This window comes from Chryseobacterium sp. RR2-3-20 (assembly GCF_017808115.1).
In the GTDB taxonomy this organism is placed as follows: domain Bacteria; phylum Bacteroidota; class Bacteroidia; order Flavobacteriales; family Weeksellaceae; genus Chryseobacterium; species Chryseobacterium oryzae.
Genome location: NZ_JADQBD010000003.1, coordinates 1 through 103,230 on the forward strand (window position 1 = coordinate 1; position 103,230 = coordinate 103,230).

At 34.5% G+C, this 103,230-nt stretch carries 94 protein-coding genes and 2 pseudogenes; 51 read left to right on the forward strand and 45 right to left on the reverse strand.

Going from position 1 to position 103,230, the window contains the following annotated elements:
* The 4 genes and pseudogenes from IV513_RS01110 to IV513_RS01125 all read left to right on the forward strand — a co-directional run.
* Positions 1-136: pseudogene (locus tag IV513_RS01110) on the forward strand (IS982 family transposase); the annotation flags it as partial.
* A complete protein-coding gene (locus tag IV513_RS01115; protein ID WP_209388763.1) occupies positions 126-1,436 on the forward strand; it encodes a TonB-dependent receptor in 1,311 nt (436 codons plus the stop codon). The pseudogene IV513_RS01110 and the gene IV513_RS01115, both read left to right, overlap by 11 nt.
* Positions 1,437-1,559: 123 nt before the next feature.
* Positions 1,560-2,786, forward strand: a complete 1,227-nt coding sequence (locus IV513_RS01120; RefSeq protein WP_209388677.1) for a PepSY domain-containing protein — start codon at positions 1,560-1,562, stop codon at positions 2,784-2,786.
* 80 nt (positions 2,787-2,866) lie between these two features.
* On the forward strand, positions 2,867-3,832 hold the full coding sequence (locus IV513_RS01125; RefSeq protein WP_209388678.1) for an ROK family protein: 966 nt from the start codon (positions 2,867-2,869) through the stop codon (positions 3,830-3,832).
* A gap of 76 nt (positions 3,833-3,908) precedes the next feature.
* Here IV513_RS01125 and IV513_RS01130 read toward each other — a convergent pair whose 3' ends face one another.
* Together IV513_RS01130 and IV513_RS01135 are read right to left on the reverse strand one after the other, a co-directional pair.
* Positions 3,909-4,217 carry a co-chaperone YbbN gene (locus tag IV513_RS01130; protein WP_209388679.1) on the reverse strand — a complete coding sequence of 103 codons (309 nt, stop codon included), beginning with the start codon at positions 4,215-4,217 and terminating at the stop codon, positions 3,909-3,911.
* Between the two features lie 11 nt (positions 4,218-4,228).
* On the reverse strand, positions 4,229-5,638 hold the full coding sequence (locus IV513_RS01135) for a rhodanese-like domain-containing protein (protein ID WP_209388680.1): 1,410 nt from the start codon (positions 5,636-5,638) through the stop codon (positions 4,229-4,231).
* Between the two features lie 409 nt (positions 5,639-6,047).
* Here IV513_RS01135 and IV513_RS01140 point away from each other — a divergent pair, with 409 nt between their 5' ends.
* The 12 genes from IV513_RS01140 to IV513_RS01195 all read left to right on the forward strand — a co-directional run bounded on the left by IV513_RS01140 (position 6,048) and on the right by IV513_RS01195 (position 19,167).
* Complete coding sequence (locus tag IV513_RS01140; RefSeq protein ID WP_209388681.1) at positions 6,048-7,577, forward strand: helicase HerA-like domain-containing protein; 1,530 nt, start codon at positions 6,048-6,050, stop codon at positions 7,575-7,577.
* Positions 7,578-7,676: 99 nt separating this feature from the next.
* Complete coding sequence (locus IV513_RS01145) at positions 7,677-8,900, forward strand: PolC-type DNA polymerase III (protein ID WP_209388682.1); 1,224 nt, start codon at positions 7,677-7,679, stop codon at positions 8,898-8,900.
* A gap of 221 nt (positions 8,901-9,121) precedes the next feature.
* Positions 9,122-10,321 (forward strand): diaminopimelate decarboxylase, encoded by a 1,200-nt coding sequence (gene lysA / locus IV513_RS01150; RefSeq protein WP_209388683.1) that lies wholly within the window; start codon positions 9,122-9,124, stop codon positions 10,319-10,321.
* A 116-nt stretch (positions 10,322-10,437) separates the two neighbouring features.
* Positions 10,438-10,920: a hypothetical protein gene (locus IV513_RS01155; RefSeq protein WP_209388684.1), complete on the forward strand. Its 483-nt coding sequence runs from the start codon at positions 10,438-10,440 to the stop codon at positions 10,918-10,920.
* Positions 10,921-11,028: 108 nt separating this feature from the next.
* Positions 11,029-11,745, forward strand: coding sequence for a hypothetical protein (locus tag IV513_RS01160; RefSeq protein ID WP_209388685.1), 717 nt, complete (start codon positions 11,029-11,031; stop codon positions 11,743-11,745).
* 153 nt (positions 11,746-11,898) lie between these two features.
* Positions 11,899-13,335, forward strand: coding sequence for a tRNA (N6-isopentenyl adenosine(37)-C2)-methylthiotransferase MiaB (gene miaB, locus IV513_RS01165; protein WP_209388764.1), 1,437 nt, complete (start codon positions 11,899-11,901; stop codon positions 13,333-13,335).
* Between the two features lie 9 nt (positions 13,336-13,344).
* The gene (locus tag IV513_RS01170; RefSeq protein ID WP_209388686.1) at positions 13,345-13,860 is read left to right on the forward strand and encodes a hypothetical protein; all 516 of its coding nucleotides are present in this window, start codon (positions 13,345-13,347) and stop codon (positions 13,858-13,860) included.
* Positions 13,832-14,635 carry a tetratricopeptide repeat protein gene (locus IV513_RS01175; protein ID WP_209388687.1) on the forward strand — a complete coding sequence of 268 codons (804 nt, stop codon included), beginning with the start codon at positions 13,832-13,834 and terminating at the stop codon, positions 14,633-14,635. The genes IV513_RS01170 and IV513_RS01175 overlap by 29 nt, the downstream gene beginning before the upstream one ends.
* 27 nt (positions 14,636-14,662) lie before the next feature.
* Positions 14,663-15,961: a sigma-54-dependent Fis family transcriptional regulator gene (locus tag IV513_RS01180; protein WP_209388688.1), complete on the forward strand. Its 1,299-nt coding sequence runs from the start codon at positions 14,663-14,665 to the stop codon at positions 15,959-15,961.
* Positions 15,962-15,973: 12 nt separating this feature from the next.
* The gene (locus tag IV513_RS01185; RefSeq protein WP_209388689.1) at positions 15,974-16,678 is read left to right on the forward strand and encodes a hypothetical protein; all 705 of its coding nucleotides are present in this window, start codon (positions 15,974-15,976) and stop codon (positions 16,676-16,678) included.
* Positions 16,679-16,682: 4 nt separating this feature from the next.
* Positions 16,683-17,204 carry an LptE family protein gene (locus tag IV513_RS01190; RefSeq protein ID WP_209388690.1) on the forward strand — a complete coding sequence of 174 codons (522 nt, stop codon included), beginning with the start codon at positions 16,683-16,685 and terminating at the stop codon, positions 17,202-17,204.
* Positions 17,205-17,208: 4 nt separating this feature from the next.
* Positions 17,209-19,167, forward strand: coding sequence for a tetratricopeptide repeat protein (locus IV513_RS01195; RefSeq protein WP_209388691.1), 1,959 nt, complete (start codon positions 17,209-17,211; stop codon positions 19,165-19,167).
* 144 nt (positions 19,168-19,311) lie between these two features.
* On the opposite strand, the gene IV513_RS01200 is transcribed toward IV513_RS01195, so the two are convergent.
* The 14 genes from IV513_RS01200 to mraZ form a co-directional block, all read right to left on the reverse strand.
* A complete protein-coding gene (locus IV513_RS01200; RefSeq protein WP_209388692.1) occupies positions 19,312-19,758 on the reverse strand; it encodes a GatB/YqeY domain-containing protein in 447 nt (148 codons plus the stop codon).
* A gap of 103 nt (positions 19,759-19,861) precedes the next feature.
* A complete protein-coding gene (gene ftsZ / locus IV513_RS01205) occupies positions 19,862-21,745 on the reverse strand; it encodes a cell division protein FtsZ (RefSeq protein ID WP_209388693.1) in 1,884 nt (627 codons plus the stop codon).
* A gap of 78 nt (positions 21,746-21,823) precedes the next feature.
* Positions 21,824-23,209, reverse strand: coding sequence for a cell division protein FtsA (ftsA, locus tag IV513_RS01210; protein ID WP_209388694.1), 1,386 nt, complete (start codon positions 23,207-23,209; stop codon positions 21,824-21,826).
* 22 nt (positions 23,210-23,231) lie between these two features.
* On the reverse strand, positions 23,232-24,203 hold the full coding sequence (locus IV513_RS01215) for a cell division protein FtsQ/DivIB (RefSeq protein ID WP_209388695.1): 972 nt from the start codon (positions 24,201-24,203) through the stop codon (positions 23,232-23,234).
* 83 nt (positions 24,204-24,286) lie between these two features.
* On the reverse strand, positions 24,287-25,657 hold the full coding sequence (gene murC / locus IV513_RS01220) for a UDP-N-acetylmuramate--L-alanine ligase (RefSeq protein WP_209388765.1): 1,371 nt from the start codon (positions 25,655-25,657) through the stop codon (positions 24,287-24,289).
* Positions 25,658-25,725: 68 nt separating this feature from the next.
* A complete protein-coding gene (gene murG, locus IV513_RS01225) occupies positions 25,726-26,820 on the reverse strand; it encodes an undecaprenyldiphospho-muramoylpentapeptide beta-N-acetylglucosaminyltransferase (RefSeq protein ID WP_209388696.1) in 1,095 nt (364 codons plus the stop codon).
* Positions 26,821-26,897: 77 nt separating this feature from the next.
* Positions 26,898-28,136: an FtsW/RodA/SpoVE family cell cycle protein gene (locus tag IV513_RS01230; RefSeq protein WP_209388697.1), complete on the reverse strand. Its 1,239-nt coding sequence runs from the start codon at positions 28,134-28,136 to the stop codon at positions 26,898-26,900.
* Between the two features lie 68 nt (positions 28,137-28,204).
* Entirely contained in the window at positions 28,205-29,530 is a 1,326-nt protein-coding gene (gene murD / locus IV513_RS01235; protein ID WP_209388698.1) for a UDP-N-acetylmuramoyl-L-alanine--D-glutamate ligase, read from the reverse strand.
* 86 nt (positions 29,531-29,616) lie between these two features.
* Positions 29,617-30,858, reverse strand: coding sequence for a phospho-N-acetylmuramoyl-pentapeptide-transferase (gene mraY, locus IV513_RS01240; protein ID WP_209388699.1), 1,242 nt, complete (start codon positions 30,856-30,858; stop codon positions 29,617-29,619).
* A gap of 81 nt (positions 30,859-30,939) precedes the next feature.
* Positions 30,940-32,400 carry a UDP-N-acetylmuramoyl-L-alanyl-D-glutamate--2,6-diaminopimelate ligase gene (locus tag IV513_RS01245; protein WP_209388700.1) on the reverse strand — a complete coding sequence of 487 codons (1,461 nt, stop codon included), beginning with the start codon at positions 32,398-32,400 and terminating at the stop codon, positions 30,940-30,942.
* A gap of 18 nt (positions 32,401-32,418) precedes the next feature.
* Complete coding sequence (locus IV513_RS01250; RefSeq protein WP_209388701.1) at positions 32,419-34,410, reverse strand: penicillin-binding transpeptidase domain-containing protein; 1,992 nt, start codon at positions 34,408-34,410, stop codon at positions 32,419-32,421.
* Positions 34,394-34,759: an FtsL-like putative cell division protein gene (locus IV513_RS01255; protein WP_209388702.1), complete on the reverse strand. Its 366-nt coding sequence runs from the start codon at positions 34,757-34,759 to the stop codon at positions 34,394-34,396. The genes IV513_RS01250 and IV513_RS01255 overlap by 17 nt, the downstream gene beginning before the upstream one ends.
* Before the next feature lie 51 nt (positions 34,760-34,810).
* Complete coding sequence (gene rsmH, locus IV513_RS01260; RefSeq protein WP_209388703.1) at positions 34,811-35,704, reverse strand: 16S rRNA (cytosine(1402)-N(4))-methyltransferase RsmH; 894 nt, start codon at positions 35,702-35,704, stop codon at positions 34,811-34,813.
* A gap of 21 nt (positions 35,705-35,725) precedes the next feature.
* Positions 35,726-36,184, reverse strand: coding sequence for a division/cell wall cluster transcriptional repressor MraZ (gene mraZ / locus IV513_RS01265; RefSeq protein ID WP_209388704.1), 459 nt, complete (start codon positions 36,182-36,184; stop codon positions 35,726-35,728).
* Between the two features lie 267 nt (positions 36,185-36,451).
* Between mraZ and IV513_RS01270 the strand changes: the two genes are divergently transcribed.
* From IV513_RS01270 to IV513_RS01280, 3 genes are all read left to right on the forward strand, one after another.
* The gene (locus IV513_RS01270; RefSeq protein WP_209388705.1) at positions 36,452-37,213 is read left to right on the forward strand and encodes an alpha/beta fold hydrolase; all 762 of its coding nucleotides are present in this window, start codon (positions 36,452-36,454) and stop codon (positions 37,211-37,213) included.
* A gap of 65 nt (positions 37,214-37,278) precedes the next feature.
* Positions 37,279-37,902 (forward strand): ribosome biogenesis GTP-binding protein YihA/YsxC, encoded by a 624-nt coding sequence (gene yihA, locus IV513_RS01275; protein WP_209388706.1) that lies wholly within the window; start codon positions 37,279-37,281, stop codon positions 37,900-37,902.
* A complete protein-coding gene (locus IV513_RS01280) occupies positions 37,895-38,344 on the forward strand; it encodes a GNAT family N-acetyltransferase (RefSeq protein ID WP_209388707.1) in 450 nt (149 codons plus the stop codon). Before yihA ends, IV513_RS01280 begins: the two co-directional genes overlap by 8 nt.
* A 60-nt stretch (positions 38,345-38,404) precedes the next feature.
* On the opposite strand, the gene IV513_RS01285 is transcribed toward IV513_RS01280, so the two are convergent.
* From IV513_RS01285 to IV513_RS01300, 4 genes are all read right to left on the reverse strand, one after another.
* Complete coding sequence (locus IV513_RS01285) at positions 38,405-38,653, reverse strand: DUF3820 family protein (RefSeq protein ID WP_209388708.1); 249 nt, start codon at positions 38,651-38,653, stop codon at positions 38,405-38,407.
* Between the two features lie 2 nt (positions 38,654-38,655).
* On the reverse strand, positions 38,656-39,744 hold the full coding sequence (locus tag IV513_RS01290) for an AI-2E family transporter (RefSeq protein WP_209388709.1): 1,089 nt from the start codon (positions 39,742-39,744) through the stop codon (positions 38,656-38,658).
* Positions 39,745-40,470, reverse strand: a complete 726-nt coding sequence (locus tag IV513_RS01295; RefSeq protein ID WP_209388710.1) for a beta-carotene 15,15'-monooxygenase — start codon at positions 40,468-40,470, stop codon at positions 39,745-39,747. It lies immediately after the preceding gene.
* 68 nt (positions 40,471-40,538) lie between these two features.
* Positions 40,539-41,261, reverse strand: a complete 723-nt coding sequence (locus IV513_RS01300; RefSeq protein ID WP_209388711.1) for a hypothetical protein — start codon at positions 41,259-41,261, stop codon at positions 40,539-40,541.
* A 48-nt stretch (positions 41,262-41,309) separates the two neighbouring features.
* On the opposite strand from IV513_RS01300, the gene IV513_RS01305 reads away from it, so the two are divergent.
* Both IV513_RS01305 and IV513_RS01310 read left to right on the forward strand, forming a co-directional pair.
* The gene (locus IV513_RS01305; RefSeq protein WP_209388712.1) at positions 41,310-42,287 is read left to right on the forward strand and encodes an aminodeoxychorismate synthase component I; all 978 of its coding nucleotides are present in this window, start codon (positions 41,310-41,312) and stop codon (positions 42,285-42,287) included.
* Complete coding sequence (locus tag IV513_RS01310) at positions 42,271-42,897, forward strand: aminotransferase class IV (protein ID WP_209388713.1); 627 nt, start codon at positions 42,271-42,273, stop codon at positions 42,895-42,897. Before IV513_RS01305 ends, IV513_RS01310 begins: the two co-directional genes overlap by 17 nt.
* A 26-nt stretch (positions 42,898-42,923) precedes the next feature.
* On the opposite strand, the gene uvrB is transcribed toward IV513_RS01310, so the two are convergent.
* The 3 genes from uvrB to IV513_RS01325 form a co-directional block, all read right to left on the reverse strand.
* Positions 42,924-44,915, reverse strand: a complete 1,992-nt coding sequence (gene uvrB, locus IV513_RS01315; protein ID WP_209388714.1) for an excinuclease ABC subunit UvrB — start codon at positions 44,913-44,915, stop codon at positions 42,924-42,926.
* Between the two features lie 173 nt (positions 44,916-45,088).
* Positions 45,089-46,891: a M56 family metallopeptidase gene (locus tag IV513_RS01320; RefSeq protein WP_209388715.1), complete on the reverse strand. Its 1,803-nt coding sequence runs from the start codon at positions 46,889-46,891 to the stop codon at positions 45,089-45,091.
* A gap of 2 nt (positions 46,892-46,893) precedes the next feature.
* Positions 46,894-47,265, reverse strand: a complete 372-nt coding sequence (locus tag IV513_RS01325; protein ID WP_209388716.1) for a BlaI/MecI/CopY family transcriptional regulator — start codon at positions 47,263-47,265, stop codon at positions 46,894-46,896.
* Between the two features lie 163 nt (positions 47,266-47,428).
* Here IV513_RS01325 and IV513_RS01330 point away from each other — a divergent pair, with 163 nt between their 5' ends.
* Positions 47,429-48,628: a PQQ-dependent sugar dehydrogenase gene (locus IV513_RS01330; protein WP_209388717.1), complete on the forward strand. Its 1,200-nt coding sequence runs from the start codon at positions 47,429-47,431 to the stop codon at positions 48,626-48,628.
* Between the two features lie 90 nt (positions 48,629-48,718).
* Here IV513_RS01330 and IV513_RS01335 read toward each other — a convergent pair whose 3' ends face one another.
* The 3 genes from IV513_RS01335 to IV513_RS01345 form a co-directional block, all read right to left on the reverse strand.
* Positions 48,719-50,095 (reverse strand): tryptophanase, encoded by a 1,377-nt coding sequence (locus IV513_RS01335; protein WP_209388718.1) that lies wholly within the window; start codon positions 50,093-50,095, stop codon positions 48,719-48,721.
* Between the two features lie 92 nt (positions 50,096-50,187).
* A complete protein-coding gene (locus IV513_RS01340; RefSeq protein ID WP_209388766.1) occupies positions 50,188-50,781 on the reverse strand; it encodes a DUF502 domain-containing protein in 594 nt (197 codons plus the stop codon).
* A 28-nt stretch (positions 50,782-50,809) separates the two neighbouring features.
* Positions 50,810-51,391, reverse strand: coding sequence for a tRNA-(ms[2]io[6]A)-hydroxylase (locus tag IV513_RS01345; RefSeq protein ID WP_209388719.1), 582 nt, complete (start codon positions 51,389-51,391; stop codon positions 50,810-50,812).
* Between the two features lie 130 nt (positions 51,392-51,521).
* Between IV513_RS01345 and IV513_RS01350 the strand changes: the two genes are divergently transcribed.
* The gene (locus tag IV513_RS01350) at positions 51,522-51,755 is read left to right on the forward strand and encodes a hypothetical protein (RefSeq protein ID WP_209388720.1); all 234 of its coding nucleotides are present in this window, start codon (positions 51,522-51,524) and stop codon (positions 51,753-51,755) included.
* A 32-nt stretch (positions 51,756-51,787) separates the two neighbouring features.
* On the opposite strand, the gene IV513_RS01355 is transcribed toward IV513_RS01350, so the two are convergent.
* Entirely contained in the window at positions 51,788-52,879 is a 1,092-nt protein-coding gene (locus IV513_RS01355; protein ID WP_209388721.1) for an acyltransferase family protein, read from the reverse strand.
* An 80-nt stretch (positions 52,880-52,959) separates the two neighbouring features.
* Between IV513_RS01355 and IV513_RS01360 the strand changes: the two genes are divergently transcribed.
* From IV513_RS01360 to rpmA, 3 genes and pseudogenes are all read left to right on the forward strand, one after another.
* On the forward strand, positions 52,960-53,853 hold the full coding sequence (locus tag IV513_RS01360; protein WP_209388722.1) for a GLPGLI family protein: 894 nt from the start codon (positions 52,960-52,962) through the stop codon (positions 53,851-53,853).
* 79 nt (positions 53,854-53,932) lie between these two features.
* Positions 53,933-54,304 (forward strand): annotated as a pseudogene (gene rplU / locus IV513_RS01365) (50S ribosomal protein L21); the annotation flags it as partial.
* 41 nt (positions 54,305-54,345) lie between these two features.
* A complete protein-coding gene (gene rpmA, locus IV513_RS01370; RefSeq protein ID WP_111953703.1) occupies positions 54,346-54,603 on the forward strand; it encodes a 50S ribosomal protein L27 in 258 nt (85 codons plus the stop codon).
* Between the two features lie 153 nt (positions 54,604-54,756).
* On the opposite strand, the gene IV513_RS01375 is transcribed toward rpmA, so the two are convergent.
* The 8 genes from IV513_RS01375 to IV513_RS01410 all read right to left on the reverse strand — a co-directional run bounded on the left by IV513_RS01375 (position 54,757) and on the right by IV513_RS01410 (position 66,102).
* Positions 54,757-56,136 (reverse strand): tetratricopeptide repeat protein, encoded by a 1,380-nt coding sequence (locus IV513_RS01375; protein WP_209388724.1) that lies wholly within the window; start codon positions 56,134-56,136, stop codon positions 54,757-54,759.
* Between the two features lie 125 nt (positions 56,137-56,261).
* A complete protein-coding gene (gene glmM, locus IV513_RS01380) occupies positions 56,262-57,644 on the reverse strand; it encodes a phosphoglucosamine mutase (RefSeq protein WP_209388725.1) in 1,383 nt (460 codons plus the stop codon).
* 406 nt (positions 57,645-58,050) lie between these two features.
* Positions 58,051-60,021, reverse strand: a complete 1,971-nt coding sequence (feoB, locus tag IV513_RS01385) for a ferrous iron transport protein B (protein ID WP_209388726.1) — start codon at positions 60,019-60,021, stop codon at positions 58,051-58,053.
* Positions 60,008-60,265, reverse strand: coding sequence for a FeoA family protein (locus IV513_RS01390; protein WP_209388767.1), 258 nt, complete (start codon positions 60,263-60,265; stop codon positions 60,008-60,010). The genes feoB and IV513_RS01390 overlap by 14 nt, the downstream gene beginning before the upstream one ends.
* 156 nt (positions 60,266-60,421) lie before the next feature.
* Positions 60,422-61,333 carry a GLPGLI family protein gene (locus tag IV513_RS01395; RefSeq protein ID WP_209388727.1) on the reverse strand — a complete coding sequence of 304 codons (912 nt, stop codon included), beginning with the start codon at positions 61,331-61,333 and terminating at the stop codon, positions 60,422-60,424.
* A gap of 128 nt (positions 61,334-61,461) precedes the next feature.
* On the reverse strand, positions 61,462-64,164 hold the full coding sequence (locus IV513_RS01400) for a carboxypeptidase-like regulatory domain-containing protein (RefSeq protein ID WP_209388728.1): 2,703 nt from the start codon (positions 64,162-64,164) through the stop codon (positions 61,462-61,464).
* A 305-nt stretch (positions 64,165-64,469) separates the two neighbouring features.
* Positions 64,470-65,534, reverse strand: coding sequence for a thiamine-phosphate kinase (thiL, locus tag IV513_RS01405; protein WP_209388729.1), 1,065 nt, complete (start codon positions 65,532-65,534; stop codon positions 64,470-64,472).
* A 73-nt stretch (positions 65,535-65,607) separates the two neighbouring features.
* Complete coding sequence (locus tag IV513_RS01410; protein ID WP_209388730.1) at positions 65,608-66,102, reverse strand: thioesterase family protein; 495 nt, start codon at positions 66,100-66,102, stop codon at positions 65,608-65,610.
* 278 nt (positions 66,103-66,380) lie between these two features.
* Here IV513_RS01410 and IV513_RS01415 point away from each other — a divergent pair, with 278 nt between their 5' ends.
* From IV513_RS01415 to IV513_RS01425, 3 genes are read left to right on the forward strand one after another with little or no spacing between them, the layout of a single operon-like run.
* A complete protein-coding gene (locus IV513_RS01415) occupies positions 66,381-67,583 on the forward strand; it encodes an NAD(P)/FAD-dependent oxidoreductase (RefSeq protein ID WP_209388731.1) in 1,203 nt (400 codons plus the stop codon).
* Positions 67,584-67,616: 33 nt separating this feature from the next.
* Positions 67,617-68,255 (forward strand): DUF2306 domain-containing protein, encoded by a 639-nt coding sequence (locus tag IV513_RS01420; protein WP_209388732.1) that lies wholly within the window; start codon positions 67,617-67,619, stop codon positions 68,253-68,255.
* A 4-nt stretch (positions 68,256-68,259) separates the two neighbouring features.
* Positions 68,260-69,180: a YARHG domain-containing protein gene (locus tag IV513_RS01425; protein ID WP_209388733.1), complete on the forward strand. Its 921-nt coding sequence runs from the start codon at positions 68,260-68,262 to the stop codon at positions 69,178-69,180.
* A gap of 40 nt (positions 69,181-69,220) precedes the next feature.
* Here IV513_RS01425 and IV513_RS01430 read toward each other — a convergent pair whose 3' ends face one another.
* On the reverse strand, positions 69,221-69,583 hold the full coding sequence (locus IV513_RS01430; protein WP_317196392.1) for a DUF2809 domain-containing protein: 363 nt from the start codon (positions 69,581-69,583) through the stop codon (positions 69,221-69,223).
* A gap of 120 nt (positions 69,584-69,703) precedes the next feature.
* Between IV513_RS01430 and IV513_RS01435 the strand changes: the two genes are divergently transcribed.
* Positions 69,704-70,579: an energy transducer TonB gene (locus IV513_RS01435; RefSeq protein WP_209388734.1), complete on the forward strand. Its 876-nt coding sequence runs from the start codon at positions 69,704-69,706 to the stop codon at positions 70,577-70,579.
* 56 nt (positions 70,580-70,635) lie between these two features.
* Positions 70,636-71,079: an energy transducer TonB gene (locus tag IV513_RS01440; RefSeq protein ID WP_209388735.1), complete on the forward strand. Its 444-nt coding sequence runs from the start codon at positions 70,636-70,638 to the stop codon at positions 71,077-71,079.
* Positions 71,080-71,083: 4 nt separating this feature from the next.
* Here IV513_RS01440 and mutS read toward each other — a convergent pair whose 3' ends face one another.
* A complete protein-coding gene (gene mutS / locus IV513_RS01445) occupies positions 71,084-73,675 on the reverse strand; it encodes a DNA mismatch repair protein MutS (RefSeq protein ID WP_209388736.1) in 2,592 nt (863 codons plus the stop codon).
* Positions 73,676-73,793: 118 nt separating this feature from the next.
* Here mutS and IV513_RS01450 point away from each other — a divergent pair, with 118 nt between their 5' ends.
* The 6 genes from IV513_RS01450 (at position 73,794) to IV513_RS01475 (ending at position 77,681) form a co-directional block, all read left to right on the forward strand.
* The gene (locus tag IV513_RS01450; RefSeq protein WP_209388737.1) at positions 73,794-74,213 is read left to right on the forward strand and encodes a SufE family protein; all 420 of its coding nucleotides are present in this window, start codon (positions 73,794-73,796) and stop codon (positions 74,211-74,213) included.
* 3 nt (positions 74,214-74,216) lie between these two features.
* Positions 74,217-75,182, forward strand: coding sequence for a glycosyltransferase family 9 protein (locus IV513_RS01455; protein ID WP_317196393.1), 966 nt, complete (start codon positions 74,217-74,219; stop codon positions 75,180-75,182).
* A gap of 4 nt (positions 75,183-75,186) precedes the next feature.
* Entirely contained in the window at positions 75,187-76,089 is a 903-nt protein-coding gene (locus tag IV513_RS01460) for a glycosyltransferase (RefSeq protein WP_209388738.1), read from the forward strand.
* 196 nt (positions 76,090-76,285) lie between these two features.
* The gene (locus IV513_RS01465) at positions 76,286-76,579 is read left to right on the forward strand and encodes a 2TM domain-containing protein (protein ID WP_209388739.1); all 294 of its coding nucleotides are present in this window, start codon (positions 76,286-76,288) and stop codon (positions 76,577-76,579) included.
* A gap of 26 nt (positions 76,580-76,605) precedes the next feature.
* Complete coding sequence (locus IV513_RS01470; protein ID WP_209388740.1) at positions 76,606-76,869, forward strand: 2TM domain-containing protein; 264 nt, start codon at positions 76,606-76,608, stop codon at positions 76,867-76,869.
* A gap of 65 nt (positions 76,870-76,934) precedes the next feature.
* The gene (locus IV513_RS01475; protein ID WP_209388741.1) at positions 76,935-77,681 is read left to right on the forward strand and encodes a LytTR family DNA-binding domain-containing protein; all 747 of its coding nucleotides are present in this window, start codon (positions 76,935-76,937) and stop codon (positions 77,679-77,681) included.
* 54 nt (positions 77,682-77,735) lie between these two features.
* Here the strand turns inward: IV513_RS01475 and mnmA are convergent, their stop codons facing one another.
* Positions 77,736-78,923: a tRNA 2-thiouridine(34) synthase MnmA gene (mnmA, locus tag IV513_RS01480; RefSeq protein WP_209388742.1), complete on the reverse strand. Its 1,188-nt coding sequence runs from the start codon at positions 78,921-78,923 to the stop codon at positions 77,736-77,738.
* 127 nt (positions 78,924-79,050) lie between these two features.
* On the opposite strand from mnmA, the gene IV513_RS01485 reads away from it, so the two are divergent.
* A complete protein-coding gene (locus tag IV513_RS01485) occupies positions 79,051-79,581 on the forward strand; it encodes a hypothetical protein (protein WP_243576482.1) in 531 nt (176 codons plus the stop codon).
* 84 nt (positions 79,582-79,665) lie between these two features.
* Here the strand turns inward: IV513_RS01485 and IV513_RS01490 are convergent, their stop codons facing one another.
* Positions 79,666-82,197, reverse strand: a complete 2,532-nt coding sequence (locus IV513_RS01490) for an ATP-dependent Clp protease ATP-binding subunit (protein WP_209388743.1) — start codon at positions 82,195-82,197, stop codon at positions 79,666-79,668.
* A gap of 151 nt (positions 82,198-82,348) precedes the next feature.
* Between IV513_RS01490 and IV513_RS01495 the strand changes: the two genes are divergently transcribed.
* The 11 genes from IV513_RS01495 (at position 82,349) to IV513_RS01545 (ending at position 91,518) form a co-directional block, all read left to right on the forward strand.
* The gene (locus IV513_RS01495; protein WP_209388744.1) at positions 82,349-82,582 is read left to right on the forward strand and encodes a uroporphyrinogen decarboxylase; all 234 of its coding nucleotides are present in this window, start codon (positions 82,349-82,351) and stop codon (positions 82,580-82,582) included.
* Positions 82,572-83,672 (forward strand): glycosyltransferase, encoded by a 1,101-nt coding sequence (locus tag IV513_RS01500; RefSeq protein WP_209388745.1) that lies wholly within the window; start codon positions 82,572-82,574, stop codon positions 83,670-83,672. Before IV513_RS01495 ends, IV513_RS01500 begins: the two co-directional genes overlap by 11 nt.
* 70 nt (positions 83,673-83,742) lie before the next feature.
* Positions 83,743-84,624 (forward strand): bestrophin family protein, encoded by an 882-nt coding sequence (locus tag IV513_RS01505; protein ID WP_209388746.1) that lies wholly within the window; start codon positions 83,743-83,745, stop codon positions 84,622-84,624.
* A 54-nt stretch (positions 84,625-84,678) separates the two neighbouring features.
* Complete coding sequence (locus tag IV513_RS01510) at positions 84,679-85,209, forward strand: RNA methyltransferase (RefSeq protein ID WP_209388747.1); 531 nt, start codon at positions 84,679-84,681, stop codon at positions 85,207-85,209.
* Positions 85,210-85,393: 184 nt separating this feature from the next.
* Positions 85,394-86,044: a CBS domain-containing protein gene (locus IV513_RS01515; RefSeq protein ID WP_209388748.1), complete on the forward strand. Its 651-nt coding sequence runs from the start codon at positions 85,394-85,396 to the stop codon at positions 86,042-86,044.
* 1 nt (position 86,045) lies between these two features.
* Positions 86,046-86,912, forward strand: coding sequence for an NAD kinase (locus tag IV513_RS01520; RefSeq protein WP_209388749.1), 867 nt, complete (start codon positions 86,046-86,048; stop codon positions 86,910-86,912).
* A gap of 70 nt (positions 86,913-86,982) precedes the next feature.
* Entirely contained in the window at positions 86,983-88,053 is a 1,071-nt protein-coding gene (fbaA, locus tag IV513_RS01525) for a class II fructose-bisphosphate aldolase (protein ID WP_209388750.1), read from the forward strand.
* Between the two features lie 96 nt (positions 88,054-88,149).
* Positions 88,150-89,004, forward strand: coding sequence for an acetyl-CoA carboxylase, carboxyltransferase subunit beta (accD, locus tag IV513_RS01530; protein ID WP_209388751.1), 855 nt, complete (start codon positions 88,150-88,152; stop codon positions 89,002-89,004).
* Positions 89,005-89,059: 55 nt separating this feature from the next.
* The gene (locus tag IV513_RS01535; RefSeq protein ID WP_209388752.1) at positions 89,060-89,572 is read left to right on the forward strand and encodes a hypothetical protein; all 513 of its coding nucleotides are present in this window, start codon (positions 89,060-89,062) and stop codon (positions 89,570-89,572) included.
* A gap of 131 nt (positions 89,573-89,703) precedes the next feature.
* Positions 89,704-91,107, forward strand: coding sequence for a nucleoside recognition domain-containing protein (locus IV513_RS01540; RefSeq protein ID WP_209388753.1), 1,404 nt, complete (start codon positions 89,704-89,706; stop codon positions 91,105-91,107).
* Between the two features lie 21 nt (positions 91,108-91,128).
* Positions 91,129-91,518: a hypothetical protein gene (locus tag IV513_RS01545; RefSeq protein ID WP_209388754.1), complete on the forward strand. Its 390-nt coding sequence runs from the start codon at positions 91,129-91,131 to the stop codon at positions 91,516-91,518.
* Positions 91,519-91,611: 93 nt separating this feature from the next.
* On the opposite strand, the gene IV513_RS01550 is transcribed toward IV513_RS01545, so the two are convergent.
* Positions 91,612-93,408, reverse strand: a complete 1,797-nt coding sequence (locus IV513_RS01550) for a DUF885 family protein (protein WP_209388755.1) — start codon at positions 93,406-93,408, stop codon at positions 91,612-91,614.
* Between the two features lie 169 nt (positions 93,409-93,577).
* On the opposite strand from IV513_RS01550, the gene IV513_RS01555 reads away from it, so the two are divergent.
* Complete coding sequence (locus tag IV513_RS01555) at positions 93,578-94,039, forward strand: hypothetical protein (RefSeq protein WP_209388756.1); 462 nt, start codon at positions 93,578-93,580, stop codon at positions 94,037-94,039.
* 136 nt (positions 94,040-94,175) lie between these two features.
* On the opposite strand, the gene IV513_RS01560 is transcribed toward IV513_RS01555, so the two are convergent.
* The 4 genes from IV513_RS01560 to IV513_RS01575 all read right to left on the reverse strand — a co-directional run bounded on the left by IV513_RS01560 (position 94,176) and on the right by IV513_RS01575 (position 100,776).
* A complete protein-coding gene (locus IV513_RS01560) occupies positions 94,176-95,495 on the reverse strand; it encodes a 2TM domain-containing protein (protein WP_209388757.1) in 1,320 nt (439 codons plus the stop codon).
* Between the two features lie 74 nt (positions 95,496-95,569).
* Complete coding sequence (locus IV513_RS01565; RefSeq protein ID WP_209388758.1) at positions 95,570-96,217, reverse strand: hypothetical protein; 648 nt, start codon at positions 96,215-96,217, stop codon at positions 95,570-95,572.
* Between the two features lie 36 nt (positions 96,218-96,253).
* Complete coding sequence (locus IV513_RS01570) at positions 96,254-98,479, reverse strand: carboxypeptidase-like regulatory domain-containing protein (RefSeq protein WP_209388759.1); 2,226 nt, start codon at positions 98,477-98,479, stop codon at positions 96,254-96,256.
* A 170-nt stretch (positions 98,480-98,649) separates the two neighbouring features.
* Complete coding sequence (locus IV513_RS01575; protein ID WP_209388760.1) at positions 98,650-100,776, reverse strand: carboxy terminal-processing peptidase; 2,127 nt, start codon at positions 100,774-100,776, stop codon at positions 98,650-98,652.
* A gap of 147 nt (positions 100,777-100,923) precedes the next feature.
* On the opposite strand from IV513_RS01575, the gene surE reads away from it, so the two are divergent.
* Positions 100,924-101,694, forward strand: a complete 771-nt coding sequence (gene surE, locus IV513_RS01580; protein WP_209388761.1) for a 5'/3'-nucleotidase SurE — start codon at positions 100,924-100,926, stop codon at positions 101,692-101,694.
* Positions 101,695-101,759: 65 nt separating this feature from the next.
* Here the strand turns inward: surE and IV513_RS01585 are convergent, their stop codons facing one another.
* Positions 101,760-102,962 carry a glycosyltransferase gene (locus tag IV513_RS01585; protein WP_209388762.1) on the reverse strand — a complete coding sequence of 401 codons (1,203 nt, stop codon included), beginning with the start codon at positions 102,960-102,962 and terminating at the stop codon, positions 101,760-101,762.
* Positions 102,963-103,230 lie beyond the last annotated feature (268 nt).

Here is a 103,230-nt window from a genome sequence, read left to right on the forward strand (position 1 = left end):
AAGAAACTACGCCAAAACTTTTGAAGGTTTTAAAACAAGAATTTTGGCTAAAATTACAACCCTTACAACTATTCAGTTTTTGAATAGATTTATTTTTGACAGAAATATAAACAACCTAAAAATAAATCTCGTTTGATAGTGCACTACGAGTTACTTTTAATCTTCAGGCAACAGCAAATTATAAAATTTCAGAAAACTGGACTTCTAAAACAATTGTTTCACGAAGCAGTACAAAAACAGAAGGTTATTATCAATATTTATGGGATCAGTCTAATGGAAAAGACTTTACTAGATTTATTGCTGATGTAGGAGGAGAAACCAACACCACAGGAATTCAGCAAAACTTTGTTGGTAATTTAAATTTCGGAAGTGTTAAAAATAAATTATTAGTTGGTTTAGATTATTTCCAAAGAGATTTTATTCAAGGAGGAACAGGATGGATTGGCTATGGAACAGTAAATATTGTTGATCAAACTGATACTAATGCAGGTGTACTAACAAAATCTTCTGTTTCTGCAGCTTTAGAAGGAGCTGGGCAAAAAATCGGCCACGCTCAAGCAAAAATATACAGTGCTTATGTTTCTGACGTGGTAAACATTTTGCCTAATTTATCTGCAATGTTAAGCTTAAGAGTAGATCATTTTACAGGTAGAGCAAGTGCTTATGCTACTGATGATTCTAAAGAACAAACCACCTTGTCTCCAAAATTAGGATTAGTTTATCAACCAATTCCGGATAAAGTTTCTGTTTTTGGTAATTATATGAACGGATTCCGAAATGTAGATCCTTCTACAGTACAAATTACAGACAATCTTGGAAATGTATTAAGCAGTGAACTCCGTTATTTTGATCCAGAACATGCTAATCAATGGGAAGTTGGGACAAAAGCAAACTTAGCTGGTGATAAATTCTCTATTACTGCAAGTTATTACAGCATCAATGTGAAAAACAAAGTGATGGGTAATGGTGTCAATATAAATCAAGGAGGAGAAGTTGACAGTAAAGGGTTTGAAGTAAGTGTTTTAGGAAGCCCAATTCCAGGAATGAATATTATTGCAGGTTATAGCTATAACGACAGTAATGTTGTAAAAGGTGATGAAGGTTATCCAGGTCACAGAACAGAAGATGCAGGACCGAAGAATTTGATTAATTTTTGGGGAACATACAAAATACAGGAAGGCTCTTTAAAGAATTTCGGGATCGGTTTCGGAGGGAATTCTGCAAGCAGATTTTACACACTCAACAGAGGTGAAATCGGAGCATTTCCGCTTCCTAGCTACATTATTATGAATTCTTCTCTTTCATATACAGAAGACAGATACAGCATTATTTTAAAATTAGACAATATTGCTAATAAAAAATATTTCTCCGGTTGGTCTACTGTAACGCCTCAGAGATTAAGAACCTTATCTTTAAGTCTGAATTATAAATTCTAATACCAGAGAAAAAACAATCAATCATCTGCCAAACTGCGCAAGTAGTTTGGCAGTTTCATTTAATCTAATTTGAATTAATCTAAATAAAAATAGAAAACCTATCTTTGTATAACTCTAGAATTCATGAAGAAAAAACATCATCCAAAAAAGAAGCCCGGTAGATTTAAAAAATGGACAGGAAAACTGCATCTGTGGTTCGGTCTATCTATTGGCATTCTTATTTTTATTATTTCGATAACAGGAGCTCTGTATGTTTTCAAAGATGAAATAGAAAACTTTAGCCGCAAAGAAGTAATTTATCATAACGAAAAAAATATAGACCTAAAAAAGACGCTTCCTATTCGGGTATTAGAAAAAGCCGTTGAAGAGCAAGTTCCGGAAAAATTTAAAATACATTGGGTAAATGTTCCTATCGATAAAAAAATGTCTTATCAGTTTTACTGGTACGAACACGACACTCATGGGACATGGAATTATTTTGATGAATTTCCTATTTACAAATCGGCATACGTAAATCCTTATACTGGAAAAGTTTTAGAGGTTTTTGATGAGAAAAACGGTTTTTTTCAAATCATAAAAAGCATCCATTGGAGTTTCTTGCTTAAGCAGGATTGGGGAAAATATGTTGTGGGAATTCCTGTAATTATCTTTATAATTATGCTTATTTCCGGAATAATATTATGGTGGCCCAAGAACAAAGCCGCCCGAAAACAGAGATTTTCATTCCATTGGAAAAATGTTAAAAGCTGGAAAAGAAAAAATTATGATCTACACAATATTTTCGGATTTTATGCTTCCGTATTTGGTTTAGTTTTTGCGATTACCGGTCTATTTTATGCGTTTTTTGCTGTACAGGCAATGATTTATGTTATATTCTCAGGAGGAAATACGGTGTATCCGGATTTCTCGCACATTACTACAAAAGCACCCATCGAAATGCGTAACGAAACCACGCTCGACAAAGTAATGGCAACAGTAGAGAAAAAATATCCGCAATCGTATGGCTACTCAATAGATTTGGGACACGAGCACTTGGACGATCATGAACATACTAACTTTTCGGTTTTTGTAAAACATTTATCGTATTCTTATCATAAAAACAGCAGTTTAATTTTTGATGAAAATTCAGGAGAGCTTCTCCACACCCATAATCATGAAGATAAGAATTTGGGAGAAAAAGCTATCGCCGCCAATTACGATGTACATGTAGGTTCTATTTTGGGTCTTCCTACTAAAATAATAGCTTTTATAGTAAGCTTAATGTGTGCATCACTTCCAGTAACAGGATTTCTAATTTGGTGGGGAAGGCGTAAAAAAGCTAAAAAGACAGTGTCGACAAATCATAATTAAACAATTATTTTTTCTCATTAATAAATGATTAATTCAATCTTTTTTATAAATTTATTGCTTCTAAAATTATAAAGCAAGAAATGTCATTAGTAGATTTGTCTAAACAGGTTGCATTAGGTATCGACATCGGTGGAACCAATACTAAATTTGGTTTGGTTAACCACAGAGGTGAAATCTTAGTAAAAGGATCTATACCCACAGATCGCTATGCCACTCCGGAAGAATTTGTAGATGCTCTTTATAAGGAAATTCAACCTATGATTGAAAATCATTGCAAAAATGGTGTTGAAGGAATTGGTGTAGGTGCTCCTAATGCCAATTATTATAAAGGAACGATAGAACTGGCTCCCAATTTACCCTGGAAAGGAATCATTAATTTCGCAGAACTCATGTCCGCTAAATTTAACAGCCCATGTAAAATGACCAATGATGCCAATGCTGCAGCTTTAGGTGAAATGATGTATGGTGCAGCAAGAGGAATGAAAGATTTTATCATGATTACTTTGGGAACCGGCGTTGGAAGCGGAATTGTTTCTGGAGGTCATTTAATCTACGGAAACGATGGTTTTGCCGGAGAATTAGGCCACACTATTGTAAAACCAGGCGGGAGAAAACATTGGAGTACAGGTTCTGAAGGAAGTTTAGAGTCTTATGCATCCGCTACAGGAATTGCAATCACCGCTAAAAAAATGAGAGCAGAATTTCCAGACTCCATGCTCAATCAGTATCCGGAAGAAGAAATAAACTCTAAAACAGTACACGAATGTGCCGTAAAAGGAGATCCAGTCGCTATTGAGGTCTTTAGATATACCGGACAGAAATTAGGTGAAGCATTAGCAAATTTTGTAATGTTTTCTTCACCTGAAGCCATTCTTTTGTTTGGTGGAGTCATCAAAGCCGGAGATTTCATCTTAAAACCTGCTAAACTTCACATGGAAAGAAACTTGCTGCCTATTTTCAGAAATAAAGTAAAATTAGTTTTCAGTGAGCTTGATGAAGCAGACGCAGCCATTCTTGGAGCCAGTGCTTTGGTATGGGAAAAATAAAATGAAGAGCAAATCATCACATAAAACAAAAGCATCCAATGAAGGATGCTTTTTTGGTATATTGAAAGAGAATATTCTATATATTTTCAGAGAACTGTTTCAAAAGATCTGTTAAGGTATTCACATCATGTACTCCGCTTTGCTTGTACAGCAGCTCACCATTTTTAAAAACTGCCAGAGTAGGAACTCCCCTTACACCAACTTGTGCCGCAATTTCCGGATATTGGTCTACATCCAGCATCATAATTCTGGCAGATTCGCCAATATTTTCCTTTACTTTATTCAGAACCGACGACTGAACCTTACACGGTTGACACCATGTTGCAAAAAAATCTATAAGAACAGGACGTTCAGAATTAATAACTTCCAGAAATTTTTGTGACATTCACAATGGTTTTAAAGTGTTTTAGACTGACATACAAAATTAGTTAATGGTAGTTTTTCTGTTTTTTTAATTCCATTAAAACCTCCATCAATTTCAGTAAAATTTCTGATTCCGTGAGAGTTTAGGATACTCGCTGCAATCATACTTCTGTATCCACCTGCACAATGAAGAAAGAAATGCTCAGAATTATCTATCCCCGAAACCCATTCACTAATCATATCTAAAGGTCTGTTATAGGCATTTTCGATATGCTCAGCAGAATATTCAGAAATTTTTCTTACATCAATTACTTTAGCTTGGCTGTTAAATACTTCTGCAAATTCAGAAGGCGAAATTCTATTAACTTGGTCAGTTTCTTTGCCTGCATTTTTCCACGCAATAAATCCACCCTTCAAATAACCCAAGACATTATCGAACCCTACTCTACTCAATCTTGTAATAACTTCTTCTTCCGTTCCTTCATCAGATACAAGCAATATAGGCTGCTTCACATCTACCACCAAAGCGCCTACCCACGGTGCAAAATCTCCTTTTAAACCTACATTAATTGAATTTGGAATAAATTCTTTGTAAAAATCTCCCGGACTTCTCGTGTCTAAAATCAACGAACCTGTTTCTTCGGCAAAACCTTCAAAATCTTCAGCTGAAATAGGATTTAAACCTTTATTCATCACTTCATCAAGACTTTCATAACCTCCTTTATTCATGGCAACATTCATCCCGAAATATTTTGGGGGTGCGGTAAGACCCTCTAAAACTTCTCTCACAAAAGATTCTTTATCTGGCTGATTTAGAGCATAATTTGTTCTTTTCTGATTTCCCAAAATATCTACCGTTTCTTTCTGCATATTTTTTCCGCAAGCCGAACCCGCACCATGCGCAGGATAAACAGTAATACTGTCATCCAAAGGCATTATTTTATTCTGCAAACTGTCGTATAAAATCCCTGCAAGATCTTCCTGAGTTACACTTCCCGCTTTTTGGGCTAAATCCGGTCTTCCAACATCTCCTAAAAACAAAGTATCTCCGGTAAAAATAGCTGTTTCAACGCCATTTTCGTCAATAAGAAGATAGGTTGTACTTTCCATGGTATGCCCTGGAGTGTGAAGAACCTTAATCTTTATTTTTCCAACTTCAAAAATTTGATTATCTTCTGCTATAATTGCCTCAAACTGAGGTTCCGCGGTTGGTCCGTAAACGATCGGTGCACCCGTTTTCTTACTTAAATCTAAGTGTCCTGAAACAAAATCTGCATGAAAATGCGTTTCAAAAATATATTTTAAGGTTACTTTATCTTTTTCCAGACGGTCAAGATAAGGTTTTACTTCTCTCAGCGGATCTATAATTGCCGCTTCATTTTCAGATACAATATAATATGCACCTTGAGCAAGACAGCCTGTATATATTTGTTCAATCTTCATTTTAATAATGCGTTTATGTTCATTCAATATGCAAAAATCGACTTTATTTTTATAAAAAGCATTATCGTTTCACAATAGCTTTTCATAGACCTGGTCTATTTTGAAAAAAATTTCTCAATTTATTTTATGTAAAAAGGCTTTATTTTGTTGATATTAATACCCTTCTGGATTCTTATAAGTAAATATTGTTTCTTTTTTACTTTTTTGGAAATATAACTTATTCTCCTATTTTTGTCTAAAAATAAATCCCCAACTTCATTGTATAATTTTTAATGAAATTAATGACAAAATTCTGTAATAAATGCTAAATTAGGTTTATTTTTTCAATAAAATCTACTTTCCGGATGTGATATACAACAGCTTGTTTTAATATTCTCAAAAAAATTATCTTTAAAAAATAAAAATTCAAATGGCAGACAAAACAAAATTTATTGAAGAGCTCAGTAAAAGATACACTCCGAGTGGAGATCACATTATATTAGGAAAAGGGATGTTAGACGGTGAAGTTGTTACCGAAGTGAACGTTACCATTCCCCTAAAAACCATTAACAGACACGGCTTAATTGCGGGAGCCACCGGAACCGGAAAAACAAAAACACTTCAGGTATTTGCTGAACAGCTTTCTCACGCAGGAATCCCTTCCTTAGTTTTAGACATTAAAGGAGATTTTTCCGGAATTGCCGAAGCCGGAAAAATGAATCCAATTATCGAGGAACGTTATGCCAAAACTCAGCTTCCTTACAATCCGCAGGCTTTTCCTGTGGAACTGATGAGCATTTCGGGTGAAAAAGGTGTAAAATTACGGGCGACAGTAACAGAATTCGGTCCCATTTTGTTATCTAAAATTTTGGAATTAAACGATACACAGCAAAGCATTATGTCTATCGTTTTTAAATATTGTGATGATAAAGGACTTCCGTTAATTGATCTGAATGATTTAAAGAAAGTTCTTCAATATGTAAGCGATAACCCTCAGGGAAAATCCGAATTAGCAGCAAATTATGGATCTATTGCTCCTGCTTCTTTAGGAGCAATTCTAAGATCTATTGTTGCTTTAGAACAGCAGGGAGCTTCAGATTTCTTTGGAGAACCCAGTTTCGATGTACACGATTTGCTGGAAACCCGAGATCGAAAAGGTGTGGTAAATATTTTAAGAGTTGCAGACATTCAAAATAAGCCACAACTGTTCTCTACTTTTATGCTTTCACTTTTTGCTGAAATTTACATGACTTTTCCTGAGGAAGGCGACAGTGGAAGGCCAAAACTCGTTTTGTTTATCGACGAGGCACATTTAATTTTTGATGAATCTTCTAAAGCGCTGGTTTCTCAAATTGAAACCATGGTAAAACTCATTCGTTCCAAAGGAGTGGGAATTTATTTTATTACTCAAATTCCGGGGGATGTTCCGGAGAATGTACTTTCGCAGTTGGGACTAAAAATTCAGCATGCATTAAGAGGATTTACAGCTAAAGACAAAAAAGAAATCTCGAAAGCGGTAGAAAACTATCCGACAACCGAATTTTACAATGCTTCAGAATTAATTCAGAATCTGGGAATTGGAGAAGCTTTTGTGACTGCTTTAGACGAAAAGGGAATTCCTACCCCACTTGTTCAGACTTACTTAATTTCTCCTGAATCGAGAATGGATGTTTTGAGCGATTCTGAAATTTCAGACTTAACTTCAAAATCGGCTTTGGTTGCTAAATACGAAAACTCTGTAGACCGCGAATCTGCTTACGAAATTTTAGCCAAAAGAATGGAACAGGCAGTAGAAAATTCTGTATCTTCTCAAAAAACAAAACCCGTAAAAGAAGAGCCCGGAATGTTTGAACAAGTCATGAAAAGCAGCGCGGGAAGAACATTTGCAAATACATTAATGCGAGAAGGTGCGAAAGCTATTTTGGGAATGCTTGGTTTAGGAGGAAGAAAAAGAAGATAATCAGTTTACGGGGAATTTTATTATTTTAGCAGATTGCGTTAAAAAAACTGTCGGTTAAAAGGTTTGGTTTTTGATTGTTGTATTGTAAGATAAAAATAAATGTATTCAATTATAGATATAGAAAGTAATGGTGCAGGTTTCAGAAAAGAATGCATTATAGATATCGCCATTTATCGTTATGACGGTCACAAAATTGTAGATCAGTTTATTTCTCTGGTAAACCCCGAAAGCGATATTACTCCTTTTGTACAGAAACTTACCGGTATTACGCCCAAAATGGTGAAAACAGCACCGAAATTTCACGAACTGGCAAAAAGAGTGGTAGAAATTACTCAAAATACAACTTTAGTAGGACACAATATTGATTTCGATTACAGAATGTTGCGGCAATCGTTCAGCAGACTTGGCTACGATTTTAAAATCAACACCTTAGATACAATTCCTTTAGCTAAAAAACTGATTCCGGATGAAGCAAGTTATTCTCTTCAAAAGCTGGTAAAATCTTTGGGAATTCCGTTAACCAACGCTCACAGAGCAGATGGCGATGCAAGAGCTACTCTAGAGCTTTTTAAACTTCTTGTTTCTAAAGATACAGAAAATGAGATTATACAGAAGCAGCACGAAGAGAGCAACGCAAAGAACTACATCAACAAAATCAAAGAATTAACTCAGGATTTACCTCACGAAAAAGGATTTGTTTATTTTCAGAACAGCGATGGGAAAATTGTTCTATCCGACTATGTTCAGGATGTTAATAAATATTCCAAAAAACTGTTCAATTCCAAATCCAAAAAATGGGAAAAGGTACAAAATGATACAGAGCAGATTCATTTTGAACTTACAGGCTCTGATATTATTGCAAAACTGATGTTAAATTCTAAAGGAATTAAGAAAAGAGAAGTATTTCCTTATGGTTTATATTTTAGAAATCAGAAATATATTGTAGAAAAAAATAATCTGAATAAAGAAGAAAAACCTATTCTTAAATTCAAGGCTTTTACACAAGGAATGAAGGCAGTGCATTTCATCAACGAGAATGAGGAGTTCAAAACGCCAGAAAATCTTTCAAAAAAAATAGATTTTAGAAAAACAAATGAAATTTGGCTAGGATCAGGAAAAAAAATGGGAGAAAAACTTTTTATCGTTATTAAAAACGGAAAGCCAGAATCCTATGGTTTTTATGAACTTTTCACCCAAATTCAGACCTTGACTAAAGTTTCTAAACTGAAAATAGACTTACCACTTCCTGCTTCAGATTTAATTAGCGACCTGCAATTGGCTTTGCTTCGTGGTGATTTCGAAACACTTCCGTTACCACAATAAAAAATGTTATTGTTAGCATTTTTCTTTCATATAAAAAAGAAATAGTATTTTTGCTAAAATTAAACAGAGCAATGCAAAATTTTAAACAAAATAAAACCGGAAAAAAGGGAGCTGTAAAGTTCTCTAAGGTTTGGAATATTTAAAAGAGTAGCTTGCATAAAATAATCATTGCGGCAGACTCTTTTCGAAGAATCTGCCGTTTTTTATGTCAAAATGAAATTATGAATTCAAAAGATTTACTTAAGATTGCCAATGAATTTGGTACGCCGTTGTACGTTTACGACGCAGATTCGATTAAAGCTCAATACGAAACACTTTCTTCGTCTTTTCTAAAACACACTAAGTTTTTTTACGCAGCAAAAGCTTTAACCAACATCAATATCTTAAAGTACATCAAAAACTTAGGTGCTTCTTTAGATTGTGTTTCCATTAATGAAGTAAAACTTGGCTTAAAAGCAGGCTTCACCAAAGAAAAAATACTTTTCACTCCCAATTGTGTAGATTTAGCCGAAATTGAAGAAGCAATGCATCATGGAGTGCATATCAATATCGACAACATTTCAATTTTGGAACAGTTTGGGAATAAATACGGAAATTCTTATCCTATTTTTGTGAGAATTAACCCACACATTTATGCGGGAGGAAATCATAAAATCTCTACAGGACATATTGATTCTAAATTCGGAATTTCTATCCACCAAATGCGACACATTGAGCGTGTTATGAAATCTACGAACGTTAATGTTGAAGGTCTTCACATGCACACGGGAAGTGAGATTAAAGACCCTGAAGTTTTCATCCAAGCATTAGAAATCATGCTGGATTTAGCAGAAAATTTCCCCAATTTAAAATATCTGGATATGGGAAGCGGTTTCAAAATTCCTTATCAGGAAAGCGAACTGGAAACCGATGTAAAAACTTTAGGCAAAAAAGTAGAAAAAGTACTTTCGGAATACACTAAAACTACCGGAAGAAAGTTTGAACTTTGGTTTGAGCCGGGAAAATTTCTGGTAGGAAAAAGCGGTTATCTTCTAGTGAAAGCTAATGTAATTAAACAGACTACGGCGACCGTTTTCGTGGGAGTGAATTCGGGATTCAATCACTTAATTCGTCCGATGTTTTACGATTCTTATCATGAGATTGAAAACCTTTCTAACCCTAAAGGTGCCGAAAGAATATATACCGTTGTTGGAAATATTTGTGAAACCGACACATTTGCATGGGACAGAAAACTAAATGAAGTAAGAGAAGGCGATATTCTGGCTTTTCACACCGCAGGAGCTTATGGTTTTGAGATGAGTTCTAATTTCAATTCCCGATTAAAGCCTGCTGAAGTTTTATTTTTAGAGGGAAAAGCTCATCTTATCCGAAAAAGAGACGAATTTGAAGATTTACTGAGAAATCAGATAGAAGTTTTATAATTCAAGTTCAATAAAGATTTCAGGAACTTCATTATTTATAGTGAAGTTCTTTTTTGGCTCAATTTTTACTGTTCTTTTCAATAAGAATGATCATTTACTTTTAAAAAAATCTATATATGAAAACACTTACCTTTTTATTCGCTTTACTTACAGCAAATCTTGCATTTTCTCAGGTAATAGACGAAAGAGACGATTCTTTTATTATGGAAAACAATAAGAATCTCATCAAAATAGATATTAAAGAACCATTTATGCAGGTTGCAGTAAAAGGATGCAATAATTTTGAACCGGCAAGTTTCGAAGGAGGAGCTGCGGCTTACAAAGAAATCCTGTCCAAATACATGTATACTTATCTGAATTCCGATTTTTATACTCTATCCGGAGATTTTACTTTCACATTAACCATTGATGCTATGGGCAAGGTTGTAGATGTTACCGGAGAACCTAAAGTGCTGAACAGCGAAGTTTTCTTCGATGATATGCAGTATATAGTAAGACGAATTAAGAAAAACTGGAAACCCGCAATGTGCAACGGAGAACCTGTAAAATCTGAAATGAAATTAAAAATGAATTTCTCTTCTCTATCGGCAGATATGTAGAAAAAAACTATTGAAGTTTAAATTTTAGAAAATGAATAATTTTTAATATTCAAATTCCAAAAAATATATTGAGCTGTTGTACTTTTACGACAGCTTTTATTTTTCAACATGAATAGAATTATCATTTTCTCTTTAATGCTTTTTTCGGCAGCTGTAAGTGCTCAGATATTATATAAATACCCTAAAGATCAGGATTATTATGAAGGCGGCAGAGAAGCATTCTTCAAAGATCTTCAACAGATTACAGTAAATAACAATTACAAACCTTGTGATAAACAAGAGGCTTTAGCGATGAGATTTGTGGTATATCCGGACAATACCGTTAAATATGTAGCAGATGAGGACACAAAAGCCGTTGAAAACAACAAATGCCTCAAAGACAAAGTACTGAACGCCATTTCTCAGACAAAAAAATGGAAATCAGCCGAAGTTGATGGAAAAAAAGTACCCGCTATGTTTTTTGCCAGTTTCTCTGATGACTTGTTATTTAATAAGCCAAATGAACGTTCAGATTTCACTCTGCCGGTTTATATGTATAAAGATAAAGAAAGCGACATTATGAAATTTCGGGATAATTTTATCAAGTGCTTCGACAACAGCTATCGTTCTGATAATAATTATTCTTTCACAATTTATTTTGATGTTGATACCCATGGAGAAGCAACATTTTTCCACATTGATAATATTTCTAACTTAGACAAGTTTAACGAAATGGTAATTAAATGTGCCTCCAACACCAAAAAATCTTATTGGAAACCCGCATTATATAAAGGAATTCCTGTAAAACATTACTTTAAATTACCTGTTACCCTTAAGGTAAACTAATACCTCGGAAACAAAATTTCTCTCCTGCCATTCTGTCACAATATTTTGTATCTTTGCAAACTGAATTGATTTGAAATCTGATGCTTGATGTTTGAAATTGCCCAGCAGTTTAAACATCAAATCCTGAATTTTAAATCTCAAATTTTAAAGACCGTGCAGGAAAAATATATAGACGAAACTAAACAGGGCGAAGCTTTTGCCATAGCTGAAAAGGAAGGAAATTCCAAAAAATTATTTTTGGAAAGTTATGGTTGCCAAATGAATTTTTCAGATTCGGAAATTGTAGCTTCTATCTTAAACGAACAAGGTTACAACACAACGTTGAAAGTAGAAGAAGCAGACCTGATTCTTCTTAACACCTGCTCCATTCGTGAAAAAGCTGAGCAAACTGTTAGAATGCGTCTTTCACAGTTCAAAAACCTGAAAAAAGAGCGTCCGAGCATGACGGTTGGCGTTTTAGGATGTATGGCAGAAAGACTTAAAACTAAATTTTTAGAGGAAGAGCAACTTGTTGATTTAGTTGTAGGTCCCGATGCATACAGAGATTTACCCAATCTTTTAAAAGAAACCGAAGACGGAAGAGATGCCATTAATGTTATCCTTTCTAAAGAAGAGACCTATGCAGACATCAACCCGGTTCGTTTAGGCGGAAACGGCGTTACAGCTTATGTTACCATCACAAGAGGCTGCGATAATATGTGTACTTTTTGTGTAGTTCCTTTCACAAGAGGCCGAGAAAGAAGCAGAGATCCGCATTCTATTCTTGAAGAATGCAAAAGCCTTTCGGAAAGCGGATATAAAGAAATTACATTATTGGGGCAAAACGTAGATTCTTATTTATGGTACGGTGGCGGTCCTAAAAAAGATTTTGAAAAAGCCTCTGAAATGCAAAAAGCAACGGCAGTAAATTTTGCTCAATTGCTGGATTTGGTTGCTAAAGCTGTTCCGGAAATGAGAATCCGTTTTTCTACATCCAATCCGCAGGATATGAGTTTAGAGGTATTCAGAATGATGGCGAAGCATGACAACATTTGTAAATATGTACATTTACCTGTACAAAGCGGAAGCAACGCAATGTTGGAAGCGATGAACAGACAACATACCCGTGAAGAATATTTAGATTTAATAAAAAAAGCAAAAGAAATCGTTCCCGAAGTGGCTTTCTCCCAAGATATGATTGTAGGTTTCTGCAACGAGTCTGAAGAAGATCATCAAGATACACTTTCTTTAATGAAAGAGGTTGAATATGATTACGGATATATGTTTGCGTATTCAGAAAGACCAGGAACTCCCGCACACAAGAAAATGGAAGACAACATTCCTGCAGATGTTAAACAGAGACGTTTGGCAGAAGTAATTGCTTTGCAGGGAGAATTATCCAGAAAGCGAATGAAGTCTTATGTAGGAAAATCTCATCAGATTTTAATTGAAGGAATTTCTAAAAAGAATAAAAACCAATGGAAAGGAAGAAATTCTCAAAATGCCGTTTGTGTATTCGATATGCTTGAAGGACAGAAAATTGGTGACATTGTGGATGTTTTTGTTTTTGATAATACACAGGGCACACTTTTAGGGGAAACCGTAAAGTAAAAATTTCGGATGAAAAACGCTCTGTTTCTTTTATTTTTAATTCCACTCTTCAGCAATTGTCAGACAGATAAAACCGCTGTTTCGAAATATCCTGCTCATGTGGGAAATGTAGAATGGGATAAAAAATTAGATGATCCAAATTTTAAGAAATATTTATCCGAAGGATCTTATTCTTATCAGTATTATAGCGGAGGTTCATCGGGTATTCAGTACAAAGGAGAGAAATTAGAAATTCTCCGAAAGTTTGAGAAAGAAAACATACATAGTTCAAAAGATGTTAACGGCTATGTTACCATAAGATTTGTTGTAAATTGTGAAGGAAAATCCGGAATCTTCAGAATGAAGCAGATGGATGAAAATTACAAGGAAACACAGCTGGATTCGAAATTAACATCCCAAATTCTTTCTTTTTCTAAAAATCTAAATGGCTGGATTCCCAAAGAGATAGACGGAAAAAAAGTAGATTATTACCAATATTTAACCTATAAAATAGAGCATGGAAAAGTTTCAGAAATACTACCTTAGCCTTCTCGTACTGGTTATTTATTCTAATCTTCAGGCACAGGTTAACTGCAATACAATGCAGAATGACAACTGTAAAAAGGCCTGCGAGATGTATAATTATTGGGAAGAATATGGGCAGGGAACCCAAGAATCTCAGGAAGGTTTTGATGAAGCAATAAAACTATGTCCCACATTTTCTAATTTATATAAAGAAAAAGCAGTTCCTTATCTTAAAAACGGAGATTTTATCTCTTGGAAAATACTAATAGATAAAGCTGTAAATCTCGACCCTAAAATGAATTTAGGCTACAGAGGTTGGTGCAAATACCAGTTTCTGAGAGATTACAAAGGAGCTATTGAGGATATTGAGGCTTTAGAAAAATTATATCCCAATGGTTATTTAGGCTATTCTCAAAATGGAGATTACGAATTGCATATTGCAAAAGCGATTTGCTATTCCGCTTTAGGGCAAAGAGAAAAAGCGGTCTCGATTATAGAAAACCGGTTGGCGAAAAAAGACCATACGGTTGGTTTTTACGATTATTACCAATTGGGAGTTACCTATTTTGAGCTCGGAAAATACGATAAAGCCTTAGAAAATTTCGAAAAGCAAAGCAAACAAAATGATTTTGCCGAAAATATATATTATAAAAGTAAAGTTTCGAAAATCAGAAATAAAGATTATTTAGATTTAAAAAAGTTAGCTTTAAAAAGCTATGACGAGGGTAAAACCATGAAAGATGGCTATACTCATCACTTCAACAAAGTTTACAGAGCTCAGATTGAAGAGCTGTAAAAATTTAAATCTAAAAAAATCAAAATTATGAGCAACGAGCTTCAAAATATAAAAAACCGCTTCGGAATCATCGGGAATTTCCCTGCATTAAACCGAGCATTAGAAAAAGCAATACAAGTAGCACCAACCGATATTTCGGTACTTGTAATTGGAGAAAGTGGTGTGGGAAAAGAATTTATCCCAAAAATCATTCATTCAGAATCCAAAAGAAAACATCAGCCTTACATTGTGGTAAACTGTGGTGCAATCCCGGAAGGAACTATTGATTCCGAATTATTCGGTCACGAAAAAGGGGCATTTACAGGAGCTACGGCAACCAGAAAAGGATATTTTGAGGTTGCCGATGGCGGAACCATTTTTCTTGATGAAGTGGGCGAACTGCCTTTGCAAACCCAGGTGCGTTTACTGAGAGTTTTAGAAAGCGGAGAATTTATGAAGGTAGGATCTTCTCAAATTCAGAAAACCAACGTAAGAATTGTTGCTGCAACGAACGTGAATATGATGAAGGCAATTCAGGATGGGCGTTTCCGTGAAGATCTATTTTACCGTCTGAACACCGTGCAGATAGATATGCCGCCTTTGAGAGAAAGAAAAGGAGATATCCATTTACTTTTCAGAAAATTTGCGATAGATTTTGCCGAAAAATACAGAATGCCGGAGCTTGAACTGGAGCCAAGTGCCGTTCATTACATTGAAAATTATTCTTTCCCAGGAAATGTGCGCCAGCTGAGAAATCTGGTGGAGCAAATGACAGTAGTGGAAAGAGACCGAAAAATCTCTGTTGAAAAGCTTGCGGAATACATCCCGATGGATGCACATCTACCAATGGTAGTTACGCAACCCAATACCCCGAAGCAAAATGATTTTGGAAGTGAAAGGGAAATCATGTACAAAATTCTCTTCGATATGAGAAACGATATAAATGATTTAAAATCCTTAACTTCGGAACTCATTAAGAACAGAGGCAATTCGGATCTGAGCAATCAGGAGAAAAATCTAATCAGCAGAATTTATACTCCTGAAGCAACTCCTCAGACGGCAAGTCCCAACTCTTTATTATACTTTGAAAATAATAATAACGTAAGCAGTCAGAATCTTCAGAATCCTACAATTATTTCGAATCCTGAAGATTCTTACGAGGATTTTGAGGGTATTGAAATTGAAGAAAACAAGCCGGAATCTCTATCTTTACAAAACAATGAAAAAGATTTGATTGTAAAAGCTTTAGAGAAGCACAACGGCAGAAGAAACCGTGCTGCAGACGAACTTGGAATTTCGCAACGAACCTTGTATAGAAAAATAAAACAATATAATCTGGAAGAATAAAAATTTAATTTTATGAATACACACATTACGGCTAAGCCCATCGATTTTAAGTTTGGTGACTATATCAGTAAAGGATTTGATTTATTGAAAAATAATTATGGGGCAGTTTTTTTGGGTTTTCTTACAACAATAGTTATGAGTATCATTCCTTTTTGTGGTCTTTTAGCTCTTGGAAATTATCACAAATATTTAAGAAAAATAAGTAAGAACCAGAATGCAGCCGCAGGTGAAATATTTGATTTTAAGGATTTTATGCCCTACTTCATTTTGCAATTAATCATCTTAGCTGCAGTATTTGTAATGTATATTCCCATAATTATTATTATAGCGATAACTGGTGGAGTTAATGAATATTATAACGGCGGAGGTTCAAGCTTTCCGTTCATCTTATTTCCCCTGATGGCGATTATGATCTTCTTTTTATATTATCTTTTGCTTAAAGCTTTTTATATCGTTCCTTTGATAAGTCTTAAAGGTATTACTGATATTAAAACTGCATGGAATACTTCTAAAGTAATGACTAAAGGTAATTTAATCATGATTTTATTATTCAGTTTTGTTATAAGTTTTTTATCTCAAATTGGAATTTTAGCTTGTGGTATTGGTGTTTTTTTCACCTTACCTTTAATATATACATGCAATCATATTGCCTACGAAGATGCTCTTCAGCAGATTGAATATGATGAAATTAAAGAAATAGGTACACAAGAATTATAATAAAATGAATACGCTCAAAAATCTTTTAATTTTAATGGTATCTGTAGGGTTACTCAATTCCTGCTACACCTTTACAGGTTCTTCTCTGAAAGATGAAAAAACAGTTCAGATTAACGAGTTTCCCAACAATGCAGCTTTGGTAAATCCTGCATTATCTCAGCAATTTTCTACGGATATTCAGAACAGGTTTTTACAGCGTACCACTTTAAAAGGAACCAAAACGAATCCCGATATTTTAATTGAGGGTGAAATTACAGATTACGGAATTACTCCTACAACCATTAGTTCTTCAACGCAGCAGACCAGTGCGGGAACTATACAACAATCTCAGAATAAGCTTACGATTACTGTAAAAGTGCGTTACGAAAACAAACTGCATTCTGAATTAAGTTTTGAAAGAACCTATGTGGATGAAGCCGTTTTCAACAGTAACTTATCCCAGAGCCAGATCGAAACTTCTCAGGTAAAACTGGTAACAGACAGAATTATTAATAAAATTTTCAACGACATTGTCGCTAACTGGTAAGATAATGAATAACAGAGTTTTAGAATTATTAAAAAATCCAAAAATTATTCAGCCAGAAGATTTGAATCTTTTGAAAGAAGAAATTAATTCTTTTCCTTACATTCAGAATATCCGTGCATTGCATTTGTACGGAGTTCATCTTTTCGATAAAGAAAACTACCAGAAAGATTTATCTACCACGGCTGCCTATACAACAGACAAGAAAATTCTCTATCAGCTAATTAACGGAAAGCCACAGCCAAAACAGGAAATTCAGACAAAAGAAATTCCGGTGGAAGATATTAAAGAAACTGAGAACATTCTACCACAGGAAGAAAAACCTGCAAAACATGATTACGAAGCGGTTTCCGAGTCTTTAATTACCCCTAAAGCTGAAATAAAGACAGTTATTGTAAACGGAGAGCGAAACAGAATTTTATATGAGGGAGAAGAAAATTTCCTGAATGAAGAAAATTCCGAAAAAATAGATTTAGAATCTACCATAGAATCTGGCGTAATTGTTACCCAAAAGGCAGAAAGTTCTCCAATTTCATCATCAACTGAAGAAATTATTGTTGATAAAAAAGAAGAAGAATTACCTGAAGAAAACGAAACTGAAAAGAAAGATTCTGAAAAATTTAATGAAAATTCTATCACAGAAAATCTTAACATAGAAACGGTAATTGATGAAAGCACAATAATTTCTGAAAAAGTTTCGGAAGAAATAGATAATGAAGCCGAAACCAGCTTTATAGAAACCGAACCTTTTGAGCCTCAAAAAAAGAATGTAGAAGATGTTGAGGAAATTCATGTAGAAAAAGAAGAAGCCCAAGAACCGCTGAATGCAGAAACTATTGTTGATGAGGATAAAATAGAGAGTCCGAAAGTTGAAGAAGAAATTCAGGACGATTCTCAGCTAAGTTTTCACGGAACAGAATCTTTCTTTCCAAATGTGAAAATTGAAACTGCTCAACCCAATCAAGAGGTAAAAACTGAAGAGAAAAAACCTTCTGCCAATAAATACGAAGATGAAATGCGCCGTCTGATTGAAGAGGTTGAAAAAAAGATGAAATCTCAAAAAAAGACAGAAACGGAGACGGATAAAGAAGAAAGCATTTTACATTCCGGAAACGAAATCAGTTTCTCTGAAACTCAAGATTTTGTTGTTGATTTTTCGCCGAAAGAGGAAAAAGAAGACGTAATTGAAGAGCCTTCAACAGAAGAAATTTCTTCGGATAGTAATAAAATTGACGAAGAACCTATTGCAAATACTTCCTGGAAACCCATGAGTCTTGAAAGCAGTTTGCCCGATTCTTTAATAGATAAAAAAGAGAGTCAAGAAAAGACCGTTGAAAAGATCATTCCAGAAGAGAAAACCTCTGAAATTACTCCAAATAAAAGTATAGTGGAAGAGCAACCTCAGATTTCTAATGAAGCAAAAGAGGAAACGGCTGAAGAAGAGAAAACTTTAGACGAAAAAGAAACTGAGAGTGAAGCTCCTGTAATGAATGTTTCGTTTTTCGGATCTGAAATCTCTTCATTGCCTATCAATAACAAGAAAAATGCTGAAGAAAGCGTTGCTCTAAAAGAGGAACCTCTAAAAGAAGAATCTGTAAAGAAAACGGAATCGATTGACAGTAATGTTCCGGGCTTCATCAATACGTGGCAAAGCTGGCTTAAAATAGACCGTACAGAAGAAATTTTAAAAGATAAAACAGCAACAAAAAATAAAGCTATTGAATCTTTTATAGAAAACAACCCAAAAATCAGCCAATTAAAAGATGAAGTAAGTTTTACGGTAAAAGAGAAAACGGACGATATTTCTCATTTGATGACCGAAACTCTCGCAAACCTTTATATTGAACAAAAGCTGTATACTAAAGCGATAAACGCTTTTCAGGCACTTATCCAAAAGCATCCCGCCAGAAAAGATTATTTTGAAGGTAAAATCCAGGAAATAAAGGATAGCAGAGGAAAAAACTAAGAGTAAATTTATTACCAGAATAAAAATGAAGCCCGAAATTAATAATTTCGGGCTTCTTTAATCAAATCGATATGCAAAGGTTGAATATCCAATAAAAATATAGCTGCATGATGATCATCATCATTTATCAGCCATCAATAATACTTAGGAAAGCAGCTTTTTAGCCATTTCGGAAATACTTTTTCCATCAGATTTTCCGGCTAAATTTTTTGAAGCTATTCCCATAACTTTACCTAAATCTTTTACAGATTCGGCTCCGACTTCAGCAATAATTGCTTTCATTTCGGTTTCCAGCTCTTCAGCAGAAAGCTGTTTAGGTAAAAACTGCTCTATCACTTTCATCTGAGCTTCTTCTACTTCCGCAAGATCGTTTCTTCCCTGTGCAGCAAACTGATCAAAAGAATCTTTACGCTGCTTTACCATTCTCTGAAGAATGGCAATTTCCTGTTCTGCAGAAACTTCTGCTCCTAAAGCTTCTGTTTTTAATAATAATATTTGAGATTTTACAGCACGAAGAGAGTCCAAAGCTATTTTATCTTTAGCTCTCATTGCTGTTTTAATCGCTTCGTTTATGGTATTTTCTAAACTCATAATTTTTGTATTAATGTAAAAAGTACAATGTATTTATGATTAAAATATAAAACGATTCTGATATATCGTAAATACATTTTACGTAAATACATGAGTACAATTCTTAATCTACATCTTTATTTAAAAATCTGTTTTCTCTAATCTGCATATTTCCGTTGTTATCAGAAAGATACGTGTTGATGTTTTGGTCTGATGCGTTACTTCCGTCTATAGAAATATTTTTTCTCTTGAAAGCCGGTACAGATTCAAAATCATTAACTACATCGAAATTTTGGTAACGGGAATTAAACTCTTTCAGTTTATTTCTTCTTTCCGTTACACGCTCCTGATCTGCAGGTTTGCTTACAAAAGTAAATTCGCTTTCTGTCTGGACAGATGTTTCAGAATGGAACTCTACAGTATTTTTTGGCTCTTCTTTTACTTCGAAAGTGTTCTGAACTTCTACCGTTTTTTCTTCAATGATACTTGTAAAAGTTTCTACTTCATTTTTTGGCTGTCCAAAATCATTTTTCGGTTCGTTTACGGGCTCATTTACAGTGAAGCTGAATTCTACAGGCTTTTCATCGGAATACACTCTGGAAAAATCATTGCTTTTTGGCTCTTCTTGTTTATTTTCAAAATCGAATGTGAAAGATTGGGTTTCCAAATCGTTATCTGCTTCTTCATCAAAAGAAAAAAGATTGTAGGCATCATCCTGAGAATCATCACCTTTCCAACTTTGAGCCGGATTATCTATTGTATCGTGATCTCTGTCTGAAAATTTGACTTCTGTTTTTACATCTTCATCCTCAACAATCATTTTTTTTTCATTGGAAGAAACCTTGAATTGTGGTGTATCCTGCTCTTCATCGTCTAATCTGAAAAGATTTTTTCCTCCAAAATCATATCCCTGCTCCACTTCTGTTTCTCTTTCTTCTTTTGTTTTGAAAGGCGAAGTTTTTGGTGCATCCAATGCATCATTCAAACCTATTCTGATTTTTTCAGTAGGTCCGGCAAATTTTTTATTATCATTAGAAAACCCCGTTGCAATAACCAATACGCTTACTGCATCGCCCAATTCTTCATCTGCACCTACACCAAAGATAATATCCGCAGTGTTTCCTGCTTCTTTCTGAATATAATCCATGATAATACCGATTTCGTCCATAGTAGCTTCTTCGGCACCACTTCGGATTAATAAGAGTACATTTCTTGCTCCGGTAATTTTGTTGTCGTTCAATAATGGAGAATCTAATGCTTTTCTTACCGCTTCTTCAGCTTTATTTTCGCCTGAAGCCATTCCTGTCGACATTAATGCCGTACCGGAATTCTGAAGCACAGATTTAGCATCTCTAAAGTCAATATTCACATCAAAATAACCTGTAATAACTTCTGCCATTCCTTTTGCGGCATTTGTTAAAACTTCATCGGCTTTCGAGAATCCCTGTTTAAAGCCTAAATTCCCGAACTGCTGTCTTAATTTATCGTTATTGATGACAATTAGAGAATCAACATTATTTCTCAGTTTTTCAAGACCATTTTCTGCCTGCTCCAGTCTTCTTTTCCCTTCAAAACTGAAAGGTACGGTAACAATTCCTACCGTAAGAATCCCCATATCTTTGGCAACTTTGGCAATTACGGGAGCGGCTCCGGTTCCGGTTCCACCGCCCATTCCTGCAGTAATAAAGACCATTTTGGTGTTTTGTCCCATGGCTGCTTTAATGTCTTCTATACTTTCAATAGCAGCTTTCTCTCCTACTTCAGGATCTGCTCCTGCTCCAAGACCTTCTGTAATGGTAACTCCCAACTGTACTTTGTTGGAAACAGGGTTATTGTCTAAAGTTTGGGCATCTGTATTGCAGATAACGAAATCTACACCGTGAATTCCTTTTTCGTACATGTGCTTCAGCGCATTGTTACCGCCGCCACCTACACCGATTACTTTTATAATTGATGAATTTCCTTTTGGCAAATCAAATGAAAATCCTTGTGTACCTATATTTTCCATGCTTTATTTTTTTATAATTGATAATTGATTAATGATATTTGATAATCATTGATCGCATATCATTCATCATTTATATTTTTATTCTACTTCTTCAAAGAATTTTTTTACTTTCTCCATTAAAGACTGTCCAAATGTTGGTTTAGACGGTTTTGCAGGCTGCTGAACCTTCACTTCCGCTTTCATTTCATCTACAGCAACAATCTGTTGGGAAACCGTAGTTTCGTTTATTGTTTGCTGCTGTTCTTCTGCTTTAGCTTCAACCTTGGTTTCAATAATTTCTTCAATAACGCTAGTTTTCTTATCTCTGATTTTCAAACTCTCCATTAGCAACCCGATTGAAGTGGCAAATTCCGGCCCTTTAAGATACTGATTTTTATCGTTGGCAATATACTCATTTGCAAAACCAATTCTACTATCGAATCCTGTGGTATAATTTGCAAGCTGACGAAGATGTTTCAGATTAGAACCACCACCGGTAAGTACAATTCCTGCAATCAGTTTTTTCTTTTGTTCGAAGGCACCATAAGCTTTTAATTCGGTGTTCACCATTTCTAGAATCTCCTCAACTCTTGCATTAATAATCTGTGCTAAAGTTTTAAGAGAAATTTCTTTATCCGGTCTTCCGTGAAGCCCCGGAATGGTAACAAATGTACTGTCTTTCTCCAATTCCGGAACCGCTGAACCAAATTTTACCTTTAATTGCTCTGCATGTTTTTCTATGATTGAACAGCCTTCTTTAATATCTTCGGTAATAATTCCTCCACCATAAGGAATTACACAGGTATGACGGATAATATTATCTTTAAAAATAGCAATATCTGTAGTACCACCACCAATATCTACAATGGCAACTCCTGCTTCTTTTTCTTCTTTGGTTAAAACAGCTTCTGAAGATGCCAAAGGCTCCAAAGTAAGTGCTTCCATCTCTAAACCGGCTTCTCTTACACATCTTGCGATATTTCGGATGCTTCCCATTTGTCCTACAACCACATGGAAATTGGCTTCCAAACGTTTTCCGTGCATACCAACCGGCTCCTGAATTTCTCCTTCAGAATCTACCTTATATTCCTGAGGAAGAACATGGATAATTTCTTCTCCCGGAAGCATAACCAGTTTTTTAACCTGATCTTTTAACGCTTCTATATCATCATCGGTAATAAATTTATCCGGATGTTCTCGCATAATGTAATCGGAATGCTGCAAAGAACGGATATGTTTACCTGCAATTCCTACTGTTACTTTCTTTATGGGAACACCTGCGCTAGACTGTGCTTCGGACACAGCCGCTTTAATTGAATTAATAGTCTGCGAAATATTATTCACAATCCCTTTGTGTACTCCAAGACTTTTGGCTTTACCAACACCGAGAACTTCTATTTTCCCGTGTGCATTCCTCCTTCCGACAATGGCGACAATTTTTGTTGTCCCAATGTCCAGACCTACTGAATACTCTTGATTTTCCATTGCTTATATTGATTTGATTTTTTTATTCTATTTTAACTTTTCCTTTTGGCTTTACCGTAGATTTTTTTTCTTTCGGTTTTGCTTCAGTTTTAGGCTTTGCAGCCGTTTTGGGTTTTTCTTTTTCTTTTGCTTTCGGAAGTGTTGAACTTACCTTCTTCTCTTCCTTTTTGATACTTATTTCAGGTTTTTTTTCCTGAAGTGAAGTTGCAACGGGAACTTTTGCCAAATCTTTGTGCCCAGCTTTCAGAATACTGTCGTTCTCTTTAAAATAAGGATTTAGCGTAGTTACTATCTGGTTCTGATATTTTACAGAAATCATTTTATATTTCTGCGGATCCTGATAAACCAGATATTTTTCTACAAATGTTTTAAATCCTTTTACTTTAAAATCTATATTATCTAAATCTCCAATTTCCACTTTGTAATTTCCTTCACTGGTAAGAAGGTTGTAATCGTCATTATTATCTCTGGAAATCCCGATAAAATATTTTTTACTGAATTCATCCTTATCAATTTTCTCTACCAGTTCTGCCAGTTTTTTATATTCTTCTTTACCGACATTGCCCGTTACCAACATACAGGGATGAGAATAGGTTTTTGAAATCGGAAACTCTACCCCTTTTTCGTCTACATAAAAATCTTTTCCGTTTTTATTCAGTCTGAAAACCGGAACTCTCTGTTTAATGTCTAAATTGAGTTTTCCATTCAAGTTAAGATAAACATTTGCACTGTCTACCGCAGGGAGTGCATTAATCTTCTTTTCCAGCTCTGGAATGTTAAGATCTCCAACTTTTCTTGAAGGATTTTCTTTATTTACAATCTCACGGATGTCTTTTTCATCAATAAAATATACCGGAGTTTTCTCATTCATTTTTACAGATATTTTATTGTCTGTAATCTTCTGACTGCTGAATTTCTTCAACGAGAAACTTAGCAGAAAACCAAGAATGATTACTGTAATGGCAATTTTTAATATTCTGTATTTATTTTTCATATTTCCTGTACAATGTAAAAAGTACAATGTACCTATGTATTTGTTTTATTATTTTTTTATAAAATTTCTCTACGCTGTACTTTCTATACTACAGTTTGCATAGAGCTTAACCATTCACAAATCGGATCATATAGTGTATCTATATTTCCTGCCCCTACCGTGAGCAAAATATCAAAATCTTTCTCTTTTATCTTATTGAAAGCATCGGATAAGTTTGAAATTTCTTTTTTATCCAAAGTCACTTTTTCCAGCAGCCAATCTGAAGTGATCCCCTCAAAATTCTCCTGAAGTTCTCTTGCCGGATAAATATCAAGCAAAATTAATTCTTCGGATTTACTCAGGCTTTCAGCAAATCCATCTGCAAAATCTCTGGTTCTGCTGAATAAATGCGGCTGAAAAACCACCAATAATTTTTTATCCGGGTAAAATGTTTTTATTGAACCTACCACCGCATCTATTTCTGTGGGATGATGTGCATAGTCATCAATATAAATTTTTCCACTAGGATAAATATGTTTGGTATATCTTCTTTTAATTCCTTTAAAATTGGCAATCGCCTTCTTCAAAGTTTCAAAATCTACTCCTAAATTGTACAAAATAGCAATGGCAGCCGTTGCGTTTTCTACATTATGAATTCCCGGAATTTCCCACACAAAATCTTTTACTGTTTCTGTCGCCGTATGAAAATCAAAATAAATCTTATCATGATCCATCCTCAAATTATCCGAAAAATAATCTGCTTTTTCATTTACTGCATACGTATTATGTGCTCTTCCGATTTCAATTCCTTTTCTTACAAAAAGCTTTTTATCTTCAGGAACCAAAGCCGCAAACTGTCTGAAACCTTCCTCAATGGTATTTTTGTCGCCGTAGATGTCCAAATGATCTGCATCTATTGACGTAATTACCGCCCAATCCGGAGAAAGATTGAGGAAGCTTCTGTCATATTCATCAGCTTCAACTACAGAATACCGATTTCCATTATAAAGAAAATTCGATTTAAAATTCTCGGATATTCCACCTAAAAAACATGAAAACGGCAAATCTGCTTCTTTACACAAATGCGAAACCAAAGTGGAAGTGGTGGTCTTACCGTGGGTTCCTGCAACTGCGATGCAATCTGTATTTTCTGTAATTAAACCTAAAACTTTTGCTCTTTTTAAAACTTCAAAATGATTTTCATTAAAATAGTCTAAAATCCCCAGTTTTTTAATTGCCGGTGTATAGATGACCAATGTATTTTCTTTCTGAAGGGATGTGATTTTAATATCAATAACATCTTCAAAAACAATATCAATTCCCTCATTCATTAAAGTCTGAGTGAGTTTGGTGTTGGTCTTATCATAGCCTAAAACTTTTTTGCCCGAGGCATGGAAATAGCGCGCCAAAGCACTCATCCCGATACCTCCGATTCCAACGAAGTAAAAATTTTGATATGTTTCTAAATTGTTCATTTTCTTTGTATTAATGTATTCTGTAAAATGTATTAATGAAGTCATAAATGCATTTTACATTGTACTTTTTACAGTTTTTTTAAAATCTCATCTACAATCTCTTTTGCCGCATTTGGTTTGGCAAAATATTTCAGATTTTCAGACATTTCTTTTCTTACATTTTCATTTTCGCAGATTTCTGATAAAGTAGTCCAGAATTTTTCTTTCATTTCTGAATCTTTAACCATTCTTGCTGCATTTTTTTCAACCAGATTCATTGCATTTTTGGTTTGATGATCTTCCGCCGCAAAAGGGTAAGGAACCAGCAAAACAGGTTTCTGTGCCACTGCCAATTCTGAAATGGCAATCGCTCCGGCTCTCGAAACAATGACATCTGCAGCAGAATAGGCAGTTTCCATATCTTTGATGAATTCTTTCAACTGAATGGAAGCTGGAAGCTGGAGATAAGAAGATAAATCTTTATAGTCCAAGGTTCCGGTTTGCCAGATCAATTGATAGCCTTTTTCTTTCAGGTTTTCTAAATTGAGTTTCCAGCCGTTGTTTAATGTTCTTGAACCTAAAGAGCCGCCCACCGATAAAATTGTAAGTTTATCCTTATCCACTCCCAATTTTTCTTTTGCCTGATCGGTTTCCTGCATTCCCGAAACAATATTCTCCCGAATAGGATTTCCAAGGAAAAAAACTTTTGAAGTGGGAAAGAATTTCTCCATGTTCGGATAAGCCGTAAAAACTGCTTTTGCTTTTTTTCCGTTGGCCATATTGGTTTTCCCCGGTAAGGAATTCTGCTCCTGAATAAAAGTAGGAATTCCCATTTTTGCAGCCATAAACAATGCCGGACCGCTTGCGAAACCTCCGGTTCCAACTGCGAAATCTGGTTTAAAACTTTTTATAATTTTTTTAGCTTTAAGCAAACTCGAAATAAGTTTGAATGGCAAGCCAATATTTTTAAGCAAATTTCCTCTGTCGAAACCTGCGATATTTAATCCTTCTATTTTATAGCCGGCCTGCGGAACTTTTTCCATTTCCATTTTCCCGTTGGCTCCGATGAACAAAAATTCTGCATCGGGAAATCTTCTTTTGATTTCGTCTGCAATAGCGATTGCCGGGAAGATGTGTCCTCCTGTTCCGCCTCCGGATAACAATACTTTTAGTTTTTTGTTCATACTTTTTTATTATTGATAAATGATTATTGATAAGCGATACGAGAATCAATTATATAATATTATTCATCATTTATAACTTATGCTATATCGTTTATTTCTGCTACGCTTTGTTTTTTCCCCAACCCTTCTTCATCATAAATCTGAATTCTTGAACTTATATTCAAAATAATTCCCAACTGAATATAAGTAACCAACATAGATGTTCCTCCATAACTTATCAGTGGCAGCGGTTGTCCCGTAACCGGTATTAGATTTACCGCAACGGCTATGTTTACAGCCAATTGGGTAAAAATCATCACACCGAGACTCAGAACGAGCAATGAGCCAAAAAATGCAGGCATTTTACTGGCAATCATTACAATTCTTACAATCATAATGAGGTACATACTGATAAGAAATCCGGCTCCAATGAGCCCATATTCTTCAACAATAACTGCAAAAATAAAGTCTGATGCAGATTGTGGAAGCATTTGTTTCAGTGCAGATTTTCCAGGACCCATCCCCGTAATTCCACCATGAACAATAGCTGCTTTTGCCTGCATAACCTGATAGTTTTTTGCCTTAACACTTTCATCATCAACATCTGCAGATTTTGCCTTGCTGGAAGTAAATGTTTCTATACGGCTCATCCATGTATGAACACGGTTTCCACCAATAATGTTGGTATTTAAGGCAATAAATAAAAACAGCATAATAGCAACAAAGGATGCAGAGATAAATCCTGCAATATACTTCCAGTTGAGCTGCCCGATAACCAAAACGATTACCGATACCATTAAAATCATCAATGCAGTAGAACCATTGTCTTTTGCCACCAAAACGAAAACGAGCAATATGGGACCGAAAATGTACAGTACATTCTCAATAGGCAGTCTTTCTCTCGTTATTTTCTTAGTTAAATATCTGCACAAATAAATAATCAGCATTAAAAAAGCAAAAGACGAAGGCTGAAAAGAAATGGGTGTCCCCGGTATTTTGAGCCATCTTGAAGCACTCGCTCCATCAATAGTTTGACCGGTAAACATAGTAACAATCAGCAAAATAACCATAAGCCCAAGCATAATAGTGCTGAGCTTGCCCATATACTCATATCTTACAGTCCCTACCAGTCTCATGATTCCTAATCCTAAGATTACAAAAAACATGTGCTTCATTACGTGACCGGTTGTGGTTCCGTTATTAACAATATATTCTAAGTTTGAACTGGCAGAATATACCGGGAAAATAGAGAAAATGGAGATCACAAGAATGACCATCCAAAGTACTTTATCGCCCTTTAGAAATTCGAATCTGCTTTCTGTATTCTGTTCGTTCATATTTTTTTTTTTTTGGGGGGGGGGTGGAAAATATTTTACACACCCGAAATTTTACAATTATTTTACAATTATTTTAAAACTTGTTCTTTAAACTGTTGTCCTCGGTCTTCATAGTTTTTAAACAGATCAAAACTTGCACAACATGGTGACAGTAAAACCGTATCTCCGCTTTTAGCCAAAGATTTTGAAACCTCTACCGCTTCCTGCATACTGGATGTACTGTAGATTAACTCTTTTTTATCTTTAAAGAAATCTATAATTTTTTGATTATCAATTCCTAAACAGACAATAGCTTTTACTTTTCTTTTCACCAGATCTTCCACCTCTGTATAATCATTTCCTTTGTCGGTTCCGCCTACAATCCAAATGGTGGGATTTTTCATGCTTTCCAGAGCATAATACGTTGCATTGACGTTGGTTGCCTTACTGTCGTTAATGAATTTTACACCATTAATTTCAGTTACAAATTCTAATCTGTGCTCAACTGCCTGAAATGTCATTAATGAATTTCTGATACTTTCATTATTGATTTGCAATATTTTACCGGCAATAGAAGCGGCTAAACTATTGGCAACATTATGGTTTCCCAACAAAGAAAGCTCATCTATTTTCATAGAAAACTCATCTTTCAGTTTTACCACAATTTTATCTTCTTCTACAAAACCTCCTTCCGGGAGTTTTTCGTTTGTAGAGAAAGGAATCATTTTCGCTTTAACTTCAAATTTTTCCAGAATGCTTTTACTCATTTCGTCATCTTTATTATAGATGAAAAAATTATCATTTTCCTGATTTTCAGTTATTCTGAATTTTGCCAATGCATATTCTTCGTAGTTGTAATTGTACTGATCCAAATGATCTTTAGACAAATTCAGCAGCAGAGAAATATACGGTCTGAAGTTCTGAATATCATCCAGTTGGAATGAACTTACTTCCAACACATAATAATCGTGGTTTTCATCCGCCACCTGCTTTGCGAAACTGTAGCCAATATTTCCTCCAAGACCAACATTAAGTCCATCATTTTTCAGAATATAGTAAATGAGTGACGTTGTTGTAGTTTTTCCGTTACTACCGGTAATGGCAATTATTTTGGCATCTGTAAATTCTGAAGCAAATTCAATTTCAGAGGAAAGTCTTATTCCTTTTTCATGAATTTTATGGATAATGTCTGCTTTTTTAGGAATTCCAGGGCTTTTTATAATCCAGTCTGCATGGAGAATTTGTTCTTCATCATGGTTTTCCTCTTCAAAATCGATATCATTTTCTGCTAAAAACTGTTTGTACTGATCTTTAATAGCTCCCTTGTCTGAAAGAAATACTTCCAGACCTTTCTTTTTAGCTAAATAAGCAGCACCACAACCGCTTTCGCCTCCTCCTAAAACAACTATTTTCATAAATAATCTTTTTGTAAAATGTAATTGTAAAACGTACGATGTATTCTTATTTTTCTACATTCATACTTTTTACTTATTACATGATTTTATCTCATCTTCAATGTAATGAGACATACAATTGCCAACATAACTCCTATAATAATCATCCTATTAACGATTTTACTCTCGTGAAAACCTTCTTTCTGATAATGATGATGCAAAGGAGACATTTTAAACAACCTGTTATTCTGGGCATATTCTAACCCAAATTTTCTTTTTCTGTATTTAAAAACCCAAACCTGAAGAATAACAGACAAAAGTTCGATTAAGAAAACACCACACAACACCGGTATTAGTAATTCTTTTCTTAAAATAATCGCTAGAACGGCTATTACCCCTCCCAACATTAAACTTCCTGTATCTCCCATAAAAACCTGAGCCGGATAGGTATTGTACCAGAAAAAACCAATGACCGCTCCTACCATGGCGACAGCAAAAATTGTAGTTTCTCCCATATTCGGAAGGAACATGATATTAAGGTAATCAGCAAAAATGATATTCCCCGATACATAGGCAAAAAATGCCAGTGCGAGGAGAATAATTGTACTTGTTCCCGCGGCTAAACCATCTATTCCGTCGGTAATATTGGCACCGTTGGACACTGCTGTAACGATAAAAATTACAATAGGGATAAAGACAATCCATGCCCATTCGTGAGCATCTTTATCATTCATCCAAAATAAAATTCCGCTATAATCGAATTCATTATTCTTAGTAAATGGTACTGTTGAAACGGAAATTTTTTCTGCGGGCGAAAAATTTTGTTCAACATTATTCCGGTTAATTACTTTTGCATCTGAATACTTTCTTTTTACCGTAATATCTGGGTGAAAATACATCGTAACTCCGATAATTAACCCTAAACCAACCTGACCTACAACTTTGAATTTACCGCTAAGTCCGTCTTTATTTTTTTTAACCTTTTTTAAATAATCGTCTATAAAACCAATAGCTCCCATCCATACCACAGAAACGATAAGTAAAACGATATACACGTTCATAATTCTGGTAAAGAGTAAAACAGGAATCAGGGTTGCGACAATAATAATAAGCCCTCCCATGGTAGGGGTTCCTTCTTTTTGTTTTTGTCCGTCTAATCCTAAATCACGCACCAACTCACCCATTTGTTTTGCACGCAGGTAGTTGATGATTCTTTTTCCGTAAACAAGAGCTATGGTTAAAGACAACAGAACTGCCATTCCGGCACGGAAAGAGATGTACCTCATCATTCCCATTCCCGGAATGTGGATGCCATGGTTGGTTAAGTATTCGTATAGATAGTATAACATATGTTATTTTAAATTTAAAGTTTAAGAGAATTGATTTTTTATAATTTTAATCTATAATATTTTAATACTATATTAAAAAATTCATTTACTCATAAGCTTCCACAACTCATTAATTACTTCTTTATCATCAAAATGATGCTTTACACCATTGATTTCCTGATAGGTTTCGTGACCTTTTCCGGCTACGACGATGATGTCTTTTGGCTCCGCAAATTTTATCGCCATTTTTATAGCTTCTCTTCGATCCGGAATTGAAGTATATTTGCTGAAATTCTGAGGTTCAACACCCGCTTCAATTTCCTTGATTATCGCATTCGGATCTTCCGTTCTAGGGTTGTCTGAAGTGAGGATTGCCAATGTAGATTTTTTAGTGGCAATATTTCCCATTTCAGGTCTTTTTGAATGATCTCTGTCGCCGCCACAACCAAAAACCGTGATAAGTCTTTCGTTTTTAGTGCGAATTTCATTGATGCTGTCTAACACATTCTCCAAAGCATCCGGTGTATGTGCATAATCTACAACGAAGAAAATTCCGCCATCTGACTTGAAGGTTTCAAACCGCCCGTTTACCCTTTTTAATGTGCTGATTGCCTGAAGAATTTCATCCTGTTCAAATCCCAATTCAGAGGCAATACCAAATACCAGAAGCAAATTGTAGACATTGAATTTTCCGGTAAGGGTGGTCCAGAATTCTTTTCCGTTGAAATTGAGGAGCATTCCGTTAAAATCAACTTCCAAAAGCTTTCCATGATAATCTGCCATGGTTTTCAAAGCATAAGATCTTTTTTTAGCTTTGGTATTTTGCAGCATTACATTCCCATTTTTATCATCAACATTGGTAATGGCAATGGCTTCATCATTCAATTCATCAAAAAATCTTTTCTTCGTTTTTAAATATTCGTCAAACGTTTTATGATAATCTAAATGATCGTGAGTAAGATTGGTAAATCCTGCAATTTTGAAGTGTAAACCTTCTATTCTGTTTTGGGAAATACCGTGTGAACTTACTTCCATAAAGGCAAATTCGCATCCTTCTTCAACTGCTTTAGCCAAAATCTGATTAATGGTAATGACATCCGGCGTCGTATGTGTTGCGGGAATTTTTTCATCTCCAATTCTGATTTCTACCGTTGAAAGCAAAGCCGAATGATGTCCTAAATTTTTAAAAACATCAAAAAGCAAAGTAGAAACAGAGGTTTTTCCGTTGGTTCCGGTAACTCCTATTAATTTTAATTTTTCGGAAGGATTTCCATAAAAATTGGAAGCCAGATGCCCTAAAGCTTTAGACGAGTCTTTTACTTGAATATAGGTGAGATTTTGATCTAAATTTTCTGGTAAATCTTCGCAAATAATAGTTGTTGCTCCTTTTTCTATAGCTGATGCAATAAATGAATGCCCGTCTGCAACGGTTCCTTTCACTGCGATGTACAGTGAATTTTCTGAAACCTTTCTACTGTCGAAAACCAATGCAGAAACTTCACGGTGGGTATCACCATGACTTTCTAAAACCGGAATTCTGTTTAATAATTCAATTAACTGCATTGCTTATGCTTTTTTATTTTAATTCTGAAGAGACAAATAAATTCTCTGGTTTTTACTTATTACAGTTCCTTCCTGAGGGAATTGTTCTTTAATTCTCCCAACTCCTTTATAATCTACACGATAGCCTAAATTTTCCAGCTGCGGAATCACATTTTTACCGATTAACCCGACAACATTTGGCATCTGCTTGTTGTTCACGGCAACTTTCACATTCGGTTCTACCATTTTATTAAGATCAACCTTTCTATCTACCAACATTTCTTTTTCAACGTTTTGTGGGGTTTTAAGGAAAGTTTTACCTGCAATTTCTTTAAAAACAGGTGCTGCAACAGTTCCTCCATAAAAACCTTTCGAAACATTCGGCTCACTAATCATCACATAACAGGTATATTTCGGATTATCTGCCGGATAAAACCCTGCAAATGAAGATCTATATTTCATCGGACCGGGAAGCCAATATTCGAACCTTGCGGTTCCTGTTTTTCCTGCCATTTTTAAGTTGGGCGTGAAAATACTTCTTCCTGTTCCTTTTTCTACAGCTTTCGTTAAAGCATCAGTCATCATTTTCAAAGCTTTTTCTGATGCCATTTTTTTAACCATCATCTGAGTTTGTGCTTCAAACGTAACCTTACCATTCTGCATGATTTTGTCTATAAAAAGAGGCTTTACCATCTTCCCTTTATTGGCTACACCATTGTAAAAAGTAGCCAACTGAAGCAGATTAATATTCGTAGAATACCCGTATCCTATTGAAGCTAAAGTTGCGGCATTCCATTTTTTATTTTTAGGAGTTAAAATTCTGGGTTTGGTAATTCCCGGAAGTTCAATATCCATTTTATCGAATAATTTCCATCTTCTTAAATGATCTAAGAAAATTTCAGGCTTGTCGGCATAAAATTTTGTAATCAATTTTGCGGTTCCTACGTTACTCGACTTTGCCAAAACATCCGAAATATCATAAGTTCCACCACCGTGACCATCAGAAATTCTCTGTTTGGCATACACCCAAATTCCGTTTCCTACGTTTACAGTTGTATTTTCATCAATAAAACCGTCGTCCATAGCCGCTAAAAGTGAAACAACTTTGAAAGTTGAACCCGGTTCAATATTGTCTTTTATTGCATAATTGTAAGCATCTACATACTCTCCATCTTCATTTCTTTGAAGATTAACCATTGCACGAACCTTTCCTGTTGCCACTTCCATAACGATGACAGTTCCGTGCTTTGCTTCAAAATTTACGAGTTGCTTCTGCAATGCAGAATGTGCAATATCCTGAATTCTAAGATCTAAAGTTGTGTAAACGTCTTTTCCATCGGTGGGTTCATTTACTTTCCAATAATCAATAGGTTTCCATTGGGAAGAATTTACCCTCTGCTCCAGTCTGCTTCCATCTACGCCCGAAAGATATTTAGAAAAAGCACCTTCAAGACCAGATTTAGATACCCCATTATCCATACCGATTGTTCCTGAGCCGATTTCTGAGGTAGCCAGTTCTCTTTTATAATTTCTATCAACAATAAATCCCCCTTTATTTTTTCCTCTTTTGAAAATCGGGAATTTTCTGATTCTGTCGTACTGATCGAAATCTAATCCTTTTGCAAGAGCGTAATACTGATTTTTCTTCTTCTTTTGCTCATCGAATCTTTTTCTGAAATCTGCTCTTGGTTTATCGAACATTTTGCTTAAAGAATCTGTAAGTGCACCAATATTATTGCTGTAAACGGTATCTTTTATGGTTTTAAAATCGACATAAATATCGTAACGCATCACCGTAGTTGCCAAAATGGATCCGTCTGAAGCATATAAATTTCCTCTGGCTGCTTTTAAGGTTGCTGTTCTGTAATTATTGTTGATATAATCATCTTTAATCTCCTGAACATTAGTGTTTTGAAGAATAATAATTCTCCCCAAAAACATCACAAATACGCACAAAGCAACCACCGCAAACAGGTATCCCCATCGCAGCGTTTTTTTTCGCTTGTTATCGTAATCATTTTGTTTTTGCATCTGTACTGTCTAATTTTATTAACAATTTGTGCGGATGGCTTTCGAGCGTCATTAAAGAGTCTGAAGCTACTTCTTTCCCAAGCTGAGATTCCATTTTCACTTTAATCAGTTTACTTTGCGCAAAAGCATTTCGGGACTTATATTCTTCGGTCTGCTCCTTTAAAGCATTTACAATTTTTATTTTTTTGTTGACTAAATGATTGCTGTAAATCATCGCCATCATCAATACAAAAAGCAACAGAAAATACTTATAGTAAACCTTAATTTCATCCCTGTTAAGGAAATTTCCTTTTATAATATCTATAAAAGTAAGTTTCTTCTGAGGTTTGTATGTTGTTCTTTTTGCCACTTTGTATAATTGATGATTAATAAATGATTGCTGATTTCAATTACTAATTATTTACATTTTTATTCCGGTTCTCATTTTCGCGCTTCTGGCACGAGAGTTTTCTTCAATTTCTTTATCATCCGGAATTATTGCTTTGCTTTTTACCAGCTCGAATGCTTTTTTATAATTCCCAAAAATATCTCTCTCTGGCTCGCCTTCAAACATTCCGTTTTTCAAAAATCTTTTTACTAAACGATCTTCAAGAGAATGATAAGATATTACCACAAGTCTTCCGCCTGGTTTTAAAATTTGATAAGACTGAACCAACATTTCCTTCAAAACATCCAACTCCTGATTAACTTCAATTCTTATCGCCTGAAACAACTGCGCATAAAATTTATTTACTTTATGCGGCGGAAGATAGCTGAACAGTTTTTTCAGATCTTCGGTAGTTTCTATTGTTTTCGACTTCCGGTGATGAACAATATCACGTGCCAATTTTCTCGCTTCTCTCAGTTCTCCATAGTAATAGAAAATATCTGCTAAAGCTTCTTCATCGTATTCATTAATAATTTTTTTAGCATCAAGACTCTGCATTACATTCATTCTCATATCAAGAGGAGCATCGCTGCGCGTAGAAAAACCTCTCTCTGCCTCATCAAACTGATGAGAAGAAACCCCAAGATCGGCTAAAATCCCATCAACCTGCGAAACGCCATACATTAAAAGAGAATTTTCGAGAAATCTGAAATTCTGATTTATTAGTGTAAATCTATCGTCATCAAAATTATTTTTCAGTGCATCAAGATCCTGATCGAAGGCATATAATTTACCTTTTTCTGAAAGGCGACTTACAATCTCACGCGAATGCCCACCGCCACCAAATGTGCAGTCCACATAAATACCGTCGGGATTCGTCACCAAATCATCCACACTCTGCTTCAATAAAACGGGGTTGTGATACATTCTGTATTTGTGTTTATTAAATTATTCTTCACCAAAAGCTCCCATAACATCTTCCGCCAGACTGGCAAAATCTTGTTCGTTGGTCGCAATTACTTTTTCATACGCTTCTTTATCCCAAATTTCGAAAAGTTCTCCCGCACTTGTTACAACAACATCTTTGCTGAGATGGGCAAAAGTGGTAAGATCTTTAGAAACCTGCAGTCTTCCCGCTGTATCCAGCTCTACCGTTTTTACTCCGGCCGTAAACATCCGTATGAAATCTGCATTTTTTTTGATGAACCTATTCAGTTTATTAATCTTCTCCATCAGCTTATCCCATGCTTTCATAGGGTAAACTTCGAGACATGGTTGAAACACGGAACGCTTAACCACAAAGGTTTTATCCTCAAAGTTTTCCATCTGTTTAATAAGAGATGAAGGAACTTTCAGGCGACCCTTGTCGTCTATTTTACACTCGTATGTTCCAATGAAATTTCTCATTTGGGACAAAATTAGAAATATTTTTCCAAAATTTCCCACTTTTTCCCACTTTTTGACTTAATGTTAATAAGTTTTGATTTTAACTGATTGTCAGCAAGATAAACATTCACAACCTCCATTTTAAAAACCGCTATTCTCCACATAGAAAAAAGAATTTCAAATTTCTCCTGAGAAGTAACAGAATATATTATTTTTAGATTAAATTAGACATATCAAAACAGTTTTGGTGTTTAATTTGTATTTTTGCAAGGCTTATACAGGCACTTTATGAGATTTAGTACAAAAAAAGAAAAGAAATATAACTTTATAGAAGCGGGAGAAGGCCATCCGCTTGTGCTTTTGCATGGGCTTATGGGCGGTTTGAGTAATTTTGATAAAATGGTGAATTTTTTTTCGGAAAAAGGATTTAAGGTATATGTGCCTCAGTTGCCAATTTACGATTTACCTGTACTCAATACCAATCTTACAACTATTGCGAAATATGTTATTAAGTTCATCGAAACCACTATTGGGAAACCGGTTACGATTGTAGGAAATTCTATGGGCGGTCATGTAGGACTAATAATGACGCTTGCAAGACCAGATTTAATTCAAAATCTTGTTCTTACAGGAAGTTCTGGTTTATACGAAAGAGCTTTTGGTGACAGTTTTCCAAGAAAGAACGACCGTTCTTATATAAGGAAGAAGGCAGAAGAGGTTTTTTATGATCCTGCCGTAGCTACCGAAGATTTGGTAGATGAAGTTTTCAGCGTTGTGAATGACAGAATGAAGGGCATAAAAACCGTTATGCTTGCAAGAAGTGCCATTAAACACAATATGCTTAACGATTTGCCTAAAATCCTTACACCTACGTGCTTAATTTGGGGGAAACAAGATAATGTAACTCCTCCAGAGGTTGCAGAAGACATGCATAAATTCATCCCGAATTCTGATCTTTTCTGGATTGATAAATGCGGACACGCCGCCATGATGGAAAAACCAGACGAATTCAATGAAATTCTGTACAACTGGTTAAAAGATAAAGTATAAAAAGACAAACCATTAAGACCTTTTCTTAATGGTTTATTTTTCTCAATAAAATTCAAAATAAAAAGATGGTTATTAAAACAGCAACATTTGTAAAAAGCAGCGGAAAATGGCAGGAATGTCCCGAACCAAATATGCCAGAATACGCTTTTATCGGAAGATCAAATGTGGGTAAATCTTCGCTGATTAATGCAATGATGAATCATAAAGATTTGGCAAAAACTTCGGGAACACCAGGAAAAACACAGCTTATTAATCATTTTTTGGTTAATGACAACTGGTATCTTACCGACTTACCGGGTTATGGATATGCAAAGGTTTCTAAAGTCATCAGAAAAGATTTTGAAAAGCTGATAACCAACTACATTCTCAACAGAAGAAATCTCGTTAACCTTTTCGTTTTGGTGGATTCCCGACACAGTCCTCAAAAAATTGATCTTGAATTTATCCAGTGGTGCGGAGAAAGTGGGGTTCCTTTCAGCATTGTTTTTACAAAAGCTGATAAGCTGAAACCAAATATTGCGATACAGAATGTAGAATCTTATAAAAATGAACTTTTAAAAACTTGGGAAGATCTTCCGGAATTGTATTTAACTTCTGCAGAAAAAAAAGAAGGCTGTGAAGAGATTTTAAATTTCATTCAGACCACTAATGAGTTTTTAGAAAATAATAGTGTGAGTTTTGATGAGTAATATAATCTGGAAGGTAAAAAGTTTTGAAGAAATTTCCACTTCAGAGCTTTACGAAATCATTAAAGCAAGAATTGATGTTTTTGTAGTTGAGCAAAACTGCCCATATCCGGATTTGGATAATTACGACAAAAAAGCACTTCATCTCTGGGCAGAAAAAGATCATCATATTTTAGCCTATTGCAGAATTTTCGGTAAAGAAATTAAATATACTGAATGTTCTATTGGAAGGGTTTTAACAACCGATGAAGGACGTGGAAAATCTCTTGGAAAGCAAATGCTTCAATATGCAGTGGAAATTATAGAAAACCGTTTTCGTACATCTGAAATAAGAATTTCTGCACAAGATTATCTCTTATCTTTTTATTCCTATTTCGGGTTTGAAGATACCGGTAAAAAATATTTGGAAGATAATATTCCTCATACGGAAATGTTTAGAAAATAGCTTTTCATATTCGTAAAAAATAAAACTAGGCTTTACTGTCTGGTTTTTTTCATGTATTAATCAATGATTACTATTTAAATTTACTAATCCTTTCCGTATTGGGATGAGCAAATCTGTAAGCCCGTTCAGTTTTATTTCATAAATGGTTGAAAGCTGCATTCCCAGTTTCCCTTTGGGCATCCCCTGTCTTTGAAACCATTCGAGATAACTTATAGGAAGATCTGCCAATATGGTATTCTGATATTTCCCAAATGGCATTTTCACAGTACAAATCTCCTGCAAAATCTCCGGATTTACTCCATTTTCCATAATTACAGTATTAAATCTATTTTGTCTTCCAAACCTTTATCTTTATCGGAAAGTTCAAGCTCAGGAACCTCATCATCAGAAAATTCATTCCCGTACACCTGAATAAGCAAAAGAGTAAAAGACACCAGAATCGGCCCAAAAACCAATCCCATAAATCCAAATAAATTCATTCCCATAATAATCCCGAAAACCGTATTAAGAGGATGAATATCTTCCAACTTTTTGAGCAATGTAAAACGCAGAACATTATCGGTAAGACCTACAATAACCAAACAATATGCTGCCAAACCTAAACCGGCTCCTGTATTACCTTCCGCAATCATAAAAATACAAATGGGAACGTAAATTATAGCAGCACCCACAATAGGAATCATAGATGTTGCAGCAGTTAGAGCAAATAATAAAATTGGGCTTGGAGCACCAAAAATGAAATATCCAATAATTGCAACAAGTCCCTGCCCAAGTGCAACTACAGGAATCCCTATAGCATTTGCCATAATGAGCTTTCTCATTTTTTCTCCGATCATTGCTACATTAGATCTTTTTAAAGGAGCTGCCGAAGCAAGAATTCTTTCGAAAAATCTAGGTCTTTCAAACATAAAATAAAGAATGAAATACATAGACATTATGATCGTGAGCGTATTAAAAGTACCGCTAAGAGCCGATGTAGAATATTTTCCTGCAAATTCTTTAAGTTTGTTCATATTCTCTTTACTCAGAATATCGAAATTGGTTTTAGCATAAATAAATGAATGTATTTTATCTATAAAAACATTAAATTTATTCATGTAAATCTGCGCATTACCTAGCTTTTCCAGCAAAAGATCTGCGATGAAATAAATGGGGAGAATAATGATAATTAAACTTGCCAACATGAGCACCAAAGCAGATGCCCAAGGTTTCCATTTTCTTTCTTCCTGAAGGTAAAAATTATATTTCCGGCATACCACATAAATAGTAATTGCGCCTAAAACAGAGGGAATAAATAATGCAAGATTATAGCAGATAAGACCTGCTAAAACCAAAATGATGGCAAGGAGAGATACTTGCTTTATTTTGGTACTGCTAATTTGGTTTTCTTTATTTAACATCTAACGAGGGATTATTTGTCTTGGTTTTCCTAAAAATGCACAGTACGTAGAGTACATTACAATATTAATGAATGGTAAACTAAAAATTATACCAACACAGCACAAAATAAATCCCGACAAGCTAATTATTCCACCTAAAAGAGCAGTCAGCAAAAAAACTCCATAATTTTCTTTCGCAATATTGTAGGTTTTACCAAGTGCTTCTGTAGCATTTGAATTTTCGAAAAACAAAATAGGATATCCTATTAAAAACAACGGATACACAAACAGAAAAGGAATTCCGCACAACGCCAACGAAACCGTAAAAATGACAAAAGTAATTAAAGCATACAATAAAATATTAACTAAATTCTGACGATAACCGATGAAAAGATCTGAAAACTGAATCGGAATTTTGGTATTGAATTTATTCGTAATATAAATTAATCCCACAGAAAGTGGTGCCAATAAAATACTCCATAACCCTGAAAACGAATAATAAACTCTTGAGTTGGGACCTTTCCATATATCGTATCCAGAAGCGTTTTTGAAATCTTCATAATCGAAATCCCAAACTGTAAAACCTGTTAAAGTTTGAATTATGCTGTCTCCTACTATATAAATAACCATATAGAGAAAAACATACAGAAAAACACCTTTGTACATTTCAAAAGCATGAGAAATAATAGAACCAGCATCTTTTGCCGGAACAGAGCCTTGCTCATCGAATTCGTTAAAATGTGACATCGTTTAATATTTTATGATTTCTCAAATTTAATTTTTTTGAGGCATTAAAACATTAAAGATTTTAAAATTTACGGCTTTTCGCTAAAAATTGTTTTGTAAAGAGAATAAATCATGGCATTCCAAAACGGAAAAGTAAAAAGAAATCCTATGAAGAATAAACCTAAACCAATGTATTTAAAGATAAATGCTACCAAAATGCAAACGAAAATCTCTATAAAATGGCTCCTCATTGCCTTAAAACTGAGTGTTATTCCTTCCAAAATCGTCTTATTCTGAAAAAACATCAAAGGAGCAATAAATAAAGTGACCGCAACCCAAAATAAAGGAAAAATTACCGTACCCAAAAGCTGAGTATAAGGAATAATCCAAAATAAGAAATAAGCAGCATATCTGAAAAAATTGGCTCCGTTGTAGCCAACAAACAAATCAGAAATACTTATATTTTCTTTTAAATCTAATTTTCTGTAGATCTGAAAAAACCCAAGATTTAAAGGATAAAGAAAAACTATTGTTGCCAGAAAAGAGTACAGAAACATTCTGGATTCCCACGTCTGAGAAAGAGCTTCTGCCTTTTGCACATAAGCTTCCATACTTGTTTTATAAGCTTCTATCAATTGCTGGTTCTGTTCCCAAATCCCGAATTTGGAAGCAAAGAAAAAAATCGACGTAAAAAATATCGAGAAATAGATAATAGAATACATCAACTGATAAAGCAAAGTTTTATTCCAATAGAAAAAAGCCTGCTTTAAAATAAAATCTATTCCCGGTTTTTGTGGATTGGTCTCCTGCATCAAAAAAAATTTTATGCAAAAGTAAACATCAATAACTACTTTTGCAGAATGTTTTCGGCAAATACTCAAAAATTTTTGGAAATGGATGAACTTTCTCTTCAGAAAGTTCCTTTTTTCTTCATCATTGACTTTTCTGGAAATCATGTTGAAATTTATCAGGAAAACGAAATCACACAAAAAGGTTTACTCATTGATTTTCAGGGATTTTCTAACACCAATTGCGCAGAAGATTTAGATAAAGTTCCTTTTTTAAAATCTTATCCGGAAACGTTGGAAGATTTTAAAAAAGGATTTGATTATGTACAGGAGAACATCCATTTAGGCAATTCTTATCTTACCAATTACACCAGAAAAACAAAAATTGAAACCAATCTGAGTCTAGAAGAAATTTTTTACCATTCCAGAGCAAAATATAAAGTTCTTTATCCGGATTTTTTTGTGTTTTTTTCTCCTGAAACTTTTGTAAAGATTATCGACGGTAAAATTTCTACCTATCCGATGAAAGGAACTATTGATGCTTCCATAAAAAATGCAGCTGAAGTCCTAAAAAATGATCAAAAAGAAAAAGCTGAACATTACACGGTTGTAGATCTTCTGAGAAATGATTTAAGTATTGTTGCAGACGATGTTATGGTAGACAAATTTCAGTATATTGACTTTCTGAAAACCCATCAAAAAAATCTTTTTGCGATGAGTTCTGAAATTTCAGGAAAAATAAAGCCGGAATTTGTAGGGAAAATAGGCTCTATCATGCAGCAAATTTTACCTGCGGGTTCTATTCTGGGAGCGCCAAAACCCAAAACGAGGGATATTATTCTTCATGCAGAAGGCTTTGAAAGAGGTTTTTATACGGGCATCTGCGGTTGGTTTGATGGCGAAAATCTCGACAGCTGTGTGATGATAAGATTTATAGAAAAAGAAAACAATACACTTTATTTTAAAAGTGGCGGTGGAATTACCCACATGAGCAAATTAGAAGACGAGTATCAGGAAATGAAAAATAAGATTTATGTTCCAATTCATTGAAAGTATTAAGATAGAAGATCAGGAAATTTTCCTGTTAGAACTTCACCAAAAACGTGTAAACCAAACCTTTGCCCATTTTGGTAAGGAAGGTTCTATTGATTTAGAAAAAATCTTTAAAAACCTGAATCATGATGAAGACGGTCTGTATAAACTGAAGATCACTTATGATTTAGACAAACGCTTCCGAACCATGATGATTCCTTATGCTATTCCGGAAATTCATGATTTTCAATTGGTTGAAAACAACAGTTATGATTATTCTTTCAAATTTGAGGACAGAAAAGAACTCGAAAAAATGAAGATGATGGCAAAAGCCGAGGAAATCATTATTGTAAAGAACAACCACATCACAGATACTTCATTTTCTAATCTTCTCTTTCTGAAAGGAAAAGAGTGGTTTACCCCTTCAACTTATCTTCTTAACGGCGTTCAAAGACAGAACCTTCTTAAAAAGAAAAAAATCAAGGAAATGGAAATTACTTTACAAAATATTAAGGAGTTTTCTCATTTTCAGCTTATTAATGCTCTGAATGATTTTGATGATACTTTTATATATCCCATCCACAAAATAAACAATCTTCCCGGCAATAATGATTATTTAGATTATTAAGGTAATCTAAATAATCATTTGCACAACTATCCTTTTAAAGCAGCAATTTCATCTCTTAATTTAGCCGCTTTTATGAAGTCTAAATTTTTTGCAGCCGCTTCCATTTCTTTCTGTTTCTGCAGAATTATTTTCTCTACATCTTCAGAAGAGTAATTGGCTTTTGTTTCGGCAACTTTCTGTACAATTTCTTTTTGGGTATATTTTTCGTCCGGGAAATCTTTGCTTCTTCCCACAAGATTTTCGGAGATTTTTTTATTTAAAGCGGTAGGAACTTTACCATGCTCTTCGTTGTAAGCCATTTGTTTTGTACGGCGATACTCGGTTTCATCCAAAGTATTCTGCATAGATTTAGTAATTTTGTCGGCATACATAATTGCTCTACCGTTTACATTTCTTGCGGCACGCCCCACTGTTTGAATCATGGATCTTCGGCTTCTAAGCATTCCTTCTTTATCGGCATCCAAAATAGCCACTAAAGAAACTTCGGGCAAATCTAAACCTTCTCTCAATAAATTTACACCAATTAAAACATCAAACAAACCTAATCGAAGATCCTGCATAATCTGAATACGCTCCAATGTTTCCACATCAGAATGAATATATCTTGTTCGGATTCCGAATTTTGTGAAATATTTGGTAAGTTCTTCCGCCATTTTTTTCGTTAGGGTTGTTACCAAAACACGTTCGTCTATCTCGGCACGTTTTCGGATTTCCTCCATTAAATCATCAATCTGATTGATGGTTGGACGAATTTCTATAATCGGATCTAAAAGTCCGGTAGGGCGGATAATCTGCTCAATATATTCTCCGCCTGTTTTTTCTAATTCATAGTCTGCGGGAGTTGCCGAAACATAGATTACCTGATTCTGAATGGCTTCAAATTCTTCAAACTTCAATGGACGGTTATCCATTGCAGCGGGAAGTCGAAATCCGTATTCCACCAACGCTTCTTTACGGCTTCTGTCGCCTCCGTACATGGCGTGAACCTGCGGAACGGTAACGTGGCTTTCATCAATCACCATCAGAAAATCTTTTGGGAAGTAATCTAAAAGGCAAAATGGTCGCGATCCGGGAAGTCTGCCATCCAGATAACGCGAATAATTTTCAATTCCGGAGCAATAACCTAATTCTTTAATCATTTCAAGATCGAGTTCGGTACGCTCCTGAAGCCTTTTAGCTTCCAAAGGTTTTTCAATCTCAGAGAAAAAATCAACTTGTTTTACCAAATCATCCTGAATGCTTCTTATAGCACCATTCAAAGTATCTTTTGAGGTCACAAAGAGATTTGCCGGATATATCTGAATTTGCTCAAAACTTGAAGTTACATTCCCGGAAACAGGGTCAAAGCTTTGAATTTTCTCTATTTCATCTCCAAAAAACTGAATTCTAACTCCATTATCTGCATACGCCGGAAAAACATCTACAACATCTCCCTTCACTCTGAAGGTTCCTCTCTGAAAATCGCCCAACGTTCGGGAATACAATGCATTCACCAACGAATGAAGCAACGAAGTTCTTGTTGTTTTCTCTCCTATTTCAAGCGAAATAAGAGACTTATGAAATTCTGTAGGATTCCCAATCCCGTAAATACATGAAACCGAAGCCACAATTAAAACATCTCTTCTCCCTGAAAGCAAACTGGCAGTTGCCGAAAGTCTTAGCTTTTCGACTTCTTCGTTGATGCTTAAATCTTTTTCTATATAAGTTCCAGAACTTGCAATGTAAGCTTCGGGCTGATAATAATCGTAGTAACTTACAAAATACTCCACAGCGTTCTCGGGAAAGAATTCTTTAAACTCCATAAATAGCTGAGCTGCCAAAGTTTTATTATGAGCGAGAACCAAAGTAGGTTTCTGTACATTATTCACCACATTGGCAACGGTAAAGGTTTTTCCCGATCCGGTAACTCCTAAAAGGGTTTGGTATTTCTCACCAATTTCTACCCCTTGTGTTAGCTTTTCGATAGCAGATGGCTGATCTCCGGTTGGTTGATATTCTGATTGAAGTTTGAATTGCATGTAACAAATTTAGGAAATAAAATATGTCGGGAAGTAGAATGAGATCATAATTTTTTTTGTTTAAAAACTTCTTAAATCATGAGAAATTTCTAAAAGCATCAAATGAAAAAATATAAAAAAACCGCAAAGCAACAGCTTTACGGTTATAAAATATTTATCCGAAATAATATTTCTTATTGTGTTTTCTTAAATGTTTCAAACTTCATGGTTAGTGGCATTTTATATTGATAAGCAACGGCTTTACCATCTTTTATAGCAGGTTTCCACATTACATTTTGATTTGTTAGTTTTGTAACTCTGTATGCTTCATTGTTGAATTTTTCGCTTTCACCTAATGTTTTAATATCTCTTACTTTACCGTTTTCGTCTACAATAAAAGTAATTGTTGATTTTAAAGTGCCTTCATCACCGTTCATTATCGAACTATCAAAATTGGCAGCAACCAAACTTCTTAATTTACTTGCTCCACCTGGAAATTCTGCTGGTGTAAGATCAGCGGCTTCTCCATAGGCAACATCTTGTACATTCTTATTTTCAGAATTAGACAAATTGTTTTTGGCTTCAATATTTCTTTTTACAGGAATAGTATCTTTTCCATTAATGAATGCTTTTGCCTTAAAAGCCATAAATACTTTTTCTTTTTGCTTCAAATAATCCTGAAAATAAGAATTGGTCATCATGTTAAGCTGAAATGGTTCCGGATTTTGTTTGCTGATAGCATTTGGATATCTTTTGCTGATGAAGTGATTCGAAAAATCTTCAGGTTTAAAGTTTTTAAGCTCTTGATTTTTAGTTTTTTTACCATCAATCCACAAACCGTATTTTTTTGAGTTCATAAAATCGTTAATCTCAGTTTGTGTCACTTTGGTTTTCGCAAGTTTTTTGGGACTATTTATGAAAAGTAAAGGAGTACTTTCTTTTTGTTCTTTTGTAAGTTGAAAATAAAGCTCTTTAAGTTTTTCTCTATCTGGTAAGCTCACGGCTTTTTCAAACTCGGCATATTTTTTCTGTTCCAAAAGATTACCATATTTCTTAATGATATAGTTGTATTGAACAAGAGGATCGTCAGAAACAAGTAGAGAAACGATGTCTTTTTTCTGCGTGTTTGCTTTTACATCATTTGTTTTGTAGGTTTTCTCAGCAAAAACAAACCCAGCAATCGCTAAGGCTGGAATTACCAAAAGCATTTTTGCTTTCGCAAATTTTGAATTCTTTTTTGTCATCATAATAAATCTTTTTTTGGTATTATTAAAATTAAATTGGTGTATTAAATCTAAATTTTGTTGTTTTATAATCTCTTGTAAGATGAGTTCCTGATAATTTTTCACGTTTTTACTTTGTACAATTACACTTTCATCAGCGATAAATTCATGATTATTAACCATCGCTTTTTTAAAGAAATAAAAGAATGGATTAAACCAAAAAATGGCTTTTAAAACTTCGATAAATAGAATATCTAAAGAATGTTTTTGTTTAATGTGAATTTCCTCATGTAGGAAAATTGCATTATCAATTTTTGAATCTTCAAAATAATTTTCAGAAAGATAGATTGTGTTCCAAAAGCTGAAGGGAGCCAAATCTTTTTCAAGTAAAAAGACATTTCTGTTTTGATAGGTGATTTTTCTGCCTTTTAACTTTTTGATTTTTAAAACTGAATATGTTGTTTTTAAAAGTAACATTCCTGTAATGACAAAGTAAACTATGATAAGAATTTCATTATAATTAAAACTTTCTTGTTCAATAACTTGAGCTTGTAAAATTGGCTGTTCAATTTCTCCGACAAAAACAGTTTCCGGAATTTCTTCTTTAATCTGTCGGGTTTCTATCGTAAAAAACGGAATGCTCAACGAAAAAACTAAAGCAGTAATTAAGTAAAATCTGTTAAATGTAAATGTCTTTTCTTTTGCCAGAAATAAATAATATAAACCTAACAAAATTCCTGAACAAAGAATTATTTTAAATAGGATAATAAGCATTGCTAATCTTTTATTTCTTTATCTATAATATTTCTGAGTTCTTTCAGCTGTTTCTGCGTCAGTTTTGAATTGGAAGTGAAAAACGAAGCAAACTGCGTCACAGAACTGTTGAAAAAACGGTCAATCATAGAAGTCATTTCTTCTTTAAAGTATTCGGTTTTTGCTACTTTTGGGAAATATTCACGGGAATTCCCATAAACTTTAAATCCCACCAAATCTTTATTCTGCATTCTTTTTAAAAGTGTTGCAACAGTTGTAGTGGCCGGCTTTGGTTCATCATAAGCATCCAAAATATCTTTCATGAAAGCTTTTTCTTTTGCCCATAAAATTTCCATCAAAGTTTTTTCGGAATTGGTAAGTTTAATCTCATTCATTCTACAAGTTTTAAATACACTCTACAAATGTAGAATTAAATTATAACTGAGCAAACTTTTATGGCATTATTTTTCCATTTTAAAACATATCGAAAATTGAAACCTATCTTATAATCAGCACAATACTCAATTATAAAACATTTCAACCAAATAAAATTAATATATGAAAAAAGTATTTTTACCACTTATATTCGCTTCGGCAACCACTTTGGTTTCGTGTCAGGGAAAAGGAAAACCCAGTGAACCTTCTGCAAGAGAAGAAAAACCCAATACCAATTACAAACCGGCTTTTGCAGGACAAACCCGAATTACACAAATAAAAACAACTACTCCGTATCAGGTTGAAATTATAAATCGTTCTTTAGGAAGACCTTGGGGAATTATTAATCTTCCCGACGGGAGATTTTTAATTACAGAAAAAACAGGTTTTATGAATGTTGTTTCTGCGGATGGCAAAAATATAACCAAAATTGAAGGTTTCCAAAAAGTAGATTCAAAAGGACAGGGCGGAATGCTGGATGTTGCTCTCGATCCTGATTTTAATACCAATAACACGATATTTTTCAGTTTTTCTGAGCCTTATGGTGATGGAAATTTAACTTCTGTTGCCAAAGGAAAACTGTCTGCGGATTTGAAAAATATTTCTGAGGTAAAAGTAATTTTCCGAGCAACTCCTTCTTATGATGGCGATAAACATTACGGAAGCCGTTTAGTTTTCGATAAAGATGGAAATCTTTTTGTAAGCACAGGCGAAAGATTTGATAAGCAAACCAGAGTTTATGCTCAGAAAACCGATAATTATTTAGGGAAAATTTTAAAAATCACCAAAGACGGAAAACCTGCTCCCGGAAATCCTTTTATTGGAAAATATGGTTATAAACCTGAAATTTATGCTTTCGGAATCAGAAATCCACAAGGTTTGGCACTTGATGAAAAAGGACAACTGTGGGATATCGAAATGGGACCGAGAGGCGGCGATGAAATCAATCTCATTAAACCCGGAAAAAATTATGGCTGGGGCGATGTAACATACGGAATTGAATATAACGGTGTTAAAATAAACAACGGCACAACACAAAAAGCAGGAACTGAACAGCCTGTTTATTACTGGGATCCTGTAGTTTCACCAAGCGGAGTTGCGTTCTACACCGGAAATATTGCCGAGTGGAAAAACAATTTATTTATTGGCTGCCTTAGTGGAGAACATATCAACAGAATTGTGTTGAAAGATAATAAAGTAGTGGGTGAAGAACGTCTTCTTTTGGATCAAAAAGAAAGATTTCGGGATGTTTTGAATGGAAATGATGGAAATTTGTATGCAATAACAGATAGTGGAAAACTGTACAGGATTTCTAAGAAGTGATGATTTTATTACTAAATAAATTACTCTTATATAGTTCGGGCGGCAAAATCGAAGATTTTGCCGCCCGAAACTTTTTTTCTTAAAGAAAGATTAAGCCTCCTCCAAATGAACGGTAAAATGTCTTAAAATTTCAGGTTCCCAAGTAATGTTATACCCTTTAGAAATTTCATCTCTTCTTTCGTATACATTTTTTACTGCTGCAGCAATATAATCCATGTGGTTATTAGTGTATGTTCTTCTCGGAATTGCCAGACGAACCAATTCTAATTTTGGATAGCGGTTTTCTCTGGTTTCAGGATCACGGTCTGCCAATAAAGTTCCTATTTCCACAGTTCTGATTCCTGCTTCTTTATAAATTTCAAGACCTAAAGTCTGTGCAGGATATTCTTCACGGGGAACATTCGGGAGAAAATTTAAAGAATCAATAAATACAGCATGACCGCCAATTGGTTTCTGAACAGGAATTCCGTATTCAATTAACTTATTCCCAAGATATTCCACCTGAGAAATTCTGCTTTCCAGATACGCAAATTCTGTGGCTTCATCCAGCCCAACTGCCAAAGCAGCCATATCTCTTCCTGCCATTCCGCCATACGTGATGAACCCTTCATAAATAATCGTAAAGTTGGACGCTTTTCTGAAAACATCTTCGTTATTTAAAGCAATAAATCCTCCGATATTTACCAACCCGTCTTTCTTGGAACTCATCGTCATTCCATCGCCGTAAGAAAACATTTCTTTGCAGATTTCTTTAATGCTTCTGTTTTCCTGGCCCATTTCTCTTTTCTTGATGAAATATGCATTTTCTGCAAATCTGGCAGAATCAAAAAACACCGGGATCCCATAACTGTCGGAAAGTTCTTTCACAGCTTTCATATTTTCAAGAGAAACAGGCTGTCCTCCTGAAGAATTGCAGGTAATAGTAATTAAGCAGAACGGAATTTGCTCTTTGGGATGAGATTTGTAAACTTCCTCCAGTTTTTCGAGGTTAATATTTCCTTTAAAAGGATGTAAATCATTAATGTCGAAAGCTTCATCAATCGTACAGTCGATTGCATGAGCTTTTCTGATTTCGATATGCCCTTTCGTAGTATCGAAATGAGAATTTCCTGGGATCACATCGCCATCTTTTACCAAAACAGAAAACAGAACATTTTCAGCGGCTCTTCCCTGGTGTGTTGGTAATAAATATTTAAAACCTGTAATGTTTTGCACAGTATTGTGCAGCTGTTCGAATGAGCGAGAACCGGCATAACTTTCGTCTCCTGTCATTAATGCTCCCCATTGTCTGTCAGACATTGCTCCTGTCCCCGAATCGGTTAGAAGATCAATAAAAACCTGGGAAGATTTTAGATTAAATAAATTGAATTTGGCATCTTTCAGCCATTGTTCTCTTTCTTCTCTTGTAGACTGGCGGATTTCTTCCACCATTTTAATACGAAAAGGCTCTGCATATGGTAATTCCATTGTGATATTTATTTTAGTTTGTTAAAAAAAGAAAAATTGAATTGAAAAATGAATTTCAAATCATCAGATGTATTTAAAGGGGTAAAAGAACTTTACTCAGGAGCTTTAAATATATTTTCATCTGAATGAAAACCTGCAACACCGCCACTTACCGCAAATTTCATTGCAGAAGCTGCCGTCATCCCAACTACAGGTTTTATGTTTTTTTCTTCCGTTACAATTACCCATCCCGAAATTGCGTAAGAATGGGGCAAATAAACCGCAACATAATTATGTTTATCCACATCTGCCATTTCCTTCTGAGTAAGAAAACCAATTCTCCAGATTTCCGGATTTTCATTGGTTTTTACCCAAACAGGATCGCTGAATTTCTTTTTATCTCCCACAAATGAAGACATTACATCTTTTGTTGGAGAATAAATATGTTTAATACCCGGAGTTTTCTCTAAAATCCGGTCTACCGCATCTACAAAAAACCTTCCCACCACAAATTTGTTTCCAAGAAAACCCAGTAACGCCGTAACGAGTAGGGTGGATATAAAAACCAATCCGGGAATTACTTTGGCAACCGAAGGTATAATATTGTCTATCGAAGTAATTACAAAATAAATGACATAGATGGTAAGCCCGATGGGGCCAATAATTAAAAGTCCCTGAAAAAAATTTTTCAGGAAAAGATTGGTCATGCTTTCAAACGTTGGTTTTTTCAACTGTTTATCCGTGTATGGTTTCTTTATTTCCGTAAGACTGAATGATTTTAGCTTCATATTCCAGCCATTCTTCCCATCTTTTATTCACCTGTTCAGGATCACCGAGCTGTCTCGCAAACCCGATAAAGGTGGTATAATGATTGGCTTCAGAAATCATCAGCTCTTTATAAAATTCTTTAAGTTCGTCGTCTTTTATATTTTCGGTTAAAACTTTAAACCTCTCACAGCTTCTGGCTTCAATCATCGCAGCAAAAAGCATTTTATCAATAATTAAAGTATCTCTGTTTCCACCTTTCTGAATAAAATTAACCAGTTCGTTTACATAATCGTCCTTTCTTGTGCGTCCGAAAGTGTAACCCCGTTTTTTTATAATCTCATGAACCTGATTAAAATGTTCTAATTCTTCCTGAGCAATTGCCAAAAGTTCGGTTACAATCTCTGGATATTCCGGAAGCATGGTAATAAGTCCGATAGCATTGGTTGCTGCTTTTTGCTCGCACCATGCGTGATCGGTTAAAATTTCCTGAAGATTTCCCTCTGCAATATTCGCCCACCTCGGATCGGTAGGAAGTTTTAGCTTAAACATGACTTTAAAAATTTCTGTAAATTTAAATAAAATAAATATTCTTTAGAGAAGAATTTGCTTTTCGTTCCTATTTTATGAAGAATCATGGCATAATGTTAGATTATATTAAATCAACACTAAAATCAAAAGAATGAACACATCATTATTCACAAAAAAATTGGAAAAATTTGCTTTTTTCATTTTTACACTTTTTTCAGGAGTTATTGCTTTCGCTCAGGAAACAGCTCCTAAAGTAGAAGTTACCACCACTACTACTAAAACCGAAGAATGGTACGCCAACCCGGTGTACATTATTGTAGGAGCAATCCTCTTTATTATTTTGGTTGCCGTTCTTGTACGTGGCGGAAGATCGAGTAAAGATTAAAGATTTAGTCTAAAAAAATTGATAACCGCCTCTTATTTTGTGGCGGTTTTTTTTCTTAGAAATTCCAAAACCTTCCAGCCAAAATCATCAAATTTCTTCAGACCAGCCGAAATGATAAACGCTAAAATGACATTCATTATATAAATAAGAATCATCAAAACCCACCAAGGCATCCATTCTTTCATGGGAACGACCAAGAAATAAACAAGCGAAGAGCTGATTCCCTGTCCGAAATAAAAGAAAATGGCGTTTTTTCCAACGTAGGTTATAAAGTTTTCTTTGTTAATTTTAAGACGGTTATAAAACACAAAAAGTGTTGTAAGAGAAAATAAAGACCAAATGATATAAGGGATTTTTGGTGGAAATTTTTGCTTGTTGATTTTATAGAATATATCATTCCCAAAATACCAAAACATCCAAAGTAATGCTGCTGCAACCAAACCATAAAGTAGAGGAATCATTTTTGTAGGAATTGTTTTTCCTCTCATTTTATTGGCAACCAGAAAAACCGTCAGGTAAAATGCAACGTAACCGACTTGTCCGTTAGGATAAATTTCAGGGAAAATATTGAAAAGCAAAGTTAAGCCGATGCAAATTCCGATAAACCAATTGATATGTTTAGGGAAAAATCTTAGAATTAAAACTCCGAAAACAGTTAAAATATAATAGACTTTCAGATACCAGAAACTTCCCATTACTACGGGAAAAGTGTCTGCATTAGTATATTCATGAAGATACCAGTTGCCTAAATTCTGCCATTGCGGAACAGTGGAAATGCTTGTTGCCGCATATTTTGATCCGAAAGTAGAATAAAACTTCTGAAGCCAATCCAGCGAGAAAAAAGTTAAACCAAAAATTTTAAAGAAATAATCTAAAAAGAAAAGCAGCGTTACAAAAAGCATGTAAGTGATCTGTAATTTCAGTAAACGGTAAAAGGTTTTTTCTATGTTTGAGCCAGAAGTAATTCCGCTTAGTGCATAGAAAAGTGCGACATCAAATACCAGTGAAAACACTCTGATTTCCGGAATAATATAAAACTGCCCAGACCAAAAAGCTGTATGGATAAAAATAATGGAAAGTGTGGCAAGTCCTTTGGCAAAATCGATGTAAAGATCTCTGTTCATCTAAATTTGGAATATTTCTCAAAAATACAAATAAAAGAGAATCGATTTAATTTCTATATTTGGAGAATTAATCACGAACAATGAAATTTAATTTTTGCTCCCTTTTGGTATTCTTCGCTTTTCTAAATCTTTCGGCGCAGGGAAACCGTTTTATTTACGAATATCAATTCAAAATAGATTCAACAAAAACAGACAGCCTCAAGAAAGAGTTTGTAAATCTGGATATTTTTCCTGAAAAATCTTATTTCTACGGTCAGGCAAAATTTACAAGTGATTCTATTGCAAATAATTCTATTATTAAACAAAGAAAAATCAATCCAAACGAAATTAGTTATTCAACCAATATGGAAGATTGGAATGTCTCTTATTTAGTTGAAAAACCTTATCCTGTCACAAAAACGACTTGGTTTACCAAAATTGAGGAAACAAGTCTTATTATTGAGGAAAATCCTATTTTGAAATGGAACATTCTCCCCGAAACACAAAAAATTGAAAATTATAATTGCCAGAAAGCAACTTTGAGTTTTGGAGGAAGAATTTGGGAGGCTTGGTTTTCTAAAGATTTGCCTTTTCCAGATGGCCCTTACAAATTTCATGGTTTGCCGGGATTAATTGTAAAACTGCAGGACAAAACAAAATCTCATCAGTTTTTGCTGAAAGGAAATAGAAAGTTAACTGCAAACGACCATTCCTGGAACTATATTTGGGATTTGGAAAAAGAGGCAAAGCATGAGTTTAATGGCGTAAAAGTTACCCCTGCCCAATATAAAAAATTGTATTTGTCCTATAAAAATGATCCTGCGAAAGATATTAAACTAGATCTTGCAGACCCTCATACAACAATGACCGTTAGCACAGAAGGAGGGGCAAAACTTACAGATAAAGCAGAAATTATTAAGTATTTTGAGCAATCTATGGCAGAGAAATTCAAAACAAATAATAACCAGCTAGAATTAAACTTATACAAAAAATAGAAAAAATCTCAAAATCATATTGTTAGTGATTAAAAAATCCTTACATTTGCACCTCGAATTAACTAAAAATTTATAGACAATGTTTGCAATTGTAGAAATAGCAGGGCTTCAATACAAAGTTGAGCAAGACCAGAAGTTGTTTGTAAACCGTTTAAAAGGAGATAAAGGAGGAAAAGTATCTTTCGATAAAATTCTTCTTACTGTAAACGGAGCAATCACTGTAGGCGCCCCAGCTGTAAACGGAATCACTGTAGAGGCAGAGATCTTAGACCACGTAAAAGCTGATAAAGTAATCGTTTTCAAAAAGAAAAGAAGAAAAGGTTACGAAGTGAAAAACGGTCACAGACAATCTCTTACTCAGATCAAAATCACTGGTATTACAGGATTTGAAGGTAAGAAAGCTGAAAAACCAGCAAAGAAAACAACTAAAAAAGCTGACGCTGAAGCAACTGAAAGCGCAGAATAATTTAAACCAAAAAACCTTAAAATAAAATGGCACACAAGAAAGGAGTTGGTAGTTCCAAGAACGGTAGAGAATCTCACTCTAAAAGATTAGGTGTGAAGATTTTCGGAGGACAAGAAGCTATTGCCGGAAACATCATCATTAGACAAAGAGGTACACAACACCACCCAGGTGAAAACGTGGGAATAGGTAAAGACCACACTTTGTTTGCATTAGTAGACGGAAAAGTAGTTTTCAGAAAGAAAGCAAACAACAGATCTTTTGTATCTGTAGAACCGAACGCTTAATCCAAATCGGCGTTTTATACGAAAAAAACACTGAAAGCTTTGCTTTCAGTGTTTTTTTTTGATGGATAAAATAATTTATAAATATTTTATAAACATACATTCATAAAAAAGTCCGGAAGCAATTCCGGACTTTTACTGTATGGCTGGTTGAAATTAGCCTCTTTTCTTTTCTTTCGATTTTACTTTCTTTACCTCATCTTTAATATAAGGATATTTTTTCTGCATATCCGAAACAAGCGTAGGATCTAAGTCTAGAGCTTTTTTAAGTGACTTCGTTCCTTTATCTTTTTCATTTAAGTTGAAGTAGCAGTTGCTTAGCTGATAGAATAATTCTGCACGGTAATGGTATTTTATTGCGTTTTCTAAAATAGTTACCGCTTCTTCATATTCTCCTACCAACATCAAAACTTCAGAATAAGCATACCAATTGTAAAATCTGGACGGTTCTGCATCTACCAATTTTTTTAAACAGGTAAGACTTTCTTCAAACTTTCCGGCATCAATAAAGAGAAATGCAAGCCTTTTCTGATAATCGAGGTTATCGTCATTCAACAATGTAGCTTCTTTTGCAAAATGAAGAGCTTCCGGCATTCCGCCCATTTCTTCATAAAGATAAGACTGCTCCATCATAGAAAGATAAAACTGCGGATCTTCTCTTAAAGATTTCTGAAAATAATTAAGTGCAATTATAGGCTGTTTTAAAGCTTTATAGCACAATCCTATTTTGTAAAACGTGAACGCTTTGGTATATTCTAATTCCAGCATCTCTTCATACACAGAAATAGCTTTCTGATACTGGTTTAACGCTTCGTAACAAGCTGCTTTACTGGCGTAAACTCCAACAGAACCGGAATTTATTGCCAACATATAATCGAAAGCTTTTATGGCTTCTTCGTAATTTTTACGGACAAAGTAATATTGCCCATATTCACTCCAAGCCATTTCAGAATAAGAGAACTCGTCTAAGTAATCATTCAGAAAAGCAATAGCTTCGTCACTCTTATTAAGATCGTTAAAACAGATCATAATATTTTCTAAAGAGTAATCGTCCAAAGGATCTTCTTTAAGGGCTTGCTGATAGTATTTAAGCGCGTTAAAAGGATCTCCAAGATTCACATATTCGTCTGCAATAAAATTGTTGAGAAAGTTTTGCTCTTCCTCCAGTTCCAATGCTTTTTTGCAGATTTCTATAGATTTTTTAGGGTTTCCTAAATTTGAATAATACTTAGCATAACAAACCAGAAAATCTGTATTTTCCATAGATGAACCTTTAAGCTCATCTATCAGCTGTTTTGCTGTGTTAAAGTCTTCCCATTCCAAAAGCACTTCAAGTTTTTTAATCTTGATGTCCAGAGAATTGGGATGAAGCTTAAGACCGTAATTTACTGCCATATCGGCATAATTGAAGTCTCCAAGCTCCAAGTAATAAACAATAATGTCTTCTAACTCTTCTGTATCAAAGTAGAATTCATCGTTGATTTCCATCATTTCTTCGAACTTTTTTACAAGTTCATTTCCAAAATATTCTTCCAATATAAATGAGTTTTAAGATTTAAGACCTGAGAGATGAGATATTCTAATCCCCGCTTCTGAAAATCTTAATGACTATAAATTTAATAATAATAATTTTTAAAATGATGAAATAGATTTTATTTTTTTTAAATCAAACTATTGATTTTGGCTATCATTTCATCACCTAACTGATCTGCTTCTTCCTGCGATTTAGCCTCCGTGTAGATTCTGATAATAGGTTCTGTATTTGATTTTCTCAAATGAACCCAATTGTTTTCGAAATCTATTTTTACACCATCAACAGTAGAAACCTCTTCATTTTGATATTCTTTTTCCACTTTAGTTAAAAGATCATCTACATTAATCTCGGGAGTAAGTTCAATTTTCTTTTTCCCCATAAAATAGCTTGGGTATCCTGCTCTGAGCTCAGAAACAGTTTTATTTTCTTTTGCCAAATGTGTTAGAAATAATGCAACACCCACCAAAGAATCTCTTCCGTAATGAAGATCCGGATAAATAATTCCGCCATTTCCTTCGCCTCCGATTACTGCATTTTTCTCTTTCATTAAGTTGACTACATTTACCTCTCCTACTGCACTGGCAAAATATTCTGAGTGATGCGAATGAGCCACATCTCTTAAAGCACGGCTGGAAGAAAGGTTAGAAATTGCCACTCCTTTTTTGTTTTTCAGTAAATAATCTGCAACAGCAACCAAGGTATATTCTTCACCAAACATTTCTCCTTTTTCATCAATTAAAGCCAATCTGTCTACATCAGGATCTACCACAACTCCAAAATCTGCTTTTTCTTTTTTTACCAGTTCACAGATATCTCCCAAATGTTCTTTCAAAGGTTCCGGGTTGTGAGGAAACTGTCCGTTGGGTTCGCAATATAATTTTACAGTTTCGCATCCCAATTTATCTAAAAGCATTGGTATCGCTATTCCTCCAGTAGAATTTACTGCATCCAGAACAATTTTATATTTTTTTGCTTTAATAGCTTCTACATCTACCATTGGCAAATCTAAAATTTTTTGAATATGAATATCAAAAGCATCTTCTCTTGTTTCGTATTTCCCTAAATCATCCACTTCAGCATAGTTGAAATCTTCACTTTCGGCTAAAGCTAAAACTTCTGCTCCATTTTCTCCGCTAATAAATTCCCCTTTATCGTTTAGAAGCTTCAAGGCGTTCCATTGTTTAGGATTGTGAGATGCGGTTAAAATAATTCCTCCATCTGCATTCAGCTCGGGAACCATTACCTCAACGGTCGGTGTTGTAGATAACCCCAAATCTGTCACATGAATTCCTAACCCTTGTAAAGTTGCGGTAACCAACGAATTAACCATAGAACCTGAAATTCTGGCATCTCGTCCGATAATAAGCGTTAAATCTTTTTTATTTTTATTATTCTGAAGCCATGTCCCAAAAGCGGAAGCAAATTTTACCACATCAAGCGGTGTTAAATTGTCTCCTACTCTACCTCCAATTGTTCCGCGAATACCTGAAATACTTTTTATTAATGACATCTTAGTTTATTCTAATTTGATTGAATTAATTTTCTGCAAAGATACTCAAATACCTGCAATGTAAATCTTCACTACTCTTTTCTTTACATTTCCGTAATAATAACATCATGTATACACATACAGGAAATATATCGCAATAAGAATGCATCCAATCCATCCTTAGAAAAGGAACCGAATATAAAATTTAGAAAATCTCAGACAATAAAAATTATTTCAAGCTAATTTTTAAGCCGATTTTTCATAACCTTTAGGTTAAGAACAACCACAGTTCTTATTACAACTTGATCGTTTAGAAGTGAATTTTTTACTCGAAAAATTTTTACGGAGAATTCTGTAAAAAGAATAGCATGCGAAAATTACTATCAACGCAACTATTATATATTGAAAAACCATCGAATTATTCATTTTACTTTAACGTTTGATATACAATCATCGACACAAAATATGCCAAACCGGTCATCATAACCAACTGCAAAGCTGTCCATTTAAAACTTTTAGTTTCTTTGTACACTACAGCAATTGTAGATACGCACTGCATAGCAAATGCGTAAAATAAGAGAATAGAAATTCCTGTTGCAAAACTGAAAACTTTTTCTCCATTCGGTTTTACATCATGCCGCATTTTATCGATCACTTTTCCTTCAGGAACATCATCATCCAGACTGTATAAAGTAGACATAGTTCCTACAAAAACTTCCCGTGCTACAAAACTCGTAAGAATTCCTACTCCCATCTTCCAGTCGTATCCCAACGGTGCAATAGCGGGTTCTATAACCTTTCCCATTCTCGCAAGATAAGAATGATCTAATGAGACATCGGCTGAAACCCATTCTTCGGGTTTTTGTTTAGGCCCAAAATAGCTTAAAACCCAAACGATGATACTTACTACAAAAATAATCTTTCCTGCTCCGGTAATAAATTCCCAAACTTTTCCTAAAACCAATTTTAAATCGTTTCCGAACAAAGGTTTTTTATATGTAGGAAGATCCATTACCAAGTACGTTTTCTTTTCTTCTTTAATAAAATGCTTCAAAATAAACGCAGATAAAAGGGCAACAAAAAACCCTAACAAATACATTCCTAAAAGCACCAAAGCTTTATAATGAATTCCGAAAATCGTTTTATCTGAAATAATGAGTCCTATAATTATGCTGTAAACAGGCAATCTTGCAGAACAAGTCATAAAAGGGGTTACCAGAATGGTAAGCAATCTTTCTTTAAGATTCTCTATATTTCTTGTTGAAATAACTGCAGGAATTGCACAAGCCGTTCCCGACACGAGCGGAACAATGCTTTTTCCGTTCAGACCGAAAGGGCGGAGAATTCTGTCCATTAAAAATATAACTCTAGACATATATCCGGAATCTTCCAGCAAATAAAGAAAATACAATAAAATACCAATCTGCGGAGCAAAAACAATAATACCTCCTAATCCGGGAATAATCCCTTTGGAAACCAATGAATTGATTGGTCCCGCCGGAAGATGTTCTGCCGATGTATCCGAAAGCCATCCAAAAAACTCATCAATCAAGTTCATAGGATATTCTGCGATAAAAAATACGCTCTGAAAAATAACCAAAAGCACCAGCAGAAAAAATAAATATCCAAAAACAGGATGTACAAGAAGTTTATCTAATTTATCTGTAAGAAGCTGCTTAAATTCAGGTTTTTTGGATATTACTTCATTCAAAACATCATCAATTTTCTGATATCTTCTTACCGTTTCCTGAACCTGTAATCTTTTAGGATTTAAACTTTTATCTTTTCTAATTTTGTTGAAAGTAACATCCAGCCAATCTTTATACTGATTTCCTGATAATTTTTCGTGATGCTCTGAAGGTATCTTGAACGATTGGCTTTCTGCAGCGATAAAATCATTATTAAAAATAGCTTCTTTAATAATATCTATGCCTAAATGTTCTTTAGCATTGGTTTTAATAACCTTTACATTCAGTTTAGAAGAAAGTTGGTCTACATCGATATGAATTCCTCTTCTTTCTGCCTGATCAATCTGATTGAGAATTAAAATTGTGGGAACTCCCAAATCCTGAATCTGCTGAAAAAGGAGCAGTCCTCTTTTTACACTCAACGCCTCTAGAATATAGATGATCCCAGAATAATCCTGCTTATTTTCCAGCAAGAATTTAGATAAAATAGCTTCATCTTCTGAAGTGGGATAAATACTGTAAGATCCCGGTAGATCTATAATCTCTACTTCTTCGTTATTGAATGTGTATTTTCCGGAATGGCTCGAAACGGTAACTCCGGCATAGTTTCCGGTTTTTTGCTTTTTATTGGACAGAGCGTTGAAAAGTGTAGATTTCCCAACATTCGGGTTTCCAACTAAAAGTATTTTTTTGTGGCTATTTTCCTGCATCTATCAATTCTTCTACAATAATAAAATCTGCCTCTTCGGGGCGGAGTGCTATTCTGCTTTTTTCTTCACCAAATTCAACATACAAAGGTCCGTTGAAAGGAGCCTGATAAAGGATTTTGAAAACTGTATGAGGTAGAATTCCCATTTCTATAATTTTCACAGGCATATCCATTCCGTCATTATCATAACCTATAATTTCCCCTAATGTATTTTTAGGAAAACTACTGAGGCTAAGTAAAGTGATGTCTTGCAAAATAAAAATTTTTGTAACTGCAAATATACGTTATTTAAATTTAATCTAAATAGCGAAACAATAAATAAATAAACCCAAATACTGTAATAGTATCTGGGTTTAATTAAAATATAATTTAGTTGAATAAGAATGTAGTATCTAAGAGATTTATTTCTCTATTACTGCCGCAGAAGTTTTGTTGTAAGTTGCTTCTATAGGATTATCATTCGCATTATAGAAATCTTTATACATTTTCTCCTGCTTTTTAATAAGATCTCCTACTGTTCCATCTGTTCCCGGTACTGGTTGAGAAAGCATTGCCTGATTCATCATCGGTCTTACAGATGCAAAAGGATCTTTTTTAAAATCGCTGAACGTTTTTTCGAATTTTTCTCTTGTTAAATCTTTTGGTTTTCCTCCGGTAGCTTGTGCAAGCGTTTCCATGTAAGAAAATTCTTTATAATCATCTACTTTTTTATTACCCTGCAAGATCCAAGAGTAATTTTTTGCATCGTCTTCTATTTTCACAATTAACCCAGGAAGCCCCCAGAATTTATAAGGACCATCTGGAAAAGGCAAATCTGTAGAGAACCAAGCTGTCCATTTTCTGCCTCCAAAATCTGTAGTCGCTTTTTGGGTGTTATACTCTCCTATTTTTTGCTTTTCATTAGAAATTTTCCAGTTGAATTTTAAATCTTCTGTATAAGCAATATTCACTGGTGTCATTCCGTTGGCAACTTTGTCGATATACTCTATTTTCATCCCCGGATAATACTTGTGAATTCTTGCAGAAAATTTCGGCGTTTTCAGGGACTTCGAAAGATCTTTATAAACACCAGCTTTCTGCATGGCTTCTATTTCTACTTTAGTAATAGAATCCTGAGAAATTACTGTATAATCCTGATAAACAGATCTGTCTTTATTTGTAATATCCAAAACGGTAATCACTTTATCCAGCTTAGTTGAGTCTTTTTTAGGCTTAAAAGTTAATTCATAAAAAAAACGGTTAGAACTTTCCTTTTCCTGGGCATTAGAGAAGGCAAATACAGCAACCATTAATAATGATAATATTTTTTTCATAGGTCTATTTTTAATTACGTTGTATTAATATCTTTTGAAGATTAGTATTTGTTTTTTAGAAATTGTTACAGCTTTTAAGTTTTTATTTTAAGAAAAAACCAACCCTTTTCAGAGTTGGTTATAATATTTTATTTAAAGTTGAATTTTACAGAAAACATCACCTGACTTGGGCGAAGTTGCATGGTAGTTTGCGACACCGTTGCCAAATTCAGATCTATTCTTTCAAAAACTTTTCTGTTGGCAATATTCATCCATTTCAATTCAAAATCAATTTTTTTACTTGCCCAGCTAAACTGGTAAGACAAATCGTAGAAAGCATTCTTGTATTTTGTATCTCCGAAATTAGAATTGATCTGATCCCAGTAAAACCCTAACGTATGATTTTCCATTGGATATAAGAATACACTCAAATTATGGTTGTAGCTTTCTGTTTTATTGTTCTGAATTCCGTTTTCTTGCTTAGTCCAGCCTTTAGAAGCATTAAAATCTACACTCATCCAAGAAAAATAGGTGTTGTTGAATTTAAAACCTAAAGTATTTCCTACATTTTTGTTATCGATAAAATCATTATTTCTAAGTTGTTGCGACGTTGTGTTAGACTGGTTAAAAGTAACAGATGCATTTGTTTTGAATTTAGGGAAATATTTGCCAATCTCACCATACAAAGTATTGGTATCGCGGCTGTTTTCGCTTTCAATATATTCGATAACACTGAAACCAGATGAATTAACTCTGCTAGACGCCAATAAGTTATTCTTAGAATTGCTTACCCTATACCCCGCATTAAAGAATAAATTATTCAATGGGTTTCTATACTCTAATCTACCTCCTGCACTTTTTGAAGTTGTCTGCGGAATAGGATTATTGGCATTCATCACATTAAAGCCTCCCGGACTTGTAAGAATATATCCCGCATAAGCCGTTTGAATATCTCCAAAATTATTACTGATATTTCCGCTTGCACTTGCTTTAAAGAACGATGCGAAACTATACTGTACAAAAATATTAGGTGTAAAAGTAGTTTTGTTTAAAGATTTGTTTACGTTTCTAGTTGGATCTTCTGCTTTAATGCTGTTAAAATTTACAGGAATGTTCGAAAACAAGCTCCAAGCATCATTTTTATAATTAATTCCTACGGAAGCAGATGGAGTAATTTCTGTAAACTTCAGAGCGTTGTCATAGAGAGGACTATTAAAATCCGGTGCTCCATTTACCCCTGTAGTTGTGCCATCAAAGTTTGTAGTGAGTTTGTCTGTTGAAAAATCTACACCCACTTGCGGAGTAAACGTCCATCCTTTTGTAGTAAAACTAATGTTGGCAGAATGAGATGTTTCTAACGTTTTCATTCTGTAATTTTGAAGAGCTATACTTCCCGGAGCAAACGGAATTGTCGTTAATGACGAATTCTGAATAAAAGGAATTTTCAAGTATTCTGCAGGTGTAATCTGTAATGTCTGGTTATCATCCTGATAGTTAATATACGATTTTAAATTAACCATTTTTTCTTTCCACGGAATGATGGTACTTAGCGAGTTTTGGAAAGAAGAAGTTGGAGACTGTACTGCCTGGTTTCCGTATCTGTTACCCGAAACATCCCATCTGTTGGCATCTGCTCTATCGGCATTCCAAAATTGAGAGAATGTTGTAACATTTTTAAAAAATCCTTTTTTAGCATTCTTTGTGAAAATTAATTCTCCCTTAAGCTTGTCTGTATAGAAATTATTTAAAAACTTATAACCATACTCTGTTTTTTGCTGAAAATCGGTTACGTAAGTCGTAGATTCTCTTTCAACAGCATTATTGGTATAATTGGCGTTGGTTTTTAGCTCCCACTCTTGTTTTTTATCGATATTGGTAAGATAATTTGCAGACAAATAATGAACGTTATTAAATAAATATCTTCTCACCGGAAGATTAGGAACACTTGCATTTTCTACACCCAACCAACTGTTCTGAGAGGCATTTCCTCTACGACCTTCCCAAGAACTTCCAAATCCTATAATATTTCCTTCATTTTCTACCTGTTCTCCCATATTGTTGGTTTTGTAATTGAGCACCCATTGTTGTTTTTTGCTGAAAAACATAGGCGTGAGCTTTACATTCCATAGCCAAGGATCTCCAAAACCACTTCCAACTTCCCCTCTACCGGTCATGGTAACCGATTTTTTAAGTTTAATATTAATAGCGGCTGCATCTGACGGTATTTTACCCTGAAGCATTTTTACAGGTTGGTGATTTTCCATTACTTCCACTTTAGCAACAGCATCTTTAGGAAGCGAGTTGCTGATGGTTCCATAACCACCTTCCATAAGATCTTTTCCTTCAACATAGAATTTATTAATGGCATTACCCTGATACATAATTGTACCATCTGCTTTTACTTCTATCCCCGGAATTTTCTTCATTACATCTGCTAAAGTACGGTCACTTTTGCTGTCGAATGCCTTAAGATCGTAGGCGATGGTATCCCCACGGGAAGTAATCATTTTGGTTTTCAGCTTTACTTCTTTAATTTCTGTAGCTTCCGGCTGTAATTTGAAACTGATATTCTGATTGCTGTTAGTGATCTGTTTAGTCTGCGGTCTTTGATTAAATGCCTTAACTTTTAAATCTACATTAGACTCAGATGAACTGAAAGTTACTTTATATTCACCTTTAGAATTGGTGATTCCATAAGCTAGAATAGCATCTTTTCCCGGTTCTTCTACCGTAACGCTTGCACTGGGAATTGCTACTCCGTCTTCATCTGTAACTACACCGCTTACCGTTTTCTGTGCAAAGGTAATGATGGAGAAAAAAAACATCAAAAAAAGAGAAATTTTTATTTTCATATGTCGAGTTTTATTTATTTAAATTTTCTTGGTAAAAGAAGAATATATTTCACATTCTCTGGTAAAACAATTTTCTTCATATTGTAACTGGATGATTAGTTAATACTAAATCTGTTTTGTTACACAATACCGAGATTTATATTTTGAAGCAAAGCTAAGATAATATTTTATCACTACAAAAATAGTTATAATAAGATTTGATTTTTATAGCCCATTCGAACTCAATTTGAATTCGTTTCATAAAAATATAATCAACAAAAAACCACTACAAAATGCAGTGGCTTCACAATATTTAAAATTAAATTTTAATCATTTTGCTGATTTCCTAAAAAAGCATCCCAACCCTGTGCTGTTAAGGCAACTAACTGGTTAGAGCCTCTTGCAATCATAAAGTTACCGTCTTCTTTTTCAACGGCGTGACCGATAATTGTGAAATCCGGATGGTTTTTAATTTTATCAAAATCATTAGGCGAAATTGTGAACAGCAATTCATAATCTTCTCCGCCACTTAATGCCGCCATTACTGGGTTTAAATTAAATTCATCTGCTGTGGAAATCGTAAGATTATCCATCGGAATTTTTTCTTCATACAATCTGAAACCAACATTTGACTGATCCGAAAGGTGAAGAATTTCTGAAGCCAGACCATCGGAAATATCAATCATAGACGTTGGTTTGATATCCAGCTGTTCCAAAATTCCTTTTACGTCTGTTCTTGCTTCCGGTTTCAATTGTCTTTCTAAAATATAATCATAACCTTCCATTTCAGGCTGCATATTGGGGTCAGCCAAAAAAACGGCGTGCTCTCTTTCCAGAATCTGAAGCCCCATATAAGCTCCGCCTAAATCTCCTGTTACCACCAAAAGATCGTTGGGTTTTGCACCATTTCTTTTGACAATATTTTCATCGTTTTCTATTCCGATTGCCGTGATGCTCATTACCAAGCCAGCGTTGGAACTCGTTGTATCTCCACCAATTAAATCAACTTTGTATCTAGAACATGCAGTCTGGATTCCGGCATAAATTTCTTCCAAAGCTTCTACCGGGAAACGGTTAGAAACGGCTAAAGAAACCAAAATCTGTGTGGGTGTGGCATTCATAGCGGCAATATCGCTGAGGTTCACCACAACGGCTTTATATCCCAAATGTTTTAAAGGAACATATCCTAAATTGAAATGAACCCCTTCTGCCAAAACATCAGTAGTTAAGATAACTTTTTTATTTCCGGGATTTATAACCGCTGCATCATCTCCCACTCCAAGCTCCGAAGATTCATTGGATAATGGAAAAAATTCGGTTAAATGCTTAATTAAGCCGAATTCTCCTAATTTTGAGATGGGCGTTAATTCTTGCTCTTTATCTTCAAACATACGTTAAATTATATATGATGGTGGATAATTGATAAATGTTGAAAAAAATCAATCATTATTTATCAATTATCATTTATTTATTAAAAATTGCCGGATCTATATTTTCCGGGCGGAAAGGGAGTTTTTTAAAATCTTCTCTTGTCATTAGGATGGTTTCGGCGGTTTTGTATTTGTTCATCGCTTCCACTACATCATCCGGCGGAGAAGTCATTTTTCTGAGCATCGTATCAATCCAAACTCCGGTTGCTTCAGATGTGGCACAGTGAGAACCATCGGGGAGATAAAATTTATGTACAAAACGGTAAATGGATGCGTCTTCTGCACAACCATCAATTTCAAGACTTACTATTACCTTTTGGTCGGCAAAAATTTCTTTGAAGAAAGAAAATCTTTCGTGCATAATTACAGGGCCAATGCCCCAACGGCTCATTTGGGTAACGCCCATTTTTTCTTTCTTCATAAACGCCATTCTGGTCTGTGCACAGTATTGTACGTAAGACGAATTGGCAAGATGCTTATTGGCATCCAGATCGCTCCAGCGAACTTCGAATGTATGGTAAAAAGTCATTTTAAATAAATAGTTTAGTTTGAATTAAAAGAAAAGATCACAAATTCTTTATTAGAAAATCAACGTTATGTTAGTCATTCCGCAGGAATCTAAAAAATAATAGCCTTTCTTCAACAGAGATTCCTACGGAATGACAAATTGAATGAATATGAAAGCTCTTGTGATTATTAATTTACTTTTAAAATTCAAAAATTATAATTCCCAAAATTACTCAAATAAGATGGTTTATAAAAATTGTAGTTTTGTAAAAATAATCTTCAGCATAAGATTAAATCATTATGAAACAAATTATCATTATCGGAGGAGGTGCTGCAGGATTTTTCTGTGCTGCCAATCTTGACGAAAAAAAATATAAAATCACCATTTTGGAACAGAATTCTGATGTTCTTCAGAAAGTGAAAATTTCCGGAGGTGGTCGCTGCAATGTAACTCATGCCTGTTTTGATCCAAAAGAGCTGGTTCAGTTTTATCCTCGCGGAAACAAAGAACTGCTAAGTGTTTTCACCAAATTCCAGCCGGGAGACACGATGGATTGGTTCGAAAAACGAAAAGTATCATTGAAAATAGAAAATGATAACAGAGTTTTCCCGGAAAGCAATTCTTCGCAAACCATTATCAATACTTTTCTGAATGAAATTCAGCAGAAAAAGGTTGAAGTGAAAACGAAATGTTCGGTTAAAGAGATTGAAAAAACGGAGGAAAAATATTCGGTTAAAACCAGTTTAGGAGATTTTGAAGCAGATTTTGTGATTTATACCACAGGAAGTTCGCCAAAATCTTTAAAAATGATAGAGAATTTAGGTCATAAAATCGTTGATTTGGCTCCTTCTCTTTTTACTTTTAATATTAAAGATGATTTGCTGAAAGATTTGGCAGGAACAAGTTTCGAAATGGCAGAAACCTCCATTCCCAAACTGAAAACCGAAGAGAGCGGGCCGCTTTTGATTACGCATTGGGGACTTTCGGGACCTGCAATTTTAAAAATTTCTGCCTGGGAAGCCATTAATCTGGCAAAAGTAAAATACAACTTTGAAATTGAAGTTAATTTTATTTCCAAAGATTTTGATGATGCCGAAGAACTATTTCAGAATTTTAAACAATCGAATCCTAAAAAATCTATCGGACAATCCAAAATATTTGAAGTAACCAATCGTTTTTGGCAGAGAATACTGGAAGTTTCAAAAGTCGATTTGAATAAACAAATTGCGAATATTTCAGGCAAAGAAATGCAAACGATTCTTGAAAATTTATGCAAAAAGAAATTTCAGGTTACCGGAAAATCTACTTTTAAGGATGAATTTGTAACCGCTGGAGGTGCTGATTTAAAAGAGATTAACTTTAAAAATATGTCTTCGAAATTGTTGCCTAATTTGTATATTGCCGGAGAAGTTCTGAATATTGATGCGGTAACCGGCGGATTTAATTTTCAGGCATGTTGGAGTGAAGCTTGGCTGATTGCACAGGATTTGAACCAATTATAAAAAGTTTATTTTCCGTAAGAATTTTAATAAAATATGCTTTCAGCTAAAAAAAACATTTCGAATGCATTCAAAACCCTTTTAATTATCGGGTTCGGATATTTCTTTTGGCTGATGTTGAAAATTACCTTCGAATATATTCCTTTGAAAAGTGATGTAAGTTTTTTAATGATTAAACAAACTGAAGTTACAGACAGACCAGAATATCTTTATTTTTTTTACACTCACGTTTACACAAGTATTTTTGTTCTACTAACCGGTTTTTTAGCCATTCTCAGAAAAGATTTTGGTGTGAAAAATTTCCATAAAAGCACAGGGAAAATATATGTTTTTCTGATTCTTTTATTTGCAGCTCCATCAGGAATTTATATGGGTGTTTTTGCCAATGGAGGATTTCTTTCTAAAATTTCATTTGTGATTTTGGGGAGTTTATGGTGGTTCTCAACGTTTAAAGCTTATCAATTTGCCCGACAGAAAAAATTTACAGAACATAAAAAATGGATGTGGCGAAGTTTTGCACTCACAATTTCTGCCATTACCTTGAGAATGTGGAAAGTAATTATTGTATATTTATTCCACCCGAACCCGATGGATGTCTATCAAATCATAGCGTGGCTGGGTTGGGTTCCAAACATTATTTTAATAGAATATTTAATTTTAAAAAAACACATTTAATTATATGAAAATTTTAAAAATTTCTTTAATCGCCCTTTTTGTCATCAGTTTATCTTCCTGTAAAAAAGAGACAGAAACAAATGAGAAGTCTAAAGACAGCTTAGCTGTAAAGAAAGATTCTGTAATCATTCCCGAAGTACATAAAGAGTATTACGGTATTTACATGGGCGATTTTGAGGGGAGAGGTCAAGTGTATGACAGCGAGACGAAAGAGTATTATGATGGAATTGATTACAAAAAAATCTCATTAAAAATCAACAGGATTACCAAAGACAGCGTTTATGGACAAAGCATTGTAGATGGAGCTCAAAGACCTTTCAGAGGGGTTTTTAATGAAGGTTCCCAAACTTTTGTTTTGGATGAACCCGGAAATGATAAAACTGACGGAAGGTTTGAAGTGAAGCTCAAAAACGACAGTATCACCGGAAAATGGACTGCCTTCAACAAGTCTGCAGTAAAAGCACCTTTGAAAAATCTGAAGCTGATTAAAAAAGAGTTTGTTTATAATCCCAACTTTATGCTGGATGAAAATTCTGATGTGGTAGACTGGGAAAATACCAAATATTCTAAAGAAAAATATACGGATGAAGAAACCGGGAAAACCGAAACTTTTACCGCCTCAAAAAACAGGTCTGCTTCTAAAGCCATATTTAAGATCAATGCTTCCAGGCAAAAGCTTACCGAAAAAGACTTAAAAAACCTCAGAAAACTCGATATGGAAATTATTAAAAATGCAGTTTTTGCAAGACACGGCTATGCATTTAAAAAACCTACGTACCGATATTTTTTTGAGCAGACAGACTGGTATATTCCGATTTCTAACAATGTGGATGGCGAGCTTACTCCCTTGGAAAAAGACAATGTTGCCTTACTGAACCGTTTTATTCAATACGCAGAAGATAAGTATGACCAGTTTGGGAGATAATCTTAACCCTTTTTCCTGAATTGGAGGGAGGTATAAACAATCAGACATCCAACTGCAAACACAAAATATCTATCCACGAGAAAGAATTTCCGATAACAATGTACATTAGGCTTCCCGGTTGGAAGCCTAATTTTTCGGCAATATTAAAATATTGTGCAAACTCTACCAGACACGAGAAAATAAAAATCCCTACAATCAGTTTTTCTCTGTCTATTTGTAAAAAAGTCCTAACAAAAGTATAAAGCAATATTACAACAATTACATCCCCTAAATAGGCACGCACAAAAAAAACATCTCTAAGCTTTGTCGCGATTAAAACCTCTACTAAAAAAAGCAAAATTGTAAGAACAAAAAAAGGGATGCTGAATTTTAGTTTGAAATCCAAACCTTCGTTTTCCACCATTTTTAAAATGTTACTGTAATGTAAATATAAAACAAATTACAAATAATTCTAAATATCTTAACTTTGCAACCATTAACTGGAATCAAATCCTGATTTAAAAATTCCACAATTAAAAACAAAATGATTAAAACCATCCTAATTTCTATTGCAGTAATTAGCAGTGTTTTCTTATCTGCACAAGATTCTGCTTCGGTTGCCTCAAAAAATCCCGAGATAAATACAATTCCGGTTTCAGATTCAATATCTGCTACAGATTTAGATTTTTTAAAGAAAAAATTCGACCTGAAAGATGTTGCATTAAGTGCAGATACAACACCTGAATTTGTGGGTGGAATGAAACAATTCAGAAAAAGATTTTTTGAATTTTATAAAGCATCTCATTCTAAAAAAGATAATGTACGTCTTTATTTTATTGTAGAAAAAACGGGATACGTAAGAAATTACATCGCAATTTCTCCAAATAAAAAACTGAATAAAGATGCAGAAACAGCAATGCAGAAAGTTTTTGAACGCTGGAAACCTGCTACCATTAAAAATCAAGCAGTAAGGTATCTTATGGTTTTTCCTGTTTCGACAGAAACTTTTATTGAGGACAACAAAGAAGACGAAAATAGTAAGCTTCAGAATATTAATGCAGCCGAAATTCCTGATCTGAATTATCTAAAAACCGTTTTTGATCTAAAAGGGGTCGTCTCTAAAGCAGATACAGCACCCGAATTCCCTAACGGAATGAAAGCTTTTAAAAGAAAATATTTTGAAGTTATTGAAACCCTGAATCTTAAAAACAATGAAAAATTAGATGTACATCTTTATTTTATTGTTGAAGAAAACGGTTATGTAAGAAATGTTACCGCAGTAGGAAAAAACAAAAAACACGTTAAAGAAGCAGAATTAGGAATCAGTAGATTAACTGAACGTTGGAAACCAGCCACAATAAATGGGAAACCTGTACGGTATCTTTTTTACTTCCCTTTGGTTAGCAAAAAGTATGATTAAATTGCATTGGTTTCTGGACAATATCCAATAAGTTAAATAATTACCTGGGAAAACTTATGAAATATATTATTACCGCAATAGCTTTAATTTTTAGCATTACCGCTTTTGGGCAAGTTGTTAACTCCACGGAAGTGCCTCTTCCGGTTTCTCAAGAGGACAAGAATAAGCCCATAGATTTCCTGATAGTTTATGAAAATCCAGATGTAATGCCCGATTTTCCTGAAGGAATTTCAGCTTTTAGAACTCAATTCCAGAATGCTGTCGACACCAATGCTTTTCACCCTGAAAATGGAGAAAACGATCTCAAAGCTTTAATAAGTTTCATCATAGAAAGAGACGGCAGTATGACCGATGTAAAAGTAAGCGGCTCCAACGAAAAATTCAATGCCGAAGTTAAAAAAGCGGTACGAAGCATTAAAGACAAATGGAAACCGGGTAAAATTAAAGGACAAGCTGTAAGAAGCCGATATAAAATACCTTTAACAATAAAAATCAGTTAAAATTTTATCCTCCAATCATTTTTTTAATTGAATTCAACTTCATTAAAGCTTCAATCGGTGTCAATGTATTGATGTCGATTTTTGTAAGTTCTTCCCGAATATTTTCCAAAACAGGATCGTCTAGCTGAAAAAATGATAACTGCATATTTTCTTCCGTCACTCTTTTAATGCTTTCTGAAGATCCTCCACTTTGAGAACGGCTTGCTTCAAGGGTTTTTAAAATTTCATTGGCTCTGTTCACTACTTTTGATGGCATTCCTGCCAATTTTGCTACGTGAATACCAAAACTGTGTTCACTTCCACCCGGAACAAGTTTTCTGAGGAAAATTATATTTCCTTTATTTTCCTGAATAGAAACATGAAAATTTTTAATTCTTTCAAAATTCACGGTCATCTCATTCAGTTCATGATAATGGGTGGCAAACAAAGTTTTAGCCTGTGTAGGATGTTGGTGAAGGTATTCTGCAATTGCCCATGCAATAGAAACACCATCGTAGGTAGACGTTCCGCGTCCGATTTCGTCCAGAAGAATCAGGCTTCTTTCCGAAATATTATTAAGAATATTCGCCGCTTCATTCATTTCAACCATAAAAGTAGATTCGCCCGCAGAGATGTTATCACTTGCTCCTACTCTGGTAAAAATTTTATCTAAAACTCCTATTTCTGCATGTTTTGCAGGTACAAAGCTTCCTATCTGAGCCAAAAGACACACAATTGCAGTCTGACGCAAGATGGCAGATTTCCCCGCCATGTTGGGTCCTGTAACCATGATAATCTGCTGAGAATCTTTATCTAAAAAAATATCATTCGGGATGTACTTTTCGCCTAACGGAAGTGCATTTTCTATAATCGGGTGTCTTGCTTCTTTCAGATCGATAGAAAAATTTTCATTCAGGATCGGTTTGGTATAGCTTTCAGATACAGCCAGTTCAGATAATCCGACAGCTACATCCAACTGTGCAATGATAGTAGAATTTTCCTGAATTTTATCAATATAAATCATAGTATCAGAACAAACTTTTCGGTAAAGTTCATTTTCCAAAACACTAATTTTTTCTTCTGCACCTAGAATCTGATTTTCGTATTCTTTCAGCTCTTCTGTAATATACCGCTCTGCATTCACCAACGTTTGCTTTCTCAGCCATTCGGCAGGTACTTTGTCTTTGTGGGTATTTCGAACCTCAATAAAATATCCGAAGACGTTATTAAAATCTATTTTCAGACTAGAAATACCTGTTCTTTCTATTTCTCTTTGGCACATTTCATCCAAAAATCCTCTTCCTTTACTTTGAAGCCCACGAAGATGATCTAACTCAACCGAAATATTTTCTTTAATTACATTTCCTTTGGCAAGACTTACGGGAAGTTCATCATTCAAATGATTTTCCAGTAAAACAATGAGTTCATCCAAATTATTTATCGGTTCCAACCATGCTAAAACATCTGCATGAGGATGCAGTAAAGATTTAATTTTCTGAATATTGATAAGACTTTGTCGAAGATATCCCAATTCTTTAGGAGAAATTTTTTCGGCAGCCAGCTTTCCCATTAATCGGTCTAAATCTGAAATTGAACGGAGCAAAACAGAGATTTCGTACTTTAGATGATCGTTTTCGTTGAGAAAATCTATTAAAGAAAGCCTTCTGTTAATCTCATGAACCGATTTTAAAGGAAGTATAATTCTTCTTCTTAAAAGCCTTCCACCCATTGGTGTAGACGTTTTATCTACAATATCCAAAAGTGATTTCCCTTTGGCATTGCTCGGATAAACGATTTCTAAATTTCTGAGCGTAAAATGATCCATCATCAGATAATCTTCCTGCGGAATTACCTGAATTTTGGTAATATGCGCCAATAAGTTGTGATGAGTATCTTCCACAAGATAGGCGAAAATAGCTCCTGCTGCTGTAATCGCCAATTGAGAATTTTCTACCCCAAAACCTTTTAAAGAATTGGTTTTAAAATGATTGGTAAGTTTCTCGTATGCAAAATTATATTGATAAGCCCAATCTTCAAGCTTAAAAACATTTTTATTCTTAAGTTGCTCCGGAATCTGAACACTGCGTTGGTAAATAATCTCACTAGGATCGAATGTGCTTACGATATGCAGGAGTTTTTCCAAATTACCTTCACTTACCAGAAATTCTCCCGTAGAAATATCTACCAAAGCAATTCCGTATTTTTCTTTTTCTTTGTGAAGCGATAGAAGAAAATTATTTTTCTTCGACATTAAAACCTGATCGTTGAACGTTACTCCCGGAGTTACCAGCTCCGTAACGCCACGCTTTACGATTCCTTTTACCGATTTAGGATCTTCCAACTGGTCACAAATGGCAACTCTCATCCCTGCTCTCACAAGCTTCGGCAAATAAGAATCTACAGAATGATGCGGAAATCCAGCAAGCTCTATATGCCCTTCTCCATTGGCTCTTTTCGTTAAAACAATTCCTAAAATCTGTGATGTTTTTACAGCATCCTGCCCAAAAGTTTCGTAAAAATCTCCTACTCTGAACAGCAAAAGTGCATCCGGATATTTCGCCTTGATGGTGTTATACTGAGTCATTAAAGGGGTTTCTTTTTTCGCTGCTTTTGCCATTACAATCTGTCTTACAATTGGGACGGTAAAAGTAAGAAATAAAACAGAAGCATTCAAGGAGATAACCGAGACAACAAAAATCTAAAAACAGTATCTTTGCCAAAAGAAAAGTACCAATATGACCATCAAAGAAAAACAGCAGGATATCATTAACGAATTTGCCTTTTTGGATGACTGGGAACAGAAATACGAATATATTATTGATCTTGGAAAAGAGCTAAAGGGACTTTCGGAAGATAAAAAAACAGACGAAAACCTCATCAAAGGCTGCCAAAGTAAAGTGTGGATTGATGCTGAATTTAAGGATGGAAAATTATTTTTCGATGCCGATTCTGACGGTATTTTGCCTAAAGGGATTGTTTCTCTTCTTATCAGCATTTACAGCGGGCATTCTACACAGGAAATTCTCGACTCTGATTTCGATTTTATTTCCGAAATCGGGTTGCAGGAATTTTTGTCTCCATCAAGAGCCAACGGATTAATGGCAATGACCAAACAGATTAAATTTTACGCTGTTGCTTATCAATTGAAATCTTAAGAAGTGACCCGAATTTTAGCATACCGTTTTTCTGCTTTTGGTGATGTTGCCATGACAGTACCTGTGTTCAGGGAGTTTTTGGAGCAGAATCCTAATGTAGAAATCATTATGGTTTCCAGAAAAAATTTTGAAAGCTTATTCTCTGATATTCCGAATGTTATCTTCCACGGAATTGATGTAGACGATTATAAGGGTTTTTTGGGAGTCCGCCGTTTGGCAAAAGAACTTCTTAATCTTTACAATCCTAACTATATTGCTGATTTGCATGATGTTATCCGTTCTAAAATACTGGATAAAATTTACATCAGAAAAGGATTAAAAGTTTTTAAAATAAACAAAGGAAAAGAAGAAAAAGAAAATCTTACCAATGTTTGGAATTTAGATAAATTTCAGCTTAAAAAAACTACAGAACGTTATGCAGATGTATTTCGTGAAATGGGTTTTACGGTAAAGCTTTCGCACCAGCTTCGTCCGAAAACTACACAAAAAAAAGGAATTGGTTTTGCTCCTTTTGCACAGCATAAAGGAAAAATGCTGCCTTTAGAAAAGTCTTTCGAACTGGCAAAAATTCTGGCAGAGAAAAATACAGTTTACTTTTTTGGTGGCGGAAAAAAAGAAATGGAAACCCTAGAAAAATGGGAACAGCAAATCCCCAACACCCAAAGTTTGGCAGGAAAACTTAGCCTTTCGGAAGAACTGAATAAAATATCTGAGCTGGAAGTAATGATTTCTATGGATTCTGCCAATATGCATTTGGCAAGTATTGTGGGAACAAGGTGCATTTCTGTGTGGGGTTCTACCCATCCTTTTGCGGGGTTTTTAGGGTTCGGACAAAGTGAAAATGACGTGGTACAGATTAAAGATTTAAGCTGCAGACCGTGTTCCGTTTTTGGAGACAAAGAATGCTTCAGAGGAGATTGGGCTTGTCTTGAGGAAATAAGAATTCAGCAAATTATTGAAAAAGTTTAGCACAATGAAAATTTCTGTGTGCATTCCGGTCTTTAATTTCGATGTAAGAGAATTGATTACAGAATTAAAACATCAAATTCAAAAAGATTCTTTAAATGCAGAAATTATTGTTATTGACGATGCTTCAGACTCCAAATTCACCCAATACAACCGGGAACTACTAGATTTGTGTGACGGTTTTGTCTGTCTTGAAAAAAATATAGGCAGATCAAAAATCAGAAATCTTTTTCTTAAATATTCGCATGCCGATTACCTACTTTTTCTGGATTGCGACGGCCAAATTATTTCTTCTGATTTTTTAAAAAAATATTTCGATTTTTTAAAGCTAAAACACTCATCACAAGTCGTTTATGGGGGAAGAACTGCCCCTAAAAAACCTTTGACACCCAATAATATTTTAAGATGGAGGTTTGCTGTTGAAAGAGAAAATTTACCTTTAAAAAAAAGAATTGAGAAACCTTATTTAAGTTTTCAGACCAATAATTTTCTGATTTCTAAGAATGTTTTTGAGGGAGTGCCTTTTAATACTTCTGTCAAAAAATACGGATATGAAGATTTAATTTTCGCGATGGATTTAAAAGCCAAAAACATCCCGATTCATCATATTGAAAATTATATTTTAAATAACGATGTGGAATCTAATGAGGTTTATCTTAATAAAGTAGCCGAATCTATCGATAACCTTGCGTTATTACTGAAGGATAAAACGTTACATTCAAAATTATCCGAAATAAAAATAGTAAAAGCTTACCTGTTTATTTCTAAAATTCCTGCATTAAAGTTTGCTGTAGCAAAAATCTTAAACAGTTTTGAAGGTTATTTTATCAAAAATTTACGCTCTCAGAATCCTAATCTTACGTTTTTGGATCTTTATAAGCTTCTCCTCCTTATAAAAAGAATATCATAACTATTTTTGGAGAAATTCAAAGAAAGTTCTTTCCTATAAATTTTACTGTTGATATTGCATTTTAAAACTGAGAATATCAATCCTTCCACTCAGTAACCATATTGTACCATTCAGTCATATAAAATTGATTCGAGATTGCATTCTGTACTACATTTGTTTCAACAAAAACAAACAGTTACACTTTAAATCTGAAAATATGGAAACTTACATCAACAAAGAAGAATTAGCTTACCAAAAAGCAGCCACAAGAGTTAAAGAATTAAAAGGGTTTTATGGCAATCTTACTTCATATTGCCTAGTAATTTCTTTTTTAGCGGTTCTAAATCTTTTAACTTCACCAGAATATCTTTGGTTTTTATGGCCAATGTTAGGATGGGGAATTGGCATCGTTGCACATGCCGCCACCACTTTCGGAATCGGAAAAGAATGGGAAGAAAAGAAAATAAACCAGCTTATGCAGGAAGAAAAAAATAATTCGAAATCACTTTAATTAAATATCACTAAATAACTATCATCATGAACTATAATATCGCACAACAAAGAGTAAAAAATTTAAAATCATTCTATAAAAACTGTATGTGGTTTTCAATTGTAGCAATCATTATTTCGGGAAGAGGTTTTGTAAAATGGATGACCACAGATTACACTTTTCATGGCTCATTAATCCTTACAGTTTGGGCAATAATTCTTGTAGTAAAAGCAGTAAAATTATTTATACTGAATTCTTCTTGGGAACAAAAAATTATTGAGCAGGAAATGAATACTGAAAAGAAATATTAGGGTATAAAAATCAAAATATTTATTTATTTTTAGCATTTAGATATAATCTTGAAATTTAAATGGGAATGATTAAAACAGTTATTATTGAAGACGAGAAACCTGCCGCAAGAAAACTGGAAAGAATGTTGGGTTTATTTCCTGATTTACAAATTGTTGCCAATCTGGAATCAGTAGAAGAAGCAGTAGAATGGTTTTCGGGGAACGTGCATCCTCAGCTTATTTTTTCTGATATAGTTTTGGGCGATGGGCTTTCGTTTGATATTTTCGATAAAATTTCCACCAAGGCATTTATCATTTATACCACCGCCTTCGATCAGTATACTTTAAAAGCTTTCAAGCTCAACAGTATCGACTATCTTTTAAAACCGATAATGGAAGAAGATCTTCAAGGTGCTATTGAAAAGTTTAAATCTTTTATCCCATCAGATCAAGTTATTAACTCGTCCGACATTAAGCAACTCATTAAGAAAGAAAAAACAGTTTTGTCCAGAATTCTTGTGAAGATAGGATATAATCTTAAGATTGTTCAGACCCAAGAAGTAAGCTGTTTTTTCAGCGAAAATAAAATTGTTTATCTGCAAACTCAGGAAAGAATATACCCTTCAGATTTCACGTTGGATGAGTTGGAAGATGTTTTAGACAAAAAGAAATTTTTCCGGGTTAACCGCCAGTTTATCATCAATTCAGATTATATTAAAAATATACATACTTCTCCCAATTATAAAGTGGAACTGGAGTTTCAGCCACAAGAAGAAATTACCGTTAGCCGCGACAGAGTGAAAGATTTTAAGGATTGGCTGGTAGGAAATTAAAAAAACCTTAAACAGAATGATTGTTTAAGGTTTAGTCTTTTATTAAAAAATATTTTAGGAAATTACACCGCTTCCGATAAGTTCATCATCCAAATACCAGGACGCAAACTGACCTTCTGCTATTGCAGACTGCAATTCTTCGAATTCTATATAGAAAGCGTCTTCAAACTGATACAAAACAGCTTTCTGCAAAGGCTGTCTGTATCTGAATCTTGCTAAAACTTCCATAGATTCTCCATTTTTTAGTTTTAAATCTTCACGAACCCAATGGAGTTCAGAATTATCAATTTTTAAAGCTTTTTTCAAAAGTCCCGGAAACTGATGCCCTTCTCCTACAAAAAGAATATTGTTTTCCATATCCCTGGAGATGATAAAGCAACTTTCCTTGTGACCTCCTATTCCTAAACCTTTACTTTGACCAATGGTAAAAAACTGTGCTCCCTGATGTTTTCCAATAACTTTACCATCCGTTTTTTGATAATGAATTTTTCGGCTTAAAAATTCTAATTCTTCCTGTTTTGAAGAAAATTCAGGTTTTTTTTGAGCAAAAATTGGTGAATCTTTAAAAATTTCTACAATTTCTCCTTCTTTTGGAACCAACTGCTGTTGCAAAAACTGTGGTAAACTTACTTTTCCGATAAAACACAAACCCTGCGAATCTTTTTTATCGGCGGTTACCAAACCTATTTCTTTGGCAATTTCTCTTACCTGAGGCTTTGTAAGCTCTCCGATAGGAAATAAAGCTTTAGAAAGCTGATCCTGACTTAACTGGCAAAGGAAGTAAGACTGGTCTTTATTATTATCTTTACCTGCCAAAAGATGAAAAATTTCTTTTCCGTCTTTATCGATGGTAGAATTTACTCTTGCATAATGCCCCGTTGCCACTTTATCTGCACCTAAAGACATTGCCGTTTTCATAAAAACATCAAATTTTACTTCTCTGTTGCACAAAACATCTGGATTGGGAGTTCTTCCTCGCTGATATTCATCGAACATGTAATCTACAATTCTTTCTTTGTAAAGATCACTCATATCGATTACCTGAAAAGGAATTCCAAGCTTTTGAGCCACCATAAGCGCATCATTGCTGTCTTCTATCCACGGACACTCATCTTCCAATGTAGCCGAAGCATCATTCCAATTTCTCATAAAAAGAGCTACTACTTCGTGCCCTTGCTGTTGCAGCAAATAAGCTGTAACACTAGAATCTACACCTCCGGAAAGGCCTACAACTACTTTCATTTTTTCAATTTTACGAAACTCTTAACGGGAGTTCTTAGTTTGACGGTGCAAAAATACGATTTTATTAAGCAGTATTTTGATTATTAAATAAATGCTTTAAATTTGAATGATTGATAAACCATTAACAATGATGAAAAAAATTATACTCTCGGCTTTTATTTTTTCTGCTTTGGTCTTAAATGCTCAAACAGAAAACAGTTCTCAGGACACAATGCACTCCAACTGGACTTTCGGAGGGGGAATTGGAGCAAGTTTCGGAAGCAACAATTACTTTAATCTTTCCGCAGCACCACGAGTGGGATATCGGTTTACAGACAATCTGGAAGGCGGAGCTTTGGGAAGTATTTCTTGGCAGAAATCTAATTATTATCGTTCGACCATGTTCGGGTTGGGACCATTTCTGAACTATTATTTTGCAAGATCTTTTTTTGTAAGTGCCAATTATCAGCATTATTTTATTAACTATAAAGATACTTTTTACGATTTTAAAGCAACCAAAAATGAAGATGCTCTATATCTTGGCGGCGGTTATATGCAGAGTATCGGTAATAATTCTTATCTGCAATTAGGATTGATGTACAATGTGTTGTGGAAAGAAAATTCGAGTATTTTCTCTAGCGGATTAGTGCCCAATATTGGATTTGTGGTAGGATTGTAAATTATTGATTTTGGAAAATGTAAGAAAAAATAAAAAGCATCGGAAATATCCCGATGCTTTCTTTTTATAGTTTAGTTATTCAATCTAAGACTGAGATTTTTCAGCAGATTTTTTTGGTTTTGATGTTTTACCTTCTAATCCGTCTTTCGCTTCATTAAGATCAAGAACTACCGTTTCTCCTTCAGTTAACTGTTTATTTACCAACATTTCTGCCAATAAATCTTCAATGTACTTCTGAATAGCTCTTTTTAGAGGTCTTGCTCCGAAATCTTTATCCCAACCTTTTTCAGAAATAAAATCTTTAGCTTTATCTGTTAACTCAACTTTATAGTTCAGTTTTTCTAATCTGCTGTAAAGTTTATTCAATTCGATATCAATAATTTTCTTAATATCTTCTTTCTCAAGAGAGTTGAAGATAATAATATCATCAATTCTGTTTAAGAATTCCGGTGCAAATGCTTTTTTAAGTGCATTTTCTATAGTACCTCGGGCTCTGGAATCAGAATTGGTTTTCTTCGCGTTTGTTCCGAATCCTACTCCATCCCCAAAATCTTTAATATCTCTTGTACCGATATTCGACGTAAGGATGATAATTGTATTTCTAAAATCAATTTTTCTACCTAAACTGTCTGTAACGTGGCCTTCATCTAAAATTTGAAGCAGGATATTGAATACATCGGGGTGAGCTTTTTCAATTTCATCCAAAAGAACAACTGCATAAGGTTTTCTTCGTACAGCTTCGGTTAATTGCCCGCCTTCTTCATACCCAACATATCCCGGAGGCGCTCCAACCAATCTTGAAACCGCAAATTTCTCCATGTATTCGCTCATATCGATTCTTATTAAAGCTTCATCAGAATCGAAAAGCTCTCTCGCCATTACTTTACCAAGTTCTGTTTTACCGACACCGGTTGTTCCGAGGAAAATGAAAGTTCCGATAGGTCTGTTTGGATCTTTTAACCCGGCTCTGTTTCTCTGAATGGCTTTAACTACTTTTTTCACAGCATCTTCCTGACCGATTACTTTACCGTTCAGCTTTTCATCCATCTGAGCCAATTTGTCGAGTTCATTTTTGCCCACTTTGGTTACAGGAACACCACTCATCATAGAAACAACTTCTGCTACATTTTCTTCAGACACCGTTTCTTTCTTCTCTTTTACGTCTTTATCCCACTGATCCTGAGCAGAATTAAGCTCCATCTGCAAACGTTCTTCTTCGTCTTTCAGTTTTCTGGCTTCAAGATAATCCTGAGCTTTTACCGCTTTCTGTTTTAGCTCTTTTATTTCCTCAATTTTCTTTTCGAAATCGATAATTGCAGTAGGAACTTTCATGTTTTTGATGTAAACACGAGAGCCTGCCTCATCCATCGCATCAATAGCTTTGTCTGGTAAAAAACGGTCTGTAATATATCGAGATGTAAGGTTTACACACGCCGCAATAGCTTCAGGAGTGTAAATTACGTTATGATGCTCTTCATATTTGTCTTTAATCTGATTCAAAATCTGGATGGTTTCTTCAATAGAAGTTGGCTCCACCATTACTTTTTGAAATCTTCTTTCTAAAGCTCCATCCTTCTCGATGTACTGACGGTATTCATCCAAAGTTGTCGCACCAATGCATTGAATTTCTCCTCTTGCTAAAGCTGGCTTGAACATATTGGAAGCATCTAAACTTCCTGTAGAACTTCCCGCTCCAACAATAGTATGCAATTCATCTATGAATAAAATTACGTCACGGTTTTTCTCGAGTTCCGTCATAATGGCTTTCATTCTTTCTTCGAACTGACCTCGGTATTTGGTTCCGGCAACAAGACTTGCAAGATCCAGCGTAATAACTCTTTTTCCAAAAAGAACTCTGGAAACTTTTTTCTGTTGAATTCTCAACGCCAAACCTTCAGCAATCGCAGATTTCCCAACGCCCGGCTCACCAATTAAAAGAGGATTGTTCTTTTTTCTTCTTGATAAAATCTGAGAAACTCTCTCTATTTCTTTCTCGCGACCGATAACCGGATCTAATTTTCCGTCTCTTGCCAAAGCGGTTAAATCTCTACCAAAATTATCTAACGTTGGAGTTTTACTTTTTGCAGAACCAAGATTTCCCGTAGGTTTTCTCATTTGCTCAAATTCTTCTTTATCGTCATCGTCATCATAAGCAGAATTCTGCGGAGTTTGTCCAGAATTTTTCAGCATTTTTTGATACTCTCTAGAAACACCTTCATAATCTACATCATAAGCACCCAAAATAGTAGAAGTAGGATCTTCATATTTATAAAGAATACCCAAAAGCAAATGAACGGTATTAATTTCGTTTGTTTTGTATTGTCTGCATTCGAGCTCTGCACGTTTAACGGCATGATCTGCCATTTTCGTGAAAGAAATATTGGTAACCTCCTCAGAAATAGGATTTAGACTTGCTGTATTTAAAGTTTCAATTTTTCTTCTGATCTGTGTTAAATCGGCATTAAGGTTTTGAAGGATTTCTTTTGCAGAGTTTTCTGTTTTTATAATACCTAAAAGTAGATGTTCTGTATTAAGAAATTCACTTTTCAGCCTTCGGGCTTCATTTTTGCTTTGTTTGAACACCTGGCTCAAACCTTGTGAAAACTTATAATCCATAATTTATCTCATTAGAATAAAAGCAACGTTGCCTTATATTCGATATCTAAATTACAAATATTTTACCAAATAACAATTAATGACTTTATGGCAGAAAAATGTTTTTTATCTTTCTGAAAATGATTAAGTTTGTGATTCTCAAATTCTGTTCATGAATCCTGATACCGCAACTTACATCGGTTATGCCGCTTCTCTTTTTATTGTTTTAAGTTTTATCCTGAAAGATTTAACAAAAATCAGGATTGTTAATTTAATTGGCTGTATCTGTTTTGTAATCTACGGTATTTTCAGCGGTATGCTTTGGCCGGTTATTATCCCCAATGGAATTATCTGTCTGGTGCAGATTTATCATTTAATTGCAGCAAAAAATAAACATGAGCAGTAAAAAAATTTTGGTTTCCGCGTTCAGCAATTTGTATACGGATCAAAGAATAGAAAAAGTCTGCCGAACTTTATACGAAAACGGATACCAAATTGAGCTAATTGGAAATGATTGGGGCGGTAAAACAGAAATGCACCGACCTTATCCTTTTTCCCGAATTTCTTTATCTTCCAAAAGCTTAAAAACCGCTTATTTTGAATTCAACTGGAAGCTGTATCATGAATTAAAATCTAAATTTGATAAAAACACAATTCTTTTAGCAAATGATTTGGATGCACTGTTACCGAATTATTTAATTTCAAAAAAATACAATATTCCTTTGGTTTTCGACAGCCATGAGATTTTTTCTGAAATGCCTGCTATACAGGGTAAACTGTCACAAAAACTGTGGAGATATCTCGAAAAAAGACTAGTTCCGAAAATAAAATTCATGATGACTGCAAGTTCGGGGTATGCAGGCTGGTTTCATAGAAAATATGGCGTGGATGCAGTGGTTGTAAGAAATGCACCGAGAAAGTTTGATTTTTCACAAAATATTCCCGAGAATAATCCTAAAATCATTTTATATCAAGGCGTTATCAATCCTTTCCGCGGAATCGATAAGGCGATATTGGCAATGCATGATCTTGAAAATGTAGTTTTTAAAATTGCAGGTGATGGTCCTATGAGAAAAGAATATGAAGATTTGGTTACAAAGGAAAATCTTCAGAAAAAAGTACAGTTTTTAGGGAAATTGCTGCCACAAGATTTACGTAAAATTACGATTTTGGCAGATTGCGGAATGAGCATTGAAGAAAACGGCGGAGAAAGTTACTTTTATTCTTTGCCCAACAAAGTTTTAGACTGCATTCAGGGCAGAGTTCCTTTAATTATGTCTCCATTTCCTGAAATGGAAAGCATTAAAAACAGGTTTGATGTGGGCAAGATTATCGAAAATCATAATCCTCAGTCTATAGCCCAAGCCATAAAAAAAGTGTTAGAAAAAGGCAAAAAAAATTATTTTCCTGAACTCGAAAAAGCTGCCGAAGCCTTATGTTGGGAAAATGAAGAGCACAAAATTCTGAATCTTTTTGAAAAAATTACACTCTCTTAGTTTCAGAAATACACTATAAATGTCTGCTGCGTTATTCTAATCTTTTATCTTTGCAATATACAGTGTATTTATGAGAGTTTACGACACCAAACATTTCCTTAAAATTCTTTTTAGCCTTCATAAAAGCGATACGTTGAAGATTCTTTTTCCTTCGATGCTTCTTATGGCTGTATATTCTTACGGAGTTCAGTATTTTGAGATAGAATATCTTCATTTAACTTCAAACTCGAAGGTGAGCAATGTAGGGATGATTCATTCTTTACTCGGATTTGTACTTTCTTTGCTTTTGGTTTTCAGAACAAATACAGCGTACGACAGATGGTGGGAAGGCAGAAAACTGTGGGGAAAACTGGTAAATGATTCCAGAAACTTTGCCATCAAAATTAATTCTATTCTTGCAGAAGACAGACAATCTGCACATCAAATTGCAAGATATATTAAATATTTTCCGCATTTTTTAGCAAAACACCTTTCTAAAGAATCTACGAGACTCGCATTGGATGAAGATTACTCTGAAATCGAAAACTCATTGAAAAATCACGGCCCTTCAGATTTAATAGCCCTTCTTAGCCATAAATTATATCAGCTTAAAAGAGAAGGTAGGATTACCGATACAGAAATGCTATTTTTAGATACACAATTATCTGGTTTTCTGGAAGTTTGTGGCGGATGCGAGAGAATTAAAAACACTCCTATTCCTTATTCTTATTCATCTTTTATAAAAAAGTTTATCATTCTGTATGTTTTGGCTCTTCCGATTGCGTATGTCATTAATCTCGGATATTTTATGATTCCACTAACGGTTTTTGTCTTTTATGTATTGATGAGTTTAGAATTAATAGCTGAAGAAATAGAAGATCCTTTTAATAATGATGAAAACGATATTCCTATGGAAACTATTGCTCAGAACATAGAACGAAACGTTCATCAAATCATCGTTGGAAAAAAATAAACAGCTGAATTCGGTCTGCAATTGAATTCATAAATTTTAAATAGAAATAATATTTTGGTACACAAATTAAAGCTTGAGGAGCTCAACAGAATAGATGTAGAAACATTCAAGAAAACAGATAAAATCTCTTTGGTCGTCGTGTTGGATAATGTTAGAAGTATGCATAATGTAGGAGCCACTTTCAGAACTGCGGATGCATTTTTGGTGGAAAAGATTGTTCTTTGCGGAATTACACCTCAACCTCCACACCGCGAAATCCATAAGGCAGCTCTGGGTGCTACAGAAAGTGTAGACTGGAGCTATGAAAAAGACATTAATACCGCTATTGAAAATTTGAAATTAAATGGTTTTGAAATTTTGGGAATCGAGCAAACTTCAAACAGCATTATGATTTCTGATTTTAAAATTGATCATTCTAAAAAATATGCCATTATTCTGGGCAATGAAGTAGACGGAATTAGCGATGAAGCTTTACCAAACATCGAAACTTTCCTTGAAATTCCTCAATTGGGAACCAAGCATTCTTTAAATGTAAGTGTTTGCGGAGGAATTGTAATGTGGGAGTTTGCAAAAGCCCTAAAATAAAAAACTGCTTCTGTCTGAAAGACAGTGCAGTTTGAAATAAATCTAATAAAAAGTAAAAATGAAAGGCGACAAAGGTACATTTTTTTTGGACGCCGACAAATTTTTAAGAACGAAATTTTCAACTTTTCAAAAAAAACAGGTTGATAAGGAAATTGTTTAGTTGAATTTTTTATAAATTAGCACAATGTTTATTAAGGACTATATCTCAAAAGATTTTCCGTGTTTTCATCTTTCTGATTCTATAGAGTCGGCAAGAGAAACAATAGAAGCTTTTGGATATACACATATTTTCATTAAGAAATCTCATCACTTCCACGGTGCAATAGCCAAAGACTTCCTCTATGAAGAAGAAGGGAACCTTAAAAATCTGGAACATCAGATTGAAAGATTTGCTATTTTGGAAGACAATAATATATTAGACAGCATTCGTCTTTTTTATACTTTCGATGCGAATGTAATTCCTGTCATCAATAAATCCGAAAAATATTTGGGATATATTACCTGTGATGATGTTTTCCGTACCCTATCAAAATATCCGCTTTTTTCAGAAACCGGTGCAATAATTACGGTAGAAGTACCTTCCAGAAAATATTCTATGACAGAAATTGCCAATATTGTAGAAAGCAACAATTCTAAATTTTACGGAGGTTTTATCAGCATGATGTCGGATGAAGTCATCCAAGTAACATTGAAGATGAGCAATGAGAATCTAGCGTCTATTGATGCAACATTCGACAGATACGATTACAGAATTGTAGAAAAATATTATTCTGACGAGAAAACAGATATGTTGAAAGACCGGTTTGGTTTTTTACAGAAATTTATAGAAATCTAATATGAAGGCAGCCATTTATTCGCAGAAAAAAGACTTAGATACTTTTTTATATTTAAGTAAATTTATCTCCGAGCTGGAAAGCAGAGGTGTAGAATCTGTTCTGTATAACGAAATGGCAGAAGCACTTCAGTTTTCTAAAATTTTCGAAACTTTTTCTCATAAGCAAGATCTTATTGAAAAAAAAGTAGATCTTTTTTTTACTTTTGGAGGAGACGGAACCATTGTAAACGCTCTTACTTTTATAGAAGATTTAGAAATTCCTATTGTAGGAGTAAACACAGGAAGATTAGGTTTTCTCGCAAGTTTTACCAAAGAGGAAGCTTTTAAAGCACTGGATTCTATTCTTAAAGGAGATGTGAAAACCAGCCGCCGTTCTGTAATTGAAGTTGTTTCTCCAAAATCTGAAGATTTTTTCCCATTTGCCTTGAACGATGTGACAATTTCCAGAAAAGAAACCACATCTATGATAACCGTAGATTCTTACATTAATAACGAATTTCTGAATGTTTTTTGGGGAGACGGAGTAATTGTTTCTACTCCAACAGGTTCTACTGCCTATTCTCTAAGTTGCGGAGGTCCTATAATTTCTCCCAACAACGAAAATTTTGTTATCACCCCAATCGCCCCTCATAATCTTAATGTAAGACCTTTGGTTGTGAATGATAAGGTCGAAATAAAGTTCAGAGTGGAGAGCAGAGTTCCACAATATTCTCTTTCATTAGATTCCAGACTTATTCATATCGAAACAGATCAGGAAATCGTGATCAAGAAAGCGAATTTTCAAATTTTGCTTGTGCAGCCAAACAATCTCAGTTTCTACGAAACTATACGCCAGAAGCTTCTTTGGGGAAGAGACAAAAGAAATTAATTATTGATTAAAAAAATGTTATCTTTACAAGAATTTTCAAACTAAATTTAATCTTACTAAAAGCTAAAATATGAGCAGAATTTTTCCGGCAGGAGTTGCCACAGGTCAGTTAGTTACAGATATTTTTCAGCATGCGAAAGAAAATAAATTTGCATTGCCTGCAGTAAACGTAATCGGTTCGAGCACCGTAAACGCTGTAATGGAAACTGCTGCAAAACTAAATTCTCCAGTTATTATTCAGTTTTCCAACGGAGGTGCTGCTTTTAATGCAGGAAAAGGATTGAGCAATGACGGACAAAAAGCTGCCATTCTTGGTGCAATTGCAGGAGCTAAGCATATTCACACTTTAGCAGAGGCTTACGGAGCTACCGTAATTCTTCATACCGATCATGCTGCAAAAAAACTATTACCTTGGATTGACGGTTTACTAGATGCAAGCGAAGAATTTTACAAACAAACTGGTAAATCGCTTTACTCATCTCACATGTTGGATCTTTCTGAAGAGCCTTTAGAAGAAAATCTTGAGATTTCTGCTCAATATTTCGAAAGAATGGCAAAAATGCAGATGACTTTAGAAGTTGAAATCGGCGTAACAGGTGGTGAAGAAGATGGTGTAGACAACTCTGGTGTTGATAACTCCTTATTATACACTCAGCCTGAAGATGTAGCTTATACTTACGAAAAATTAAAGGCTGTTTCTGATAACTTTACCATTGCTGCTGCTTTCGGAAACGTTCACGGTGTTTACAAGCCAGGTAATGTAGTTTTAACTCCAAAAATCTTAGAGAACTCTCAGAAATTTGTTCAGGAAAAATTCGGAACTGCAGCTAAACCGGTAAATTTTGTATTCCACGGTGGTTCTGGTTCTACTTTAGAAGAAATAAGAGAAGCAATTGATTATGGAGTAATTAAAATGAATATTGATACCGATCTTCAGTTTGCTTATACAGAAGGAATCAGAGATTATATGGTAAACAATGTAGAATATTTGAAAACTCAAATCGGAAATCCTGAAGGAGAAGAAAAACCAAACAAAAAATTCTATGATCCAAGAGTTTGGGTAAGAAAAGGTGAAGAAACGTTCTCTAAGAGATTGGTACAGGCATTTGAAGATTTAAATAACGTAAATACGCTTAAATAAAATTTGTATAAAGTAAAATGTATAAAGTACAAAGTATTTTAATGCTCTGTTTTTATACATTTTACACTATACATTGTACATTAATACTTATTAAAAATGGCATTCGACTGGTTTAAAAGAAAAGCACAAAATATTACAACCTCTACAGATGAGAAGAAAGATGTTCCGAAAGGACTTTGGCATCAGACTCCTTCTGGAAAAGTAGTGGAACATGACGAACTTAAAAGAAACAACTATGTTTCTCCGGAAGATGGCTTCCACGTAAGAATAGGAAGTGCTGAGTTTTTTGATATCCTTTTTGACGAAGGCAAGTTTACCGAATTGGATGCTAATGTTGAAAGTATTGATATGCTCAACTTTAAAGACACAAAGTCCTATACAGACCGTCTGAAAGAGGTAAAAGCAAAAACAAAACTTACAGATTCTATTAGAAATGCTGTTGGAACCGTAAACGGAACCGAAATGGTGGTTTCTTGTATGGATTTCGCTTTCATCGGAGGATCTTTGGGATCTGTAATGGGAGAAAAAATAAGAAGAGCGATTGATTACTGTATTAAGAAAAAACTTCCTTATATGATTATCTGCCAATCTGGTGGAGCAAGAATGCAGGAAGCGACTTATTCATTGATGCAATTAGCAAAAGTTCAGGCAAAACTGGCTCAGCTTTCAGAAGCGGGTCTTTTGTATATTGCCTACCTTTGCGACCCTACTTTTGGCGGAATTACCGCATCTTTCGCAATGACGGCAGACATCATTATGGCAGAACCTAAAGCATTGATCGGATTTGCAGGGCCAAGAGTAATTCGTGAAACCATCGGTAGAGATTTACCTGAAGGTTTCCAGACATCAGAATTCCTTCAGGAAAAAGGGTTTGTAGATTTTATCGTTAAAAGAACAGAAATAAAAGATAAAGTATCGCAAACAGTAAATTTATTGGCTTCGAAAGCATAAAATTTAATTTAAATAAAACAAATCTCTCTCAATTTGGGAGAGATTTTTATTTTTTATGAGGACTTTTAAAGTGATTTTCAACACCATAAAAAGCATGAGTTTAAAAAAAATTCTCAGGCTTTTGTCCGCTGTGTTACCCCATCCTATTTTCTCGGTTTTAAGTTTTTATGCAACAATAAAGGCTTTTACCATTGCACAGAAGCTTTATCCTAAAACTGCCTCAAAAAATGGAAAAGGCAATGCCTTCAGACATGCATTTTGGTGCTGCCTCATTACCATGTACTGCAGTAAAGTATCTTCTCCTGAAAAAGCTTTGGATTTCTGTAAAAAAATTACAGATCTTCACGAAGAATTATTTCCCAATAAGCCATTGGAAACCAAAATGGATTTGCACAACAATAAGGTGGGAATGGATTATTTTATGGAGCTTCTCCCGGGAATTCACCGTCAGTTTTTTGAAAAAAGTTTCTTCGTAGAAGAGTTGCAAAAGAAAACAGCAAATGCAAAAGTGTTGAAAAACCTGGATGATGATTTTGCCGGAGAGTTGGTTTATTTGGATGAAAAATAATTATTCTCATTCACAATATAGATTCAGTTTATCATTGACGATGTCAAATTTTTCTTCTCATTAATGTATATTTCATCACTTTTTGTAATCTTACGTTTTTTTAATTAAGTTTAAACAATTAATTTCATCAAATGGTTCTCAGCAGAATTTGGTCGGCGTTTATTATTATTGCGATTGCAATCGCGAGTATAAAATATATTTCATCAAGCCATTACAAAACCATTTTCAACGATATGGTGGTTGGAAAAGGCGGAGATACGGTACAAATTGCGAATCAAAATATGAGTGCGATAACGCCGCTTATAAGAGATAGTTTAATGAAAAAAACAGATTTTGCTGATAATAGAATTCATTACAAAACCGATTCTCTGAAACAAAATGTAAAGGTTTACCGTATTCAGGAATCAGATGGAGTGATAGGAACTTCAGAAACAGCAGTAAAAATCTGTCTCGGTTTAATTGGAATCATGACATTATTTATGGGATTCATGAGTATTGCTGAAAAAGCTGGTGGAATAAATCTGTTAAGCCGTTTAATTCAGCCATTTTTTTCGAAATTATTTCCCGAAATCCCTAAAAACCACCCTTCTTTTGGACACATGCTGATGAATTTCAGTGCCAATCTTTTAGGTCTGGATAATGCAGCCACACCTTTTGGTTTAAAAGCTATGGAAAGTCTGCAGACTTTAAATCCAAATAAAGACACCGCAAGTAATTCACAAATTATGTTTCTCTGCCTTCACGCAGGAGGGATGACTTTAATTCCGGTTTCCATAATCGCCATACGAGCTTCAATGGGTTCGAAGACACCTACAGATATTTTCTTGCCCTGTATGATTGCCACTTTTACAGCTACTTTGGCTGCAATGATCATTGTTTCGGCTTATCAGAAAATCAATTTATTAAGACCTGTTGTCATTGCGTATGTGGGCGGAATTTCTGCTATTATCGGACTTTTGGTAGTTTATTTGGTTCAATTAAGTAAAAATGAACTTGACGATTTCAGCAAAGTTCTAAGCAATGGACTCATCCTTTTCATTTTTGTTGCCATCGTTCTTGGAGCAGTTTACAAAAAAATAAATGTGTTTGATGCTTTTATTGAAGGTGCAAAGGAAGGTTTCACTACCTGCGTGAAAATTATCCCGTATTTAGTGGGAATGTTGATCGCTATTTCTCTTTTAAGAACTTCAGGCGTTTTTGATGTAATAATTGACGGAATGAAATTGATCGCTTATTCAGCCAATATAGATGCAAGATTTGTAGACGGGCTTCCAACAGCTTTAATTAAGCCTTTATCTGGATCTGGAGCCAGAGGCATGATGGTGGATACTATGGCAACTTTTGGCGCCGACAGTTTTCAGGGGAAATTGGCAGCGGTTCTTCAGGGAAGCTCAGATACGACGTTTTATGTGATTGCAGTTTATTTTGGAGCCGTAGCCATTAAAAATACCAGATATACCGTAATTGCCATGCTTCTGGCAGATTTGGTGGGAATTATTACTTCTATTGTACTGGCATATTTGTTTTTTGCTTAGATAAATTTTAAACTTAAAAATATGATTACAGATAAAGAATTTACATTACGGCTGATCCGTCAGCTAACTCAGGCATTAGAAAAACTGATTTTGGATAAACCTGAAGAAAGTTTAATGCAAAAAGATTTAGATTTCGACTCTTTAATGAAAGATATTTTCAAATTCGATTTTGTAACACTTTCATCAAAATCAAAAGAAGAAATCATTGAAATTGTAAATGAAAGACAGGAAAGAGATCGTAAAGATTATTACGAAATGCTGGGAAATCTTTTCTATTATAACGGAAAGGTCTTAAATAAACCCGATTTTTTAGATAAAGCCAAAACTTTTTACGAGCTTTATTTACAAACCAGCGGAATTTTTGCGCTTCCCATCATTAACAGAATAAGCGAAATTAAGAATCTTTCTTAGATTAAAATCGTTCTAATTTCACAAAAAAAATGCTCACGACTTATTATTATCATGAGCATTTTCGTTTAAAATCCTAAGTATTTAACTTCTGAATTACTTTTGTTTCTTTGCCCAAAGTTCCATTTTTCTGTTGAGAACATCTAAAGGAAGACAACCCTGATTCAGAATTTCATCATGAAATTTAGCCAAACTGAATTTATTTCCAAGTTCTTTTTGATATTTTTCTCTCAGCTCTCTTATTCTTAAAGAACCGATTTTATAGCCTAAAGCCTGTCCGGGCATTGCCATATATCGTTCAACTTCTGCAACTGCTCCCGCTTCATCGTAGGCAATATTATTTAAAAAATAAGTAATTGCCTCTTCTCTGGTCATTTTACCTGTATGAATCCCGGTATCTACCACCAAACGAACTGCACGAAGCATTTGATCGCTTAAATATCCCATTTTTTGGAACGGATCTGTATATAAGCCAAATTCAGGTCCTAACGTTTCGCAATAATGTGCCCAACCTTCTCCATAAGCTCCAAACCAGCCAAATCTCATAAATTTTGGAAGTTTTGTATTTTCCTGCTGTAAAGAAACCTGATAATGATGTCCCGGAATTGCTTCATGCAAGAAAAGAGATTCCATTCCTGAAGTTACATTGAATTTTGTAGGATCTGGAATAGGCATATAGAAAATACCCGGTCTTTTTCCATCCGGAGTTCCCTGAATATACTCTGCACTTGCACTCGCTTCACGAAATTTTTCTGTCTGTCGGATTTCAAATTTTGTTTTGGGAGTAACTCCAAACATGGTTTTTAGCTTTGGAGTAATTTTAGCTAAAATTCCGTTGAAGCCATCCAAAACCTCTTTAGATGTTTTATAAGGCATTGCTTTAGGATCTGTTTTTACAGAGGTAATAAACTGTTCCAAAGTTCCTGTGAAGCCAACCTGCTGTTTTACTTTTTCCATTTCACCCCGAAGCATTGCTACTTGTTGTAATCCTATTTTATTGATTTCTTCGGGAGTTTTGTTGGTGGTAGTCCAGCTTTTCGCATAAAATTCGTAGATGTTTTTACCATTAGGCAGACTGTTGTAACCATCTGTTTCTCTCGCATTTGGCAAATATTCTTTTTCAAGGAAATCCCCCATTTTTTTATATGCCGGAATAATATTTTTTAAGATAGATTCCTTATAAAGTTTTGCATATTTATCTTTTTGATCTTTGGTGAAGTTTTTAGGAAAATTATTAATGGGACCATAGAAAATATTTTTTTCAAAATCCGTAGTAATAATTTCTTCTGACCTCATCTGAGGAATCATTTTGATGACTAGTTTTTTGGGTAAAACCATCTTATTGGTCATTCCTTCTTTGAAATTTTCTGTTGCCGCATTCATCCAAACCGGAAATTTCTCCATTCTTTTCAGCCAATCTTCATAGTCTTTGTCTGTATTGAAAGGCTGACTTCCCTGCCCGCTTCCATATAACGGAAAACTTAAAGGCAAACCTCCAAACTGTGTAAAAGGAATATATTCCGGGTGGTAAACAAAAGCTTCAATTTTGTCATTCAATGTAAAATCCAAAACATCGTAAACTACTTTATCATCATCCGAAAGGCTTTTGTAATCTACATTTTTAAGCTGCTTAAGCACCGAATTATAAAATGCTAATTCTCCAGATATAAAATCTTTGTCTATATTAATCGGTAACTGGTCGTTATATCTTAAATCTCCCTGAGAAGTAGCTTCTAAAGGATATAGCTTTAAATATTGCTCATAATAATTGGATGCAATAGAATCTATATTCGTAGGCGTAACTTTGGTAATCGGAGAATCTGTTTTTTTACAGGAAATTACTGCCGATGTAAGACTGATTGCTAAAATGGCTTTCAGAAAGATATTTTTCATGAGAATATACATTTAAAAAACAAAAATAACCAATATCATTATGTAAATGCATTTTGTATGCAGAATTTCTTAAAAAAAAATTCAAAATATTTTTCACATTAGTACATTTTTCTATCTTTGTCTAAACCATTTAACATTCATCGTATTACTGTTCTTTTTGCAAGAAATAATGAAAGGGATTTTAAAAATTTACCATCCGGACGAAACACTAAAATACAACATAAAAAGCTCTTACTGCAAGGCTGTTTATAGTAATCAAAAACATTTACTGGAAGTAGAAATCATTACAGATGACAGTCTGGATCATGTGGATGACGATTCTCTGCAATACAATTTTCCTCAGCTCTCTATGGAAATTTTTGATTTTCCGATAGATTCTGACGAAATTGAAGGGCAAACTTTCCTCATTAATGATTCTGATGACGAAACTTTTACTGAAGTAGATTTGTTCGATGACGAACATGCTTACATCTATGACAACGAACTTTGTTTTGAAAAAAACGAAGACAACGAACTACAGGTAATCTGGAAAGGAACGATTGACGATTTCTACACCGGATCCGAAACTCCTCTTCCATTCCGGATGAAATGCGAATTTAAGCCGGACGAAATTGTTATAGATGAAGATTAAAAAACATTAAGTTTTAGAAATCATTTAATAAAAAAGCTTTAAACATTTAAACCATTAAGGTATAAATATTTAAAGCTTTTCTTATCTTGTTTAAATATGTGGTTTTGGCTTGATTTTTTTGATGAAGAAAAGAAAATTATCTTTTATTTTTCTCTTTCTCCATCAGCTCTTTAATTTTTCTGTCTTCCCAGTTTTTACCAATTGCAAAAACAGTCATCCCATGTGCAATAATACCAATTCCCCATCCGAGCATAGGAAGATAAAACCAAAGATGATTAGGACTGGTTATTAGATTGAAAATAACTAAAAACGGAATGACGATACAATAAGAAATTAAATTTGCATAGAAACTTTTAATTTCTTTAACCCGTTTATGTGCTCGTTCATAAGAATCGTTTTTAGTTTCTTCTATTTCATTTACCACTTGAGGTTTATGAGAAAGCATCGGAAGTTTTACTTTAAAATAATCTTCAGATTTTTCTATAAAAACGTTTCTTTGGGTAAGCAATGCATATCTCTGTACAATATTCGCTAAACCAATACCTGCACTTTCTTTAATCTGCTCACGAACCTGGAGATTATTTTCAATACAGAGTTGGTCTCCCTGGCTAAAAATTTTAATCAGTAAAGGCTTGGAAGAAGTCGCAAGGTTGTGTTTAATGCAGTTTTCCAACAGGAGCTGTAAAGACAGAGGAACAACAAATTTTTTTGCATCGGCCTCATTAACATCAAAAATAAAATCTACACTATCTTCAAAGCGGGTTTTAAGTAAATCGCAATATATTTGGGCAAATTCTACTTCATCGTCCACAGAAACCAACTCTTTATCTTTCTGTTCCAAAACATACCGGTAAATCTTAGACATTGATGCAGTAAACTTCTGTGCCTGAACAGGATTTTCATCTATTAATGAGCTTAAAACATTTAATGAATTGAAAAGAAAATGAGGATCCAGCTGGTTTTTTAAACTTTCTAACTGTGCATTGGCAGATTTTGCAATAAGCTTCTGTTCTACAACTTCTTTTTTGGTCGCTTTTTTAAGCTCTTCCATGAAGCCTTTTGCATGAAGAAATGCAGAAATGAGTAATGCAATATTAATGGTAAACCAATTGATGAAATTGTATTTTCCAAGAAAATATTCTTCTGTTGTTGCTGCTTTCTGAAACACCACAAAATTGATGTAATTACAAAAATAAACAAGAATGATATTGGTAATTAAAATAGCTACAATGCTGATTATTGCACGCTTCGTTGTAGCTTCAGACCAGGGAAATTTTTTATTGAGAAAATCATTTATCAGTCCATTGCCGCCACCCAAAATAAATGAATACATGGATGAAATAAGGATCGTTAATCCAAAGTTTTCTATTGTCTTTTCAGTAGTAAAAAGAAAGAAAAAAAACATAGAAGTGGCAAGAGAAACCCACGCCAGCGTAATTACATTTTTACGTGTCATACAGATTAATATCTTCAAAAATAGGATAAAAAAGCTGCGTTAGAAAAAATTCTGTTCACAGCTTTTCTTAAAATTTATTTCCCGGCTTGGCTGATAAAATATTCAGCTTCCTCCTTTCCCCAATTAGGATCTAGTGAGGTTTTAGGCTTAAATGATTGATATTTCTCCAAAGCCATTTTAAAAAGTTCCATACCCTTTTCTTTACTTCCACCAAAATTTTCTGGAGTAAAGTACGTGTCTTCTGCTTTAATTAGGGTAACTCTTGGATTGGTAGGATCAAGCTTTTCTGCCACTTTCAGCTCTTGTTGAGCCTGAGATCCAAAGGTTCTGAATCTTTCCATCGGATTAGCCATCATTTTGAGCGAATAAATCATTTTCTGAAGAAGATGAATTTCTGAATTGTCTTTTTCCACAGCGTTTGCCGCATCTACAAATTTCTGTGCATTATCTGCCGCTTCATCCAAAGCCTCCGTTTTACCGTTTTGCTTTTCGCTTCTTCCTTTCTGAATATAAGAAAGTGCTGCATAATAATTCGGTTGCCATTTTCCTTTTTCTTTTTCTGCAATTCTTTGAAAATCATTGGCAACAGCCAAATAATCTTCTGAGGATTTCGACTGCTCTAGTTTGGAGATTTTCTCAGTCATAACTTTTTCATAATTACCCTGAGCATAAGCAACTAAGCTCATACAGCCTAAAGCAAAACTTAAAATGATTTTTTTCATGATTTTTAAATTTAAAATTAATATTTTAATGAATTTTTAAAGATTATTATCTATCGCTTCCTGCGTTTTATCTATTCCAAAACTAATTAAAGCACCTACATACACAAAAGTTTGAGTTGCAGGCAAAACAGGAGCACTCACCTCTCCATTCGAAGAAAAACGATACCCGTAGATGTTTTTGTTTCCCAAAATATTATTAACTCCGGCAACAAGAACAGTAAATGCTTTAGCATCTTTTTTTCCTAGATTGGGAAGATAATTCAAGCTGAAATTCAAAGAATTAAAGTCTTTTACTTTACCTTGAGATTTCATGATATTTTCGCCATTTGCCGCAATAATGTTGTAGAAAGGTCTTCCCGATGTATATGTGTATGAAAAATTAAAACCCGTTTTCCAAGAATTTACAAATTTGCTTGCAACAAACGAAATGTTATGCTTTGCTGCAAAACTTGGATAAAGCTCTGTTGGGTAATTCAAAAACTCCCTTCTGCTATCTAGGTAAGAATAAGAAACCCAATAATTTATATCTTTAAGCGTTTTTTTATCCCTCCAAAGTATTTCTATGCCTTTTGCGAACCCGCTTCCCTGTTGTGGAATAACTGTATTCTGAAAGCCTGTATTAATTGTTTTTACTAAATTTTTATAATCTTTGTAAAAAGCTTCCAAACGCAATGTTCTTTTGTCTTCGCTTCTTTGAATCTGGAATATATAATGAGTGGCTTTCTGAAAATTTTGGCTGAAATTCTGTGTTAAATATCTAAATTCCGGTGTTTGATAAAAAATACCGTACGCCAATGAACTTACCCATTTTTCTGAAATTCTGTATGCTGCCGAGAATCGAGGTGCCACATTCCACTGATTGAGAAAGCTTGAATTTTCTGCTCTTAAGCCTAAACTTGTAGAAAAATTTCTTCCGAATGCTAAATTACTTTCTGCAAATAATGCTGTGGCAAAGTTGTTGATTGTGTTTTTCTGCGGTACAGAATTAAATATAGAAGATTGTGATTTGTCATTTTCAGACATTAATTCAAATCCGGCTTTTACATTGCTTGCAGAAGCAATTTTTCTTTCGAAAACAGCTCTGCTGTTCCAGTATAACCCTTCAGAATTTATATTTACGTTTCCGATGCTGTTTCCTGCATTTAGAATTCCTATTTGCAAATCATTTTTATTGATGCTGAAAGACGAGCCTATATTCATTAAATAACTGCCCATTTTCTTTTTGTAGGTAAGACTGTGAAATGTATTTTTTCCCTGAACAGAAGGTTGTTGTTCATCGTAATTTTGTTCTAAGCTGGGCTGAGAAACAACGAGTGAATTGGTATCGAAACTTCCGTAATATTTAAGAAAACCACCAGACTTTGTTCTCACTCTGAAATTTCCGTTTACAGAAATATTTCTCGGAGCTTTAATAAAGTGGGTATCAAAATTCAGGATTTTGGTAATTAAGCCTAAATTAAAAATATTAGCGTCTAAACCATAGCTGAATGTTTTTTTCTCGTTAAGATGCTGATAATTTCCGCCCAAAGAAAATGGAAAAATATTAAAAGAATATGAACTTTCATCGGGCATATCAACACTTTCCAGTAATAAAACAGATGATAAAGCCTGTCCGTACAGTGCAGAATACCCACCGCTGGAAAAAACACTTCCTTTGAAGATTGAAGTATTAAATCTTTCTCTTCCTGCAAGACCGGGAACCGAACTGCTGAAATAATTGTTAACAAGATTTCCGTCTATGTAGTATTTGGTTTCTGCACCGGTTCCACCTCTTACAAAAAGACCTTCGCTGTCGCCTGCGTTCTGTACTCCGGGAAGAAATTTATATCCTGTAGTAGTTTGTCCCTGAGAACCTGCTGTAGTGTAAATATCCATGGGAGTAAGTGCTGCTGTAGCCCGTTTTCTGTCACTTGCTTCTATAGAGCCAGCAGAAATAACAACGGCATCTATTTCGTTTACTTGCTCTTTAACATCTGCATTTACAACCAGATTTTCATTGGCTATAGAGATATTTTTTTGTACTTCTGCATATTTAGGATGCGAAAATATGAGAATATGACTTCCCTTTTCTGTGGTTTCAAAAGAAAAACTACCTTCTTTGTCTGTGGTTGCTCCGTCATAAGTATCTTTAAGCGTAACATTAACTTCAGCTATACCTTTATTCTTAAACGTAACTTTACCGGAAACTTTAACCTGCGAAAAGGTAAAAGCAAAGCCTAAAATAAAGAGAAAGCTGAATAGTTTTTGAAATAAAATTTTCATGGATGTTTTAATTTTCTGTAAAATTATACTGAAAACTATTCTAAAAACTATTTTTGTTACTGAATCGTTATTTCTGCTTACTGAATCGTTTTTATTGAAATGACCTGCTTTAAAACATTTTCTAAATCATAAAAAAACCACCAACTTTCGTTGATGGTTTATCATATTTATTATTTAAACTGCATGTCTGCAACAATATTCATCGCTTCCTGAAGGTAAGAATCTTTCTGAAGATTTTTTATCCAAAACTCGGATTTCTTTTTAAATACCTCATCTTTCTTTTCTCTTTCTATTTCTGAAGGATACATCGCAAATTTCAGTCCGTTATCAAATTTAGAAAGTTTCTTAAATTTCTCAATCTGAGCTTTTCTTTGCTTCATCAACTCATTAAATTTATTGATATTTAAAGTAATGGTTTCTTCTTTATTCAGTTTTTCTCTCCATTGTGCAGATTCCAGAAGTAACTGGTAGTTTGCATTTTTTGCCATTCTTTCATTGCTCGCTTTTTCTAAAGTTTTTACATCTAGACCATTCAGCTTTTGGAAGCTGGCACTAGGAATTTTATCCCATGCAAGAGCAAATTCATCATATCTTTCACCAATTTCTGCATAGGTAAAGAAATCTTTCATCTGAATATCAGAAACAATTCCTTTTCTTTGGTTAGACTCGCCGGTAATTCTGTAAAACTTCTGAATCGTTAGTTTTAAAGATCCGAAATCATCTTCAGTATTCAAAAATCTGTTTAAATCTACGAAAGTCTGTACTGTACCTTTTCCAAACGACTGTGGAGAACCTACAATAATCGCTCTGCCATAATCCTGCATTGCTCCGGCAAGAATTTCTGAAGCAGAAGCAGAAAGTTCGTTTTGCATAATAACCAAAGGACCCGTCCAAATAGGTGTTTCCTGTTTGTTTTTAAGCGTCTGAATTTTTCCGTTCCCATCTTTTACCTGAACATAAGGTCCTGCGTTCATGAACAATCCCATAATATCGCCAACTTCGGTTAAAGAACCTCCACCGTTATTTCTTAAATCCAGAACAATTCCTTCAATTCCCTGAGCTTTCAGTTTAACGATTTCATTTTTAATATCATCGGATGCGTTTCTTCCTTTTTCATCTTCAAAATCCGCATTAAAGCTTGGTAAATTAATAAAACCATATTTTTTTCCGTTCGGAGAATTTACAATAATACTTTTAGCAAAAGTATCTTCAATGGCAACTTCTTCACGAATCATTGTTACATCTCTTATGGTACCGTCTTTCTTCTGAACCGTTAAAGTTACCGGAGTTCCCTTTTCTCCACGAATTAACCTCACAGCTTCATCCGAAAGCATTCCTACCACATTTACGGCATCTTCTTTCGGTTTAGATCTTACTTTCAGGATTTTATCTCCTTCAGAAAGCTGTTTCGATTTCCAAGCAGGAGCGCCAATCGTTAATGCACCCAAATATAAATTTCCTTTTTTCTCCTGAATTAAGGCTCCAATACCAATTACTTTTCCTTTAAACTGGGTATCAAAATCTTCTTTATCTTTCGGAGAATAATAATTGGTGTGCGGATCGAAAACTTCTGTATACGCGTTCATATACACCGTAAACCAATCCATTTTTTTTCTTTTTTTGAATCTGGTAAAGGTTTCTTTCACCAAATCTTTTACCTCATCTGTAGCTTTTGTAAGCTTTTGCTGAGGCGAAAGAACTTCCAATTTTATGGTATCTTTCAATTTAAATTTCTGTACAGAATCTTTTTTCTCTTTTTGAGTTTCTTCTTTGCTGTTCATCGATTCAATTTCCTGAAGAATATTGTACTTGATGAATTTTTTCCACTCATTATACTGATCCTGCTTGTTTACAGGTGTTTTTTTAAGCTTCGGCTCAAGAATTAGCGATTCGTCTTCTTCAAGATTTATGGGCTTACTGAAAATATCCTGAGTCATTTTATCGATTTCATCAACTCTTTGGTACAATCTGTCTATAGTAAGCTTGTAAAATGTAAGATCTCCCTGAGTGATATAATCATCAAGCTTTGTTTCGTGTTTAGAAAATTCATCCATATCAGACTGCAGAAAATATCTTTTCGCAGGATCTATCATTTCAAAATAATGCTTGTAAACATCCTTAGAATACGCATCATTGAAAGCTTTTGGACTGTAATGTAAGTAAGAAAGAGTATTTTTAACACTCACCATAATCGTCTGCATCTTTTCATCATCATTTTTAGGTGAATTGAAACAAAACATAAGACTTGTTAATGGAATGAGGAGTAAAAATTTATTCAGTTTGAAATTTTTCCACATAAATCTATAATATATTTTATTAAATTTTTTAAGAATTATTTTTATTAGTAGCTATAATTAAATTACCGTTACAAATTATCAAAATTAATACCTTATTTAGAATAATCAATTAGTTTTAAGTAATTTTGTTACAATTAAATTTTTTATATGGAAAAACCACTTATTCTGGTTACCAACGATGATGGTATTACTGCTCCGGGGATCAGAAATCTTGTAGAATTTATGAATGAGATAGGAGAAGTAATTGTGGTGGCTCCCAATTCTCCGCAAAGCGGAAAAGGTCATGCAATTACCATCAACTCTACTTTAAGCTACGAAGAACTGCATTTAGATGGTCCTCAAAAAGATTTTTCTTGCAGCGGAACGCCAGTAGACTGTGTAAAGATGGCATTAGATAAAATTCTTCCCAGAAGACCAGATATTGTGGTTTCAGGAATTAATCACGGAGCCAATTCTTCCATTAATGTAATTTATTCTGGTACAATGTCTGCTGCGGTTGAAGGTGGTGTGGAAGGACTTCCGTCTATTGGCTTTTCTTTACTGGATTTCAGTTGGGAGGCAGATTTTACACAGGCTAAAGAATATATACAGAAAATTGTTAAAAAAACTTTAGAAAATCCTATGCCTAAAGGTGTTGTATTAAATGTGAACATTCCAAAACTTCAAAAAGATGAAATAAAAGGGGTAAAAATATGCAAACAGGCGAACGCTAAATGGGAAGAAAGTTTCGATGAACGCATTAATCCACACGGAAAAAAATATTACTGGCTTACAGGATATTTCAACAATATGGATGAGTCTGAAGATGCAGACGAAACAGCTTTGGCAAATGGCTATATTTCTATTGTTCCGGTAAAATTCGATCTTACAGCGTACGAATATATGAATACTTTAAATGAAATAATGAAATTCGATTAATAACGCTTTAATAAAAACAATCAAAAAGACAGATTTCTAAATTTTGAATAGTAGAAATCTGTCTTTTATTTTCTATTCTTCTCCTCGATCCAGCGGCTCATATATTTGGTTGAGTTGAGTTGATGATGCTGCAGGATTTTGCCAAGATAATTCTCGTTTCTGTGAGCCTGCAGATGGTCTTCAATTTTAGAAATTCTTTCCCAAAACAAACCGACATACAATTGCTTATCAAACATTTGTTTCAAAATCTCATAAGCATTTTCATTGGCCAGATTCCAAAGCGACTGACTTTGATATAACTCGATGGCTTTTTCTACAAACATGTCATCAGAATCTTCGATAAACCCATTCCAAGGCAAATCTTTATGCATCGCTTCGGCACCGACAGTCGTTGTAACATTGGGTAAGCCAAACTGCATACTTTCCCAAAGTTTACCTTTTAGACCTGCACCAAAAGGAATGGGTGCCAACAAAATTCTGTATTCATTAAAAATAAATTCGACATTTTCTGCCCGCCCTTTTACCAAAAAACCTTCTTTCTCGTTGTGGAGTAGGTAAACCTTATCAGAAGCATAGGCACCGTAAATATGGAGTTCAGCTTCCGGAAGTTGTTTTCGGATCGATTTCCAGATCGATTTCAATTTGAGAACCGTTTGCCAATTGGGCTCGTGGAGAAAGTTTCCGATGCTTACAAAATGTTTTCTCTTGGCAAAAGGTGTTTTATTTTTCTCGATTTTCTCTGTCAGAAAAGGAATATAAAGCAGAATTTCCGGATTGATTCTGAATTGATTTATCAACAATTGATACTCAACTTCAGAAATAATCAACGATAAATCACATCGTAGTACCGACGCCATTTCTCGTTTGAAAACATCATTAACCAAATCCCTATTTTCCACTATTCTTTTATCAACAAACGCTTTCCGCCGGGCTTCTCTTAAGAAATGCAAATCTTCTGTATCCAGGATTTTTATCGCATTAGGGCAACTTTCAGAAACGCGCCAACCAAACTGCTCCTCGGTCACATAACGGTCAAAAAGGACAATGTCGGGATTTAGATTTCGGATTTTCTCATCAAAACTCTCGTTATTGATCTCGATTTTTTCCACCTCTATCTTTTCCGAAAACTCTATGTTATTAGAAGCGGTCAAAAAAGTTATTCGGTAATGGTTTTCAGAAAATAACTGCATCAATTGCATCATCCGATGTCCTGCCGCCGTAGAAGCCGGCTCCGGAATAACGAGTCCTATAATAACGAGATGTTTCACAGGTACAAAAATAGAAATTCTAAATCATATAATTGGGGCAGCTATTTCCGCCCTCCGTTCCCGCTATCCCGAAAGCCATTGCTTTCCCAGAGCTTTTCGGGATGAGCTCCACTCAGGTCGGGCTGCAGATTCAGCATAAAAAGAAGATTTGTCGTTAGGATACTATTTTAACTCGTAGTGCATTATCAAACGAGATTTATTTTTAGGTTGTTTATATTTCTATCAAAAATAAATCTATTCAAAAACTGAATAGTTGTAAGGGTTGTAA

Bases quoted from the DNA above. Each gene is read 5' to 3' on its own strand.
- IV513_RS01475 (WP_209388741.1), top strand. From the start codon at position 76,935: ATGATTAAAACAGTTATTATTGAAGACGAGAAACCTGCCGCAAGAAAA.
- IV513_RS01130 (WP_209388679.1), bottom strand. From the start codon at position 4,217: ATGTCACAAAAATTTCTGGAAGTTATTAATTCTGAACGTCCTGTTCTT.
- IV513_RS01335 (WP_209388718.1), bottom strand. From the start codon at position 50,095: ATGGAATTACCATATGCAGAGCCTTTTCGTATTAAAATGGTGGAAGAA.
- IV513_RS01565 (WP_209388758.1), bottom strand. From the start codon at position 96,217: ATGAAAAAAATCATTTTAAGTTTTGCTTTAGGCTGTATGAGCTTAGTT.
- IV513_RS01140 (WP_209388681.1), top strand. From the start codon at position 6,048: ATGGCAGACAAAACAAAATTTATTGAAGAGCTCAGTAAAAGATACACT.
- thiL (WP_209388729.1), bottom strand. From the start codon at position 65,534: ATGTTTGAAGATAAAGAGCAAGAATTAACGCCCATCTCAAAATTAGGA.
- IV513_RS01470 (WP_209388740.1), top strand. From the start codon at position 76,606: ATGAACTATAATATCGCACAACAAAGAGTAAAAAATTTAAAATCATTC.
- IV513_RS01440 (WP_209388735.1), top strand. From the start codon at position 70,636: ATGAAATATATTATTACCGCAATAGCTTTAATTTTTAGCATTACCGCT.
- IV513_RS01350 (WP_209388720.1), top strand. From the start codon at position 51,522: ATGAACACATCATTATTCACAAAAAAATTGGAAAAATTTGCTTTTTTC.
- glmM (WP_209388725.1), bottom strand. From the start codon at position 57,644: ATGTCATTAATAAAAAGTATTTCAGGTATTCGCGGAACAATTGGAGGT.
- IV513_RS01465 (WP_209388739.1), top strand. From the start codon at position 76,286: ATGGAAACTTACATCAACAAAGAAGAATTAGCTTACCAAAAAGCAGCC.
- IV513_RS01360 (WP_209388722.1), top strand. From the start codon at position 52,960: ATGAAATTTAATTTTTGCTCCCTTTTGGTATTCTTCGCTTTTCTAAAT.
- murG (WP_209388696.1), bottom strand. From the start codon at position 26,820: ATGAACAAAAAACTAAAAGTATTGTTATCCGGAGGCGGAACAGGAGGA.
- IV513_RS01570 (WP_209388759.1), bottom strand. From the start codon at position 98,479: ATGAAAATTTTATTTCAAAAACTATTCAGCTTTCTCTTTATTTTAGGC.
- IV513_RS01400 (WP_209388728.1), bottom strand. From the start codon at position 64,164: ATGAAAATAAAAATTTCTCTTTTTTTGATGTTTTTTTTCTCCATCATT.
- lysA (WP_209388683.1), top strand. From the start codon at position 9,122: ATGAATTCAAAAGATTTACTTAAGATTGCCAATGAATTTGGTACGCCG.
- mraZ (WP_209388704.1), bottom strand. From the start codon at position 36,184: ATGAGAAATTTCATTGGAACATACGAGTGTAAAATAGACGACAAGGGT.
- IV513_RS01180 (WP_209388688.1), top strand. From the start codon at position 14,663: ATGAGCAACGAGCTTCAAAATATAAAAAACCGCTTCGGAATCATCGGG.
- IV513_RS01450 (WP_209388737.1), top strand. From the start codon at position 73,794: ATGACCATCAAAGAAAAACAGCAGGATATCATTAACGAATTTGCCTTT.
- IV513_RS01410 (WP_209388730.1), bottom strand. From the start codon at position 66,102: ATGACTTTTTACCATACATTCGAAGTTCGCTGGAGCGATCTGGATGCC.
- IV513_RS01200 (WP_209388692.1), bottom strand. From the start codon at position 19,758: ATGAGTTTAGAAAATACCATAAACGAAGCGATTAAAACAGCAATGAGA.
- fbaA (WP_209388750.1), top strand. From the start codon at position 86,983: ATGAGCAGAATTTTTCCGGCAGGAGTTGCCACAGGTCAGTTAGTTACA.
- IV513_RS01135 (WP_209388680.1), bottom strand. From the start codon at position 5,638: ATGAAGATTGAACAAATATATACAGGCTGTCTTGCTCAAGGTGCATAT.
- mutS (WP_209388736.1), bottom strand. From the start codon at position 73,675: ATGGCAAAAGCAGCGAAAAAAGAAACCCCTTTAATGACTCAGTATAAC.
- ftsZ (WP_209388693.1), bottom strand. From the start codon at position 21,745: ATGGAAAATATAGGTACACAAGGATTTTCATTTGATTTGCCAAAAGGA.
- IV513_RS01345 (WP_209388719.1), bottom strand. From the start codon at position 51,391: ATGTTTAAGCTAAAACTTCCTACCGATCCGAGGTGGGCGAATATTGCA.
- IV513_RS01575 (WP_209388760.1), bottom strand. From the start codon at position 100,776: ATGTGGAAAAATTTCAAACTGAATAAATTTTTACTCCTCATTCCATTA.
- IV513_RS01325 (WP_209388716.1), bottom strand. From the start codon at position 47,265: ATGAATGAGATTAAACTTACCAATTCCGAAAAAACTTTGATGGAAATT.
- IV513_RS01550 (WP_209388755.1), bottom strand. From the start codon at position 93,408: ATGAAAAATATCTTTCTGAAAGCCATTTTAGCAATCAGTCTTACATCG.
- IV513_RS01185 (WP_209388689.1), top strand. From the start codon at position 15,974: ATGAATACACACATTACGGCTAAGCCCATCGATTTTAAGTTTGGTGAC.
- IV513_RS01490 (WP_209388743.1), bottom strand. From the start codon at position 82,197: ATGGATTATAAGTTTTCACAAGGTTTGAGCCAGGTGTTCAAACAAAGC.
- IV513_RS01330 (WP_209388717.1), top strand. From the start codon at position 47,429: ATGAAAAAAGTATTTTTACCACTTATATTCGCTTCGGCAACCACTTTG.
- ftsA (WP_209388694.1), bottom strand. From the start codon at position 23,209: ATGGAAAATCAAGAGTATTCAGTAGGTCTGGACATTGGGACAACAAAA.
- IV513_RS01145 (WP_209388682.1), top strand. From the start codon at position 7,677: ATGTATTCAATTATAGATATAGAAAGTAATGGTGCAGGTTTCAGAAAA.
- IV513_RS01190 (WP_209388690.1), top strand. From the start codon at position 16,683: ATGAATACGCTCAAAAATCTTTTAATTTTAATGGTATCTGTAGGGTTA.
- IV513_RS01560 (WP_209388757.1), bottom strand. From the start codon at position 95,495: ATGACACGTAAAAATGTAATTACGCTGGCGTGGGTTTCTCTTGCCACT.
- IV513_RS01545 (WP_209388754.1), top strand. From the start codon at position 91,129: ATGATTACAGATAAAGAATTTACATTACGGCTGATCCGTCAGCTAACT.
- IV513_RS01420 (WP_209388732.1), top strand. From the start codon at position 67,617: ATGCTTTCAGCTAAAAAAAACATTTCGAATGCATTCAAAACCCTTTTA.
- rsmH (WP_209388703.1), bottom strand. From the start codon at position 35,704: ATGTATCACAACCCCGTTTTATTGAAGCAGAGTGTGGATGATTTGGTG.
- IV513_RS01170 (WP_209388686.1), top strand. From the start codon at position 13,345: ATGAAAAACGCTCTGTTTCTTTTATTTTTAATTCCACTCTTCAGCAAT.
- IV513_RS01280 (WP_209388707.1), top strand. From the start codon at position 37,895: ATGAGTAATATAATCTGGAAGGTAAAAAGTTTTGAAGAAATTTCCACT.
- IV513_RS01270 (WP_209388705.1), top strand. From the start codon at position 36,452: ATGAGATTTAGTACAAAAAAAGAAAAGAAATATAACTTTATAGAAGCG.
- IV513_RS01540 (WP_209388753.1), top strand. From the start codon at position 89,704: ATGGTTCTCAGCAGAATTTGGTCGGCGTTTATTATTATTGCGATTGCA.
- IV513_RS01435 (WP_209388734.1), top strand. From the start codon at position 69,704: ATGATTAAAACCATCCTAATTTCTATTGCAGTAATTAGCAGTGTTTTC.
- IV513_RS01425 (WP_209388733.1), top strand. From the start codon at position 68,260: ATGAAAATTTTAAAAATTTCTTTAATCGCCCTTTTTGTCATCAGTTTA.
- IV513_RS01230 (WP_209388697.1), bottom strand. From the start codon at position 28,136: ATGAACGAACAGAATACAGAAAGCAGATTCGAATTTCTAAAGGGCGAT.
- IV513_RS01460 (WP_209388738.1), top strand. From the start codon at position 75,187: ATGAAAATTTCTGTGTGCATTCCGGTCTTTAATTTCGATGTAAGAGAA.
- IV513_RS01535 (WP_209388752.1), top strand. From the start codon at position 89,060: ATGAGGACTTTTAAAGTGATTTTCAACACCATAAAAAGCATGAGTTTA.
- IV513_RS01245 (WP_209388700.1), bottom strand. From the start codon at position 32,400: ATGCAGTTAATTGAATTATTAAACAGAATTCCGGTTTTAGAAAGTCAT.
- IV513_RS01430 (WP_317196392.1), bottom strand. From the start codon at position 69,583: ATGGTGGAAAACGAAGGTTTGGATTTCAAACTAAAATTCAGCATCCCT.
- IV513_RS01485 (WP_243576482.1), top strand. From the start codon at position 79,051: ATGATGAAAAAAATTATACTCTCGGCTTTTATTTTTTCTGCTTTGGTC.
- IV513_RS01175 (WP_209388687.1), top strand. From the start codon at position 13,832: ATGGAAAAGTTTCAGAAATACTACCTTAGCCTTCTCGTACTGGTTATT.
- IV513_RS01505 (WP_209388746.1), top strand. From the start codon at position 83,743: ATGAGAGTTTACGACACCAAACATTTCCTTAAAATTCTTTTTAGCCTT.
- mnmA (WP_209388742.1), bottom strand. From the start codon at position 78,923: ATGAAAGTAGTTGTAGGCCTTTCCGGAGGTGTAGATTCTAGTGTTACA.
- mraY (WP_209388699.1), bottom strand. From the start codon at position 30,858: ATGTTATACTATCTATACGAATACTTAACCAACCATGGCATCCACATT.
- IV513_RS01495 (WP_209388744.1), top strand. From the start codon at position 82,349: ATGAATCCTGATACCGCAACTTACATCGGTTATGCCGCTTCTCTTTTT.
- IV513_RS01340 (WP_209388766.1), bottom strand. From the start codon at position 50,781: ATGACCAATCTTTTCCTGAAAAATTTTTTTCAGGGACTTTTAATTATT.
- IV513_RS01310 (WP_209388713.1), top strand. From the start codon at position 42,271: ATGTTCCAATTCATTGAAAGTATTAAGATAGAAGATCAGGAAATTTTC.
- IV513_RS01290 (WP_209388709.1), bottom strand. From the start codon at position 39,744: ATGTTAAATAAAGAAAACCAAATTAGCAGTACCAAAATAAAGCAAGTA.
- IV513_RS01395 (WP_209388727.1), bottom strand. From the start codon at position 61,333: ATGAAAAAAATATTATCATTATTAATGGTTGCTGTATTTGCCTTCTCT.
- IV513_RS01300 (WP_209388711.1), bottom strand. From the start codon at position 41,261: ATGCAGGAGACCAATCCACAAAAACCGGGAATAGATTTTATTTTAAAG.
- IV513_RS01500 (WP_209388745.1), top strand. From the start codon at position 82,572: ATGAGCAGTAAAAAAATTTTGGTTTCCGCGTTCAGCAATTTGTATACG.
- IV513_RS01520 (WP_209388749.1), top strand. From the start codon at position 86,046: ATGAAGGCAGCCATTTATTCGCAGAAAAAAGACTTAGATACTTTTTTA.
- uvrB (WP_209388714.1), bottom strand. From the start codon at position 44,915: ATGCAATTCAAACTTCAATCAGAATATCAACCAACCGGAGATCAGCCA.
- IV513_RS01515 (WP_209388748.1), top strand. From the start codon at position 85,394: ATGTTTATTAAGGACTATATCTCAAAAGATTTTCCGTGTTTTCATCTT.
- accD (WP_209388751.1), top strand. From the start codon at position 88,150: ATGGCATTCGACTGGTTTAAAAGAAAAGCACAAAATATTACAACCTCT.
- IV513_RS01250 (WP_209388701.1), bottom strand. From the start codon at position 34,410: ATGCAAAAACAAAATGATTACGATAACAAGCGAAAAAAAACGCTGCGA.
- rpmA (WP_111953703.1), top strand. From the start codon at position 54,346: ATGGCACACAAGAAAGGAGTTGGTAGTTCCAAGAACGGTAGAGAATCT.
- murD (WP_209388698.1), bottom strand. From the start codon at position 29,530: ATGAAAATAGTTGTTTTAGGAGGAGGCGAAAGCGGTTGTGGTGCTGCT.
- IV513_RS01320 (WP_209388715.1), bottom strand. From the start codon at position 46,891: ATGCTTATTATCCTATTTAAAATAATTCTTTGTTCAGGAATTTTGTTA.
- IV513_RS01125 (WP_209388678.1), top strand. From the start codon at position 2,867: ATGTCATTAGTAGATTTGTCTAAACAGGTTGCATTAGGTATCGACATC.
- IV513_RS01295 (WP_209388710.1), bottom strand. From the start codon at position 40,470: ATGTCACATTTTAACGAATTCGATGAGCAAGGCTCTGTTCCGGCAAAA.
- IV513_RS01160 (WP_209388685.1), top strand. From the start codon at position 11,029: ATGAATAGAATTATCATTTTCTCTTTAATGCTTTTTTCGGCAGCTGTA.
- IV513_RS01285 (WP_209388708.1), bottom strand. From the start codon at position 38,653: ATGGAAAATGGAGTAAATCCGGAGATTTTGCAGGAGATTTGTACTGTG.
- IV513_RS01120 (WP_209388677.1), top strand. From the start codon at position 1,560: ATGAAGAAAAAACATCATCCAAAAAAGAAGCCCGGTAGATTTAAAAAA.
- murC (WP_209388765.1), bottom strand. From the start codon at position 25,657: ATGAACAATTTAGAAACATATCAAAATTTTTACTTCGTTGGAATCGGA.
- IV513_RS01415 (WP_209388731.1), top strand. From the start codon at position 66,381: ATGAAACAAATTATCATTATCGGAGGAGGTGCTGCAGGATTTTTCTGT.
- yihA (WP_209388706.1), top strand. From the start codon at position 37,279: ATGGTTATTAAAACAGCAACATTTGTAAAAAGCAGCGGAAAATGGCAG.
- surE (WP_209388761.1), top strand. From the start codon at position 100,924: ATGGAAAAACCACTTATTCTGGTTACCAACGATGATGGTATTACTGCT.
- IV513_RS01355 (WP_209388721.1), bottom strand. From the start codon at position 52,879: ATGAACAGAGATCTTTACATCGATTTTGCCAAAGGACTTGCCACACTT.
- IV513_RS01555 (WP_209388756.1), top strand. From the start codon at position 93,578: ATGAAAGGGATTTTAAAAATTTACCATCCGGACGAAACACTAAAATAC.
- IV513_RS01195 (WP_209388691.1), top strand. From the start codon at position 17,209: ATGAATAACAGAGTTTTAGAATTATTAAAAAATCCAAAAATTATTCAG.
- IV513_RS01215 (WP_209388695.1), bottom strand. From the start codon at position 24,203: ATGAAAAATAAATACAGAATATTAAAAATTGCCATTACAGTAATCATT.
- IV513_RS01155 (WP_209388684.1), top strand. From the start codon at position 10,438: ATGAAAACACTTACCTTTTTATTCGCTTTACTTACAGCAAATCTTGCA.
- IV513_RS01305 (WP_209388712.1), top strand. From the start codon at position 41,310: ATGTTTTCGGCAAATACTCAAAAATTTTTGGAAATGGATGAACTTTCT.
- feoB (WP_209388726.1), bottom strand. From the start codon at position 60,021: ATGCAGGAAAATAGCCACAAAAAAATACTTTTAGTTGGAAACCCGAAT.